Genomic DNA, 111211 nt, shown 5'->3' with positions numbered 1-111211 from the left:
CGCGCGCGGCAACAATCTCAAGAACGTCACTGCCGAAATCCCGCTCGGCACTTTTACCGCCGTCACCGGCGTGTCTGGCGGCGGCAAATCGACCTTCCTGATCGAGACGCTGTTCAAGGCGGCGTCGCGCCGCATCATGGGCTCGCGCGAGCATCCGGCCGATCACGACCGCATCGAGGGCCTCGAATTCCTCGACAAGGTCATCGACATCGACCAGTCGCCGATCGGCCGCACACCGCGTTCGAACCCGGCCACCTACACCGGCGCCTTCACACCGATCCGCGACTGGTTTGCCGGGTTGCCCGAGGCCAAGGCCCGCGGCTATCAGCCGGGCCGCTTCTCCTTCAACGTGAAGGGCGGCCGCTGCGAGGCCTGCCAGGGCGACGGCGTCATCAAGATCGAGATGCACTTCCTGCCCGACGTCTACGTCACGTGCGACGTCTGCCACGGCAAGCGCTACAACCGCGAGACGCTGGATGTCGTGTTCAAGGGCAAGTCGATCGCGGACGTCCTGGACATGACGGTCGAGGAAGGCGTCGATTTCTTTGCCGCCGTGCCCGGGGTGCGCGACAAGCTGGAGACGCTGAAGCAGGTCGGCCTCGGCTACATCCATATCGGCCAGCAGGCGACGACGCTGTCGGGCGGCGAGGCGCAGCGCATCAAGCTCGCCAAGGAATTGTCGCGCAAGGCGACCGGCAAGACGCTCTACATCCTCGACGAGCCGACCACGGGCCTGCACTTCCACGACGTCGCCAAGTTGCTGGAAGTGCTTCACGAACTGGTCGACCAGGGCAACACGGTGGTGGTCATCGAGCACAATCTCGAAGTCATCAAGACCGCCGACTGGGTGCTCGACCTCGGCCCCGAAGGCGGCGATGGCGGTGGCGAACTGGTGGCACAGGGCACACCGGAAGCCATCGTGCGCGAAAAGCGCAGCTACACCGGCCAGTTCCTGAAGGAGCTTTTGGAGCGGCGGCCCGGAGGCAAGCGCGAAGCGGCGGAGTAACTGACAGACCGGTCGGGCGCCTGGAGAGCTTTGAATGACAGTCCGACAGGCGCTTGCCGGTGATCTCGACGCAGTCGTCTCGCTGACGCAGACCGCCTATGAGCACTACACGCCCCTGTTAGGCGCGCCGCCGCTCCCAGTCACCGAGGGCTATGCGCCACGCATCGAGCGTGGCGAGGTCTGGCTCTTGGAGAGCGGCGCGGAACTCGCCGGGCTGATCGTTATTGAGCGCCATCCCGATCATGCGATGATCTTCAGCGTCGCGGTCTCCCCCGCTTTCCAGGGCAGGAAACTCGGCACCGCGCTGCTCGACTTCGCCCAGGAACAGGCGCGGCTATGGGGTGTGCCGGAGGTGCGGCTCTACACCAATTCGCGCATGGAGCGGAACATCGAGATCTATACGGCCTATGGCTTCCACGAAACGGGCCGCCGAGCCAATCCCCACCGTCCCGGATGGACCGTGGTCGACATGATCAAACCGGTTGGAAAAATAGCCTGACCGCATTTTTAGAACTGGGAGGAAGACGATGATCAGCCAAGGAACAATCCGCGCCGGGATGGGCGGCTGGACTTTCGAACCCTGGGATACGTCTTTCTACCCGGACAAGCTTTCCAAGGCCAAACAGCTGAGTTACGCCACCCGCCAGGTACCGAGCATCGAGGTCAACGGCACCTACTATTCCAGCTTCAAGGAGCCGACCTTCGTCAAATGGGCGGGCGAGGCGCCGGACGGTTTCGTCTATTCGCTGAAGGGCAATCGCTTCGTCACCAACCGGCGCGTGCTTGGCGAAGCCGGCGAGTCCATGACGCGCTTCCTCGGCTCCGGCATTGCCGCGCTGGGCGACAAGCTGGGCCCGATCCTGTGGCAGTTCGCTCCGACGAAAAAGTTCGACGCCAATGATTTCGAGGCCTTCCTGAAGCTGCTGCCGGAAAAGCAGGATGGCGTGGCGCTGCGCCATGCGCTGGAAGTGCGCAACGACAGTTTCAGCGTGCCGGAATTTGTGAGCCTGGCGCGCAAATACAAGGCGGCGATCGTCTATGCCGACCATGCCAAATATCCTGGTATCGCCGACATCACCGGCGATTTTATCTATGCGCGGCTGCAGACCGGCAGCGACGACAATCCGGATTGCTATACGCCGAAGGGCCTGGACGAATGGGCAGCGCGGGTGAAGACCTGGGCGCAAGGCAAGCGGCCGGCCGATCTGCGGCGCGCCGATCCGACTTTCGACGCGCCGGTGAAACCGCGCGATGTGTTCGTCTACTTCATCACCGAGGGCAAGGTGCGCGCGCCGTTCGGCGCCATGGCGCTGATGAAGAGGGTGAGCTGATCGGTTAAAGCGCGTCGCGCTGAAACGGATTCATACGACGCGATTTAAGTCTTTGTCTTGATGCATGCCGTTGTCCCAGAACCGCGGCACACTTCTGGGCGACATGCATTAGGAGCAATTCCAGGAAAAGTGTGGAACCGTTTCCCGGGAAAGCGGTCAGCGCTTTCCCTTGAAAAGGGTTTCAACCCAGAATTGCTACGATCAACAGAAGCGTGATAGCTTATGCGCATCGTAACCTTATCGATACCTCCATCCTGCATAAATCCGGTGCGGGTCCTTTCTAGAGGCCGGCCGCCGCGCGCAAGGACGAGGGCATGTCGCTCGACTACAGTTCCCTTCTGTTGGCTGTCGGGTTTTCCGCCGCTTGCCTCGGCCTGACGCTGTTCGGCATTTGGCTTACCGCGCGCTCGGAAAAATTCCTGCTGACCTGGGCGGTCAGCGTGCTTCTGATCGTCGCCGACGTCTTCGCCTACCAGGCCTATATCGACGCGCCCGGACGCCTGCTCGGCCTCGCCAGCTTCACGTTCCTGCTGCTCGGCTTCGCGACCATGCTGGGCGCGGCCCATCAGTTCACGACCGGCCGCTCGCCATTGCCGCGCATCGCTGTCGGCGCCGGCGTCTCGCTGGCAGTCGCCTTGCCGCCGATGGCGCTTGGCTATGACGGGCTGGGCTTCATGCTGGAGAATGCCTTCGCCGCGCTGCTTTTGTTTGCGACGGCCTATGAATACTGGAAGGGTCGTACGGAATTCCCGGCCCCGATCCTCGGCATTGCAGGGCTCTACACCGCCACCGCAATTTCCTTCGTGCTGTGCTCCGGTGCACTTGTCTGGGATGGCAGGCTGGTGCTTGGCCATGCGCCGAGCAACTGGGCCGAGGATTTCAGCCTCATCGTCGTCATCGCCTGCATGACCGGCATCGGCGCGCTCTCGCTGGCGCTTAACCAGGGACGCCTGGCGCAGCATCATCGCCGCGAAGCGCTGACCGATCCGCTGACCGGACTGCTCAACCGGCGCGCTTTGTTCGACCTGCACGGCAAAACACCGGTCCGGTCCTTCACCGCCGTGATCGTGTTCGATCTCGACGGCTTCAAGGCCATAAATGACGAGTTCGGCCATGCCACCGGCGACGAGGTGCTGAAACTGTTCGCCAAGGATTTGACCGCCAATCTCCAGCCGGGCGATGTCGCCGCGCGCATGGGCGGAGAGGAATTTGCATTGGTGCTCGATCGCACCTTGCCTGAAAAGGTGGAATTCATAGCCGAGCGCATCCGGGCCAGTTTTGCCATGCGCCGGATCGATACCGAGACCCGCCTGCTCTCCTGCACCGTCAGCGCCGGCTACGCCTTTGGCAGCGAGGGCGGCACCAAATTCGACAAGGTGCTCAGCGCCGCCGACAAGGCGCTTTACGGCGCCAAGCGCGGCGGCCGCAACCGTGTGCTCGCCTTCCGGCGCGCCGGGTAGGCTGGGCTGATATTCAGCCGGCCTGAACCTCACCACACGTAAAACAACACCCCAAAGCGCGTCGCATGAGGCCGTTCAGGCGCGAGGCGTTTTTAGGCCGCTATGACGATCTCGTTGTAAGTGTCGAGGTCGACGTAGAAAACCTTGGTGATTTCGCCGATCAGCTCATCCTGCTGGTAGCCTTGCGAGCGCAGAATGTTGATGGCGGTAATGATGTCGACACGCTCTGTCAGCCGTCGTTTCTGGTGGTCCTCGACGAACCGTTCCATAGCCCTATTCTCCTGGCAAGATTATCTGAACGCATTGACCGACAATCAGAACTGCGAGGGAAGCTAGGGTGGCTTGCTTGCGTGGAACTTGCAGGCTGAGCCAGCATATTCCCTCGATCTGCTACAGAACCAGACTGATACGGAAGCGGCCGACTCACCGAGGCCTAGGAAAGACTAGCATGTAGTATTCGGCGTGCCAGAGTGTGGCGGCCTCGGACGAAAGTCCGACGCAACGGGTGCGGACCTTCGCGACTTCATCATCCTTGGGCGTAGCGACGCGAAGCGGAGCGAAGACCCAGGGATCCATGCCGGGACGAAGAAGCGTCATTAACGGTGCAGAATGTGGAATGGCCAATGTGCCGCAGAAGCGATCTTGTTCTGCATCGCGGCACTCTTTGGCTGATGTCGCGGCATGGATTCTAGGGTCTGCGCGCGTCGCTCCGCTCCTTGCTCCGCCCTAGAATGACGAAGTGATTGTGGGCATTTCAGCCAATCTTCGACGTGTACGATCCGTGCAGCCGTCGACCTGCGTTAAACCGTCAGAAACTTCCTGACGTCCGCCCGGTCGAGATCTTCGGCCGGGCCGGTGTGGACGATCTGGCCGCGGTCCATGATGTTGACCTCGTCGGCGAGCTCGCGGCAGAAATCGAGATATTGCTCGACCAGAAGCACCGCAATGCCGGCTTGGTCGCGCAAATAGCGGATGGCGCGGCCGATGTCCTTGATGATCGAGGGCTGGATGCCTTCGGTCGGCTCGTCGAGCACCAGCAGTTTCGGCCGCATGACGAGCGCCCGGCCGATGGCGAGCTGCTGCTGCTGGCCGCCTGAGAGATCGCCGCCGCGCCGCCCCAGCATCTGCTTCAGCACCGGAAACAGTTCGAAGACATGCGCCGGCACGTTGCGGTCGGCGCGCTTCAACGGCGCAAAGCCGGACTCCAGGTTTTCGCGCACCGTCAGCAGCGGAAAGATCTCCCTGCCCTGCGGTACGAATGCGATGCCCGACCGGGCGCGATCATACGCCGCGCTCCGGTCGAGCGCCTTCCCCTCGAAGGCAACGCTTCCGCTCGTCAGCCGGTGGTGGCCGACGATCGATCTCATCAAACTGGTCTTGCCGACGCCGTTGCGGCCGAGCACGCAGGTGATCTTGCCGGCACCCGCCGTCAGCGACACACCGCGCAGCGCCTGAGCAGCGCCGTAATGGAGCGTGGCGTTGGAAACTTCGAGCATGTCAGCGCCTTCTCCAGAAGCGGAGGAACGAAAAGTCGAAGCGATGGAATTGCACCCGCCAGACCATGCTCATCTCCCGAGATAAACTTCGACGACCCGCTCGTCGGCCGAGACGAAATCGAGCGAGCCTTCCGACAGCACCGAGCCCTCATGCAGGCAGGTGACCTTGACGCCGAGTTCGCGCACGAAATGCATGTCGTGCTCGACGACGATGACCGAATGGTCGCGCGCTATGTCCTTGAGCAGCCGCGCGGTTTCCTCGGTCTCGGCATCGGTCATCCCTGCGACCGGCTCGTCAACCAAAAGCAGCTTCGGGTCCTGCGCCAGCAGCATGCCGATCTCCAGCCACTGTTTCTGGCCATGGCTGAGATTGGCTGCCAGATCGTGGCGCTTGTCGCCCAGCCGGATGATGCCGAGGATGTCGTCGATCTGTCTGGCTTCGGCGGCCGAGCGGCGATGGAACAGCGCCGGAAAGATCGAGCGCGGGCCCTTCAGCGCCAGCATCAGATTGTCTTCGACGCTGTGGCTTTCGAAGACGGTCGGCTTCTGGAATTTGCGGCCGATGCCCATCATGGCGATCTCCGCCTCGTCGTGCCGGGTCAGATCGACCTGGCCGTCGAAGAACACTTCGCCCTCGTCGGGCCGGGTCTTGCCGGTGACGATGTCCATCATCGTCGTCTTGCCGGCGCCGTTGGGACCGATGATGGCGCGCATCTCGCCCTTGTCGAGCACCAGCGACAGATTGTTGATGGCGCGGAAACCGTCGAAGGAGACCGAGACGCCGTCGAGATAGAGGATGGTGTTGGACTTCGACATCGCTCTATTCCGCCGGCTGCGGTTCAGGCCCGGACGCGGACCAGGCACCGGGCGTTGTTGCTGCGCTGCGCACGATCTTCAATGGCGGCGCGGCATCAGGGTCTGTGCCCGCTTCCTCTGCAATCGCTGCAGCCCGCATCGCCCGAGCGTTACCGCGCCAGGAATCCCACATGCCGACGATGCCCTTGGGCAGGAACAGGGTTACGGCGACGAACAGGCCGCCGAGCGCAAACAGCCAGAACTCCGGCAGCAGGCCGGTGAACCAGGATTTGCCGGCGTTGACCAGCAGCGCGCCGACGATCGGGCCGACAATGGTGCCGCGCCCACCGACGGCTGCCCAGATCACGACTTCGATGGAATTGGACGGCTCGAATTCGCCGGGATTGATGATACCGACCTGCGGCACATAGAGCGCGCCGGCGATGCCGGCCATGACAGCCGAGACGGTGAAGGCAAACAGCTTCACGTTCTCCGCCCGCCAGCCGAGGAAGCGGGTGCGGCTCTCGGCGTCGCGCACCGCCATTAGCAGCTTGCCGTATTTGGAGCCGACGATCGCCCAGGTGATGAAGACGGCGAGCGCGAGTATGATGGCGCTGGCGGCAAACAGGGCCGAGCGGGTGGCGTCGGCCTGCACGTTGAAACCCAGAATATCCTTGAAATCGGTCAAGCCGTTGTTGCCGCCGAAACCCATGTCGTTGCGGAAGAAGGCGAGCAGCAGCGCGTAGGTCATCGCCTGGGTGATGATGGAGAGATAGACGCCGGTGACGCGGCTGCGAAAGGCGAACCAGCCGAAGACGAAGGCGAGCAGGCCGGGCACCGCCAGCACCATGATGGCGGCGAACCAGAAGTGGTCGAAACCGGTCCAGAACCAGGGCAATTCCTTGTAGTTCAGGAACACCATGAAATCGGGCAGGATCGGATTGCCGTAAACGCCGCGCGAGCCGATCTGGCGCATGAGGTACATGCCCATCGCATAGCCGCCGAGGGCGAAGAAGGCGCCATGGCCGAGCGAGAGGATGCCGCAATAGCCCCAGACGAGATCGAGCGCCAAGGCAAGCAATGCATAGCAGAGGTACTTGCCCGTCAACGCGACGATGTAGGACGGAATATAGAACGCGCTTTGCGGCGACACTGCGAGGTTGAGCAGCGGCACGATAATGGCGGCCGTCAGCAGGATGAAAATAGTGATGGCGATGCGACGGTCGGCACCCGCGGCGAAGAAGCGTCCCGTGATCATGTTTCCACCGCCCTGCCCTTGAGCGCGAACAGGCCGCGCGGGCGCTTCTGGATGAACAGGATGATCAGCACCAGCACGACGATCTTGCCGAGCACCGCGCCAGCATAGGGTTCGAGAACCTTGTTGACGATGCCGAGCGAGAAGGCGCCGACCAGCGTGCCCCAGAGATTGCCGACGCCGCCGAAGACCACGACCATGAAGCTGTCGATGATGTAGCCGCGGCCGAGATTGGGCGAGACATTGTCGATCTGGCTGAGCGCGACGCCGGCAATGCCGGCAATGCCGGAGCCGAGCGCAAAGGTCAGCGCATCGACCCAAGGCGTCCTGATGCCCATCGAGGCGGCCATGCGGCGGTTGGCGGTGACGGCGCGCATCTGAAGGCCCCAGGGCGTGCGCTTCATAACAAAGAGCAGCACGCCGAAGACGGTGAGCGCGAAGACCAGGATCCAGAGGCGGTTCCAGGTGACGGCGAGTTGGCCGACATCGAACGATCCCGACATCCAGGAGGGGTTGCCGACCTCCTGGTTGGTCGGTCCGAAGATCGAGCGCACCGCCTGCTGCAGGACAAGCGAGACGCCCCAGGTTGCGAGCAGCGTTTCCAGCGGCCGGCCGTAGAGGAAACGGATGACGCCGCGCTCGATGATCAGGCCGACGGAAGCGGCAACCAGGAAGGCGAGCGGCAGCGCGATCACCAGCGACCAGTCGAACAGGCCGGGGAATGAGGTTCGGATCACCTGCTGGACGACGAAGGTGGTGTAGGCGCCGAGCATCACCATCTCGCCATGCGCCATGTTGATGACGCCCATGACGCCGAAGGTGATGGCGAGGCCGATGGCGGCCAGCAGCAGCACCGAGCCAAGCGAGATGCCGTACCATATGTTCTGGCCGGCATCCCACAGCGCCAGGCTCGAATTGATGCTGGCGATTGCCGCCGTCGCGGCATCCTTGACCGCGCCTTGCGCATTGGCCTCGACCGCGGTGAGCAGCGAGACCGCGTCGCGGTCGCCGCGCGCGCCGATCAGGGCAATGGCGGCAAGCTTGTCGGCCTCCGGCTTGTCGGAGACCAGCACCGATGCCGCGCGCGCCTGTTCGAACAATGCCTTGACCTTGGCGTCGGTCTCGGCGGCGATGGCTGCATCGAGCGGCTCGATATTGGCGGCATCGGGGGTCTTGAACATGGTGTCGGCGGCGGCGATGCGGACAGAAGGATCTTTCGCGCGCAACGTCAGCGTTCCCAGTGCATCTCGGATGACACGACGCAGCGTGTTGTTGACCTTGATCTTCGTGATGTCGGCCTTGGGGGCGTCGCCGGCTTTCTCGCCACTCAGCGGGTCGAGCAGCGTGACGCTGTCGGCGGCCTCACTGCCGACGAAGACGGCTGAATCGGCTTTACGGATGTAAAGGTTGCCTTCGGCGAGCGCTGCAAGCGGGCGCTCGACCAGCGGATCGCCGGTGGCGGCAAGTTCGCGCACGACGGCCTCAGTGGCGGCAAAGCCCGTGCCCGTGGCGAATTTGGCGACGATGGCGCGCAGATCGGCTTCGGCTGCGTTCGACGGCAATAGGCTTGCCACCAGGAACACCAGCATGAGGCCGAGAGTGCGCAACAGGATCATCCGTTCAGATACTCTTCTGTGGGGAAATTCCGCGTCCGGGCGGGCTGAAGCGCCCGGACGCTTGGCGGTACCGATCGTGGACGCGTCCACGATCGGTCGGTCCCGGGAGGGATCAGTTCGTGCCCTTGCCGCCGCATTTGCCGGTGGCAACGTTGAAGTTGCCGCAGGACAGAGGCGCGCGCCAATCCGAAATCAGGTCCTTGGAATCGGGCAGATAGTCGGACCATTCGTCGCCCATCACGAGGCCGGGCGTCTGCGACACGGTCTCGAACTGGCCGTCGGCCTGGATCTCGCCGATCAGCACCGGCTTGGTGATGTGATGGTTCGGCATCATGGTCGAATAGCCGCCGGTGAGGTTCGGCACGGACACGCCGACCATGGCGTCGATGACCTTGTCGGGATCGGTGGTGCCGGCCTTTTCGACCGCCTTCACCCACATGTTGAAGCCGATATAGTGAGCTTCCATCGGGTCGTTGGTGGTGCGCTTGTCATTCTTGATGAACTTGTGCCAGTCGGCGATGAACTTCTTGTTTTCGGGTGTGTCGACGCTCTCGAAATAGTTCCAGGCAGCGAGATGGCCGACCAGCGGCGCGGTATCGAGACCGGCCAGTTCTTCCTCACCGACCGAAAAGGCCATGACCGGGATGTCCTCGGCCTTGATGCCCTGGTTGCCGAGTTCCTTGTAGAACGGAACGTTGGCGTCGCCATTGACGGTCGAGACGACGGCGGTCTTCTTGCCGGCCGAGCCGAATTTCTTGATTGCGGAGACTTCGGTCTGCCAGTCGGAGAAGCCGAACGGCGTGTAGTTGACCATGATGTCTTCGGCGGCGACGCCCTTGGCCTTCAGATAGGCCTCGAGGATTTTGTTGGTGGTTCGGGGATAGACGTAGTCGGTGCCTTCCAGCACCCAGCGCTTCACCGAGCCACCGTCCTCGCTCATGAGATAATCGACGGCAGGAATCGCCTGCTGGTTCGGGGCGGCGCCGGTGTAGAACACGTTGCGCTCGCTTTCCTCGCCCTCATACTGGACGGGGTAGAACAGGATGTTGTCGAGTTCCGAGAACACCGGCAACACCGATTTGCGCGACACCGAGGTCCAGCAGCCGAACACGGCGGCGACCTTGTCCTTCGAGATCAGCTCGCGCGCCTTTTCGGCAAAGAGCGGCCAGTTGGAGGCCGGATCGACAACGACCGCCTCGAGCTTCTTGCCGAGCAGACCGCCCTTGGCATTCTGCTCTTCGATGAGCATCAGCATGGCGTCTTTCAGCGTCGTCTCCGAAATCGCCATGGTCCCCGACAGCGAATGCAGAATGCCGACCTTGATCGTGTCTTCGGCGGCCTGGGCCGGAGACGACATCGACAGGCCGGCGGCGACCACGCCGGCCGAAAACATTTTTGTTATTGTGGAGAAATTACCCCTCATACCGAAGACTCCCAAGCTGTTTGATTGCACCGCGATAATGCAATGCAACTGCCGTGCCAAACGCAAAGGCGCCGCTCACGAAGATGGAATAGCCGAGCGTTATCAGCCGGTTGGTATATTAGCCTCGAGAAAACAGTGGTAGCCGGCGAAAATTGATTGAGGCAAATTTGCGCAGCGCACATGGCTTTTGCCTAATTTTTGCCCAATTGAGACAAATGCCTAGTTTTTGATCTCCGGCCGTGTGTTCCGGGCTAACAATGTTGCGGTACCGCGCAAAAATAGGGCAAGCTCGCCCTTCAAAAGAGTGACGTCATGACATCTCGCACCTCATGCATTTCCGGCATCCTGCTGCTGATGGCAACGAGCGGCGCCGCGCGCGCCGATTTCAGCGAGGGCAAGCTTCCGGACGGCACCTATCATTGCGAGGTCTATTTGCTCGGCGCCTTCCTCAACCTCGGCGACATCACTATCAAGGGCAATGTCTATAGTGGTCCGGTGACATTCGGCACCGCGACGCAAGGCTACAACTATCAGATGAACGCCAATGGCGAGATCACCTGGCTCGGGCCGCTGGGCGGCTATACCACCGGTGGCAACTCCGTCTCCATGACACAGGCAACACTGGACGGCGAGACCGCCCCGTCATTCGACATCATTCTGAAGCAGCCCGACGGCGCCTTCACCGCCTCGACCTGCACCAAGGGCTGAGCGATGCGTAGTGCCGCGCCCAGTTGCGGCAAAACCTTCCTCTTATGTCATGTGAATGTTGCCTAAGCAGACTAGGGGCAACGGTGCGCCGTAACATCCACCCTGAGAGGCAGACACCATGGCCAATGCACCGTCTTCATCCTCCCCCGTCATCCGCGAAATCATCGCCGAGCGCGTCTCGCGCCGGTCTCTTTTGAAAGGCAGCCTCGCCTCCGGCGCGCTGATTGCCGGCGGCAGCTTTGTCGGCTCCTTGTTTGCCGGCGAAACGCATGCCGCCACAGCGCAGTCGACGCTCGGCTTTCCCGAGCTGAAACGGGTCTACGGCAAGACCCATGCCGCCGCCGAAGGCTATGAGACGACCATCGTCGCGCGCTGGGGCGACCCGCTTGCAGCCGGCCTCGCCGAATTCGACGGCAACAAGGTCGCGGCGGAGGAACAGGAAAAGCGCTTCGGCTACAATTGCGACTACATCGCCTTCATGCCGCTGCCCAAGGGCACGGTGAATTCCGATCATGGCCTGCTCTGCGTCAACAACGAATACATCTCGCCCAATGTGATGTTTCCGGGGATGACCGAGGGCGATGCCGGCAAGACGATGACCAGGGAACAGGTCGATCTCGGCATGGCCGCGATGGGCCATTCGATCCTCGAGGTGCAGGTAAAGGACGGCACGTGGGAAACCGTGGCGGACAGCCCGCTCAACCGCCGCATCACCGCCAACACCGAAATGACCGTTTCCGGACCGGTTGCGGGCCATGCGCTGATGAAAACCTCGGCCGACGCGACTGGCACGAAAGTGCTCGGCACCAGCTATAATTGCAGCGGCGGTGTTACCCCGTGGGGCACGGTGCTGACCTGCGAGGAAGGCGTGTCCGACATTTTCGGCGGCGACCCGAAGAAGGCGCCGACCGCCGAGCTTCTGGACCGTTACGGCTTCGACGGCTCCGATATCTATGGCCGCGGCCGCTTCCATGACCGCTTCAACCTCGACAAGGAACCGAACGAGGCCAACCGCTTCGACTGGGTGGTCGAGATCGACCCTTACGATCCTAAGTCCAGGCCGGTGAAGCGCACGGCACTTGGCCGCATGTCGCATGAGGCCTCGACCGTGGTCCTCAACAAGGACGGCCGCGTTGTCGTCTATATGGGTGACGACGACTATTTCGAATACATGTACCGCTTCGTCTCGGCCAAGGCCTATGACAAGGCCAACCCGGGCTCCGGCGCCGATCTGCTCGACGATGGCGTTCTGTCGGTCGCCCGCTTCGATGCCGATGGCTCGATGACGTGGCTGCCGCTGGTGCACGGCCAGGGCAAGCTTACCGCCGAGAACGGTTTTGCCGACCAGGCCGAGGTGCTGTTGAAGACGCGGTTTGCGGCAGATGCGCTCGGCGCCACGCCGATGGACCGGCCAGAGGACATCGAGACCAATCCGGTGACCGGCCGCGTCTATGCGGTGATGACCAAGAACAAGAAGCGCGACCAGTCGAAGGTCAATCCGGCCAACACGCGGCCGGAAAATCTCTGGGGCCATATTGTCGAACTGATCCCGCCTGGCGGCCGCGGCGCGGACGCCGACCACACGGCCGAAAACTATGCCTGGGACCTGTTCGTGCTCTGCGGCAACCCGAAAGATGCCAAGGTCGGCGCTACTTTTCATCCGGATACGTCGGACAATGGCTGGTTCGTCTGCCCCGACAACATCACCTTCGACCCGGCGGGGCGGCTGTGGGTGGCGACGGACGGCGCCAATGATTTCGACCTGCCGGACGGCGTCTATGGCGTCGACACCGAAGGTGCGGCGCGCGGCCTGCCGAAGCTGCTGTTCACCTGCCCGCACGGCGCCGAAGCGACCGGCCCGTGCTTCACGCCGGACGGCACGACTTTGTTCCTGTCGGTGCAGCACCCTGCGGAAGATGCCGAGACGCTCGACAAGGTGCAGACGCTATGGCCCGATTTCAAAGACGGCCAGTTGCCGCGACCTTCCGTCGTCGCCATCCGCCGCAGGGACGGACAGCCGGTCGGCGCATAGTGAGTCCTAGTGAAAAAGGCGGAACGCGCCATGCGCGTTCCGCGTAGCGATCCGGGAGGACGGCTCAGATCGTCTTGGCCGACATTTGCGAAGCGATGTATTCGGCCTGGCGGATAGCCAGCGACACGATCGTCAGCGTCGGATTTTCAGCCGCACCGGTCGTGAACTGGCTGCCGTCCGACACGAACAGGTTCTTGATGTCGTGCGCCTGGCCGTGCTTGTTGACGACGCCGTCTTCCGCCTTTTCGCTCATCCGGTTGGTGCCGAGATTGTGGGTTGAGGGATAGGGCGGCGTCGGGAAGGAGCGCGTCGCGCCGACCGCATCGTAAAGCGCTGTGGCCTGCTTGTAGGCATGATTGCGCATCGCCGTGTCGTTGGGATGATCATCGAAATGCACGTCGGCGATCGGCATGCCGTGCGCGTCCTTCTCGTCCTTGTGCAGCGTGACGCGGTTTTCCGCGCGCGGCATGTCCTCGCCGACGATCCACAGGCCAGCCATGTGATCATAGTGGTCGAGCGCGGTGGTGAAGGAACGGCCCCAGCCGCCGGGATTGAGGAAGGCGGCCATGAAGGGCAAGCCGAGCGACAGCGTCTCGAATTCATAGCCGCCGACAAAGCCGCGTGAGGGATCGTGCCGCGCCTCGTCGCGGATAATGCCGGCCATGGTGGTGCCGCGATACATATGCACCGGTTGGTCGAAGATGGCGTAGACCGAACCGGTGGTGTGGCGCATGTAGTTCTTGCCGACCTGCCCCGACGAATTGGCAAGCCCTTGCGGAAACTTCGCTGACTCGGAGTTCAGCAGCAGGCGCGGGCTTTCGATCGAGTTGCCGGCGACGGCGACGATGCGGGCCTTCTGCTCCTGCAGATTGCCGTCCTTGTCGGCATAGACGACGCCGGTCACTTTTCCGCTAGCGTCATGGTTGATCTTGATCGCCATGGCGTTTGGCCGGACCTCGAGATGGCCGGTCGCCTCACCCTTGGGAATCTCGGTGTAGAGCGTCGACCATTTGGCGCCCCATTTGCAACCCTGGAAGCAGAAGCCGGTCTGTTGGCAGGAGTTGCGGTCGTCGCGCTCGACCGAATTGATTGCCATGTTGCCGGTATGACATTCCTTATAGCCGAGCTTGTCGGCGCCGGCCTTGAGCACCTTGAAGTTGTTGTTGCCGGGCAGCCGCGGCCAGCCATTGGTGCCGGTGACGCCCATCTTGGCTTCCGCCTTGGCGTAGTACGGCTCCATCTCGGCCAATGTGACCGGCCAGTCCAGCAGGTTGGCGCCTTCCAGCTTGCCGTAGGTCGAGAGCGTCCTGAACTCATGCTCCTGGAAGCGCAGCGAGGCGCCGGCCCAGTGCGTGGTCGAGCCGCCGACCGATTTGACGATCCAGGCCGGCAAATTGGGGAAATCCTTCGACACCCGCCAGTCGCCTGAGGTTGTGCGCTTGTCCGTCCAGGCGAGCTGGCTGAAGGAACCCCACTCGTCGTTGATGAAATTCTCGTATTCGTGGCGCGCGCCGGCCTCGAGGATGACGACATCGACGCCTTTCTGGGCGAGTTCGTTGCCGAGCGTGCCGCCGCCGGCGCCGGAGCCGATGATCACGACCACGCCATCGTTGTTGAGATCAAATGAAGCTGCCATGGTTTCCTCCCATGAATTCCTGTTTGCGGGGTTTCAGAACGACGGAGGGCTCAGAGCCACTCTATGTCGTCGAAACCGCGCGCGATGTAGCCGCCCTTGGAGTAGGATTCGCCCTCGTAGCCGAAGATCGGCCACACCTCCTGCTGGTTGTAGAGGCTGACGACGAGGCCGCCGCGGATGGACTGGAAGAACGGCGTCGCCTCGATCTGCTGCAGCACGGCGACGCGCTGCTCCTCCCAGCCGAGGCCGCGATAGCCGCCCTCGCCCGACTTCTTGTCGAGGTCGGCGATGCCGTCTTCGATCATCATCTTGTAGGCAGCGTCCTTGCCGGCCTGCTCGTCATGCCCTTTTACGGCGATGGCGTAGTATTTGTCGGGCACCTGATCGTGCGGATAGATGTCGCGCGCCATCTGGATCAGCGTCGCCATGGTTTCGGGCTTGAGCGCCGATGTCTCGAGCCCCCAGGCATTTTCAGGGCTGATGACGGCGCTGCCGGAAATGACGAGCAACGCGCCGATGCCGCCGCGTTTGAGAAGTTCACGACGTGAGAGCCTCGCGTCATAGATCGTGACCATTTGTTCCTCCCTGCTTGCTGTTTGCGCCCTTGAACAGCGCCGTTGCTGGCGCCGCGCGGCTGAATGCGGCTGATAATCCCCTACTGGAAGCGCCCTCCACGCTGCAGAACCTCGATCTTGTAGCCGTCGGGGTCCTCGATGAAGAAAAAGCGGGCGATCAGCGATCCGTCGCGGTTGAATTCGACGATCTTCTTGGGGTTGAGGCCGAGCGCGCCGATCCGGTCGTGTTCGCTGTCGAGATCGGACACCGAGACCGCCAGATGGCCGTAACCGTCGCCAAGCCCATAAGGCTCGGTGCGGCCCTTGTTCACGGTGAGTTCGAGCTCGAACCCCGTTTCGGCGTTGGCAAGGTAAATCAGCGTGAATGTCTCGAAATCCAGCCTGTCGGCGACGTCGAGCCCGAAAGCGTTTCTGTAGAAATCGACGGATCTGGCCTCTTGGAGAACCCGGATCATGGAATGGATTGCCTTCGCCAAATCAGTCTCCGCCGCTGCATGTTGGAGGCGATTATGGGCGGCACGCGCGAAAGGTGGTGGCAGCCGGTTACCACGGCTAAATTTGCAATCGCTGCTATGCCTGCGCCTAAAGACGAAAGTCCGATTGCCGATTCGGCCCACAAGGCCGAACATGCAGGGACAACCACAACTTGAAGGCGCGACACGCTGCGCCCAAAACCAACAATATCGGGAGGTAAGGATGTGCAGGGTTTTTGCCGGGCAGGATCCGGAAGGCTATCGACAGATCAACCGGTCGATCCGCATCGACGGTCACTCTACGAGTATCCAGCTTGAAGGAACGTTCTGGGCGCTGCTTGACGAAATTGCCGACAGCCAGGGCCTGACGACGCCGAAGTTCATCTCAAAACTCTATGACGAGGCGATCGAGATCAACGGCGCCATTCCCAACTTCGCGTCGATGCTGCGTACCACCTGCGCGCTCTATCTGCGCGGTCACCGGCCAGACATGGATGAGCTGACGCCGAAGCGCGAAGCGGCCTGAGGAAGCTAGCCTTCCGCCGCAACGTCGAGCCCGAGCCGCGCCATATCGGTGAACAGCGCCTGACGTTCGGAATAGGCAGTCTGTTCGCCGGTCACGATGTTGTCGACGACGGTCAGCAGCGACAGCGCGCGGGCGCCGAAATGCGCCGCGATTCGGTAGAGTGCGCTGGTTTCCATATCGACAGCGAGAGCGCCAAGCGCCTGCGCTTCGGCAAAGCGGTCGCGCCCTTCAGGGTGGTAGAAGACATCGCTGCAGATGGTCAGCCCGGCCTGGTGGTCGATGCCGAGCTGGGCGGCGCAGGCCAAAGCGTGGGCGAACAGGCCGGGATCGGGCCCGGCGGCAGCATCGTAGAGGCCGAAGACCTGGCCGCTTTGGTCGCTTTCGGCGCGCACCGACTGCGAGATCACCAAGGAGCGCAGCGGCACGCGGGGTGTCAGGCCGCCGCAGGTACCTGTGCGGATCAGCGTTTTGACGCCGTGAACATCCAGGAGTTCATGCACATAGACCAGGAAAGACGGGACACCGATGCCGGTGGCCTGGATGCTGATGGGACGGCCGCGATAGAGACCAGTGAAGCCGAGTGCGCCCCGGCGGCGGTTGACGCAGCGCGGTGCCTCAAGAAATGTCTTTGCCATCCACTCGGCGCGTTGCGGATCGCCCGGTAACAGCACCGTTGCGGCATAGTCGCCCCTGGCAGCCTCGTTGTGCGGCGTCACGACATGCTCCCCAATACCCGCCGCCCGTTTCGCCTGCAATCATGGCAGCGTCACGTCATTGCGCAAGCTTTGAATTAGGGCGCCCTAAGACTCCAACACATCCTTGACCACGGTGGCCAGCTGCTTGAGGGAGAACGGCTTCGGCAGGAAGCCGAATTGCGCGTCCGGCGGCAGGTTTCTGGCGAAAGCGTCTTCCGCATAGCCGGACACGAAGACGAACTTGATGTCGGGCTGGCGCTTGCGCAGTTCGCCGAGCAGCGTCGGTCCGTCCATTTCCGGCATCACCACGTCGGACACGACGATATCGACTTTGCCGCCGAGCGCCTCGAAGACTTCCAGCGCCTCGACGCCCGAGGAGGCCTCATGGACGGTATAGCCGCGCGAGGTCAGCGCCCGCGAGCCGCCCATGCGCACGGCGTCTTCGTCCTCGACGAGGAGCACAGTGGCCGAGCCCGACAGGTCCTTGGCGCTGTCGGCGGCTTTCACCGGCGCAGCCGGCGCCTCGCTGACGTCGCCGGGCTTCTTCGCCTCCACGATATGGCGCGGCAGGAAGATGCGGAAGGTCGAACCCTTGCCGACTTCGGAATCGCAGAAGATGAAACCGCCGGTCTGCTTGATGATGCCATAGACCATCGACAGGCCAAGGCCGGTGCCTTTGCCGACTTCCTTGGTGGTGAAGAACGGCTCAAAAATCTTCTTCAGCACGTCCGGGGCAATGCCCGAGCCGCTATCCTCGACCTCGACCACGACATAGTCGGCAGGCGTGAGCTCGCGGTAGGAGAAGCTCTTGCATTGTTCGGCGGTGACGTTGCGGGTGCGCACGGTGAGGTCGCCGCCGGCCGGCATGGCGTCGCGCGCGTTGACGGCCAGGTTGACCACCACCTGCTCGAACTGGCCGATATCGACCTTGACCGGCCACAAATCGCGGCCGTGGTCGACCTTCAGCTTGATCTCGTTGCCAACCAGGCGGGCAAGCAGCATCCGGAGATCGGCAAGCACGTCGGTCAGGTTCAGCACTTCCGGCCGCAATGTCTGCTTGCGCGAGAAGGCGAGCAACTGCCGCACCAGCGAGGCCGCCCGGTTGGCATTCTGCTTGATGTTCATGATGTCGGGGAAGGACGGGTCCGACGGCCGGTGATTGGTCAGCAAAAGATCCGACGCCATAATGATGGCGGTCAGCACATTGTTGAAGTCGTGGGCGATGCCGCCGGCGAGCTGTCCGACCGCCTGCATCTTCTGGCTCTGCGCCATCTGGCCCTCGAGCGCCTTCTGCTCGGTGGTCTCGACGGCATAGACGATAGCCGATTCCTCGGCGCCCTCGCCGGTGCCGTCGGCGACGGCGTTGACGTAGAAGCGGATGTGACGCTCCTCATTGCCGGGCAGCAGCGTGTCGATCGGCTCGATGTCGGCCTGCCTCAGCCGCGCCTTCTCGAAGGCGGCGGCAAAGGCCGGCCGGTCGCGCTCATGGATCACGGTGTCCAGCCGCACGCGGCGGTCAACCGCGTCGCCGTCGACGACGGAGGAAAACAGCGACAGGAACGGCGCGTTGGTGCGCAGGATGCGGCCGCCATTGTCGACGGCGGCAATGGCCATCGGCGTCGAATTGAAGAAGCGAGTGAAGCGTACCTCCGAAGCCCGAAGATCGGCCGATGCGTCCTCGCCCTGGGTGCGGTTGAGCACGATGGTGCGGGTGGGACCGTTGGTCCCCTCGCGGCTGGCCGAGACCCGATGCATAAAGCGCACCGGCAGCGCCTCGCCGGTCGTCGTCGTAAGATCGAGATCGAGGACGGCGTTGCGGGTGGTGCCGGGATCGGCCTTGACCGAGCGCACCAGCGCCATGCCGTCGCCGGCGACGATTTCCGGGAGTGTCACGGCGCCAGGGGTGAAGCTCGCCAGATCGATGCCCAGCCATTCGGCGAGCGTGGCGTTGATGTAGGTGACACGGCCTTCCTGGTCGGCCGAGAAGAAACCGGCCGGCGCATGGTCGAGATGGTCGATGGCCTTCTGCAAGTCGAGGAAGAAACGCTCCTGCTCGGCCCGTTCCTGCGAGATATCGGCAAGCTGCCAGGCAAGCATCGGCAGGCGCTGACCGGGAACGCTGAAGGTCCGGGCCCGCGCCCGGTACCAGCGCGCGCCGGGTTCGGCGCCCGGCCGGATCGACTGTGCTAGCCGGAACTCACCGTCGCCGGCCTGGCCATCGCGCAAGCCCGAGGCCAGCCGGTATATGGTCACCGAAGCTTCGGGGACATCGGAAAGCAGGCCTTCGACCGTCTTCAGATCGGCGGCCGACGCAGCACCGGTCATCTCGGCGTAGGCCCGGTTGGCGTAGACGACGCGGCCCTTGGTGTCGGTGACGATCAGGCCCTGCGACATCGAATCGACGAAGGCCTTCGACAGTTCGTCCCCGGTCGAACGCGGCGCGATCTGCACGAAGCCGATGGCCGTGGCGAACAGGAAGCCGACGCCGATCATGGCAAGCACGCCCAGCATGCCGAGCAGGAACGGATCGCCAAGACGCTCGCGGAAAATGCCGAAAACGATCGCGGCCCCGGTCAGGACGATGATGAACACGATGAGCCGGGTAACCGCGCCTGGCCGCGTGTTCTGATCGACGATCGGTACCGGATAGAAATCGCCGCGCGTTTCCCTGGCCATATGCCCCCTGCTCGTGAGTTGTCCGACACCGCCCCCGGCCGGTTGAATCACATTCTCCTAATCCGGAAAAGGCCCTGGCGGCAAATGTCGGATAAAAATGACGCGTCGGTGTTTTGAAGCTGTTCACGAAGCGTGAAGGCAACTTGCGGTGGCTGGCCGCAACGGTCTAGTGTCCCTCCACTTCAAAAGCCGATTGGGGGCACCGATGCAGTGGCTGGATAATGTGGCGGGTCCCGGATATGCCGCAGCGCTGCTGTGGACGTTTGCTGCCCTTGTCCTGCTGGTCATCGTGCTCATCATCATCAGGCTGGTCCGCAACCTGACCTTCGGCACCTTCGTTGCCGGCGGCAGGAACCGCAAGACACGGCTGGCGGTCATGGACGCGACGGCGGTCGACAGCCACCGCCGGCTGGTGCTCATCCGTCGCGACGACATCGAACACCTGCTTTTGATCGGCGGCCCGACCGACGTTGTCGTCGAGCGCGATATCAGACTTGCAGCGCCACGCCGTCCGGCATTGACCGGCGATGGCGGTGTTGGCCAGCAGCAACAGGTGCCGCGGCCGCGCGCAGCACAACCCGCTCCCACCGCGCCCGCAAGGCAGGCGCCACCGCCGCAACCGGTAAGGGCTGCTCCAGCCGCCGTTCCGCCGCGCCAGGCCGCGCCGGCGCCGAAACCGGCTCAAATCTACCAGGCGAGCAATGTGACACCGCTGCCGGCCTATGGCTCCGCCGCCAATACTGCCCGGCAGGCCCCGCCACCGAAGCATGAGTCCATCGACGATACCCTGATGCGGGAGCTCGAGGTCTCGCTCGACGATTCGCACCCCAAACCGGCAAGCAAGCCGGCTGCGAAGGCACCGCAGTCTCTCGACGACGAGATGACCAAGCTGCTCGGCGAACTCGCCAGCCAGAAACGGTAAAGCCCGGCGAACCGTCACATCTTGCCGATTCCCGATCGAACGCCGCTTAAGCGTGTCGTCCGTTTCAGCGCGACGCGCTTTAACTTGGGGGCGGACTAAACCCTTCGGCCAAAAACAGAAATGGCCGGGAAACCCGGCCATTTCTGATGAAACAGTCCTGCCTGACGGCAGCGGCTCAATCGTCGCGATAGACCTTCTCGCGGCGTTCGTGGCGCTCCTGCGCTTCGATCGACAAGGTCGCGATCGGACGCGCATCCAGCCGCTTCAGCGCGATCGGCTCGCCGGTTTCCTCGCAATAGCCGTATGTGCCTTCATCGATGCGCTGCAGCGCCGAATCGATCTTTGAAATGAGCTTGCGCTGGCGGTCGCGGGCCCGAAGCTCGATGGCGCGGTCGGTTTCCGAGGAAGCGCGATCGGCGAGATCGGGATGGTTGGCGTTTTCCTGCTGCAGGATTTCGAGGGTTTCGCGCGCTTCGCGCAGTATGTCGGTCTTCCAGGTGACGAGCTTCAGGCGAAAGTAGGATTTCTGCCGTTCGTTCATGAACGGCTCGTCTTCGGAGGGTACGTAATTGGCTGTAACGATATCGTTCATTCGACTCACCCAACAACCCCAAATTTGGCGCCTATATATTCGCGCAGAGAAGGCTGCACAAGCGTAATCCGCGCGCGTTTCACGCAATTGTTAATGCCGCGCGGGCGATCCTCAGCAAAGCCTTCCATAGCAAGGGCGCGGGCGAATTCGCACATGATTCGCTGCGCTTGGGCGTCGCCGCCCATTGTGCCTCAGGCCTTTCTCGTGGCTAATCCAGTTGTGTCATTGGTGGGCAGCACACCATTGGGGGTCCGGTGAGCAGACTGTATCTGTTGAGGCATGCGAAGGCTGGCTGGGCCCTTCCCGGCGTGCGCGACTTCGATCGCCCGCTCGACGCATCCGGCATTGCCGATGCCGAAATGATGGGGACTGCGATGCGTGCCCGCAACTACATCCCCGATATCACGCTCTGCTCCAACGCCAAGCGGGCGCGCCAGACGCTGGAAGGCATCGCCGGCCACACCGATACCGGCCGGGTGCTGTTCTTCGACACGCTCTACAGCGAGGATGCCGCCGGCTACCTCGCCATCATCCGCAGCAATGGCGGCCCCGGCTCGCTGCTGGTCATCGGCCACAATCCGATGACGGAAGACCTTGCCATGGCGGTCTCGGGCGATGGCGACGAGGCCGCGCGGGCCATCATGAACCATGGTTTCCCGACCTCCGGCCTTGCGGTCGTGCGCTTCGACGGTACCCTCACCGACGCCGCGCAAGGTTCGGGCTATCTCGAAGCCTTCCTGACGCCCGCCGATCTCTGAGCGGAAACCGGCCAGGTCCAGGCGCCATTTCAAACTGGAGATGCAAAGCCTATATCGGGCGAACGGAAGCCTCGAGAGAACAGATTTTGGCATCATCGCTGACCACTTTCACCGACGAAGCGAGAATTGCCCTGGATACGCTGTCGGGGCGTGCGAGCGGGCTTTTTTCGCCGTCGCTTCGGCTGGGCGTTACCGGCCTTTCGCGCGCCGGCAAGACAGTGTTCATCTCCGCCCTTGTCCACAATCTCATCCATGGTGGGCGCCTGCCGCTGTTCGAGGCGCAGAAGTCGGGACGGATCGCTCGCGCCTTCCTCGAGGAACAGCCGGACGATGCCGTGCCGCGTTTTCAGTACGAGGACCATATCTCCGCCCTGGTCAACGACCGTGTCTGGCCGGACTCGACGCGCGCCATTTCGGAACTCAGGCTCACCATCGAATATGAGTCTGCCTCCGGTTGGAACCGGATGTTTTCCAGCGGCCGATTGTCGGTCGACATCGTCGACTACCCCGGCGAATGGCTGCTCGACCTGCCGCTGCTCGGCAAATCCTTCGCCGATTTTTCGCGCGAGGCGTTCGAGATGGCGATGCTGCCGGTGCGGGCCGACCTGTCGCAGGACTGGCGGGCGCTGTCGGCGAGGATCGAACCCAATGCCGAAGCCGACGAGATGACGGCGCGGCGCCTCGCCGAGAGTTTTGCCGCCTACCTCAAGGCCTGCAAGCTCGACGAGCGGGCGCTTTCGACCTTGCCGCCCGGCCGTTTCCTGATGCCTGGCGACCTCGAGGGATCGCCGGCGCTGACCTTCGCGCCCTTGCTGCTCAAGGGTGAGAAACGGCCGCGCTCCGGCTCGCTGCAAGCGATGATGGAGCGCCGCTACGAGGCCTACAAGACGCATGTGGTGAAACCGTTCTTCCGCGAACACATCACCCGCCTCGACCGCCAGATCGTGGTGATCGACGCCATGCAGGCGTTGAACGCCGGCCCCGGCGCGATGGCCGACCTGGAACGCGCGGTGACCGAAATCCTCTCCTGTTTCCGTCCTGGCCGAGGCAATTTCCTCACCGACCTGTTTTCACGCCGCATCGACCGCATCCTGGTTGCCGCGACCAAGGCCGACCATTTGCATCACGAAAGCCATGACCGGCTGCAGGCAATCGTGCGGCGGCTTGCCGACCGCGCCGTGGCGCGGGCAAATTTCACCGGCGCCGATGTCGATGTGGTCGCCATGGCGGCGGTGCGCGCGACGCGCGAAGGCACGGTCAAGCAAGGCCGCGACACCCTGCCGGTGATCATCGGCACGCCGCTGAAGGGCGAGAAGATCAACGGCGAAACCTTTGATGGTAAAGCCGAAACCGCCATATTTCCCGGGGACTTGCCGGAGAAAATTGATGCGGTTTTCGACGTTTCGGAAGCCGACCACCGGCAGAGCAGCGACGATCCGGCGATCCGTTTCGTGCGCTTTCGCCCGCCAAAGCTCGAACGCACCGCTGAAGGCGTCACGCTGTCGCTGCCGCATATCAGGCTCGACCGCGCCTTGCAGTTCCTGATCGGAGACCATCTGGCATGACCGCGCCCCGCAGACCGGCAGCTTTCCGCATCGAGCCGGAGGCCGAACCGAAGCAGGAAACGCGCAGCCCCCATGCCGAGCCGCCGCGCAAGCCGCGCACCGTCGTCGTGCCGGCCGAGATCGATGTCTTCGATGAGCCGGACATTGTCGCCGCCGAACCGCCGCCGGCGACCGCGCCGCGCAGGCGCTCGCTGTTTGCCAGCCTGTTTTTCGGCGCGGTCGGCGTGCTGGTTTCGCTCGCCGTCGGCCTGTGGACCGACCAGCTCATCCGCGACCTGTTCGAGCGCGCAGAGTGGCTGGGGTGGCTGGCAGCGGGAATGGCCGCAATTGCCGTGTTGGCCCTCGCAGTCGTGCTGGTGCGCGAATTCCTGGCTATCGCCCGGCTGGCCGAGGTCGAAAAACTGCAAAAGCGGGCGCTCGATGCCGTGGCCCGCGACGATCCGAAGGCTGCAAGGGCCGTCGTCGAAGAGCTTTCGGCCTTTGTCGCTGCGAAACCCGAAACCGCGGCCGGCAGGCGCTCCCTGGCCGAATTGCGCGGCGAGATCATCGATGGCGGCAATCTGGTGCGACTGGCCGAGACCGAAATTCTCGGGCCGCTCGATGCGAGAGCCAAGGTGATGATCCTCGAAGCAGCCAAACGCGTGTCGCTGGTCACCGCCGTCAGCCCCCGCGCACTCGTAGACGTTGCCTATGTCGTGTTCGAGGCCGGGCGCCTGATCCGCCGCTTGTCCGAACTCTACGGCGGCAGGCCGGGCACGCTGGGCTTTTTCCGGCTGGCGCGCAGCGTTCTTGCCCATCTGGCGGTGACCGGCTCGATCGCCGTCGGCGACAGCTTTGTCCAGCAGATCGTCGGCCATGGCCTTGCCGCACGGCTTTCGGCGAAACTCGGCGAAGGCGTGGTCAACGGCATGATGACGGCGCGTATCGGCATTGCTGCCATGGAGACGGCGCGGCCCCTGCCCTTCATTGCCGGCAGGCGGCCGGGTATGGGCGATTTCCTGTCGGCGCTGACCTCGTTTGCCGCCAGAAAAGAGAATGAAGCACCCGCCTCGACCAAGTGAACGCCCTCTCGCGGTCACCAAGCATTAACCAATCTTGTTCATGGTCGTCTAACAACAGCCTCCTTGTTGCCGGGTGTCGTCTATGAAAAGCGTAATCTTGTCCTGCGTCCTGCCCCTGGTCGCGCTTGCAGCACCTCTGGGCCCGACCGGGAAAGCCTTTGCAGCGGAGCCCGACAAGCAGTTCTTCCGCACCGTTGAAGGCAAATGGGTCGGCCCGGGCGAAATCATCGCCGGCAAATACAAGGGCACGAAGTTCACCTGCAGCTTCGACGGCTCGACGCCGGACAACAAGACCGGCATGACGCTCGATGGCGACTGCCGCGTCGGTGTCTTCACCCAGAAAATGTCGGCGACCGTCGAGCGCAAGGGCCGCGACTACAAGGGCAATTTCATGGGCGGCGCCGCGGGGTCGGGCCTGGACATCATCGGCGGCAACGTGGTCGATGCCCGCAAAGTCGTCTTCACCATCAACCGCAACCAGCTGCGCGGCGTCATGCAGGCCCGCATTCCCGACGACAATTCGATGACGGTGACCATCGCCGTGCGCGTCGACCAGCAGCTGGTGCCGGTCATCGGCATGAGCCTCAAGCGCGTCGACGCCGTCGAAGTCGGCTCCATCGCCAAAAACTGACTCTCAAGCGGTTCCCCGAAAAAAGCGCGGAACGGGGTTGCACTGCGCGTTAGCTGAGCTGTTCCGCTCAGCTCGATGTCGGGAAGGACACGCCACCTTGCGGCCAGGTTGGCGCTCCTCAAGCACGGGCCGCTCGGGCGGCACCTTTCTGCCGCGACCGGACATGTGGCGCGCAACCGACGATGTCAGCGTCTCCGATGGCCCAAGCCACAGCAAGGCCAACGTGTCATGGTCCTGTGCGTGCCGGCGGTCCTCCGTGTCAGCGCGATGCGCTTTAAGAACACCAGCAAAAAAGGCGGCGGCTACTCGAGCCACCGCCTTCCTCAATTTCCGAACGAAGAATCAGCCCTTGATGGCGGCCGTCAGATCGTCATAGGCCTTGCAGGCGTCGGCCGGCGTGGTGGCGCCCTGATATTTGGTCGTCACAGCCTGCACCTTGGCGGTCAGGTCGGCGGCCTTGGTCGGATCCTTGGTGATCGCTTCCTGCAGCGCGGCGGTCATTTCCTGCGCCTTCTTGGCCGCGATTTCCTGCGTGCATTCAGGCGCCTTCGAACAGGCCGATGCGGCAAGCATGGCGACACCCACGCCGACGAGCAAAAACTTCTTCATGTCAGTCATTCTCCTCACGAAGGCAGAACTTGATCGTCGCTGCCTTCCAACGGCCGAAGCCTGGCGTCCCATAGCCGCCGATTGCGGCAAAACGCAACGTGTGCGGCGCATAAACCTGTGCAGCGCTGCTGCAACGGCGCGGACGGCCTGATTGAGGCCGCCCGTGTCAGACGAAGCGAGGTTTCAGCCACGAGGCTGCAGCAGCGCCAGTGCGGCCGTCGCCGCGGCAAGGACGGCGGTTAGGGTCAAAGGTCCCGTAGCGCCATAGGTGTCCACGACATAGCCGCCGACAACCGCACCGACGGTGATGGCAACCTGGAAGGAAGTGACCATCAGGCTGCCTGCTGCTTCCAGCGCATCAGATGCCGCGCGAGACATATTGGTCGGCAGCACCACCGGCGCCATGCCGAAGGCGAAGCCCCACAGCGTAACAAAGCCGAAGGCAACGCCGGTTTGCGCGCCCCAAAGCACCAAAGCGAGTGCCGCAAACGCCATCAACGCGGCGGTAACTGCGAGGGCCATGTGGATGTTGGTGTCGGCCAGGCGGCCACCGGCAATATTGCCGATCACAGCGGCGATGCCGAACCCGAGCAGCGCCAGGGCAATCGGCCCGGTTGTGAGGAGCGTCACCTGTTCGAGGAACGGGCGCACATAGACCGAGCCGGCAAAATGCCCGGTCATCAGCAGAACAATGGCAAGCATGCCGAGTTGGATGCCACGCCGCCGTGTCAGCCGAAAGACGTCTGCAAGGCTGTTGCTTGCCGCCGCAGGCAAGGTCGGCAGGCTGAGAAGCTGCAGCAGCATGGCAAGCGCGGCCAGCCCCGCCGTCATGGCCATCGCGCTGCGCCATCCCAGCCAGTCACTGATCAACGCACCCATCGACGGCGCGGCAATGGTGGCGAGCGAGACGCCGAGGGTCACGATCGCCATGCCGCGACCTGTCGTATTGGCGCCAACCAGCCGCGCCACGACGGCAACGGAAAGTGCCCAGAAAGCGCTAAGAGCGATCCCCAACCCGGCCCGGCCCAGCAACAGCAGCCAGAAATTGGGCGCCAGCGCCGCAAGAATATTGGAACCGACCGCCAGGGCCATGAGGCCAACCAGCACCGCCTTGCGGTTCAATCGGCCGATGAGAACATTGCTCAACATGGCCGTCACGGCGCCAACGGAAGCGGTGGCGGTGACGACCTGTCCGGCAGTTCCCTCGCTGATGCCGAGATCGCGCGCCATCGGCGTCAACAGACCTGCCGGCAAGAACTCGGCTGACACCAGGGCAAAGCTGGTGGCCGCCAATGATAGGACCGCAAACCATGTGGCCGCGCTCCACGCGGCTGGTGCATCGGCATCAAGGCCGATTGCGGCGTCTTCAAGCTGTAATGTTGTGTCCGTCACGGAAAGATCTCCACAGTTGGAGATCTTAGATAGGCGAGTCCGCCCGGATGTTATGTACCTTAAAATCCGAAATTCATATCCATTCGTCCGGGAATTGTGCGACGCACAACGCCTGGCGAGACATTGGTGATGCGCTTGAACGCGCGGGCGAAGGACGCCTCGGAATCATAGCCCAAACGGGTAGCGACTTCGGCAACCGACAAGCCGTTTTGGCCCAGCAATTCGCGGGCAAGCTGCATTCGCAGGCGGGCGAGATAATGTGCGGCACCCTCCCCCAATACCGCGCTGAAGCGCTCGGCGAAAATCGAACGCGATTGGCCTGCCACGCCGGCGAGGCTTCCCAGCGTCCAGTTGTGGCCGGGGTCGCGGTGCATGGCCGCCAGAGCGCGGCCTATATGGGGGTCGCGGATGGCTGCGAGCCAACCGGTGGTCGATGCGCCGTTGCAATTGACCCAGCACCGGATGAGCCTGGCTGTCAGCAAATCCGCCATACGCGACAGGATGGTGGCGCTGCCCATCTGCGGTTGCGCGGCCTCCACCGTCATGGCCGCCAGCAAAGGGCCGACCATCGGGTCATTGCCGGCCACGTCGCAACCCTTGATGAGAGGCGGCATCAACGTGATCAACGGATTGAGCGCATAGGAGCCGAGAGACATGGAGCCGCAGAAAAGGGTGCTTGTCGCGCCCGTTCCCTGCCGTATCACTTCGCAAACGTTGCCGCCCAACTTGATCACCTGGCAGCCCTCGAGCGAATCGCCCACCACGTCCGGCGCACTCGCCAGCCGATGGGCGATGCCTTGCGGCAGCAGCACCAGATCGCCATCGCGCAACTCCTGCCAGCCTTGCGCTTCGGTGTGAATCCAGCATGGACCCTGGCCGACAAAGTGAAAACGAAGCAGTTGTTGTTGCGGAAAGTCTATGCTCCATGGGTGCCGGAGTTCGCAGCGGCCATAGTTGACGCCACTCAAGCGAAAGTCTTGCAGAACTTCGCTGAGCGCATCCATCGGGATATGTGGCAGCGGCGACGGCCGGGACGAATAATCAGGCATTTGTCAGATATAGATACCGGCCGTCCGACAGGCAAGCGCAGACTGTTGTTCCACCGGGGAATCGCTGCCACGGCACCCTACCCATCCTGGCAGGCTTCCCGCCCTTGCCTCCCGCTCCCGGTGCATGCAAGGAGTGCTGTCGGACACAGGGACAAGAGGCATGGCAGCGGAAGCATCGGGCAGCGATCTCATTCAGGTGGTGGCGCTGCTTGCCGCAGGCGTCGTCGCCGTTCCGATCTTCAAACGCATGGGGCTGGGCTCGATCCTAGGCTATCTCGCCGCGGGCGTGGTCATCGGCCCGTTCGGTATTGGCATTTTTTCCGAATCGGAAGCCATCCTGCATGTCGCCGAACTCGGCGTGGTCATGTTCCTGTTCATCATCGGGCTGGAGATGCAGCCGTCGCGGCTATGGGGCCTGCGCCGCGAGATTTTCGGCCTCGGCGCGCTGCAGGTCGGCGTCTGCGCCTTGCTGCTCACCGGTGTTGGTCTCGCCGGCGGCTTTCCGATCGCGCAATCCTTCGTTGCCGGCGCCGGCTTTGTCCTGACCTCGACGGCGATCGTCATGCAGCTTCTGGAAGAGCGTGGCGAGATGGCCAGCCCCAAGGGCCAGCGCATCGTGTCCATCCTGCTGCTCGAGGATCTGGCAATCGTGCCGCTTCTGGCGCTGGTCGCCTTCCTGGCGCCGGGCGGCAGCGAGATGACCCTGCAGCAAAGGCTGACCGAAATCGGCATCGGTCTTGGCGCCATCGTCGGGCTGGTGGTGGCCGGCCGCTATCTGCTCAACCCGTTCTTCCGCATCCTGGCCGACGCCAAGGCGCGCGAAGTCATGACGGCGGCAGCCCTTCTGGTCGTGCTGGGGTCGGCGCTGGTCATGCAGCTTTCCGGCCTCTCGATGGCGATGGGCGCCTTCCTCGCCGGCGTGCTGTTGTCGGAATCGACCTTCCGCCACCAGCTGGAGGCCGACGTCGAGCCATTCCGCGGCATCCTGCTTGGCCTTTTCTTCCTCGCCGTCGGCATGTCGCTCGACCTGCATGTGGTGGCCGACAACTGGCGGCTGATCGCCGTCTATGTCGTCGCCTACATGGCGATGAATGCGCTCGGCATCTACCTCGTCGCCCGCTTGCTGAAGAGCGGTCATCGTGAAGCGCTGGAACGCGCCGTGATCATGGCGCAAGGCGGCGAATTCGCCTTCGTCCTCTATTCGGCCGCGGCGGCGGTTGGCATCATCGACAGCCGGGCCAACGCAACGCTGACCGCGATCATCATCATCTCCATGGTGCTGACGCCGCTGGCCATCATTGCGCTCAAATATGTGACGCCGCGCGACGAGCAGTCGCTTGAAGGCGTCGACATCGCCGACGGCCTTACCGGCAGTGTGCTGGTCATCGGCTTCGGCCGTTTCGGCCAGATCGCCAGCCAGCCGCTTTTGTTGCGCGGCATCGACGTGTCGATCATCGACAATGATGTCGAAATGATCCAGGCGGCCGCCGATTTCGGCTTCAAGGTCTATTATGGCGACGGCACGCGGCTCGACATTCTGCGCGCCGCAGGTGCAGGCCGCGCCCGCGCCGTGCTGATCTGCGTCGACAAGCCGGACGCCGCCGTGCGCATGGCGGAACTGATCAAGGCGGAGTTCCCGCTGCTGACTGTCCTGGCGCGTGCCTTCGATCGTGGCACCGCGCTGTCGCTCATCCGCGCCGGGGTCGACTTCCAGCTGCGCGAGACCTTCGAATCGGCCCTCGTCTTCGGCGGTTCCGCGCTCGAGGTTTTGGGCGTCGAGCCGGAAGATGTCGCCGATGTCATCGAGGATGTGCGACGGCGCGACAATGCCCGACTGGAGACGCAGCTGGCCGAAGGCGTCCGCGCCGGGCAACGTTTCCTCAGGGGCAATACCGGCACGCCGATCCCGACGCCGCTGACGCAACCGCGCCGGCCCGGCCAGGCGCTGAACGAAGAGACGGCCGGCGTGCTGCACAAGCCCGAGCCCGCCGATCAGGGGGAAAGCTGATGACCGCATCGGATGAGCGCGCGCTCGCCGTCACCAAATTCTGGCGCGAGGCCGGCGAAGACGCGTGGTTCGAGAAGAACGACGTCTTCGACGCGGATTTCCGCAGCAGGTTTCTCGACCTGCACTTTGCCGCCGCGCGGCGCGAGTGCGACGCATGGTCGGAGCATGCCGAGGGTTCGCTGGCGCTGATGATCCTGCTCGACCAGTTTCCGCGCAACTGCTTTCGCGGCTCAGGCCATATGTACGCCACCGATCCGCTGGCACGGCACTTTGCCGCCAAGGCGATTGCGGCCGGCCATGACCTTTCGCTGGAAGAAAACCTGCGCGTCTTCCTGTACCTGCCCTACGAACATTCGGAACTGCCCGCCGACCAGGACAGATCGGTCGAGCTCACCACCGCCAGGGCGCCGGAGTATGTGAAATACGCCATCGAGCACCGCGACATCATCCAGCGCTTCGGCCGCTTTCCGCACAGGAACAAGATGCTTGGCCGCGAGACGACGGCGGACGAACAGGCATTTCTCGATGGCGGCGGCTTCTCCGGTTAACCCAGCCACCAGTCGCGGCCGGAAGCCAGCCGCTCTATGCCTGACGTATCGACGGCGCTGAGCCGCTCGGTCACGCTCCTGCCGCCCACCGCCAGATCCGGCGCGATCTCTGCCAAGGGCGCCAGCACGAAGGCGCGCTCCACCATTCGGGGATGCGGCACCTCCAGCCCGGTTTCGTGGATTGTGCGGTCGCCGAACACCAATATGTCGATGTCGATCAGGCGCGGACCCCAGCGCTCCTCGCGCACCCGCTTCAGCTTGCGCTCGGCCTCGAGGCAGAGGTCGAGCAGCGCCCTTGGCGCCAGCGAGGTCGAGATTTCGGCAGCGGCGTTGAGGAAATCCGGCTGGTCGAGCTTGCCCCAGGGCGGCGTGCGGTAAAGTGAGGAGACGGCGACGACGCGCGTGCTCTCGTCGGCGTCGAGCAGGCGCAGCGCCGCCGCCATCGAGGCCGAGGGATCGCCAAGATTGCCGCCAAGGCTGAGATAGACCGTGTTATTGTTACTCTGGCCAGACAACGGTCACCTCGACATAATCGAGCACGCCGGGCACCGGTGCGTTGGGCTTGCGCACGGTGATCTCGGCCTTCCTGATCTGCGGGAACCGTGAAGTCAGCGCCTTCGCCACTTCGAGCGCCAGCGCCTCGATCAGGAAGCGGCGATGTCCAGTGACGATCTTTTCAATCACCGTGAAGGCGATGCCGTAATTGACGGTGTCCTCGATGGAATCATCCTCCAGCGGGCGGCTGGGCTCGACCGTCAACTCGGCATCGACATAAAAACGCTGGCCAAGCGCCTCTTCCTCATCCAGCACGCCGTGCCGGGCAAAGAAGGCGCAGTTCTTCATGCGGATGACGTACATTTCTTAGTGTCCTGGGCTCAGCGTCCTGGCTTTTCGCGCGCCAGCATAGCATCGGCGACGGCCAGTGCGTCCATGTTGATTGCGACATCGTGAACGCGAAACAGATCGGCGCCCTTCAGCCTCAGGATGACACTGGTGGCTGCCGTCCCGGCGGCGCGCGCGCCGGCTTCGCGGCCGGTGACGGTGCCGATGAAGCGTTTTCTGGAGGTGCCGGCCATCAAGGGAAAACCGAGCTCCTTAAGCTCGGAAAACCGCGCCATCAGGTCGAGGTTTTCCTCAGCCGTCTCCTTGGCGAAGCCGAAGCCGGCATCGAGTACGATATGATCGTCCGCAACGCCGCTGCGCCTGGCGATTTCCAGCGAAGCCTTGAGGAACAAAAACTGGTCGGCGATGACGTCGGGCAGTTTTTGCCGCTCGCGCCCGGTATGCATGATGACCAGTCCGGCGCCGGTCTCGGCGGCGACGCGGGCGATGCCGGGTTCACGCTGCAAGCCCCAGACATCGTTGACGATATGCGCGCCGGCGGCGACGGCGAGGCGCGCGGTTTCCTCGCGATAGGTGTCGACCGAAATCAGGGCTTCGCCTGAACCGGCGAGTGCTGCGATCACCGGCAGGATGCGGCCCTGCTCTTCTTCAGCAGTTACGGGCGATGCGCCGGGGCGTGTGGATTCCCCGCCGATGTCGATGACGGCAGCGCCCTCTTGCGCCATACGGCGCGCCTGAGCCACCGCCTGATCGGGCGTGATGAACAGTCCGCCATCCGAAAAACTGTCCGGCGTGACGTTGAGAATGCCGACCACAATAGCTTTCTCGCCAAGTTCGAGATGGCGCCCATGCGCCAGTTGCCATCGCCTTGTCGTCATTGTCCTTCAACCATGTGTCTCATTGGCATGTGGCTCATTGGCATGTGGCTCATCGAGCGCTTGCAATCCATCAACGATGCGTGATCGGTGGAAGATCAATTCCGTTGCGCCGGCAACGGCCGTAAAGCAAGGTGAGTGAAGAGGCAACATGATGAAACGACCCCTGCTCTGCGCCCTGATGCTGGCTTTGACCGTCCTGCCGGCGAATGCTGCCAATCTGGTGAAGACTTACAGCTATTTTGCCATCGGCGGCAGCACGCTCGATGACATCGAGACGCAATTGTCGAAGCATGGACCCGAGGTGAAAAGCACCGGGATGCGGCATCCAGGCGCCACCCAGATGGCGTTCACCACCCGCATCAGCTACGCGCAAACCGCAGACACCTGCCGCATCGCCAAGGCCGCCGTTACCGTCAAGGTCAAGGTCATTCTTCCGGAGTGGCGCAGGCCGCGCAAGGCCGATCCCGATGTCAGGCTGTTCTGGGACACGCTGTCGGCCGACATCAAGCGCCATGAGGAGCGTCATGTCGAGATCGCCAAGAACCACGGCCGTCTGCTCGAAGACGCGCTGAACGCGAGCTTTGCGCAAAAGACCTGCGCCGGGGCAAAGGCGAAGGCGGCGCAGATCACCGCGGCCGAACTCGCCAGGCATGACCAGGACCAGTTGCGCTTCGACCGCGTCGAAGGCGTGAATTTCGAAAGCCGCATCCTGCGGCTTCTGCGCTACCGCATGCAGCGCGTCGAAAGCGGCCAGCTTCCTCCAGGTTGAACCACAGCAGCCGAAAAAGCCAAAGTCGCCGAAGCATGAGGCCAGTCACGAAAAGTTTTCGGGGCGGCAGTCGAAATCGGCCTATAGGGAACGACATATATCAGGCTCGCAAAAGCGAGCTTCGAGAACACGAGATCAAGACCAATTGAGGCAGCGGATAGCGGAGCGGCCATTTGGCGCCGCGCAATCGCTCACAAGCACTATGGATGAACTGATATGGACCAGGCTGTCGACAAGCCGGCTGTGGTGGCGCCTGCCGCGCCGCTGACGGAAAGCGAGAAGAACGCCATCATCGGCGGCGTCCTCTTGTCGATGCTGCTGGCGGCGCTCGACCAGACCATCGTTGCGCCGGCCATGCCGACCATCGGCCGCTCGCTCGGTCATGCCGACTATTTGCCGTGGATCGTGACCGGCTATCTCTTGACGGCAACCGCGATGGCGCCGCTCTACGGCAAGCTCTCCGACGTCTATGGCCGCCGACCTACGGTCTATGCAGCAATCCTGATCTTCCTTCTGGGATCGCTGGTCAGCGCCATGGCCCCCAACATGTTCGTGCTGGTGATCGGCCGTGCGATCCAGGGTGCCGGTGGTGGCGGCCTGTTCGCCTTGACGCAGATCGTCATCGGCGACCTCGTGCCGCCGCGCGAACGGGCGCGTTATGCCGCCTGGATATCGGGAACATGGGCAGTCGCCAGTATCGCCGGACCGCTGCTCGGCGGCGGCTTTGCCGAGCATCTGCATTGGTCACTGATCTTCTGGATCAACATCCCGCTCGGCCTCGTTGCCATGGCCATCATCAACAAGCCGCTGCGCAAACTGCCCGTTGCCGCAAAGCGCCATCGCATCGACGCGCTGGGCGCCGTGCTTCTGGTCGTGGCGACGGCATTGCTGCTCCTGGCCCTCAACTGGGGTGGCAGCGCCTACCCCTGGGCCTCGCGCGAAATCCTCGGCCTGCTCGCCTGTTCGGTGGTCTTCTGGGGTGCCTTCGCGCTCAGGCTGATGCGTGCCGCCGAACCGCTCATTTCGCTAGAAGTGCTGAGCAACCCGATCGTGCTGGCCGGCACGGCGTCGATGTTCCTGCTGCAGGCAGCCAATATCGGCCTGGCGGTGTACCTGCCAGTCTACCTGCAGTCGATCATCGGGCTCTCGGTCAGTGAGTCGGGCCTTGCCATGCTTGGTCTGTTGCTCGGCACGGTCGCCGGCGCAACGTTCAGCGGCCGCACGATACCGCGCTTTTTCCACTACAAGCGCATCGCCATGGTCGGCGTCCTGTTCGCCATTGTTTGCCTTGGTGTGCTCAGCCTGGTTGCCGGCCACGCCTCGCTGCTGGTCGTCGAGTTGCTGACGATCTGCATTGGCCTGGGAACCGGCACCACCTTCCCCGTCGCCACGGTCTCGGTCCAGAACGCTGTCGATCGCACGCATCTCGGCGTCGCCACCGGTGTGCTGACCTTCCTGCGTTCGCTGGGCAGCGCGCTCGGTGTCGCCATGCTCGGCGCGGTGGCGCTCGGCTATGGCTTGCCGCTCGCCGGTGAAGGCGTGGCGGTTGCCGGACAGATCGTGTCGGCAGTGCCGTTCACGATGATCTTTCTCGCCGCGGCGTTGACGCTGATGCTGTCGCTGATCACGCTGGCGCTGATGCCGGAGAAGTCGCTGCGCGGCCGCGACGACGCCGAGGCGCCGGTCGTTCTGGTGGAGTGATCCGGAAAGCCCTGTAGGACCTACTCCACGACGCCGAGCTTCTTCTGCAGGCTGGTCGACGACGTCGTGTACTGGAAGACGATGCGCTCACCGGGGCTGATGATGCGCTTGGCGGCCTGCGCCATCAGCGCCACCTCGTGAAAACCCGACAGGATCAGCTTCAGCTTGCCTGGGTACCAGTTGATATCGCCGACGGCAAAGATGCCTGGCACCGAGGTCTGGAATTTCTCGGTATCGACCGGAATGAGGTTCTCATGAAGGTTGAGCCCCCATTCGGCGATCGGGCCCAGCTTCATGGTCAGGCCGAAGAACGGCAGCATACGCGTGCACGGCACCTCGATGTCGCCGTCAGGCCCGCCCTTGATGGTAGCAGAGGCCAGCTCGCCGTCGGCGCCGGTCAGGCCGCTCACCTGGCCGACCCGGAACTCCAGCTGCTTCATCTCCTGCATGGCATACATCTTGTTGACGCTGTCGGGCGCCGCCCTGAATTCCGCGCGCCGGTGGACCAGTGTCACGCTTTTTGCCACCGGCTGCAGGTTCAGCGTCCAGTCGAGTGCGGAATCGCCGCCGCCGACGATGACGAGGTCGTGGCCGCGGAATTCCTCCATACGGCGCACCGAATAGAAGACGCTCCTGCCCTCATAGGCCTCGATGCCGGGAATGGGCGGCCGTTTGGGCTGGAACGAGCCGCCACCGGCGGCGATCACCACCACCTTGGCTTCGAACACCTCGTTCTCGTCGGTGGTGACCCGAAATGAGCCGTCGTCCAGCTTTTCCAGGCTGGAGACCATGCGGTTGAAGGTAAAATCCGGCTTGAACGGGTGAATCTGCTCCAGCAGTCTGTCGACCAGCCCTTGCGCCGAGATCGAGGGCCAGCCTGGAATGTCGTAGATCGGCTTTTCCGGATAGAGTTCGGCGCATTGGCCGCCCGGCCGGTCGAGGATGTCGATCAGATGGCACTTCATGTCGAAGAGGCCGAGTTCGAACACCGCGAACAGGCCGACCGGCCCCGCCCCGACGATGAGTGCGTCCGTCTTGATTACATCGGTCATGCCAGGCGAGCCTCATTGTCAGACTGGGGCGAAACTGGCGCGAGACTGCATGAGCATTGGCCCGCTGCCAAGCGGCGGCGGGAAAAATCAGATGGTCCGGGAGATCAACCCTGGCGAGCCGGCACGCGCACGACGAGGCCGTCAAGCGCGTCGCGCACCTTGATCTGGCAGGACAGGCGCGAGTTCGGCTGGACGTCATAGGCGAAGTCCAGCATGTCCTCTTCCATCGCCTCCGGCTCGCCGACCTCGGCCGTCCAGGCTTCGTCGACATAGACATGGCAGGTCGCGCAGGCGCAGGCGCCGCCGCATTCTGCCTCGATGCCCGGCACCGCGTTGCGGATCGCATTCTCCATGACGGTCGAGCCGTTTTCGGCCTCGACATCGAAAGGAGTGCCGTCATGGGCAATGAAGGTCAGCTTGGTCATTTGTCACCTGAAGGGAGTCCCAGCCGAGATAATCACTCCGCCGGACAAGTCAACTGCCGCGCGAAAGCGCCGCTTTGTGACGTTTTTTCGGAAAGCGGCCAAAGCACGCCCTGGCCCCGTCGATTCATCCCGGTGGCCGCTGCCGAGCGGCAGCCATTACCGGCTGATGGCGGCGATGAAATCGCGCACTTCCTCGATCAGGGTGCCGAGGCGCTTGAGGATGCGCGCATCTTCCGGCTGCTGTTCGATCGAGGTGGCGCAGTCGGCGATGGCAAAGGCGCCGACCCCGCGCGCCGAACCTTTCAGCCCATGCGCCAGAAGCAGTCGCTCCCTGACATCGGCATCGACTATTCTGTCGCGGACGGAAAGCGCCTGCTGTACGAACAGCGCCAATACCTCCTGTTCGAGGGCGCGATCGCCCATAGTCTGACGGGCCAGATGGGCCAGATCCACTGGGCGCGAACGGGCCGGTCCCGACGCATCGCCGCCCGGCATTGAGAAGGCAATGCCGCTTTCACCGCGTACCAATTTGAAACTCCTTGTGCCGATCGCCGAAAAAACTAGGCGATTTTCGTCGCCAACGCGTTAATGAATGGGCTGGAAAATTGTTGCCGCTGAGGCGGTTAGATCACGTTGTCGTTAACCTTATATTTAAAGTTTTACGTATCTCGCGGAATGCATGTTTTCTTTACCCCTGTGTGTCATTACGATACGAAGGTCCATTTTCAGCCTCCTGCGTGGGATAAGACGAGCCAGAATCAGGCAAAAATAAGAAGTCCCTCGGCAGCTAGTACAGGGTAGCGAAGGCATGGCGAAGAAACCAACGACGACCAGAACTCTCGACAGCGACGTAGCCAGGGAACTCGAAAAGGCGCTAGACCTCGATCTCAGCGGAGACGGCAGCGGCGATCTCGATATCGCGGCGTCGATGGAAGATCTGGAAGCGCAGATATCGCAGGCCGCGGACGAACTGGCGCGCGAAGGCCGCCCCCAGAAGCCCGCTCCCGCTCAAAACGCGTCCGTCCAACAAAACCAGAGTGCGAAGCCGGCAGCCAAGCCCGCCGAGCTGCGCCCGGTCGAATCGCGCAACAGCGCCCAGCCAGCCGGCTTCAAGCCGGCAAACGATGACCGCCAAAAAGATTACAAGACGCTGCTGCACAGCCTCAACCGGCGCGCGTCGAGCACGATCTATTGGGTCGTGGCGTTCGTGTCGCTGGCCTGGATCGCCGGCGCCGGCGGCCTTGCCAATCTGCTGTTTGGCCCCAGCATCTGGAAAATTCGTACATTCGATCAAATCCTGGCCCGCCCTGAACTGATCGGCCTGGCGATCGCGGCAATCATACCGGTCGTCCTGTTTTGGGCCTTCGCGGCGATGATCCGCCGCGCGCAGGAAATGCGCATTGCCGCGCAGTCGATGACGGAGGTGGCTTTCCGCTTGGCGGAGCCGGAAAACCTCGCCCAGGATCGCGTGATGATGATCGGCCAGGCCGTTCGCCGTGAAGTGGCGGCGATGGGCGAAGGCATCGAGCGCACGCTGGCGCGCGCCGTCGAGCTCGAAACGCTGGTCCACAGCGAGGTCAACCAGATCGAACGCTCCTATTCGGAGAATGAATCGCGCATCCGGTCGCTGGTCGACGGGCTGGGCAGCGAGCGCGAAGCCGTCGTCACTCATGCCGAGCGCGTGCGCGCCTCGATCACCGGCGCGCATGAAACGCTGAAGGACGAGATCGGCGCCGCCTCCGACATTATTCGCGACTCTATCCTCAACGCGTCGACCAAGCTGTCGATGACGATCACGAATTCCGGCGACACACTGATCGACCGCATCAATGAAAGCTCGATGTCGATCTTCGATTCCGTCGAAACCCGGCTGGATTCAATCACCGACAGGCTGTCGACGTCGGGCGAAGCCTTTGCTTCGCTGCTCGACACCCGCATCGCCAAGCTGACGGACACCACAGACGGCCTGACCCGGTCGCTGACCGACCTGCTCGACGACCGCACCACCGGTATGGTGTCGCTGCTCGGCGGCGCCGCCCGCACCCTGAGCTCGGAATTCGAGTCCAGCCTGAACGGCATCGAGCGGACGCTGGCCGAGCGCGGCCAGGCGCTGATCAGCGAATTTCAGACCCGCGCCGAAGCACTCGATACCGGCACGCAGAAGCTCAACGCCGCGCTCGAGGCGCGCGCCCGCCAGATCAACGAAACGCTGGTCGAGCGCGCCCGCGAGATCGCCCACACCTTTGCCGAGAGCAAGGATCATTTGTCGGCCATGATCGATCAGGGCAAGACCCAGATCGGCGCCGACATGGCCGACATCGTCTCGTCGACCTCGTCGATGCTCGAAGCCCGCGCCAGCGATTTCGCCGGCCGGATGGAAGCCGCCCGCCATGTCGTGTCGCGCTCATTCGACACCGACATCCAGCGTCTTGCCGATGCCCGTGTCGGCATCGAGGACGCCGTCGAAAACCACAGCCGCAAGCTGTCCGAAAGCCGCGAACGCATGGCGGCTGCCATGCAGGCGGACCTGGCGAAGTTCGCCGAGGGCCGCGCCGGCATCGATGCGGCCGTAACGAACCAGGTGCAGAAGCTGGCCGAAGGCCGCAACCTGATCTCGCGCGCCCTGGAAGAGGATCTGCGCAAGGTCAACGAGTCGCGCGCCGCCATCGACGCGTCGCTGGGCAGCCATCTCGAGCGGCTTGAAGAAGGCCGCAACCGGCTCAACCAGGCTTTGCATGAAGACTCCGGAAAACTTGTGCAAGCCCGTACGATCATTGACGAAATGGTCGCCGGGCATGTCGGTAAGCTGGCCGAAGGCCGCAACATTCTGTCGCGCGCCCTGGAAGCCGATCTCGGCAAGCTCGCCGACAGCCGCGCCTCGATTGACGGGCTGGTCGCCGGCCAGGTTGAAAAGATCGCCGAAGGCCGCGCCATCCTGACCAAGGCGCTCGAAAACGACATTATCGGCATCAAGGGCGTGATCGAGAACCACTCGGCGAAACTGGCCGAGGACCGAACCGAACTCAGCAAGGCGCTGGAGAACGACCTATCCGGCATCAGAGGCCTGCTCTCCGACCATTCGAGCCGGCTTGCCGACGATCGTGGCCTGTTGTCACAGACGCTCGAGGCCGACCTCGCCAAGCTCGCCGAGAGCCGGTCGAGCATCGACGGGCTGGTCGCCGGCCAGGTCGAGAAGCTGGCCGAGGGGCGCGATATCCTCAAGCGCGCGCTCGAAGCCGACCTCAACACCATCAAGGGTGCCATCGCGGGTCATTCCGACAAGGTGGCGGAAGAGCGCGGTCAGCTTTCCAAGGCATTGGAGGCCGACCTGCAAAATGTGAACAGCCTGATCGCCGACCACTCGAACCGGCTTGTCCAGGATCGTTCGACGCTATCCCGGGCGCTTAAGGATGACCTTCAGAATGTTAACAGCCTGATCACCGACCACTCGAGCCGGCTTGTCCAGGATCGTTCGACGCTATCCCAGGCGCTTCAGGACGATTTGCACAATGTCAGCGGCATCATGGCCGATCATCAAAACAGGCTCGTCCAGGACCGTTCGGCGCTCTCAAAGGCACTGGAAGACGACATCGCCAAGCTGGCGGAGAGCCGCTCCAACATCGATGGGCTGGTCGCCGGGCAGGTCGAGAAGCTCGCCGAGGGCCGCGACATCCTCACACGGGCGCTCGAAGCCGATCTCAATGCGATCAGGAGCGCCATTGCCGACCAGTCGCAGAAGCTGAGCGAAAACCGTGGCGAGTTCGCACGGGTGCTGGAAGCGGATTTGGAAAATGTCAACAGCCTGATCGAGGGTCACAGCGACAAGCTCGTCCGGGATCGCGCGACGCTGTCGAAGGCTCTCGAGGACGACCTCGCCAAGCTGGCCGAGAGCCGGTCGAGCATCGACGGACTGGTCGCAGGCCAGGTCGAGAAGCTGGCCGAGGGCCGAGACATCTTGAAGCGTGCGCTGGAAGCCGACCTGCAGAAGCTGTCGGCAAGCCGCGGTGAGGTTGACGACATCATCGCCGGCCATGTCGGCAAGCTGGCCGAAGGCCGCAACATGTTGACCCAGGCGCTGGAAGACGATCTGGCAAAGCTCGCCGACATACGTAAGGATGTCGACCGCTCGCTGTCGGGCCATATCGACCAGATTGCCGGCAGAAGCACCGATATCTCGGCGGCAATCGCTGCCGATGTCGAGAAGATCGAGCAGGCCTTCAGCAAGCAGACCGGCATCATCGAAGAGCGCGCCGGAACCATGGAGCGCGCGTTGTCGGTGGGTGTCGACAATGTCCGCAGCGTGCTCGAAAAGAGCGCCGTCTTCGTTGCCGGCGCGCTGCGCGAGAAGGTGATGGAAGTCACCAGCGCGCTGCACGAACAGGCCGGTGCTGCCTTCAGTGACGCCGACCGCAAGATCGCCGAGCGTGCCGAGCAGACTTCGGCCGCCCTTTTGGCCCGGGCCGAGGACATCGCCCGCACCTTCGAGGACGCGGATCGCCGTCTGCACGCACGTGCCGAGGACACATCGAGCGCCCTGCTTGCTCGCGCCGAGGATACGACGAATGCCTTGCTTGCTCGCGCCGAAGACACAACGAGCGTGCTGCTTGCCCGGCATGACGAGACGTCGAACTCGCTGCTCGCCCGCGCCGAAGAAACGGCCGGACGGCTGGCTGCCCGCGCCGGCGAGATCGCCGGCACGTTCGACGCCGCCGACCAGAAGCTGGTCGCCCGCGCGGTCGAGACGGCGCAGTCGCTGGCCGACCGCGCCGGCGACATCCTGCGTAACTTCGAGGGCGCCGACCAGCGGCTGAGCATGCGCATCGGCGAATCCGCCGAAGCGCTGGCCGCCCGCGCCTCGGACCTTGGCCGCATCTTCGACGCCGCCGACCAGCAACTGATCTCGCGCATTGCCGAGGGTTCGGACGCGCTGTCGGCACGCGCCACCGAGATCAGCCGCATCTTCGACGAGGCCGATCACCGCCTGGTGTCGCGCATCGCCGACTCCACGTCGACAATCGGCGAGCATGCCGACAACATCGTCGGTGCCTTCGCCAGCACCGAGCAGCGTGTTGCCGAACGCGCACGCCAGACCGGCCAGGAACTTGCCGTCCACGCCCGCGAGATGGAGCAGGCTCTTGCCGGCGCCGACGAGCGGCTGGCCGCGAGCGTTGCGTCCGCAGCTTCGCGCGTCGAGGAACAGGTCGCCAGCGTCGAGAACCGCCTTCTTTATACGACGGAGACGATGGGCCAGAAGCTCAACGAGCAGGTTTCCAGCGCAGAAGCTCAGCTGATCTCGCGCGCCAACACGATTGCGGAGACTTTTACCGCGGTCGGCCAGCACATCGGCCAAAGCACCAACGACGCTGCCAAGACAATCGGCACCAATACCCGCGAGCTCAACACGATGCTGGCGGCGCGTTCGGCCGAGATGGCGAAGATCCTGGACGAAACCGCGCGGCCGCTGGTCGAGCGCTTCGCCCAGGGCGGCTCGGAACTGCAAAAGAGCATGGAAGAGGTCACCGAACGCGCGACCGAGAAGCTGCGCAGCGAAAATGCCGCCCTCGTCAACGCGCTCGCCAGCCGCACCGCCGAAACGCTGTCGGCCGTCGAAGGCGCGCGCTCGTCGCTCGCCGATAGCGTCGCCGACCTCATCGGCCGCATGAGCGTCTCCAGCTCGCAGCTTGGTGAGCTGATCGAACAGGCGGCGATCAACCTCGGCCAGGTTGACGAACGTCTGAGCGGCAGCACGCAAAGCTTCGCGGCAACCACCGAAAAGGCCGCGCAGACCTTCGCCAGCTCGGCACGCCTGGTCGATTCGAACACGACGCGGCTTACCGAATTGTCGTCGTCGACCCTGCGCGAAGTGGCCTCGATCGCCACCAAGTTCGACGAGCACAGCCGCTTGCTGTCCTCGGCTTCGGATCTGTTGAGCTCGGCGCAGAGCAATCTGGAGCACACGCTTGAGCGGCAATCGTCGCTCGAAGATCTCGCCGTCGGCCTAGTCAAGAAGTCGGAAGACCTCGAGAAGGTGATGCGTTCGTTCGAAAACCTTGTCGGCCAGACGATGCAGAATGCCGAAGGCAAGACGCTGGCATCAGCCGACAAGATCCGCATCGCCATAACGGAAGTGGTCGATTCGGCAACCAGCCGGTTCGCCGATGCGACCGAGGAGATGCGGCGCACCGCAAGCTCGATCAAGAGCGAGCTCGACCTCACCCGCGCCGAGCTCAAGAAGGGCGTCATCGAGATGCCGGAAGAGGCCAAGGAATCGACCTCGGCGATCCGCCGTGCCGTTGCCGAGCAGATCAACGCGCTCAAGGAACTTTCGGATATCGTTGCGAAATCGGGACGCGGCGGCGACAATGCCGAACCGCGCGCCCTGCGCCCGGCGCCGCAGGCGCCAGTGCAGCGCCCGGCCGAGCCGGTACGCCGCCCGCCGCCGGCGCCACAGCCGGAGCGCCCTGCTCCGCAGGCGCCGCTCGGCGGCCTGCGTGGCACGCTCGATATCGAACGCCCTGCCGAAGCACCGCGCCAGCGCGACGCCAACGCCCGCACGCCGCAAGGCGGCTGGGTGCGCGATCTCCTGACCGGGGCATCGCGCGAGGAGGAAGTCGCCAGGCCGGCAGCGCCCGCGGAAGCACCGCGCGCAACTCCCGTCCAGCGCTCGCCGCTGCATGTCATGGAGTCGCTCAACTCGCTCTCGGTCGATATTGCCCGGGCGATCGACCACGACGCCTCGATCGAGCTGTGGAACCGCTACCGGCGCGGCGAGCGTGACGTGTTCACGCGCCGCCTCTACACGCTCAAGGGCCAGCAGACCTTTGACGAAATCCGCCGCAAATATCAGGCCGAGGCGGAGTTCCGCGCCGCCGTCGACCGCTACTGCGACGATTTCGAGAAGCTGCTCAAGGACGTCTCGCGCAACGACCGCGACAACATCATGGCGCAGACCTACCTGACGTCGGACACCGGCAAGGTCTACACCATGCTGGCCCATGCGAGCGGCCGTTTGCACTGATTGAGGCGACACCACAGACACAGAAAAGGCGGGAAGTTCCCGCCTTTTTCTTTGTGCAAAATCGTCGGTCTGCGCTGCCCCTCATCCGCCTGCCGGCACCTTCTCCCGTATAGCGAGGGTGAAGGGAGATGGCATCAGCCTCGCCGCCCATACTGCGACGGTGACAATTGGCGAAATCATTGGCGATGGCGTTCTTTCTCACTATACGGGGAGAAATGCCCGGCAGCGCAATGAGGGGCAGCGCGAACCTGCGATATTTGGTCGAGTGCTGGTTTAACGCGACGAACGATCGTTCGAAGCCTCGACCGGCTCAGATCACCGAATCCGTCCAGCCCACGATATCCTTCGCCGCCTCGCCGAAGGCGCTGTCGAGCGCGTTGACATAGGCCGGATTGCCGCCGCCGGAGACGGGAGCGGATGCGGTGAAGCTCTTCGAGGCGCGCACCTCGCCGTTGCGGTCGTTCAGGATGCGCACGAAGAGATTGACCTCGGCATGCTCGCCACCATTGACGCGGACTTCGAAGGAGCGGATCTCGACGATCACCTGGTAGTCGATCGCCAGCCCCTCGCCCGGTTTGCCGACGCCGGCAAAGCTTCCGGAGCGCTGGAAGGTTTCGGCGAGCCTCGCCTGCACGATCAGCGGCAGCCGGTCGGCCCATTGCGCGCCCTTGAGATACTGGATCGAGCGGTCTGACGGCTTGATGACGATGTTCTGGCTGTCCAGCGCCTTGAGCGCGGAGGGCTGGGCGATCAGGATCTGGCGGCGGCTGTGGCCATGGGCGTCGATCGACGGGGCGGACAGCTCGAACGTATCGAGCGGCGCCGGCTTGCCTCCCAATGCCGCGCAACCAGCCAGCGTCAAGCCAAGCAAAACGACTGCCGATCTATACCCACCCAACCCGAACGTCACGCGTGATCCCCACTGTCCCCGGATCGTATGATGAATCCGCATCCGCGATCCATGTAATTGCTGCGGGCGGGCACGGAAGTCAACGCCGTGCCCTGCCATCGAACTGCCGGACCTCGCCGTCGCCGCCCGACAGGATGCGCTGCGGGTTGCGGCTGAGATCGGTCACCGCCTCTTCGATGCGGCTGATCGAACGCCGGCTGTCCTGGACCAGCGCCTCGACATTCGACAGGCCCTGGCCCGAGAAGCGCGCGATGTTGTCGGTGATCGTGCCAAGCCGGGCGTTCAGCGTGTCGGCGACCTGCTTGAACGACTTCAGCGTGTCCCTGGCATCGGCCATGACGCCGTCGGCCTGGCCCGAACCGAGCAGCGTATCGACCCTTTTCAGGATGCCGTCGACGCGCACCGAGGCATCGTTGAGGCGCGACGCAAGCTGTTTGGCGTCCTTGATCGTCTCGTCGATGTCGTCGGCCCGGTCGGCGAACTTGTCGGTCACCTTGGCGATGTCGGCGGCGGCCTTGTTGGCATTTTCGCTGGCCTTCTGAATGTTGGCGAGCGCCACGCGCACCTGCGCCGGATCGATGCCGTCGAGCACAATGTCGACCTTTGCCAGCGTGCCTTGCGTGCGCGTGGCGAAATCGTTGACCGAGCCGACCGCGGTATCGACGTTCTTGATCACTCCGTCGAGCTGTCCGCTGGTCTCCTTCAGATTGGCGGTGACGGCGTCCACATTGGCGACGATGCTCTTGATCTTGTCCTTGTCGACGGCATTGAGCAGGCCTTCGGCAGCCTTCAGCGTGCCGTCGAGCTTGCCGGAAACACCCTTCAGCTCATCCGACACCGCGCTGACGGCGGTCAGGAACTTGTCGATGCCGTCGGCATTCCTGGCCAGCGCATCGGAAAATGTCTGGGCGTTCTTGACGGTCTGGGTCAGCGGCCCGCGCACATCCCTGGTGAAACCTTCTAGGTCGGAAAGCACCTTGTCGGCGCGGGTGAAGATGTTCTGCGCCGTCTGCAGAAGGTTGGTGACCGCTGACGGATTGGCGATGATCTCGGCCGTCCTGCCTTCCTTTGCCGCCTCTTCCAGCAGGTTCGGTTCCTTGGGATCGGCGCCCTTCAATTCGATGTTGACCTGGCCGGCAAGGCTGGCGATGCCGATATCGGCCTGCGTCGATTTGGTGAGCGGCGTTGTCTGGTCGATCTCGGTCGTAGCAATGGCGGCATTGGGGTCATTGCGGTCGAAATAGACGCGCTTGACCACCCCGACCTTGACGCCGTTGAACAGCACCAGACTGCCGGGGCCGAGGCCGGAGGCCGAACCCTGAATGCGCACGCGCAGCTCCGCCGTCTCGCCGCGATCACCGATCTGGGCGGTCCAATAGACGAACCCGAACGCCGCCAGGATTGCAGCCAGGGTGAAAATGCCGACAATTACGTAGTTGGCTCTGGTTTCCATTGCCCCACTTATGTCTATGCGCGCGCGGCAAGATCAAGTTGCCGAGCGCGTTTTCCGCGGAAATAGGATTTGACCCACGGTTCTTCGCTTTTCAGCATGTCGTCGATCGTGCCTTCGACCAGGATTTTCTTGTTGCCGAGCACCGCCACGCGGTCGCAAGCGGTAAACAGCGTGTCGAGATCGTGCGTCACCATATAGACCGTCAGATCCATTGTATCGCGCAGCTTGACCACCAGTTCGTCGAATTCGGACGCGCTGATCGGGTCGAGGCCGGAAGTCGGCTCGTCGAGGAAGACGATGTCGGGGTCGAGCGCCAGCGCCCGCGCCAGGGCGGCGCGCTTGATCATGCCGCCCGAAAGCTCCGAGGGAAATTTTTGCGCGGCGTCCGGCGGCAGGCCGACCAGTTCGATCTTGAGCAAGGCCAGTTCGTCCATCAGTTTCTTCGGCAGATCGAGATATTCGCGCATCGGCACCTGCACGTTTTCCTGCACGGTCAACGCCGAAAACAGGGCGCCGTGCTGGAAAAGCACGCCAAGGCGCATGTCGATGCGCAACCGTTCGATGTCGCTGGCCTTTTCGAGGTCGAGGCCAAACAGCTTGATCGTGCCGGACTGCTTGTGCAGCAGGCCGAGAATCGTGCGCAGCAGCACCGATTTGCCGGCGCCCGAGGCGCCGACGAAACCGAGGATTTCGCCGCGCTTGATGTCGAGCGCCAGTTTGTCGAGGATCAGCTTGTCGTCCAGGGCAACGGTGATGTCGCGCACCGACAGCACGATATCGCTTTCGCCCGTTCCCTGCATAGCCTTGGTCGCCTTTGAGTTTCTGCGCATCATGTCAGAACTCGATCGATGCGTAGAAGATGGCAAAAAGGCCATCGAGGATGATGACAACGAAGATCGATTTCACAACCGAGGCGGTGACGTGCAGACCCAGCGATTCGGCGCTGCCGCCGACCTTCATGCCTTCTACGGAAGCAATGGTGCCGATGATCATGGCCATGAACGGCGCCTTGATCAGCCCGGCGAAGATGGTGCTGATATCGATCGCGCCGCGCAGCCGGTCGATGAAGGCCGTCGGCGCAATACCGGAATAAAGCCAGGCGGCTAGGATGCCGCCGCCAAGAGCGGCAAAATTGGCGACGATGGTGAGACAGGGCAGCGCGATCACCAGCGCCACCAGGCGCGGAAACACCAGCACGCCGATCGGGTTGAGGCCGATGACCTTCAGCGCGTCGACCTCCTCGCGCATCTTCATCGAGCCGATCTCGGCGGTGATGGCGCTGCCGGAGCGGCCGGCGATCATGATGGCGGTCATCAGCACGCCGAGTTCGCGCAGGATCAGCACGCCGACCAGATCGACAACGAAAATGTTGGCGCCGAAATAATTGAGCTGGTAGGCGCCCTGCTGGGCGACGATGGCGCCGACGATCGCCGACATCAGCACCACCACGGGGATGGCGCCGACCCCCATGCGATCGATCTGGTTGAAGATCGCCGCCGGATTGATGGCATGGCCGCGCCCGAGCTTCATCTGGGCGCCGCCGATGGTGGCGCCGAGGATGTTCATCGAGGCGAGGAAATCGTCGCGCATCTCATAGATGCGGCGGCCGACCGCCTCCAGCCCGCGGAGGATGATGTTGGGGCGCCGGACGCCGCGCGATTCGGGCTCGCGCCGGACAGCTTCGCCAACGGCGCCGAGCAGGATCGAGGCGACATCGCTTTGCCCCTGCATCTTGATCTCGACACCCTTCTTTTCGAAGACACTGACCAGGCGATCGATCAGCCAGGCGCCGGCGGTGTCCATCTTCTCGATGTGGGAAAGATCCAAAGCGAGCGTCTGGTAGCCTTTGCGCTGCTCGATCTTGCGCATCTCGGCGTCGATCAGCGCCACTGTCGTCGTCGTCCAGATGCCGGAGAAAGCGCAGCCGAGGACGCCGCCCTCCTCGCCGACCGCAACGCGGGGCTGGTGGTCGGCCTCCTTGGCGGCGTTGCCGCTTGCGTCGCGTTTGCCGATGGTCAACATGGCGTCCTGTTTAGCCTGACGGGTCGTACCTGTCGATTTGCCGACGACGCGTTGTCGCATAGCCGGAGCAGAAAATTATGGCGCGTGTCATTTCGGTTGAGGCCGAGCGTTTTCCCATTGCCGGCACCTTCACCATCTCGCGCGGGTCGAAGACCGAAGCCGAAGTCATTACCTGCACGATCAGCGATGGGGACAATCGCGGATGGGGCGAATGCGTCCCCTACAAGCGCTATGGCGAGACCATGGAGGGGGTGCGCGACGCCACCGAGGCCATGCGCCGGCAGATAGAAGGCGGCATCAGCCGCAAGGACCTGCTCGATGCGATGCCGGCGGGTGCTGCCCGCAACGCCATCGATTGCGCCTTGTGGGACCTGGAGGCGAAGATCAGCGGCGTTGCGGTCGCAGACGCCATCCACGCTGTGCCCTTGTCGGCGCTGGTGACGGCCTACACGCTGTCGCTGGGCGAGCCGGAGGCGATGGCGGCGCAAGCCCGCGCCAATGCCGGACGGCCGCTGCTCAAGGTCAAGATCGGCGGCGACAACGACTTGGCCCGCATCCGCGCCGTGACCGAAGCGGCGCCCGACAGCCGCATCATCCTCGACGCCAATGAAGGCTGGACCGATGCCAACATCATCGAGAATCTCGCTTTCGCCGCCGAACATGGGATAGCCCTGATCGAACAGCCGCTTCCCGCTGGCCATGATGCCATCCTGCGCCACATCGCGCATCCGGTGCCGATCTGCGCAGACGAAAGCCTCCACGAGGCGAAGGACCTCGAAGCGCTTGTCGGCCTCTATGACGCCGTCAACATCAAGCTCGACAAATCCGGCGGCCTGACCGCCGCCCTTACCCTTCGCGACCGCGCCCGGGAGCTGGGATTCGGCGTGATGGTCGGCTGCATGGTCGGCACGTCGCTGGCGATGGCGCCGGCAGTGCTTTTGGCGCAAGGCGCCGACTTCGTCGACCTCGACGGTCCGCTGCTGCTTGCCCGCGACCGCCAGCCCGGCCTCGTGTACCAGGGGTCGCTGGTGTTACCGCCTGACAGGATGCTGTGGGGCTGAACGCGCGGCGAGCCCGATCAGCGCCAGGCCGATGATGGCGATCGGGATCATCGCCAGGAAGCCGTCGACGCCGTAGCGCTCATAAAGCGGGCCGGACGCCAGCGTCACCGCCGCCATGAAGAAGCCGTTGAAGAAATAGGCAATGCCTTGCGCCGCACCCGTGCGTTCTTCCGAAACCGTTTCGCCGATCATCTTCTGCAGGCCGATCAACACCATCGCCACCGACACCGAATGCAGGGTCTGGACGCCGAAGAAACCGGCAACGCCAAGCCCGAGTGGCCAGATCAACGGAAAGGCGATCCAGCGCACGATGGAGCCGACGCCGGCGATCAGCATCACCTTGACGACTGAGACGGAGGCAAAAATACGGTTGAAAAACACGAACATGCAGACCTCGGCCACCACGCCCCAGGCCCACAGCAGGCCAACGACGGAATCGCTGATGCCGACCGATTTCCAGTAGATTGAGACAAAGCCGTAGAGGAAGGCATGGCTGGCGGTGATGATGCCGACGCCGAGGGTGAAATACAGGAAATACGGATTGAGAAGGCTCGGCGCCTGATGCTGGATGTCGGCGGCAGATAGCGGCGAAGCCCGGCGCGGGCGGCCAAGCCGCGGCGCCAGCAATCCGGCGACGAGCGCGGCAGACAATGCCGCAAAGATGATTACCGGCACGGCCTGCGGGCTCGTCCAGGCCAGGATAAAGCCGCCTGCGACGTTGGCGCAGAGATAGGAGATCGAGCCCCATTTGCGCATCGCGGTATAGTTCGAGCCGAAGCGGCGCACGCCCGACAGCGCGAGCGAATCGGCGATCGGCGAATGCGGCGTCCACACCACCGTCAGCGCCAGCGATACGGCAAGCACCGCCGCATAGGTGGGAGTGAGAAAATAGCCGGCGGAAAGCACCATCGTCGCGGCCACCAGCGCAATATAGACATCCGCCCTGTCCTTCGCCCGGTCGGCCAGCGCGGTCAGCAGGGGTGTTGTCACCACGCGCAGGAACATCGGCGCCGCCAGGATGATGGCGATCTGCTCGGCGTGGAAACCCTGGGCATGCAGCCACAGCGGGAAATAAGGCACATGCGTTCCCAGCGACACGAATAATGTCGCGAAGATCAGACTCATGCGCAGTTCGAAATGGCGCGGCTTGACGAGTTGTTCGGGCGAGAGCGGCGGCAGCGACATGAATCGATCCAATTACGCTGCACAAAGGGCTGCAACGCAGATCGATCCCTTAACATGCGCGAAAGCGGTCCGAAACTGCCTGGACCAGTCGATTAACAGGAGGGTTATGCCGCTTCGACGACCCTGTCTTCGATGAGCAGCGGGATGAACGGCTCGTCCGGTGCTTCGGGCAGCACCAGCGCCCAGTGGATGATCTCCATCTTGCCGTCGAAATGTTCGACCACCGCCGTGCAGCTCTCCACCCAGTCGCCGGTGTTGATGTACTGCACATCCTCATAAGTCTCGATCGCGGCGTGATGGATGTGGCCGCAGATGACGCCGTCGACGTGCGAGCGGCGGGCCTCCTCAGTCAGCACGGTCTGGAACGAGCCGATGAAGTTGACCGCCTTCTTGACCTTGACCTTGGCCCAGGACGAGAACGACCAGTAGGGAAGCCCAAGCAGGTGGCGCAGCCTCGTCACCGCGCGGTTGACCAGCATCGCCGCGTCATAGGCGTAGTCGCCGAGATAGGCCAGCCAGCGTGCATTGTGGACGACGGTGTCGAACTGGTCGCCGTGGATGACCAGCAGGCGCCTGCCATCGGCGGTTTCGTGGATGGCGCGGTCGGCAACGACGATGCCGCCGAAATGCACGCCTTGGAACTGGCGCGCGAATTCGTCGTGATTGCCGGCGATATAGGTGATCGAGGTGCCCTTGCGCGCCTTGCGAAGCAGTTTCTGGACGACGTCATTGTGGCTCTGCGGCCAATGCCAGCTGCGCCGCAGACGCCAGCCGTCGACGATGTCTCCGACGAGATAGATGATATCGGCGTCGTGATACCGCAGGAAATCGATCAGGAACTCGGCCTTGGCCGCCTTCGATCCGAGATGCAGGTCGGATATGAACATGCTGCGGAAAGTGCGGGTTTCTGTACCGGACATCAGATCGTCACCGTTGCTTTCGCGCAGGCTATGCCCCGATTCATGCAACAACCGTATGACGGTTGCGATTGGGCCAGCCAAAGGGCTAGCGTGCCGCGCCATTCACAGGAGAAAATCGTCATGGATCTTGGCATCAAGGGCAAGAAAGCCATCGTCTGCGCATCGAGCAAAGGGCTGGGCCGCGGCTGCGCCATGGCGCTGGCCGAGGCCGGCTGCGATCTCGTCGTCAACGGCCGCAATGCCGAGCTGCTGGCAAAAACCGCAGCCGAACTGCGCGAACGCTACGGCGTGAAGGTGACCGAGATCGTCGGCGACGTCTCGAAACCCGACGTGCAGAACGCGCTCCTTGCCGCCTGCCCCGACCCGGATATCCTGGTCAACAACAATGGCGGCCCGCCCTTGCGCGATTTCCGCGAACTCGACCGCGCAAAGATCCTCGAAGGCGTGACGCAGAACATGGTGACGCCGATCGAACTGGTGCAGGCCGTCATCGACGGCATGGCCAAGCGCGGCTTCGGCCGCATCGTCAACATCACCTCGCTGTCGGTCTACGTCCCGATTCCCGGCCTCGATCTGTCGTCCGGCGCGCGAGCCGGGCTGACTTCGTTCCTCGCCGGCGTGGCACGAACGGTGATCGACCGCAACGTCACCATCAACAGCCTGCTGCCGGGCAAGCTCGACACCGACCGGCTGCGCGGCCCGCATGAGGCCGGCACGATGGAAGACCCGGCAGCTGCCGGAGCGCGCAAGACCCGCATCAGCGCCGACGTTCCGGCCAAGCGGCTCGGCACGCCGGAAGAGTTCGGCCAGATCTGCGCCTTTCTGTGCTCGGTCCATGCCGGTTATCTCACCGGCCAGAACATCCCGGTCGATGGCGGCCTCTATGTCAGCGCGTTCTGAAGGGCTTGATGGATAATCGGCAGGATTTCAGCGCAATCATCTGAAATAGTTCGATCTTTCCGGACCGGGTTGTTTTAGCCGCCCTTGCGTCATTTGGCGTCGCGAAAAACCATTTTTGCGTGCTAAAAGGCTGCAAAGCAGGTTTGAGGGAGCGGCCGCATGGAAGGCGAGAACAAGAAAACGGCACGTTCGGACCTCGACGAAGCCGCCCTCTACTTCCATAAGCATCCAAGGCCGGGAAAGCTCGAGATCCAGGCGACCAAGCCACTCGGCAACCAGCGCGATCTGGCGCTGGCCTATTCGCCTGGTGTGGCCGCCCCCTGCCTCGAAATCCGCGACAATCCGGCGACCGCCGCCGACTACACGGCGCGCGCCAATCTGGTCGGCGTCGTCTCCAACGGCTCGGCCGTTCTCGGGCTCGGCAATATCGGCCCGCTCGCCTCCAAGCCGGTGATGGAAGGCAAGGCGGTGCTGTTCAAGAAATTCGCCGGCATCGACGTCTTCGACATCGAGATCGACGCGCCGGGCATAGAGCGCATGGTCGAGACGATCTCGGCGCTGGAACCGACATTCGGCGGCATCAATCTCGAGGACATCAAGGCGCCCGAATGCTTCGAGGTCGAGGCGCAGTTGAAGGCCCGCATGGGCATTCCCGTCTTCCATGACGACCAGCATGGCACCGCCATCATCGTCGCCGCCGCCGTGCTCAACGGGCTGGAATTCGCAGGCAAGACCATTTCCGACATCAAGATCGTCACCTCAGGCGCCGGTGCGGCAGCGCTCGCCTGCCTCAACCTGTTGGTCTCGCTTGGCGCCAAGGTAGAGAATATCTGGGTCACCGACCGCTTCGGCGTCGCCTACAAGGGCCGCACCGACGAGATGGATCGCTGGAAAGACCCCTATGTGAAGGACACCGAGGCGCGCACGCTGGCCGATGTGATCCCTGGCGCCGACGTTTTTCTCGGCCTGTCGGCCGCCGGCGTGCTGAAGCCGGAATTGCTTGATCATATGGCGCCTAAGCCGTTGATCCTGGCGCTGGCCAACCCCAATCCCGAAATCATGCCGGAGGTCGCGCGCGCCGCTCGTCCGGACGCGATGATCTGCACCGGCCGTTCCGATTTTCCCAATCAGGTCAACAACGTGCTTTGTTTTCCTTACATCTTCCGCGGTGCGCTGGATTGCGGCGCCAGCGCCATCAACGAGGAGATGAAGATGGCCGCGGTCCGGGCGATCGCCGCGCTTGCCCGCGAAGAACCATCCGACGTCGCCGCCCGCGCCTATTCCGGCGAGACGCCGATCTTCGGACCCGACTTCCTTATCCCCTCGCCCTTCGATCCCCGCCTGATCCTGCGCATCGCGCCGGCGGTGGCCAAGGCTGCCTGCGACACCGGCGTCGCGACCCGGCCGATCACCGACTTCGCCGCCTATATCGACCAGCTCAACCGCTTCGTCTTCCGCTCCGGCCTGGTGATGAAGCCGGTGTTTTCGTCGGCCAAGGCGTCGACCGCCAAGCGCGTCATCTATGCCGACGGCGAGGACGAGCGCGTGCTGCGCGCAGCCCAGGTGGTGCTGGAGGAAGGCATTGCCGAGCCGATCCTGATCGGCCGCCCGCATGTCATCGAGGTCAGGCTGAAGCGCTACGGCCTGCGTATCAAGCCGGGCGTCGATTTCGGCCTGATCAACCCGGAAGACGATCCGCGCTACCGCCATTATGTCGACCTGTTGATCGAGCTTGCCGGCCGGCGCGGCGTGACGACGGAGGCCGCGCGCACCATGGTGCGCACCGACAATACGGTGATTGCCGCGCTGGCGCTGAAGCGCGGCGATGCCGACGCCATGATCTGCGGCCTCGAGGGCCGTTTCGAGCGGCATCTGCGCAATGTGACGCTGGTCATCGGACCACGCGCGGGCGTCAAGGACCGCGACCTGTCGACGCTGTCGATGCTGATCTCGCAACGCGGCATCATCTTCCTCACCGACACCCATGTCTCGGTCGACCCGACGGCCGAGGAGATCGCCGAAATGACCATTCTGGCGGCCGAGGAAATCCAGCGCTTCGGCATCGAGCCGAAGGCAGCGCTGCTGTCGCATTCGGATTTCGGCTCGCGCGATTCTCCCAGCGCGCTGAAGATGCGGCAGGCGGCGGCGATCCTGGCGCGCGTTGCGCCCGACCTGCAATGCGATGGCGAGATGCATGCCGATTCAGCCCTGTCGGAGCATCTGCGCCAGCGCGTCTATCCGCATTCGCGGCTGAAGGGCGAAGCCAATCTCCTGGTGTTCCCCAACCTCGACTCCGCCAACATCACGCTGACCGCGCTACGCACGATGATGGATGCGCTGCATGTGGGTCCGATCCTGCTTGGCACCGACAAGCCGGCGCATATCTTGACCCCGTCGGTGACCTCGCGCGGCGTCGTCAACATGACGGCGTTGGCGGTGGTCGAGGCGGCGCACAAGGCGCAGGCGGTGGTTCATTTCGGCTGAGTTTCTCACGCAGGCACGAAGCGGTAATGCCCGGTCTGCTTGAAGGCGAACAGCGTGTCCTCCTCGCGGGCGCCCGACCCGATATTGTGGATGACCAGCGCTCGTTCCGGCACGTCCGCCGTGCGTTCGGATGAGACGATGACGATGTGCGGCAGGTTGCCGGGCAGCATCTGGGTGACAAGATCGCCCGGCTGAAAGTCGGCAGGATCCTCGCTTACGGCCAAGGAAACTCCCTTGCGCCCGAAAAAAGCGGCAAGATTGCCGACCCGTCGGTGGTCGATGTTGCGGTCGGTCGCTTTCAGGCCCCAGGTCTTGGGATAGGCGGCGAAATTGGCGGCCATATCCTCATGCACCAGTTTCTGCAGGTCAAGATTGAAGGCGCGGCGATAGGCGCGCACGATGACATCCGTGCACACGCCCCTATCCGGCGCGACGTCGCCGCCGGGATAGCCGAGGCGGACATAGGCCGGGTCGTAGAAGGTGGTGACGCCGATCTGCTCACGCGCGGCTTCGACCAATTTGCTGCGCCAGTCCGGAGCGGCTGGATTTTCCTGCGCCCGGGCGGCGGGCGCCGCCAGGCACAACAGACCGAACTGCAGCGCGGTTCGACGGGTAATCGCGATCATGCCAGCTCCCCGGGGCATTGCTGGATCGTGGGATAATTCCGGGGCGATTGCGCCTTTTTCATGCAGCGGTGAGATCGCACAGTTGCCGCTCTACCCAAACGCCTCCTGCAACGCGTCTATGGGCTAAGACCATCTTTGGTTGTAGATTGAGGGAACGGTTAACCGCGAATCCGGTAGACAGGCAGGCAAGCGGGGTTTCGGCCAATGACGGGCGGACGATGGAGGCTGAAGCATCTGGCTGCGCTGCTCGGCGCGCTTGTGCTTTCGGCCGTCGCCACCACTGAACCGCAGGCCGCCTCCCGCGTTTGCCGTCAACTGGAAGCCGAGCTTGCTTCTTCATCGAATGGCGGCGGCAATTCCAGCATGGTGCGGAAGTATGACAAGGCCATCTCCCGCCAGTTCGAACAGCTATCAAAGGTGCGCGGTCGTGCGAGCGATGCGAATTGCGGGTTTTCGCTGTTTTCGCGCAATGTCAGCCAATGTGCTGCGCTGAACAGCAGCATCGATCGCATGAACGCCAATCTCGATGCGTTGCAAGCCAAGCGCGCGCAGCTTGCCGGCGGCGGCTCGCGGCGCGACCGCGGCCGCATCCTGGCCGCGCTCGACGCCAATGGCTGCCGCGACGAGCCCGCGCCCCGCCGGGAGCCGCTGCAGGAAGCCAGCCGCGAACCCGACGACGGCGATCTGTTCGACCAGCTTTTCGGCGGCGACCGGCAGATCGACACGCTCGATCAGCCCGATGATCCCGGCGAGGAGCGCAATGTGCGCCGGGTGCTCAATCAGCCCGGCGTGCCGGATTTCCCGACGGTCGGCGGCGAGTTCCATACGAGCTGCGTGCGTACCTGCGACGGCTATTTCTTCCCGATGTCGAACTCGGCTTCGCTCGGCGATTTCGAGCGAGACCAGAAGAATTGCGAATCGAGCTGCCCCGGCACCGAAATGCAGGTGTTCTATTCGCGCGGCATGGAAGACGATTCGGCCAACATGACGTCGTCGGTGACCGGGAGGCCCTACAGCGAGTTGCCTACCGCTTATCTCTACAAACAACCCAACCAGTCGCGGCCGCAGGCATGTGGCTGCAACGCGCAGGCCGGAAATTTCGAGATCATCGGCGGTAACCCGCCACCGCCCGAGCAGTTTCAGCCCGATATTGAGACCACGCCGTTCATTCCGGTGCCGGCGGCCAAACCCGATCCAGGCGCGGATCCGGAGACGCTGGCGAACGTACAAGGCGGGCTCGACCGCGCCGCCATCAAGCGCCTTGCCGTCAAGCCGGTGGTGTCGCCGGTGTCGCTGATCCCGCCGGACCAGCGCAAGGTCAGGGTCGTCGGGCCAGCGTTCCTTCCCGACCCAGCAGCGGCAATAGATCTGCAAGCTCCGGCCCGGAAGCAAGTCCGGTAAGCGCCAGTCTCAGCGGCATGAACAACGCCTTGCCCTTGCGGCCGCTGGCTTCCCTGATCCTGGCCGTCCAGTCTTTCCAGACCGTACCGGTCCACGGCTCTTCCGGCAACAGGTCGAAGGCCTGCTGCAGGAAGTCGCGATCCTCGTCGGAAAATTCCGGCGCGGGCTGCGGGCCGTCGGCAAGGATGCGCCACCAGCCGACCGCGTCGCTCAGCCGGTCGAGATTGCCGCGCACCGCCAGCCAGAACGGCTCGGCCTTGTCGCCGGAGATGCCGAGCACGATCAGCCGATCCCGCGCCTCGGAAAACGGCATGTGGTGCATGAGCGCACGATTGAGCACGAACAGCTCGTCCGGGTCGAATTTGGCCGCCGATTTCGACGTGGCGGCGGGATCGAAGCGCGCGGCCAGTGCCGGCATGTCATGCACCGCCGCGACATTTTCCGAGGTGCCGACAAGGACGGCCAGCGAGGCAACCGCCATCGGTTCGATGCCCTCCTCGCGCAGGCTTTCGATCGACAGCGCACCGCTGCGCTTCGACAGGCCCTCGCCCGAGGCCGTGGTCAAGAGATTGTGGTGGCCGAAGACAGGCGGCTCGGCGCCCAATGCCTTGAACAGCGCGATCTGCACGCCGGTGTTGGTGACGTGGTCGTCGCCGCGGATGACATGGCTGACGCCCATCTCGATGTCGTCGACGACCGAAGGCAGCGTGTAGAGATAAGTGCCGTCCTCGCGCCGCAGCACCGGATCGGACAGTGAGGCCAGATCGACGGTTTCCTCGCCGCGCACCAGATCGTTCCAGTGCACTTCGGTGCGCTCGGGCTGCAGCGGATCGCTGGTGAAATTCGGCAGCAGAAAGCGCCAGTGCGGCCGGCGGCCATCGGAGCGGTATTCGGCGATCTGCTGCTGCGAAAGCGCCAGCGCCTCGCGGCCATAGACCGGCGGCAGGCCGCGCGTGCGGCGCACCTTGCGGCGCAGGTCGAGTTCTTCGGGGGTCTCGTAGCAGGGATAGACAACGCCGGCTCTCTGCAGCCGCTCCACCGCCGCGTCGTAAGTTTCGAAGCGCCGCGACTGGTATTCGGTGGCGTCGGGAAAAATCCCCAGCCAGTGCAGGTCGTAGAGGATGGCGTCGGAAAATTCCTGCCTCGAGCGGGCAATGTCTGTGTCGTCGAAGCGCTGAATGAAACGGCCCTTGTTGTTCATGGCAAACAGCCAGTTGAACAAGGCGGTGCGGGCATTGCCGATATGAATGCGGCCGGTTGGTGAGGGGGCAAAACGGACGGTAACTGTCATGGGCGGGGCGTAACGGATGCTCTTGGAATTGACAAGACGCGCCCCCGCGCGACGCCAAAGACATAATGCACGCCAGCTAAAATGAAAAGGCTGTGAGCCAGAATCCGGCCGGGCCTGTCTCGGGTGAACCGCTCACCAGCGGTCCACGCCGGCAGAATCGGGCTTTCCTCAGCCGCTTTTTGTCCCCGTTATCCACATATGTGACACACAAGATGTTGGGGTCACAAAAGCTACGCAAACGAATCCTTGACGACGCAAACCGAGTCGCCTTTTATGTGCCATGTGCTCTTGTTGAGGGCGCGACCGGAGAGTTTCGAGCCCGGTCATTTTCCCGGATTTTGTGCGTTTTGGCCATGATTTCCGCCTGTTTACGAGGCTGGCGGAAGCGTTGGATCGTGGGGGCTTCGGGAGCGAAAAGGGAGATTTGTCGGACTGGAATAAATTGTCTGTTAACACTATATTTAGTGTTTGCAGGCAGGTTCGACGCTAGATAGTGTGAATTTCCCTCGGTCGAGGGAATCGAGGAAAAATTCAGTTTTGAGGGACCCGCAGGGTTCGGCGCAGAGTTGGAACAGCGGCTTCGTAAGAAGCTCGACCAGCAAGGCGACGAAGACTGCCACAAGGAGAGCCGGTGTTTTCGAACGCCGGCAGGCGGCGGACATGCGCGTTTCGCATTGGGGGCAGAAATCCCCGGGGAAAAGCGCTATATATAGACAAAAGGGACCGGACCAATGCGCATCGAGCGTCGTTTCACCAAGCCAGGCCAATCAGCTTACGCGGAGATCGAATTCCGCAAGGCGCTTTCGGAGATCAAGAATCCGGACGGCTCGGTGGTGTTCCGCTTGGACAATATCGATGTGCCGGCGCAGTTCTCGCAGGTTGCCGCCGACATCCTGGCGCAGAAGTATTTCCGCAAGGCCGGCGTGCCCGCGCGCCTGAAGAAGGTCGAGGAGAACGACGTCCCCTCCTTCCTGTGGCGCTCCGTCGCCGACGAGGCCGAGCTTGCCAAGCTGCCGGAAGCCGAGCGCTACGGTTCCGAAATCGACGCCCGCCAGGTCTTCGACCGGCTGGCCGGCACCTGGACCTATTGGGGCTACAAGGGCGGCTACTTCAAGTCGGAAGAAGACGCGAGCGCCTTCCGCGACGAACTCGCCTATATGCTCGCCACCCAGCGCGTTGCGCCGAACTCGCCGCAATGGTTCAATACCGGCCTGCACTGGGCCTACGGCATCGATGGTCCGAGCCAGGGCCACTATTATGTCGACCCGTTTACCGGCAAGCTGACCAAGTCGAAGTCCTCCTACGAGCATCCGCAGCCGCATGCCTGCTTCATCCAGGGCGTGCAGGACGATCTCGTCAACGAAGGCGGCATCATGGACCTGTGGGTGCGTGAAGCGCGTCTGTTCAAATATGGCTCGGGCACCGGCTCCAATTTCTCGATGCTGCGCGGCGAAGGCGAAAAGCTGTCGGGCGGCGGCCGTTCGTCCGGCCTGATGAGCTTCCTCAAGATCGGCGACCGCGCGGCGGGCGCCATCAAGTCGGGCGGCACCACGCGTCGTGCGGCCAAGATGGTCATTGTCGACGCCGACCATCCCGATATCGAGGAATTCATCGACTGGAAGGTCAATGAAGAGCAGAAGGTGGCGTCGCTGGTCACCGGCTCCAAGATCGTGAAAAAACATCTCGAAGCGATCATGAAGGCCTGCATCAATTGCGAAGGCCATGATGACGATTGCTTCGACCCGTCGATCAACACCGCGCTGAAGCGCGAGATCAAGGCGGCCAAGAAGTCGGCCGTGCCGGAGAACTACATCTACCGCGTCATCCAGTTCGCCAAGCAGGGCTACACCGCGATGTCGTTCAAGACCTACGACACCGACTGGGATTCCGACGCCTACCTCACCGTTTCCGGCCAGAACTCCAACAATTCGGTGTCGCTGAAGGACAACTTCCTGCGCGCCGTCGAGGACGACGCCGACTGGCATCTGACCGCCCGCAAGGACGGCAAGGTGCTGAAGACGCTGAAGGCACGCGACCTCTGGGAAAAGATCGGCTACGCCGCCTGGGCTTCGGCCGATCCGGGCCTGCATTTCAACACGACGATGAACGACTGGCACACCTGCGCTTCGGCCGGTGCGATCCGGGCCTCCAATCCGTGCTCGGAATACATGTTCCTCGACGACACGGCCTGCAACCTGGCCTCGATCAACCTGCTCCCCTACCGCAACGCCGACGGCACGATCGACATCGCCGCCTACGAGCACACGGTGCGGCTGTGGACCGTCGTCCTCGAAATCTCGGTGATGATGGCGCAGTTCCCGTCGAAGGAGATCGCCAAGCAGTCCTACGAATACCGCACGCTCGGCCTCGGCTATGCCAACATTGGCGGCCTGCTGATGACGTCCGGCATCCCCTATGACTCCGACGAGGGCCGCGCCATCTGCGCAGCGCTCACCGCCATCATGACCGGCACTGCCTATGCCACCTCGGCCGAGATGGCCGGCGAGCTCGGCGCCTTCGCCGATTACGACCGCAATGCGCAGAACATGCTGCGCGTCATGCGCAACCATCGCCGTGCCGCCTATGGCGAAAAGCAGGGCTACGAGAAGCTCGCCGTCAATCCGGTGCCGCTGGTCGCGTCCGACCTGAAGCAGCAGGAACTGGCCGCGCACGCCAAGGCTGCCTGGGACCGCGCCATCGAACTCGGCGAGGAGCATGGCTACCGCAACGCGCAGGCGACCGTGATTGCGCCGACCGGCACGATCGGCCTGGTCATGGATTGCGATACCACCGGCATCGAGCCCGACTTCGCGCTGGTGAAGTTCAAGAAGCTTGCCGGCGGCGGCTATTTCAAGATCATCAATCGCGCCGTGCCGGAAGCGCTGCGCACGCTGGGTTACTCAGAAAGCCAGATCGCCGAGATCGAGGCCTATGCGGTCGGTCACGGCAACATGAACCAGGCGCCGGCGGTCAACCCCGGCTCGCTCAAGGCGAAGGGCTTTACCGATGACAAGATCGCGGCGCTTAACGCAGCACTGAAGTCGGCCTTCGACATCAAGTTCGTCTTTAACCAGTGGACGCTCGGCGCCGACTGGGTGAAGGAGACGTTCGGCTTCACCGATGAGCAGCTCAACGACTTCTCGTTCGAGATGCTGCCGGCGCTCGGCTTCTCCAGGAAGGACATCGAAGCCGCCAACATCCATGTCTGCGGTGCGATGACGCTGGAAGGCGCGCCCTTCCTCAAGGCCGAGCATCTGGCGGTGTTCGACTGCGCCAGCCCGTGCGGCAAGATCGGCAAGCGCTCGCTGTCCATCAACAGCCACATCCAGATGATGGCGGCGGCACAGCCCTTCATCTCCGGCGCCATCTCCAAGACCATCAACATGCCCAACGATGCGACGGTGGAAGACGCCAAGGGCGCCTACATGCTGTCGTGGAAGCTGGCGCTGAAGGCCAACGCGCTCTATCGCGACGGCTCAAAGCTGTCGCAGCCGCTCAATTCGTCGCTGCTCGCCGACAGCGAGGATGACGAGGACGACGCGGTCGAGCAGCTGATCGCTGCGCCCGCTTCACAGCGCGCCGTGCAAGTGACCGAGAAGATCGTCGAGCGCGTCATCGAACGCCTCTACCGCGACCGCGAAAAGTTGCCGAACCGCCGCAAGGGCTACACCCAGAAGGCAGTCGTCGGCGGCCACAAGGTCTACCTGCGCACGGGCGAATTCGATGACGGCCGCATCGGCGAGATCTTCATCGACATGCACAAGGAAGGCGCCGCTTTCCGGGCGATGATGAACAACTTCGCCATCGCCATCTCGCTTGGCCTGCAATATGGCGTGCCGCTCGAGGAATTTGTCGAGGCCTTCACCTTCACCAAATTCGAGCCGGCCGGCATGGTGCAGGGCAATGACGCCATCAAGAATGCGACGTCGATCCTCGACTATGTGTTCCGCGAACTCGCCGTGTCCTATCTCGGCCGCCACGACCTCGCCCATGTCGACCAGTCGGATTTCGACAAGACGGCGCTCGGACGCGGCATCAACGAAGGCAAGGCGACGCCGTTCTCGAAGGGCCTTACCCGCGGCGCCTCGCCGGTCAAGTTGGTGTCTGGCTTAGGTGGCGAACCCAAGGGTTTTGCCGGATCGCCTGCCGCGGCCCCTGCCCGGGTCACTCCAACTGCGTTCTCAGGCTCCAACGTGCTGGCGCTTAAACCAGCAAGCGACGAAGCCATCGCCTACAAGCGCGACTATGAGGAGCGAGCCAAGGAATTGGTCGAAGATATTGTTTCCGAGGAGGCTGCCGACCCCACCGGGTTGTTCACCGACGAAGCAGCGAAAGAAGCGGCCGAGGCAAAGGCGCTTGCCTCCACGCGCCGTCAGCAATCCTTGATGCAAGGCTACACCGGCAACGAATGCTCGGAATGCCACAACTTCACCATGGTGCGGAATGGCACCTGCGAGAAGTGCGATACTTGTGGATCGACGAGCGGGTGCAGCTGAGGAAACTGAGCGCAAAAGCGTAACATCACCGGCCCGGTCGTAAGATCGGGCCGAAATGGTATCGAGAACAAAAAGAGTACGCCACATAAGGATGTCTTTATGTAACATCCCTCAAAACACCAAAGGCCGCCCTTTCAGGCCGGCCTTTGGTACCGCGATGCGCCGAAGCCCACGCGGGGCGACGAGATCGGAATCCCATCTCCTGTAGCAAGGTAGTTATATGGAGATTCTGATCAGAGAGTCGAGAAGGCATCGGCAGCTAGTGTGACTTTAACTGCTCCGGAAAGGGCTTTTTCGTTATGAAGATCGAACCGAGAATTAGCGCTAATAAGTTGGTTGAATATTGTTTCGCTCGCTCCACGCGGCGAACCGCGATCATTGAAGACATCATCAAACCTAAGAACTTCCTCCTCGATACTCGCTACAACGAGATAGAGCGAGCAATGATGCATTTCATTGAAACTCACGGGCGTGATGACAGCCGATTATCTCAACTCGACAGAGCCTTATTATCGCGCCAACCTGCCACCTCGCACGATGAACAAAGGCTTCTTACGGCTCACGATGCTATCGAACTTTGCCGGACTATGAGCTTGGACAAGCTGCCTACTGCTGCCAGAATAACCGGCATTTCAGATAGCCAGCCAAAATTCGTTCTTGCCGGTGTATCTCTTAGTGTTCGACCGACAAACTCGGTCAAGATGCCACAAACAGGAAAGGGGGAAGTCGGCTTCGGCTTGATCAAACCTTATCTCTGCAAAACACTACCGTTGTCGACAGAAACTTCGGCGCTGCATGGGGCACTTCTCCACTGGTACGCGGAGGAATGTTTCGAAGATGCTGGAGAGCCGCGCGCAGAATTTTGTTTTGTTGTTGACGTGTTCGCCCAGAAGATTTTCGCTGCACCCGGTAGCTTCAGCCAACGCAGAAAGCTGCTGGCTGCCTCATGTCAAGAGATCGCAGACAGGTGGCCGTCAATTCGGGCGAGGTTAATTGCTGACGAAGAGGCCAGCCGGAAACGGCGTTAATGGTCACCCGGTAGTGCTTATCTTCTCCCCTTGTTGTGGGGAGAGGATGAGCGGCACCGGAACACCGTAGCATCCTCTGAGGGAGTGATTGTATGCGTTATGCGGTAGTGATTGAAAAAGCGGCCGATAATTTCTCTGCTTATGTGCCAGACCTGCCCGGCTGCATCGCGACGGGCGCGACAGTGCCTGAGGTGGAAACGGAAATTCGCGACGCTATACGCTTTCACATCGAGGGCTTGCGTGCCGATGGGCTGGAGGTGCCCAAAGGAATCAGTCTCGCGGAATACGTAGAGGCATAAGCGGTAGCCTTCAGGACAACATCCTATCCCGGCACCCGCAGCGTCTGATCGTCGAACAGCGGCTCGTCCTGCCCCGCCCGAACGAACAGCACCCTCCGCCCCTCACCCGCCGGCGCCTCGAAATACTGAATACCATCCGGCATTTCGCCCCAGTCGCCGCAGGGCGGTTCGGGAACTTCGTCATTGGCTAGCGCCTTCAGCTCTTTCGCATAGGCAGCATCGGGGCTGAATGTGTAGCGTTTGACGCCGGCGGGCACGGTGCCCTCGGTGTAGGGCGTCAGCACGCAGCGGGCGCTGACTGATTTGTCGGTCTTTTCCAGCAACAGGCGCAACACCGCGGCCTCGGCGGTTTCGCCTGATTTGATGTCGAACACCTCGACCAGCGGATCGGGCGCGCCGCCATCGCTGTATTTGATGGCGAGCGCGTTGCCGACGAATTCGAAGTGGATCTGGCGAAAACCGAAATCGCAGCGCTGCACCCAGGCGGCCAAACCGACCGTCTTGTCGGCCAGTTTCTCCCAGACGCATTTGTCGATCGGCGGGCGCGATGGCGCCAGCTCGTCCGCCCGCGCTGCGGCTGATATCGTAGCCGAGGCAAACAGCGTGCAGATCCAGACAATCAGTCTCATGGCGTTATTCATCGCTGCATCCTGTCAAAGTGAAGGCGTCCCAGGCCGAGCCGTCCGGATTGGCATTGGCGAAATCGGCAAATTCGGTGAAGGCCGCGCCGAAATCGGGCAGCAACAGCCCTTTCGGCGCCGGTGTCGCTTCGCGCGAATTCAGCTGCTCGGCGCCGCCTCCGGTCAAGGCATAGACCTGGCCCATCCATATCCGGCAGAGACCGCTGCCATCCTCCAGCCCCGCTTCGCGGTCGTCGTCGGTGCAGGCGTGGCGGATGGTGCCGAGCGGAAACGAATTTTTGCCATTGGTCCAGGTGATGTCGGCCGGCAAGCGCGTGTCGGTGTTGGGCACGGTCACCGAAAACACTTCGGCCGTCAGTGCCGCCGGCTCATTGTTCAGCGGCCGGAATTGCATCACCGCGCCCGAACGCGGCTCGCGGTAGGTGGCGTGGCTTAGCAGACATTCTTTTGCGCTCGCTGCCTGCACGGCGCCGAGCAGAGCCAGGGAAACGACAGCCAGCCTGCGGACGATCATTGGATGTCTTGTCATGAAAGTGGGCGCCTCAGATAAAACCGACCAGCCACGCCGCGCCGCCCAGAAACGCGGCCGAACAGACCCACAGCAGCCAAAGCCCGCGCACCCTGCATTCGAGCACTGCCGAGGCGGGGTTGGCTGGGTCGTAATGCACGTCGACCTTGCCGCCCTCGGCATAGCTGCGCCCTTGGCCGCTGACGAGGCCGGGCATTGAAGCGGTGACCGTGGCGCCGAAGGTGACGCGGTCTGAGGTGTAGCGCTGGCCGGCGACGCCGTAGCTGTAGACGATGCGGGATTTGAAGACGGTGCTCCAGCGTCGATGGCCGCTGTAGTTTCGCAGCGCCTGCAGACCGGAGGAGTCAATGTGGCCGGGGGCGACCGGCCATTTTGCCGCCTGCTCGGCAAGCGACTTCTGGACGAAGGCCATGCGCAGGATCATCAGGCCCATGAACAGCAGCAGCGCTCCGGCGCCGAGGTTCTGCGGCTTGGGCAAATGCGGCCGGATCGCCTCCAGCACGCCACCGAGCAAAAACACCAGCACCACCGTGCCGATCACCAGCCCGGCCGAGAGCTTGACCATGAACTTGAAGGCGCCGTCCGGCAGGGTGCGTTCGATCACGGCCTTGCCCGGATCGGCCGGATTGTAGAAGACGGTCACTTCAGCGCCGGTGGGAAACTGCGCCAGGGTTTCGGTGACTTCGAAATTCCCCAGATTCTCCTTCACGCTGTAGCGCGAGCTTTGAAATTTCTTTTTACCGACCTTGTATTCGAAGGTGATCGCCGGAAAATTGCGCATCTCGGTGGTGTCGCTGCTGTCCGAGCCGACGCCCGACCTTCTGACTTCGCGCGCCTCGACGCGCGACGAGATGATCTTGCCCGGCGCCGGCAGCCAGTGGCTCATCGCCTGCACCTCGCGCCACTTGACGAAGGTGATGAACGACAGACCGCCCGCGATCGCGCAGGCAAATCCGACAATCAGAAATTTGAGCTCTACGTCCACCGCGTCCCCCAGGAGTGCCGGAAGCTGCAAATAGATAGCACGGCGAAGGCAATGTCTTGATTATTCGCAAAGGACGAACCGCCCTTCCTCGGGTATCGAAGCCCCCTCAACTTTGTTAAGAGTCGCCCAAACTGTTAGGAGCCATGAGACCAGGATGACAGCACTGCGCGTTCTCTCGGATGCCTTCATTCCGGAACTCCCGAACCACTACAAAGGCAAGGTCCGCGAGAATTACGATCTGCCGGATGGCCGCCGCATCATCATCGCCACCGACCGGCTGAGCGCCTTCGATGTGATCCTGACCGCAATACCGCTCAAGGGAGAGCTGCTGACGCAGACGGCGCGCTACTGGTTCGAGGAAACGGCGGACATCTGCCCCAACCATGTGCTCGATTATCCCGACCCCAATGTCGTCGTCGGCACCAGGCTCGACATTCTGCCGGTGGAAATCGTCGTTCGCGACTATCTCGCCGGCACCACCAGCACTTCGGTGCTGACGAAATACAAGAACGGCGAACGCGATATGTACGGCATCCGCCTGCCGGACGGATTGCGCGACAATGAGAAGCTGCCGCAGGCCATCATCACGCCGACCAGCAAGGCGCTCGATGGCGGCCATGACGAGCCCTTGACGCGCGACGAGATCCTGACGCGCGGCCTGTTATCGGAAGAGCAATGGGACACAGTCTCGCGCTATGCGCTGGCGCTGTTTGCGCGCGGCAAAGCGTTGGCCGCCAAGCGCGGCCTGATCCTGGTCGACACCAAATACGAGTTCGGCACGGACAAGGATGGCGCCATCATCCTTGCCGATGAAATCCATACGCCCGACTCAAGCCGCTACTGGCTTGCGGCAAGCTATGAAGAGCGTTTCAAGGCAGGCGAGCGGCCGCAAAGTTTCGACAAGGACTTTATTCGCGCCTGGGTGACCGCGCGCTGCGATCCCTACAAGGATCGTATTCCGAGAATCCCCGCCGAGCTCATCGAGCAGACATCGCGGGTTTACACGCAGGCCTTTGAGACCATCACCGGCAAGACCTTCACCGCCGATATCTCGGGAAAGACGGTGCTGGACCGCATTCGCGAGAACCTGCGACCTTATTTCTGACGGCGGCTGGCGGCCGCCGGTCAACTTGCCGAGGTCGCGGACACGGACGGTTCTGGCGGAGCGCGCCACGTGCCGAGATATGATCCGCACAGGATGAGCGCGAAGGCCGCGACAATGCCGATATCGAGCGGCTCCGAAAGGACGAGCACGCCGGCTGTCACGGAGACGGCGGGCGCCACATAGGTGATGACGACCGCCCGTTCGGGGCCGATCTCCCGCACCAGCAGGAAGTAGGTGGCGAAGGCAATCGCCGTGCAAAACACGCCAAGACCGAGGATTGCGCCAACCACCGTTGTCGACGGCATGGCCGCCGGCCAGGCCAACGCCGCCGGCACAGCGTAGATCAGCGCGGCCCCTGCCAGACAGACTGCCGTCAGCGAGGTTGCCGGCAAATCGTTGAGCCAGCGCGACGCGATGATCGAACCCGAGGCATAGCAGGCCGCGGCCATGAGAATCTCGACGACCGCGAGAAATCCGCCACCCAAGGTCGGCAGCGCCAGCACGAAGACACCGGCAAAACCGAGGAAAAGGCCGGTCCAGCGGCGTATCCCCAGCCGCTCATCCGAACCCATCAGCTTTGAGAGCGCGACGGTTACGGCCGGCGTCATGGCAATCAGCAGTCCGGCGGTGGAACTGTCGATGCTGACTTCGCCATGGGTGATCAGCCCCCATGGCAGGATCATCTCGACCAGACAGAATGCGGCGACCGCCCGCCAATGTGTCTTCAGCCATCCGAAACTGCGCTCGACAAGGACGAAGGGCAGCAGCGCCAGGGCGCCGACGGCTGTTCGGGCAAAGACCAGGAAGGGCACCGACACCTCGGCAACCGCCAGCTTGATCAACAAATAGGGAATGCCCCACAGGAGGCTGAGCAGCACGAACAAAAACAGTCCGCGGCGCGTCATGACGGCCTCACAGCCAGAAAGGTGGTCCACTCTTCGCGATCGCGGCCGACGTTGAATTCGTCTCCGACAAGGACCAGCCCGGCGTTTTCGAGGCGGGCCGCGAAGTCGTCCCTGCGCCAGTAGACCGTATGATATTCGCCGCTCTTCTCGCCGTCGCCAATGCGCATCGAGACGAGGAAGGCGCCGCCCGGCCGCAGCGACCCGGCAATCTTGGCAAGCACCTGGTCGGCCTGCTCGCGCGGCACGTGGATCAGGACGCACAATGCGAGCACCGCGTCGTAGGGGCCGCCGAGATCGTCGGTGATGAGATCGAGAAACTCACCATGCTTGCCGCGTGCGGCCTGCAACTCGAGAAACCGCTTCGTTGCGTCTGTGCGCCGAACCTGGACACCGAGCCCTTCGACGAAGTCCGCATCGTATCCGGGTCCCGAACCGACTTCCAGAATCCGGCCACCTTTGCCGGCGATCTTCACCAGGCGCTTCAGCCATTTCTGTTCTCTTTGGTTCGGAACGTGCCGCACCAGAGCGTCGTAGCGTTCGGCATAGTCCTCATAGGCGTTGATCGTTTGGCGGCTCTTCGCCAGATCCTCGGATGGCACAGTCATATTTCCCTCCCCTGGTCAAAGAGCTTGCTTAGCCAATGGTGCCGGGAGGCACGCGTCCGTCAAGCATACCGATATCCCTGAGGAAATGATCCGACAGCGAGCGGCGGTCGAGCAGGCCGCGCTTGCGAGGCCTGAACGGCGCGGTGAAGAGGTCGAGCACCGGGCGGCGAAGCGTGTTGTAGAGAGCGATGGTGGTGGTCATTGCCGTATCCTCCAAGGTTTGATCCGATGAATGCAGCATGCCGTTTTCCGGGCTTGGTTTCCAATCGAACGTCGCGTAGTATGCATCAGGGGGATTGATGCGTCATGAGCTGGGAACTACCACCATTAGGAGCCATCAGGGTCTTTGAAGCCGCGGCCCGGCTGGGCAGTTTCACCAAGGCAGCCGAAGAACTCGGCATGACCCAATCAGCTGCCAGCTATCAGATAAAGGTGCTGGAAGAACGTGCCGGAACGCCGCTTTTCATAAGAAAAACAAGGCAGATCGCGCTGACCGAGGCCGGACAGCAGCTGGCGCCGCACGCATCAGGCGCGTTCTCGACCCTGGCCGACGCATGGGTCGCCACCAAGGGTGGAGCGACCGGCGTGCTGTCGGTGACGACCATGGAAACCTTCGCATCGAACTGGCTGGCCGTATGGCTTGGAACATTCCAGCTGATGCATCCCGATCTTGCCGTGAAGGTGAATACATCGCACGGGCTGGTCGATTTCACGCGCGGCGACATGGATGTCGGCATTCGCACCGGCAGTGGAAAATGGCCGGGCCTGACGGCTCACTATCTGTTCAAGGCGGACTATACGCCGATGCTCAGCCCGAGACTCGCCGAAAGCGTCGGCGGCATCCACCGCCCCGAGGATCTCTACCAACTGCCGCTATGCTGTGCCGACGATCCCTGGTGGGAAATCTGGTTCAAGGCTGCCGGCGTGCCGTTCGAGCCCGATCGCGTCATGGCTGGCCCGAAGCTGGGTACGCAGGCCTATGATGCGATGGCGGCGCTGACCGACAAGGGCGCCGCGATCCTGACCAAAAACCTTTACAGCGCCCTGTTGCAAAAGGGCCAGTTGATACAGCCATTCGGCGTGCTTGGATCGGACGGCGACGGCTATTGGCTGGTGCATCTGGAGAGCCGCCGCAACGCGCCCAAAATCAAGGTGTTTCGCGACTGGGTGCTGGCGCAGACGGCAGAGATACGCGAACGCGAAAAGCGCGACAGCCCTCTAGGCACCGCGATAAAACTCGCCCCCGCCTCAACCCTCAGTCCTTGAAGGTCAACCCGTATCTTGCAACCTGTTCCTTCGGCATATCCGCAAGCGCCTGGCGCGTGGTGTAGCCGCCATAGATCACCTTGCCGTTCTTGATCATCCAGTCCTCGACGTCGGCCTCGGTCACCGTCATCCTGTCGCCCATCTTGTACTTGTTGCCATTGACCGGGACGTCGGCGAGCAGGCCGATATAAGAGCCTTCGCTGTAGCCGACCAGCTGCAGCCAGATATGCTCGGTGGCGCCGTTCTGGGTCAGCGGGAATTTTACCGTGTAGGTGCCGGGCGTGCCGGCGTCCATCAGTTCGTGGAAGCGCTTGAGGGTCGAGCGGCCGCTGTCCTTGGCGGCCTGCATCGCCTTGTCCTCGGTGGAATAAGACACGACGTTCTGCTTCGACTCAGCCAGCGAAGCGCCACTTCCGCCCGGCATGTGGCCGAGCGAGCTAAAAAACCCGTAGCCGACAGCGGCGGCAAGAGCGACAGCCACAACTGGATTGCGCATGGATCCCTCCGAAAACCCGATCACGGGCACGTTACCGGAAGGCTGTTGCGATACCGCTAAAGGACACAGTGAGCGGATCGTTAGCGAGACGCTGAAAATTCAACCCAAGGCGCAGCGGCAGGCAGCGCAGGCGCACCGGCACCTGCCTGACGTTCAGTCGGCGTCGGCGACGGTCGTCTGCCCGCCTGCCCATGCCCGCCAGGCGCGCTCGTCGCCATGGAAGACGTTGAGGTCGATGCGGCCGGTCACGCCGTGCGACAGGCCGGAGCCGGAATACTGCCAGAACAGCCATTTGCGGCCCGGATAGACTTTTGAGGGATGCCGCGCGACGGCGCGCAGCCAGAACGGATAATCGAGAAACGCACCCTTGAGATTGTCGCGATAGAAATCCGGCGCGGTGTAGATGATGGGCCGCTGGCCGTAATGGCGCTCCAGCTTGTCCATGAACACCTTCATCTTTTCCAGCACGGTGGCCCGCGAAGGCTGCCGCTTGCAGGAGGATTCGCCGTTCCATTCGACATCGATCACCGGCGGCAGCGCGCCTTCGACCCTTGGCACATTGCGGATGAACCAGTCCGCCTGCTCGCCGGCGGTGCGGCACCAGTAGAAGAAGTGATAGGCGCCGCGCTTCAGCCCGGCGGCATCGGCATTGCGCCAGTTCTTCATGAACATCGGGTCGAGATGGTCGCCGCCATCGGTCGCCTTGATGTAGGCGAAGTTGGCGCCCTGGGCGCGCAGCTTGCCCCAGTTGACATTGCCCTGCCAGCGCGAGACGTCGACGCCGTGGACGGCAAGGTAGCGTGGCGAAGCCTTGCCGAAATTGATCGGCTTGGCGTCGCGAAAACCGTAGCGGGTGACCGGCGAGGCCAGCATGGCCGGCGCAGCGCGCGTCAACCGCTTCGGCGCAGACATCAGAGCGGTGGGCTCGAGCTGTGGTCTGGTGCTCCCCTGCGGCGTGCCCGCGACGATGGCCTCTTCTTCCTCGACCATGGAGAAGGGCGGCGCATTGTCGGCCACAGCGTTGTCGGCCACCATGTCGGACCGCATCGGCGCGAGGTCGGCGGTCTCCGCCGGAGCCGCTGTGACCGGCGCGCTCGGACGCACGACCGAACTGGTCGTCTCGTTCGACGGCTGCAAGCCATCGACGCCCGCTGTGGACGAACAGCCGGCAAGCCACAGCGATGCCAACATGAAACTGACGACGCCTGAAATCCGCATCTGGACCTGTACGCAAAACACAACAGACCGAAGGCAAACAGACGCCGCCGGACAAACCGGCCTCGATTACTAACGAGAAATTACCAACAAAGTTTGAATCAAGTTGTTAGGAATTGGCCGGGGTATGTTCGGCGGCCATAACCTACCTTCGTCATTCTAGGGCGAAGCAGTCGCGAAGCGACGTCGGGCAGACCCTGGAATCCATGCCGTTGCATCCATGGCATGAAGACGGTTCAAGATTGAGTTTGGGCGAAATGGGTCGAGCAAGGAAGCCATTCTCGACCGCGACATACTTCGGCCGACGTCACGGCGTGGATCCTCGGGTCAAGCCCGAGGACGACGAAGGATCATAGCCTTACCTTCCCAGCCATTGCTGCAAACAAGTCTTGGCCACCACATGCGCCGGCGGCACCGATGGTTCGTCGGCGGCCGGGCGGCGGGCACGTTCGAGCAGCAGGCGAACCTGTTCGGGGCGCACGCGGTCACGCTCCATCACGAGGAGGACCATCGGATCGCTCAAAAGCTCGTCCAGGGTGCTGATTCTGTCGCTCATCGGTCGTCTCCTCGATACCGGCCCGCAGACGATAGATAGGCAGGCAATCATGGCCCGCCAATGACGCTTTGCCGGCTATGTCGTGGTTTCGGGATTAATTTCCGGTAAGGCCGGCGTCAATTCGGAGGCGGCGCGCCTTCATGGTGCGGCAGGCCGTCATCGAGCTGCAGCCAGGGCTGCTTCGAGGCGGTCCACATATGCATTTCCGGCTTGAACAGCGAGGGATCGTCGAGCGAGCCGGTGGTGATGCCGACGATGCCGGCGGAGTCGCGTCGGGAAAACAGCGTGGTGCCGCAAGCGGCGCAAAAGCCGCGCTTGAGGTCCGGAGAGGTGTTGACCGTCGCCACCTCTCCCTCGACCGTGACATCGTCGATGCGAAACAAAAGGCGGGCGTTGAACGCCGCGCCTATGACCTTCTGGCAGCGCCGGCAGTGGCAGACGCGCTGGTTGAGCGGCGCCGCCTCAGTGCCGTAGCGCACTGCCCCGCAATGGCATCCGCCCTGGTATTTCGTCATCATTCGAACTCATCACACTGAAGGTCTCTTGATGATATCGACAGGTACCTTTCGGTCAATTGAAAAGCCCTGATGGCGCCATCGATTGCGCCGATAGGACCAATGGCTGCGCCAAGGCTCCGTAGCTTCGCAGGCACAAAAAAGCCGACCGCCTCTTCGAGACGGCCGGCATGTATTTTCAGGCAAGCTATTTCGTTTCGCTGAGGACTTCGTCCCAGGTCTTCACCTTGGTTTCGCCATTGAGGAAGGGCAGTGCCGCGGCCGTCAGCTCCGGTGCGAAGAATACGTCGTAGTGGGTGCGATTGGGAATGATGGCCAGCCGGTTCTGCGACAGGTTCTCACGCATCCAGCCGGCATCCTTCAGCCCGCCGCCGAGCATCTGGTAGAACTTGATCTCGTGCTCGGGCTTGTACATGTCGCTGTCGCCATAGGCCAGCATGACCGGCATCTTCAGCTTCGCCACATCGGCGGAATAGTCGTAATCCTTGCGCATGAAATTGCCCAGCGCGTCGAGCAGTTTGGGGAAATCGTCGGGACGTGGGGCGACGGCGACGTAGGATTTGTACATCGGCGTGTCCTTCATGAAATCGGCGGCGGCCGCGCTCACCTGCGCCTGCTGGCCGCGCATCTCGTCATAGAAGCCATTGGCGGCGAAGCCGGTCGAGACCAGGACCAGACGTCTCACCGTCTCGGGATGCTGAACGGCCATACGGAAGGCGACGCCGCCGCCCAGCGAATAGCCAAGCACGTCGACCTTGTCATAGCCGAGCGCCTTGACGATACCAGCCATGTCGTCGCCCATCCCCTCCAGGCTGAAGGGTCGCTCGCCGAGCGCGGTGCGGCCATGGCCCTGCAGGTGAACGGCAATGATGGTGCGGTTTTCCGCCAGCTTCGGCAGCAGCGGCGCGAACATGTCCGACGTGCCAAGGCCGCCATGCAGCAGAAGCAGCGGTTCGCCCTTGCCGTAGACGGCATAGTAGTAATTCAGGCCGTCGATCGGCAGCAGGCCGGACTTTTCAGGCTTCGGCATGGCTGTTGCTTCGGTGGTCATGGCGGGCTTGGTCTCCTCTGCATTGGCTGGGCCGGGCGCTACGAACAAGGCAGCGACCGAGGCAAGAATGGCGAAATAGATTCGTCTGGACATGTCGGTCTCCTCGGGTTCCGCCCCAAGGACGAGCAAGCACGCCGCGTGCCGACATGCCCTGCGAAAAAATCCGCGGAGGAATGACCGGTTTGGCTGTTTGTCGATCGGGTCGCGCGCCTCAGTGGCGCTTGGCCTGCACCAGATAGGCGTCGATCTCGGTCTCGCCGAGCCATTTGGCGGCTTCCAGCCGGTGCAGGCCCTCGACCAGGATGTGGCGCTTGCCGTCATGGCGAACCTGGATCGGCGTCTTCATGCCGTTTTCCAGTATGTCTTCGGCCAGATGCCGGACCGTTTCGGGATGCAGCGTCTTCTTGCGCGCCGTCGGCACGTAGATTTCGTCGACCTTGACCTTCTGCACTCTCAGCATACCGGCTCCCGAGGCGGAAAATGCCGCCTCGCCTGAGATAGTCGGTTTGCCAGGTGCGGCCAAGAGCGGCCAAGCAATTGTGTCGTATGCAATTGCTGGCCCGATCGTTTCCATTTGACGCTTGGCCGGCAGATGGCCGAAATGGCGGCCTGTCACTTTTCCGGTGTTCATGACCCAACTGCCGACCGAATTTCCCGATTTCGGACTGACGCCCGAGCAGCGCCGCGAGGCAGTGCGCGGCCATTACTATGAATGGCCAGGAATGGACGGCGAGCGCGGCGAGATCTGGTGTTATTCCAACCGCTTTTCCTACCGCGCCGGCGATACCGTGACGCTGCATGTCAGTTCGACAGTGCCGCGCTTCAGCATTGTCATTGTCCGCGACGGCGGCAGCGAGACAAAAGTCTTCGAGCAAACGGGGCTTTCGGCGCGCTGGCAGGATACGCCGGACCAGTGCTCGGTCGAGGGCTGCGGCTGGGAGGCGTCGTTTCAATTCAGCATCGGCAAGGATTGGCCGTCCGGCGCCTACCGGCTGACGCTGACGGCGGACGGCGGCGATGGCAAGCCGATCCACTGCCACCACCTCATCATCGTCGCGCCCCTGCCCGGCAAAAAGCCCGGTCGCGTGCTGCAGGTGGCGGCGACGGGCACCTGGCTGTCCTACAACACCTGGGGCGGCTCCAACGCCTATCAGGGCATCACCGGCCCGGGCCGCGACCAATATGCGCGCATGGTGTCGACCCAGCGGCCCTGGTGCCGCGGCTTCGTGGTGCTGCCCAAGGATGCGCCGCGCGTGCCGCTGGAGGTTGCGGTGCCGCCGAAAACAGTGCCGCGCTATCCGCACATGGAATGGGCGTACGCCACCGGACATTCGAAGAAATACACCTCCTCCGGCTGGGCGAGCTATGACAGCCACTTCTTCCGCTTTGCCGAGCGCGCCGGCTATGGCGTCGATCTCGCCAGCCAGCACGATTTGCACTTCTCGCCCGAAATCCTCGATGGTTATGACTGTGTGGTCTTCGTCGGCCATGACGAGTACTGGACCTGGGAGATGCGGGACGCCGTCGACAGCTACGTCGAGCGCGGCGGCCATGCGGCGCGCTTTGCCGGCAATTTCATGTGGCAGACAAGGCTCGAGGACGAAGGCCGCCGGCAGGTCTGTTACAAATACCGCGCGCGGGCCGAAGACCCGGCCTATGGCGGCGACGTCACCCGCGCCACCAACTCCTGGGAAGCGCCGGAGATCGGCCGTCCCGGCGCTCTGACCTTCGGCCTTAACGCAACGAGGGGCGTCTATGCCGGCTGGGGCGGATGCGCACCGCGCGGCGTGCGCGGCTTTCCGGTCTATCGGCCCGAGCACTGGGCCTTTGCCGGCACCGGCATGTACTATGGCGACCTGCTCGGCGCCGACAGCCATGTCTATGGCTATGAGGTCGACGGGCTCGATTTCGAGATCCGCGGCGGCCTGCCCTATCCGACACCGGACAGCGGTGCGCCTGACGGGCTGCAGGTGCTGGCCGTCGGCATAGCGAGCCAGGTCGAGGAAAGCGCCGATATCCCGATCGAGGACCAGTTTCTCGCCGACGAGGATGGCCGCTTTACGGCCGAAACGCTGTTTGGCGAGGCGACCGACGCCAATCTGGAAAAGGTCAAACGCGGCAACGGCATGATCGTCAATTTTCCGCGCGGCAAGGGCGAGGTTTTCCACGCCGGAAGCTGCGAATGGGTCGCCGGCCTGCTCAGGCAGGATCCCATGGTCGAGCGCGTGACCAGGAATGTAATCGATCGCTACCTCGGAAAGTCCTGACATGCAGAAGCCCTCATCAACTGGTTCAGAAACGCGCGCGCCCTCGCACCTGTTCTACCTCTCCAGCCTGCGCCGGCCGCTGATCGACCGCGCCGAAGGCATTTATATGTGGACGCAGGACGGCCGCCGCTTCATCGACGGATCGAGCGGACCGATGGTCGCCAATATCGGCCATTCCAACCGCAACGTGCTCGACGCCATGAAGCGGCAGATGGACCGCGCCACCTTCGCCTACCGGCTGCATTTCGAGAACGAGCAGGCGGAAGAACTGGCGCGGGAGCTCGCCGGCAAACTGCCGGAGGGCATGGACCGAATCTTCTTCGTCTCCGGCGGTTCGGAGGCGACGGAATCCTGCATCAAGCTGGCGCGGCAATGGGCGGTCGCGACCGGCCAGCCGAAGCGCTGGAAGGTTATCACGCGTTTTCCCTCCTATCATGGCGGCACGCTGGGTTCGCTTTCGATAACCGGCGACGATGCGCTGGCCGAAACGTTCACACCGATGATGCGGGTGATGCCGACCGTGCCGGCGCCGACGGCATGGCGCGACCGCGACAATCTTTCGATGGAGCAGCGCGGCGTCCGTTATGCCGACATGCTGGAGGAGAAGATCCAGGCCGAGGGCCCGGACAGCGTGCTCGCCTTCATCATGGAGCCGATCGGCGGTGCGGCGACTTCGGCCCTCGTCGCACCGGACAGCTATTATCCGCGTATACGCGAGATCTGCGACCGCTACGGCATCCTGCTCATCCATGATGAAGTGATGAGCGGCGCCGGCCGCACCGGAAAATTCCTTGGCGGCGACCATTGGAACTGCAAGCCCGACATCGTCGCGCTGTCGAAGGGGCTTGGCTCCGGCTATGCGCCGCTCGGCGCGCTGGCCGCCCCGATGCGGCTGGTCGAGCCGCTGCTGGCGTCGGGCGGCTTCCAGCATGGCCACACCTATGCTGGCAATCCGCTCGCCTGCGCGGCCGGGCTCGCCGTGCTCGGCGAGATGGACCGCCTCGACCTGATCGCCAATGCCGCCGCGATGGGCGACGTGCTGATGGACGGGCTGAAAGGGCTGGCGAAGCGTTTTCCGTTCATCGCCGATGTCCGAGGCAAAGGCCTGCTCACCGGCGCCGAGATGGTTGCCGATCCCGAAACTCTACGGCCGATCGAACAGGGCAAGAAAGCCACGCAGCGCCTGCTCGACCTCGCCTACGAGCGCGGGCTGATCATCTACGGCCGCAGGGTCAAGGGCGGTGTCGACAGCGACAATTTCATGGTGGCGCCGCCGATGATCGTCACGGCTGAAGAGGTCGGGGAGATCATTTCCATCATCGGCGATTCGCTGGAAGTTCTGGCCGCCGAACTCGACCTGCCGGTCGAAGGCTGAAGGCTAAAGAATGGCGCCGAGGAAAGTCATCATCACCTGCGCGGTCACTGGCTCGGTGCACACCCCGTCCATGTCGCCCTATCTGCCGGTGACGCCGGACCAGATCGCGACCGACGCCATCGCGGCGGCCGAGGCTGGCGCCTCAATCCTGCATCTCCACGCCCGCGATCCCAAAGACGGCCGGCCGACCGCCGATCCTGAGGTGTTCATGCAGTTCCTGCCGCGCATCAAGCAAGCGACCGATGCGGTGATCAACATCACCACCGGCGGTTCGTCGCTGATGACGCTCGACCAGCGGCTGGCGGCACCACTGCGGGCCGAGCCGGAAATGTGCTCGCTCAACATGGGCTCGATGAATTTCGCGCTGTTCCCGATGCTCGACAAGCCAAGGGAGTGGCAGCACGAGTGGGAACCAAAGCTGCTCGAAGCCACGCGCGACACCATCTTCAAGAACACCTTTGCCGATATGGAAGGCGTGCTCGAAAAGCTCGGCAAGGGCTGCGGCACGCGCTTTGAGTTCGAATGCTACGATGTCGGCCATCTCTATTCGCTGGCGCATTTTCGCGACCGCGGGCTGGTGTCGGGACCGCTGTTCATCCAGTTCGTGCTCGGCATTCTCGGCGGCATCGGCGCCGATCCCGACAATCTCATCCATATGAAGCGCATCGCCGACAAGCTGTTCGGCGACAGCTACCAGTTCTCGGTGCTCGCCGCCGGCCGCCACCAGATGCCGCTGATCTCGATCGCGGCGGCGACGGGCGGCAATGTCCGCGTCGGGCTGGAGGACAGTCTCTACGATGGACGGCAATTGGCGAAATCCAATGCCGATCAGGTGCGCAGGATACGCGCCATTCTCGACGGGTTGTCGCTGGAAGTCGCAACGCCGACCGAGGCGCGCGAGATGCTGGCGCTGAAGGGTGGCGATAGGGTGGCGTTTTGAGATGATTGATCTGCGATGATGGCGTTCTGGCACACCCCCCTCTGGCCTGCCGGCCATCTCCCCCTCAAGGGGGGAGATCGGATGTCACTGCGGCCTTCGCCAATCTCAATCGTTGCAAAATGGATGGCAGCGCCAAAGCTGCCAATCTCCCCCCTTGAGGGTGAGATGTCCGGCAGGACAGAGGGGGGTGCCTGGGCGCCTTGCCTATCGTGAGTACAGTCACCCTCCGCCCCGGCACCATCGACGACGTCGACACCATCCATGCCGCGCTGCTCAAGCTCGGCACCCATATCGGCGCGCATCAGGAGATCACGTCCACTGCCGACGATCTCCGCCGCTACGGCTTTGGCGACAAACCCGCCTTCTCCACCCTGATCGCCGAGATCGGCGGCGATTTTGCGGGGCTCTGCCTGCATTTCCCGATCTTCTCGACATGGATGGGGCGGCCCGGCGTCTATATCCAGGACCTCTATGTCGAGGACCGGTTTCGCGGCCGCAAGATCGGCGAAAGACTGCTGCGCCGGGTCGCGCGCGACTGCCGCCGGGATGGCGGCGCCTATCTCAGGCTGTCCGTCGACACCGACAATGACGGCGCCAAGGCTTTTTATGAGCGGCTGGGCATCGCCTGGTCGAGCTACGAGCAGACGCAGAAGATTGTTGGCGATGCCTTTTTCGCCTTTGCCGATGCAGCGCAGGATGGGGACGCGGAATGAAAGCCTTCTTTGCCGAGGAGCAGAAACGCCACGACCCGAAGGCCTTTCTGTCCAGCGGTGCGCCGCAGCCCAATCCCGAACAGCCGGAGCGGGTAGAGCGATTGTTAGCCGGCGCAAAATCCGCCGGATTGATGATCGAGCGGCCCAGGGAACATGGCCTAGGCCCGGTGGCGGCCGTGCATACGCCGGAGTATCTCGCCTTCCTCGAACACATTTTTGCGCGCTGGCAGCGCATCGAGGGCGCATCCGCGGAAGTCATCCCCAACATCCATCCACTGGCCCGCACAGGGTCCTATCCGGCCTCGGCGGTCGGCCAGGCCGGCTACCACATGGCCGACACCGCTTGCCCGATCTCGGCCGAAACCTGGCACAGCGCGCTGTGGAGCGCCTGGAGTGCAGTCGAGGCAGCCGAAGCGGTGATATCGGGCGCGCCTGCCGCTTATGCGCTCTGCCGGCCGCCCGGCCATCATGCCTTTGCCGATGTCGCCGGCGGCTTCTGCTTCATCAACAATTCGGCGGTCGCAGCCCAGGTGTTGCGCAAGCAGGCGGCGCGGGTGGCGATCCTCGATGTCGACCTGCATCACGGCAACGGCACGCAAGGCATCTTTTATAGGCGCTCGGACGTGCTGACGGTGTCGCTGCATGCCGATCCGGTGCGCTTCTATCCGTTCTTCTGGGGCCATGCCGATGAGCGCGGCGAAGGTCCGGGCCTCGGCTATAATTTCAACCTGCCATTGCCGCGCAAATCAGCCGACGCGGCGTTTCTGGAGGCCCTCGAAGTGGCGTTCCAGCGTATCCGCGCCTTTTCGCCGGACGCGCTGGTCGTGGCGCTCGGTCTCGATGCGTTCGAGGGCGATCCGTTCGGCGGGCTTTCGGTGACCACGCCCGGTTTCTCGCGGATCGGCGAGGCAATTGCCAAGCTCGGCCTGCCGACGGTTATCGTCCAGGAAGGCGGCTATCTTTGCGACGCGCTCGGCGACAATCTCACGGCGTTCCTCACCGGTTTCGGCGGCAAACAGCGATAGCTGACTAGCGCTGCTGCCTCAGCATGGCGATCACCCGGTGCACGCTTTCCAACGTCTCGTCGATCTCTGCCGCCGTGTTGTAGTGCGCAATACCGATGCGCACGACGCCCTGCTCGGCCGGAATGCCGAGATGGTGGACGATCTCCCAGGCGTAGTTGTGACCCGACCATAGAAAAATGTTCTCGGCATTCATCTGCCGCACGATCGTCTCTGGCACGATGCCGTCGACGGTGAAGGACACGGTCGGCACGCGCTCAATGACACGCTTCTGATCGGTGATGCCGCGGATGGTCAGGCCCTCAATGGCGGACAGCCCATCGATCAGCCTCAGCGCCAGCGGGTTTTCGTAGGCGATCGACACTTCGTATGCCTTTGCGATCTTTTGCCTTCGCGCACCGCCCTCGCCGGCCGCAGCTCCGAGTTCGGCGAAGTAATCGACCGCTGCGGTAAGCCCGGCCATCAGTTCGATCTGCGGCGTGCCGAGTTCGAAGCGCTCCGGCAGGCCATTGGAAGAGCAACGGCATTTGTAGGGTTGCAGCGCATCGATGATGTCGCGGCGTCCCCACAATATGCCCATATGCGGGCCGAAGAATTTGTAGGCCGAGCAGATCAGGAAGTCGCAGCCGAGATCCTGCACGTCGACCAGCCCATGCGGCGCGAACTGCACGGCGTCGACATAGACCACCGCGCCGGCCTGTTTGGCGATGGCCGTCAGCGCTTTCACCCGATTGATCGAGCCGGTGAGGTTCGAGGCATAGTTCAGCGCAACGAGTTTTGTCCTGTCGGTAAGCAGAGCGCTGAGCGCCGCCTCCTCGACCTGCCAGCTGTTCTCGTCGAAAGGCAGGAAGCGCACCAAGAGGCCAAGATCTTCGGCCAGTTGCAGCCAGGGCGAGACATTGCCCTCATGATCCATGCGGGTGACGATGATCTCGTCGCCCGGCTTGAAGCCGCGGCCGAGCGTGCGCGACATGTGATAGGTCAGCGTCGTCATGTTGGCGCCGATGATTATTTCCTCCGCGCTCGCTGCACCCAGGAAATCGGCCATCGCCTCATGGGCGTCGTCGAACACCTTTTGCGCGGCAAGCGTGGTTTCGAAATAGCCGCCGAGATTGGCGTTGGTGGTGAGGAGGCAGCGCGCCACCGCGTCGGCAACCGCTTGCGGCACCTGCGTGCCGGCCGGATTGTCGAGATAGATGCGCCGGCGGCCCTTGTCGGTCAGGTCCAGCGCCGGAAATTTTCCCCTGACGGTCTCGATCGGAAAATCCATGGCTGTCCCCTTCCCCTTGTCTTTGCTCGGCAATCCCGGCCAAACGGTCTGCTTATGGGCACGGATTGCCGACGCGCTGGTGGATCGCATCCACGACCTTCTGCATCTCGTCGGTCCAGGTCACGTCGGCTGACGACAGCGCCATCTCAAGCTGGGCAATCGTCGTCGCGCCGATGATGCTGGAAGTGACGAAAGGCCGGCTGGCGACATAGGCGTTGGCAAACAGCGCCGGTTCAAGGCCGAAGGAACGCGCCAGTTCGTTGTATGCGAGCTGCGCCTCCGCCGCATTCGGCGTCTCGTAGCGCTGGCCGCGGTTGAACAGCTGCGAGCGCGAACCCTGCGGCCGTGCGCCATGGTCGTATTTGCCGGTGAGATAGCCCTGCGCCAGCGGCGAATAGGCGAGAAAGCCGACATCCTCGCGCCCGCAGACTTCGGCCAGGTTCACCTCGAACGTACGGTTGACCAGATTGTAGGCGTTCTGCAGCGAAACGATGCGCGGGCCGACGCCCTTGTCGGCCTCGGCGATGAAACGCATGACGCCCCAGGAGCTTTCGTTCGACAGGCCGAGATGGCGGATCTTTCCCGCCTTCACCAGCTCCTCGAAGACTGCGAGTGTCTCGGCGATCGGCGTCTCGCCGGCCGGCGCGCCAACGGCATCGGCACGGCGCGGCACAGCACCCACGCGGGTCGGGTTGGCGCCCCAGGGGATGTCGCGCTCCGGCCAATGGATCTGATAGAGATCAAGATAGTCGGTGCCGAGCTTGGCCAGCGATTTGTCGATGGCGTCAAAGATGTCGGCGCGCACCAGCTTCGACGGACGGCCGCCGCGGAACCAGCTGTTGGCGGTGCGGCCGACCACTTTCGAGGCCAGGATGACCTTGTCGCGGTTGCCGTTGGCCTTCATCCAGCTGCCGATGAACTTCTCCGTGCGCCCCTGCGTCTCGGCCTTGGGCGGGATCGGGTAGAGCTCGGCGGTGTCGATGAAATTCACGCCGCGCTCAAAAGCCAGATCCATCTGCGCATGGCCATCGGCCTCGGTGTTCTGCTCGCCCCAGGTCATCGACCCCAGGCAGATCTGGGTAACAAGAAGATCGGTCCGACCGAGACGGCGTTTGTGCATGGGGTTTCTCCGGCGGGAATTTGCGCGGCTACGCGGGAAGGAAGCCGCATGTATAGGGAAAGCGGCGCCGCTCTCCAACCCTCAGGGAACCCGACTTTTGCGTGAACCCTGGAAAAGTCAGCGCCGGACGCCGGCCAGCGCGCGCCGCTTGGCCTCATCGATCAGCATATTGGCCACCTGCATGCGGATCATGGCGCGCTGGCGCAGATGCGGCGCGACGCGGTCGGGGTGGTTGGCGAAGGCGAAGCTGCGGCGCATGCGGCCGAGATCGGCGTTCTTGACGGGATGATCGAGGCCGAGCTCGACGGCGATCGCGTCAGGGTCGATCGGCGGCAGCTTTTCCTCGGGCTTTGCCTCCTCGCCGGCCAGCGCCAGCTTGGCATGATCGAGAAGGGCCGCGAATTCTGCGGCCAGATCGGCTCCCGCCTCGCGGTATTCGGCGGCGAATGTTTCGCCCGAGACCTTGATGCGGCCGGAATGAAGCTCGTCGGCCACGGAGAGATAGTCGAACGGGATCGACGGCCGGGCGCTCGTCTCTTCCGCCGCCTCATCCTTGTCGGAGGCAACGAACAGATCGTCGAGCAAGGAAGCGAAATCCCGCTTGGCGCCGATGTCAGCCTCCCCCTCGTTTAAGCGTGCGAACAGAGCCGGTCGCAGCATAGAACCGGCTCGTTAAAAATGAATGCCGCTGATCTTAACCAGTTTAGGCGTTTGCGAGGTTTGGGCGGGCCCGGTTGGCGATGCGCAAGACCCAACAAAAAGCCGGACTGCATTTGCATGCAGTCCGGAAATTCGCCAGGAGTGGCGAGGAAAAGCCGGCCATGTGCCAGCGTCTATGCATACGGTGGGGATGCGCCACAAGTTTCAGCGCACGCGGCAATTGTGCCGAAAAAAATTCGCTTGGCATGGCTGCCATGCAAATGCTGCACTGCACAATCTTCACAATTTTCCTATATTCGGCGCCGTGGAGGATCAACAAGGGGCCGAATCATGGGGTTCTTCACTGAAATGTTTGCCCGTCCGCGTCCGCAGGAGCATCAGCGTTATCGTTCCGCCCTGGCACTGCTGCACTCGATGAGCAATGCCGACCGCGCCGACATCGGCGTCAAGCCGGCCGATTTCCCACGCATCGCGCGCGAAATGTCACTGCGTTGAGTAAGCCTTGGCGCTGAACCAGCGTCATACGAAGTTTCCCGGCAGCGGCCGGGAAACCTCGCAACGCGCAATTCGTCAACGATTACCGAGATAGGCGCCCTTGGTCAGCGGCACGCCATTGTGGCGCAGGATGTCGTAGGCGGTGGTCACGTGGAAATAGAAGTTGGGCATGGCGACATGCAGCAGATACTGCATGCCGGGCATCGAGGCTTCGCGCTGGCCAAACTTCAGTTCGACCACCCTTTCATCCGAACCATCGAATTCGGCGGCCGAGAATGACGCCAGCAGATCGAGCGTCTTGGTCAGGCGCGCCTGAAGCTCGGCGAAGGTCGCTTCATTGTCTTCGTATTTCGGCACCTCGCGACGGGCCAGCCGTGATGGCGCGCCCTTGGCGTGGTCGGTGGCGACCTGCACCTGCCTGACCAGCGCGTACATGTCGGGCGCCAACCTCGCGGTCAAAAACACCTGCGGGTCGATCTTGCGCTCGGTTGCATTCTGTTCGGCCGCCGACAGCACGCCGGACAGCGCCTTCAGCCTGGCCGAAAACACCGGCACCGAGGCTTCATACATCGATAGTGTCACGTTCAAATCTCCATTGCGGCTGAAGCGCCGACGGCGGGACGTAGCGCCTTCCCGGAGGATTTTTCAAGCGTCACCACGTCGCCGCAATCGATGTGATAGAATCCTGTCGTGGTGGAGATCCCCGATGAGACTTGTCTTTCTGGCAGCGACCGCTTTTTTCTCCCTTGCTGTATCCAGCCAAGCTTTGTTGGCCGATGATGACCCGGCGACCGATGACCAGGCACCTTATGTCGACGACAGGTCGGATGCCGCAGCGGTGGTCCGTTCGCTCTACAGTGCCATCAACCGGCACGAATTCGCCCGCGCCTGGGCTTACTACGGCGATACCAAGCCGGCAAAGGATTTCGACACTTTCGTTAAGGGCTATGACGGCACCGACAAGGTCGACGTGGAAACCGGCGCCATTTCCGATGAAGGTGCCGCCGGCAGCATCTATTACAGCGTCCCGGTGGCCATCCGCGCCACCGACAAGGACGGCAAGGAAGCAGTCTTCGCCGGCTGCTACACGCTGCGCCAGGTCAGCGCTCAGATCCAGGCCCCGCCATTCCGACCGATCTTTATCGACAAGGGCGCGCTGAAGCCATCCAAGGCCGATTTCGAGGGGGCGCTGCCGCCAAGCTGTGGTGACGGGCCGCCGCCGCCGAAGAAGGACACAGCACTCGAGCAGGTGAAGAAACTGTTCGCCGCCGATTATGGCGATCAGTGTGACAAGCAATTTCTCGGCGAGGAGCCGAACATCTTTTCGATCAAATACAAGGCAAAGGACGCGGCTGCCAGCGATCCCGACAAGGAAACGCGGCTTTTCGAGTTCTACTGCCAAGCGGCAGCCTATAACGCAAGTTCGGTCTACTACATGACCGACGAAGTATCGGGCGTGCGGCAGTTGCAGTTCACCGAGCCCGAAATGGATATCCGTTACGAGAACAATGACAGCGACGGCAAACTGCTGGGCATGGATATCATCGGCTTCCGCACAACCGGCTGGGCGGCCAATTCCGAATATGACGAAGAAGCCAAGACGCTGACCACGTTCAACAAATGGCGCGGCATCGGCGACGCCTCGGACAAGGGGATATACCTGTTCCGTAACGGCGATTTCTCCCTCGTCCAATATGATGTGGACGCGTCTTACGATGGCGAGGAGAACCCGCAGACGGTGGTCGACTACAACACCGCGCCGTAGGGGTCTTAGCAGGAACCGCCGCGCTCAAGCAGTCCTTCACATTCGCCTTCTCGTTTCAGGCCGCGAACGCATCGGCCGGAAGAAGGCGCGAATGTCCTCGACCAGAAGACTCGGTTCCTCCAGCGCAGCGAAATGGCCGCCTCGCGGCATCGATGTCCATCGCTGAACGTCAAAGACCCGCGCCACCCAGGATCGAGGCGGCATCGGCAACTCGCGAGGGAAAAGCGCTACCCCAAATGGAGGCGAAACGCGTTCCAGCGTCTCGAACGCAAGAGGGAACAGTCGATTCTCCTTGTAGAGTCGCAAGGACGAGGTGAGCGCGTTGCTGAACCAATAGAGAGAAACATCCGTAAGGAGCGTGTCCATGCCGAAGGTGCGCTCCACGTCACCGTCGCAATCGCTCCAGCTACGGAACTTCTCGATCATCCAGGCTGCGAGACCGATCGGCGAGTCTGTCAGAGCATAAGCAAGCGTCTGAGGCTTCGTGCCCTGCAGATGGGCATAGGCGCCCTCCGTTGCCGTCCAGGCCGCGGCCTTTTCCAGAAAGGCCTGCTCCTCAACGGTGACAGGTGGCAGACCTGCACCCAAGGGTGGCCGATAGCTCCCGGGAATGTAATTGACGTGGACGCCAAGCACGCTTTCGGAATGGAGCCGTGCCATCCAGGCGGAAACGCCCGCGCCGATGTCGCCTCCTTGGGAAGCGAAGCGGTCGTAGCCGAGCCCGCGCATCAACTGTACCCATAACTCCGCGATGCGGCCGGAATGGAAGCCTGGTTCCGTCGGCGCCTGGGAAAAGCCGTATCCGGGCAAGGAGGGAACTACCACGTGGAAAGCGTCGGCCGGGTCACCACCATGGGCAGCTGGGTCTGCCAGCAATGGAATGACGTGTTCCATTTCGATGAACGAGCCGGGCCAGCCATGCGTTATGATCAGCGGCAGCGGCGCCGGTCCGTTGCCTGGCTGGTGGACAAAGTGGACGTCTAGGTTGTTCAGCCTCGTCAGATACTGCGGCAGCCGGTTCAGCCGCGCCTCTTGCACTCTCCAGTCGAAGCGGTCTCGCCAGTAATCCGCAAGGCGCTTGATGAACGGCAGCTCGGCCCCATCGTTCCAGCCCGCTTCGCTTAGCGGAATTGGCCATCGTGTTGCGCTAAGCCGGCGCTGGAGATCTTCAAGTTGTTCGTTCGGAATTTGGATCTTGAAGGGGTGGGCGTCCATCGCTGTGCTTCCGATCTGTTGGATCATATCAGCCTACACCTAAGAGGATATCGGCCGAACCATGATTGCCAAAACCAACGGGCACCCCTGGGCGATATGCCTCAGGGCGCCTTCGACAGCATCCAGTTCAGCGTTTGGCGCCAGTCGACCATGCGGATCGGCGTGCCATGGGTGCCGGTCTCGAACCGGACGAACCGGGTCGGATAGGCTTTCGAGTTCGCAGTGATGGAGCGGAAGAAGGCTTCCTGCTTCTCCACGGGAAAGACCGGATCCTTGCTGCCTTGGCCGAAGAACACCGGCACACGGCGCCTGTAGGCCGGGCTCGACAGGAAACTGTCATCCCACAGCGAGCCGAGCAGCAGCAGCCCGTTGATGCGCCGTCCCGTATCGCTGCGGCCGGCCAGCTTCCAGCACAGCGCGCCGCCCATCGAGCCACAGGCGACGAAGATTTTCGCGTCCGGCGAGGCCTCGGCATAGTGGCCGATCAGCGCCGCGACCTGGGCCGCGCCCTTGTCGCCGAAATCGGTGAAATCGGGTGAGAGATAGAGGCCGCCATTGCCGGCCATCAGGTTCTTGATTCGGTTGAAGTTGCCGCCGAAGGTGAAGTCGTCGACGCCCTGCTTGCGGCTGCCGCCCTGCCCGTGCAGGTAAAGCACGATGATACCGGCGCCTTCGGTCTTGCCTACGGCGACATGCCTGACATCGCCGGCATCGGTTTTCAGCATCAAATCCCGCTGCACCTTGCGCACGCCGGTGTCGGTATACCTAGCCTGCACGCGCTTTTCCGGCACTTCGTCGCGGTCGTTGATGTCGCGCATCTCGCGATAGTCGATGACGGTGTAGGCGCCTTTGTCCGTGGACGAGAGCGTCGCGGGATAGGCGAAGAGGTCATCCTTGTAGGGTTTTAGTTCGAGCGCGTCGGCGTGGGCGGCAGAGAACAGGAAAAAGAGCGAAATCAGAAGGCTATGGAGCGCGGCCGCCCCCCTCTGGCCTGCCGGCCATCTCCCCCTCAAGGGGGGAGATTGGATATCACGCCGCCTTCCGCCAATCTTCAAAGCTGCAGGATAGACGCCGCCATCGAGGCTGCTGATCTCCCCCCTTGAGGGGGAGATGGCCGGCAGGCCAGAGGGGGGTAGAAGCGCTGAGGCAAGTAAAGAGAGAGCCATGCTAAAGGCATGCGTTTTTCGGCTTCGCTTTGTCAATCCTGCAGCACGCCGCCGGCGTCTTCCAGCGCCTCGCGGGTGTCGACATCGATCGACGCGCCGTCGCCGATCTCGACGTCGATGACATCCAGTCCCTCGGCCTCGACCAGATGGCGAGCGCCGGTGTCGCCCTCGAGGTGAGCGATGCCTCCAAACAGCGCGCGTGGCAGCAGCACCGGATTGCCGCGGCGGCCGTCATGGGCGGCACGCACCACTGAGCGGCCGCCGTCCCTACGGAAGGCCTCGATCAACCGGTCGAGATCGGCCGATGAGATACCCGGCATGTCGCCGAGGACGATCATGGCGCCGGCCGCCTCGGCTCCAACGCGGGCAATGCCGGCTTTTAGAGACGAGGACAGGCCGTCGGCAAAATCCGGATTGTCGGCGAAGATCACGTCGAGGCCGGTCAAGGCTTGGTGCACCCGCTCACGCTGGTGGCCGGTGACGACAACGGTGCTGGTTGCCTTCGAGGCCAGTGCGCGCTCGACTGTCCGGCGCACCAGCGGTTTGCCGTCGAACAGCGCCAGAAGCTTGTTCGGCCCGCCCATGCGGCTGGAGCGACCGGCGGCCAGAAGCACGATCTCGACCTTCAGCCCGGCTCTCGCCGGCAGCGGCTCGCGCGGCTGCGGCCGGGTCGGGATTTCCATCAAGAGGCCGCCAACGCCCATGCCGGCGATGTCCTTGGCGGTGACGTCGAGACCGGCGATCAGCCTGTCGAGCACCCAATCGAAACCGTTCTCCTTGGGGCTGCGGGCGCAACCGGGCGCGCCGATGACGCGCTTGCCGTCGAGCGTGCCCAGCACCAGCAGATTGCCGGGATCGACGGGCATGCCCGCGCGGATCACCGTGCCACCTGCTGCCTCGATCGCCGCCGGAACGACATCGTTGAAATCGCTCATCGCCGAGGCGCCGAAGATCACCACCATGTCGTTGTCGCGCGCCAGCGCGGCGGCGGCCTCGGCGACGGGCGCAATTTCGTGCGGCGTGCGGCGCTCCGTCGTCAGCCGGCCGCCGGAGCGTGCCAGCCGCGCTTCGGTGACGCGTAGCGTCTTGTCGAGCACGCTCGCCTTGATGCCGGGCAGCACCGTCTGGATGACGCCGATGCGCACCGGATGGTAGGCGTTGACGGCGAAGATCTCGCCGCCGGCGCAGATCTTTGTCACCGCATCGACAAGGGCCGAGGCAACGGCGAACGGGATGATCTTGACCGTCGCCACCATCTGGCCCTGCTCAACCGGCGCGTGCTGCGCCAGCGTGGCGATGGTGATGGTCGGGTCGACCGCATTGATGGCGTCGATCATGGCGGCATCGACGGTGAAGAGACCGGCGGCCTTGGCATGGAGGTTGACGCGGCCGGTCGCGGCCGGTTTTGCCTCTATGTTGCGGTGGGCCATGCTGGCAGCAATCTTTTCGGCCGCCGCATCCTCGCTGAGGTCATCGGCGGCAAGCACCGCCACGACGATCTCGGTAATGCCGGCCGCCTTCAGCACCGCCACGTCCTGCGTGCTCAGCCTGTGCGCCTTGCGGAAACGCCGCTCGCCCGCCGTCGTGGCATGCGCCAGCACCGCGCCTTGCGCCTTGTCGATTGGAACCGGACCGAATCTCACGCCGCAGCGCCTTTCGATTCCAGCCCGCGCGAGCGAAAGGCGTGGATCGTCTGCGCCAGGATGGCGACGGCGATCTCGGCCGGGCTCGCCGCGCCAATGTCGATACCGATCGGTGCGCGGATGCGGGCGATCTGGTCGGCGCTGGCGCCGAGCGCCAGCAGGCGCTCGACGCGCCTGGCGTGTGTTTTGCGGCTGCCGAGTGCGCCGACATAGAAACAGTTGGCGTCGAGCGCGGCCTTCAGTGCGAAATCGTCGATCTTCGGATCATGGGTTACGGCGGCGAGCGCCGTATAGCTGTCGAGCGGCTGGCGTTTCAGCACATCCTCCGGCCATTCGGCATGGAGTGCTACATCGGGAAAACGGTCCGGGGTGGCGAAGGCGGTGCGCGGATCGACGATCTCCAGGGGATAGCCGGCGATCCTGGCCATCGGCGCCAGCGCCTGACTGATATGGACGGCGCCGACTACCACCAGGCGCGGCTGCGGCAAATGCGCGTTGAGGAAGAAGGTGCTCCCTTCAGCCTCGACCGAACCGGAATTGCCGGTGCGAAATGCCTTGGCGATCGCTTGCCCGAGATCGCCGGCAACCTGGTCGCCTTCGCGCACGATGCGGTCGCGGCCATCGCCGAGGTCGGTGACCAGGATCGCGGCGCGGCGCGCGCGACGTTCGGCATTCAGGGTTTTAAGAGCGTAAGGATCCATGCCTAACCAAGCCGCTCCACATAGACCTTGATGCGGCCGCCGCAGGACAGCCCAACCTGCCAGGCGGTTTCGTCGGCAACGCCGAATTCCAGCATCTTCGCTTTCCCCGAGTCGATGACGTCCATCGCCTCGCTCACCACGGCACCCTCGACGCAGCCGCCCGAGACCGAGCCGTGAAAATTGCCTTCGGCGTCAATGACCAGATGACTGCCGGCCGGCCTCGGCGCCGAACCCCAGGTCTCGACCACAGTGGCGACGGCGACATCCTTGCCGTCCTTCATCCAGCCTTCCGCGATGATCAAGGGGTCGCGGGCCTCATCGAGATAGATGCTGTTGTCCATGATCGCTTGCCTCAAAGTCTGTTTTTCTCTGGGAGCCTGTTTTCGGAATCCAATATGGCTATGCGGCGCGCCTGACACCAGCGTCCAGCCAGCGACGCGGATCGACCGAAGCGGCGGATTTCTTGTCCAGCGAGGCGCAGAGGTCGGCCAGCGCATCGAGATTGTGTACCGAGCGGAACTCGTCGACATGAGGCAGCATCGCTCTGACGCCGCGGGCGCGGGCCTCGAAACCGTCGAAGCGCAATAGGGGATTCAGCCAGATCAGCCGCCGGCAGGATTTGTGCAGGCGATCCATCTCCTCCGACAGGCCGGCGACATCGTCGCGCTCCAGCCCGTCGGTGATCAGCAGCACCACCGCACCCTGCCCGAGCACGCGGCGTGACCAGTGCTTGTTGAACTCCGCCAGCGTATCGCCGATGCGGGTGCCGCCCGACCAGTCCTTCACCGCCGCCGAGCAGTCGGCAAGGGCGGCATCGGGGTCGCGATGGCGCATCTGCCGCGTGAGATTGGTCAGCCGCGTGCCGAAGACGAAGGTGTGCACGCGCCGCCGTTTTTCGGTCAGCGCATGCAGAAAGTGCAGGAAGATGCGCGTGTACTGGCTCATCGAACCGGAGATATCGGCGAGAACCACCAGCGGCGGATGCACTTCGCGGGCTGAGCGGAATTTCGGCAGGATCAGTTCGCCGCCGGTGCGCGCGGCCGAGCGCATCATGGCGCGTGGATCGATACGGCGGCCATGCAGGTCTGCCTTGAAGCGTCGGGTACGGACCATGTCGAACGGCAGCCGCAGCCGGGCAATCGCCTTCTTGGCGTCTGCCATCTCGTCGGCATTCATCTGGGCAAAGTCCTTGCCGCGCAGCACTTCATTCCCAGAGAAGGTTAGCCGGGCGTCGACTTCAATCTCCGGGATTTCCCTGACCGGCCGATTCTTCTCGTGGCCTTCGAACATAGCCTGGCTGACGCGGTTTTCTGCCGTGCGCGGCTTTTGCTTCTCCCTGGTGTCGGGCGCCACCGGCGAGAACATCGCCAGAAGTTTCTCGATCAGCTCGCGCGATTTCCAGAACAGCCGGAAGGCTTCGTCGAAAACAGGGTGATCCTCGTGCCGCGACACCAGCACGGCATGCAGCGTCCAGTAGAAATCGTCGCGCGAACCGATGCCGGCTGCCAGCACCGCCTCGATCCCATCCTTGACCGAAGCCGGCCCGACCCGCATGCCGGATTTGCGCAAGGTGCGGGCGAAATAGACGATGTTGTCGGCGATGCGCCCGTCTTCCGTCGCCTCTCTGGGTTCGGGCGCCTTCACTTGCCCTACTCCGCCGCCGCCAGCTCGGCCTTGACCTCGTCGAGGATACGCCGGCCCTCGCCCGCGCCGATGCGGGCAATGTCGTCCTGGTATTTCAACAAAACGCCGATCGTGTCGGAGACGGTTTCGGGATCAAGCGCCACCTTGTCGAGTTCGGTCAGCGCGCCGGCCCAGTCGATGGTTTCGGCGACACCCGGCGCCTTGAACAGCTCGACCCGGCGCAGCTTCTGGATGAACGACACGACTTCCGCGGAAAGTCGGAGGTTGGCCTGCGGCACCTTGCGGCGCACGATCTCCAACTCGCGCTCGGCATTGGGATAGTCGACCCAGTGATAGAGGCAGCGCCGCTTCAGCGCGTCGTGGATTTCGCGGGTGCGGTTGGTGGTGATGATGACGATCGGCCGCTCCTCCGCCTTGATGGTGCCGAGCTCAGGCACCGTCACCTGGAAATCGGACAGGATTTCGAGCAGGAATGCTTCGAAAGCCTCGTCGGTGCGGTCGAGCTCATCGATCAGGAACACCGGGGCCGCACCCGCCTTGCCGGTCAGCGCATCGAGCACCGGGCGGCGGATCAGGTATTTTTCGGAAAAGACATTGCGCTCCATGTCGGAGCGGTCGACCGAGCCTGCCGCCTCCTCCATGCGGATCTCTATCATCTGCGCGGCGTAATTCCACTCATAGACAGCGGACGAGACGTCGAGCCCTTCATAGCATTGCAGGCGGATCAGCCGGCGGCCGAGTGCCTGCGCCAGCACCTTGGCGATCTCGGTCTTGCCGACGCCGGCCTCCCCTTCAAGGAACAGCGGCCGCTGCATGCGCAGGGACAGGAACAGCACCGTTGCCAGCGAGCGCTCCGCGACGTAGTCCGCGCCGGTCAGGAGATCGAGCGTTTCGTCGATCGTCCGCGGCGCGGGGCGCGGTTTCAGCTCGGTCATTCTTTCTCCGTTGCCGCCTCTGCTCCGCTCTGCAGCACGTGGTAGTCGCGGGCGTGGTAGATCAGCGGCCGCAAATTATCGCCCATGCGCAGGCCTGTCACCTTGCCAAAAAGCACACGATGGGTGGCGAGATCCTTGGTGTCCATCAATTCGCAGTCAAAAACCGCAAGAGCGCCCTTCAGGGTAGGCGCGCCGGTCGATATGACGTCCCACTCGCCAAGCGCGAAACGCTCATCGGCCGACAGCCCGGTCAGGCCTGAAAACGCCACCGATAGGGGCTGCTGGTGCGAAGCCAGCGTGTTCAGCGCAAACCGGCCGTTTTGCACGAAGAGCTCGTTCTTGGCATTCTCGCGGTTGAGACAGACGAGAACCGTCGGCGGCGTGTCCGACACCGAACAGGCCGCAATCACCGTCGTGCCGCGTTTGCCGGCGGGCCCGTCGGTGGTCACCACATGGACGTGGCCGGCAAAATGCGCCATCGCGTCGCGATAGGCCTGAGGCCCTATGTCGTTCAACTTCAACACCGATGATTTTCCATAAGCGGGAATCCAAGCGTTATATATGGCGGCACACAATAGGCCACAAGCGAAGTGGTTGACGCCAATCCGCAAATTCCCGTGTTGCGCCTGGGACGGGCAGCCTTTAGGTCTTGGCGGAACAGACGCTGGAAGCATGCGACCGGCACGGAGGAATTCGTCGTCAGAATGCGACCCCCAACAGCTGTAATAGCGGCACTGCTCTGGCTGCTGCCGGCAAGCGCCGGCGCGCAGACGCTGCTTGTCGGCGTCGCCGCGCCCCTGTCCGGTCCGTCGGCGATCCTGGGCAAGCAGATTGAGGCGGGTGCTGCCCTGGCAGCAGAAGCCAACGGCGCCGAGATCAGGACGGTCGACGATGCCTGCACAGCCGATGGCGGCGCCGCCGCCGCGAGGGAGTTCGCGGCGGCGAAGGTCACGGTCGTCGTCGGCTTCCTCTGCACCGAGGCGATCCAGGCGGCGCTGCCGATCCTCAAGGACGCTGACATACCGGTCATCACCGTTGGCGTGCGCACCGAAAGCCTGACCGACCGCCGCGCCAAGACCGGCTGGCCGGTCTATCGGCTGGGGCCGCGCGGCGACGACGAGCGCAATGCCGTGGCCGGCATCCTGACCCGGCTGTGGCAAAGCGAATTGTTCGCCATCGTCGATGACGGGACCATCTATGGCCGCGAAATCGCCGAGACGCTGCGCGCCGCGGCCGAACAGGCGGCGCTGAAGCCGGCCTTCACAGACACGTTCCGGCCCCAGCTCGACAACCAGATCGGGCTGATCGGCCGGCTGAAGAAGGCGGGCGCGACGCATGTCTTTGCCGGTGGCGACGGCGACGACATCGCCATTATGGGCCGCGACGCCGGCCAGCTCGAGGCCGGCATCGTCTTTGCCGGCGGCGAGAATTTGCGCACGCCACCCGGCGATGTGCCTTACGCCATCGGCACGCTGATGATCGCGCCGCCGGAATGGGCCGATGTCGCCGATCCCAAGGTGCTGGCGGCGTTTACGGCCAAAAACATCGCGCCTGATGGCTATTCCTTGCCTGCCTATGCGGCGGTGGAGATCGCCAAGACGGCCTCGGCGGTGTCCGAGGGCTCCGGCAAGGGGCTGGCCGACGCGCTAACCGGGCATGATTTCACCACCGCGATCGGGCCGCTGCGGTTCGACGACAAAGGCGATCTGAGCCAAAACCTCTATCGCGCCTTCCGCTTCGACGGGACGCGTTTCGTGCCGGCGGAGACGAACTGATGTTTCGCACCGGACCGCGCAATCTGATCACCGATGTCGCCGGCCTGCGCGTCGGCAACGCGTCGGACGCGAGGTTGAAATCGGGCGTCACGACCGTGCTGTGCGATGAACCGGCGGTCGGAGGCGTGCAGATCCTCGGCGGCGCGCCGGGCACGCGCGAGACCGACCTGCTCGAACCGCACAATTCCATCGAGGCGGTCCATGCCGTGGTTCTCTCGGGCGGCTCGGCCTTCGGCCTCGACGCCGCATCGGGCGTGCAGGCGGCGTTGCGTGAAAACGGCATAGGGATCGATGTCGGCGGCTTTCGCGTGCCGATCGTGCCGGCAGCGATCCTGTTTGACCTGCGCAATGGCGGCGACAAGGATTGGGGCCAGTACCCCCCCTACCGTGACCTTGGCTACGAAGCCGCCCAGGCGGCAACAGTCGACTTTCCGCTCGGCACAATCGGCGCCGGCACCGGCGCGCTAAGCTCCGGGCTGAAGGGCGGCCTCGGCTCGGCCTCGACCGTGCTCGACAGCGGCGTCACCATCGGCGCACTGGCCGCCGCCAACCCGACCGGCTCGGTGACGATTGCGCGTACACGCTATTTCTGGGCGGCGCCATTCGAGATCGGCGATGAATTCGGCGGCCTCGGCTATCCCTCGCCGATGCCGGACGACGCCAGGCGGATCCTGTTGAAATACCGCAACAAGCGTGTCGGTGGACAAGCCGAGGCCGGAGGCAACACCACCATCGCCGTCATCGCCACCGACGCCGTGCTGACCAAGGCGGCAGCCAAGCGGCTGGCCATTTCAGCGCATGACGGCTTCGTGCGCGCCATCTGGCCCGTGCACACGCCGGCTGACGGCGATCTGGTGTTCGCGCTGGCGACGGGCAAGAGCGGCATCGAACTCAGCGCCGACGATGCCATCGATTTCTTTGCCGCCGCCGGCGCCACCATGGCGCGCGCCATCAGCCGCGGCATCCATGCCGCGACGCCGGCCGAAGGCGATCTGTTTGCGGTGTGGTCGTCGCGCTGACTTTCAATCAGGTCGGGTCGGACTCTTCTTCCTCGAAGCTGACCGCGACATCCGAATTTGCCGACAGCCAGACTTTCTGGCCCTCGACCTCGGCAAGCAGGCTCAAGGGAATGTAGTGGTGATGCCCCTGATGGGCGCCCTCGCCGCTGTCGGCCTTGGTCAACTTGATCCGCTCGCCATCGACCCGGTCGACGGTGCCGATGTGAACGCCGTCGGCGCCGATCACTTCCATATGCTCGCGAATCTTGCTGGCCTCATTCATGGGGTGTTCTCCTTTTGAAAACGATCGACGATAACAAACAGAGGCGAAATTGGATGCATCGCCTTTTGAATAGCACGATGTTTTGACTGTCTCGTGATAGGGAACGATCGAACCAGGGCAGGCGGAGCGGAACCCCGATGCGAAATCTCGTCCTGATTGGCGTTTGCCTGCTGGTCCATCTGGCATCCGCCATGGCCGCCCGAGCGGGCGATGTCGCCGAGCTTGAAATCCTCGGCTTCAGCAAGGATGGCAGCGTCTTCGCCTTCGAGGAATATGGTGTGGCAGACGGTTCGGGCTTTCCCTATGCCAATCGCTACTACATCAACACCGCCGACGACACGTTCCTGAAGGGCACGCCAATCCGGGTCCGGCTGGAGGATGAGACCGCCTCGCTCGAGACGGCCCGTCAGCAAGCCAGGCAAAAAGGCGAAGCAATCATTGCCCAGGCCGAGCTTACCGCCAACCGCGGCATCACCGCCGGCTTCAACCCGGTGACCGAATTGTCGGCCGACCCGTTCCGCATGGTGGTGAACCCACGGCCGATCTTTTCGCCGGTCGACCCGCCGCTGGAATTCCGGCTGGACGAGATCGGCATGAATGACACCGAAAGCTGCCAGAGCCAGGGCGAGGTCAACGGTTTTCGCCTGCTGCGGATCGAGGCCAGGGATGGCGGCCGGACCCATCTGCTGCATGAGGATAAATCGATCCCGAAAAGCCGTGGCTGCCCGAACGGCTACAGGATCGGCGCGGTGCAGACGTTCTCGATGGACAGCATCAGCGCCTATGCGGTGCTGATCGCGGTGCGCCAATACGGCTTCGAAGGGCCGGATTTTCGCTGGATCGCCGTGACCGGACGCCTGTGACAGCGCTCGATCAATCCAGCTGGCGCAAGCGCGCCGGAAATCGCGTCAGCCGCGCCATACCATCGACGGGCGCGGCGCTTGTCGGCGCCTTGCTGTGGGCGATGGCCATGGGCGCCAGCGCGCTGACCGGTCTTTGGCTCGACAATTGGGAGACCCCGGAAAAGATCCGCTTCGTCGCCCTGCTGTTTGCGACCGGCGCGGCATTGGCCTTTCCCGTCGGGTTGTTCGCGGCGCGGCTGGTCTCGCTCGACCGGCACTGGGAAGTGGCGTTCGCCGCCGCCTTCGTCTGCCTGCTTGCCACGACGCTCGCCTTCACCGGCGGGTTGTTTGCGCTGCAATACCGCTCCTACTATGCCGAATGGCACGCGGAGGCCTTCACCGCCCGGTGGGCGTTCGAACTGGTCTTCACCTCGCTGACGGCGCTCTACCAATTCGTGGTGCTGGGTATCAGGCTCTATTTTCCGCTCGGATTCATCGCGCTTGCCGCCGCCAGCGTGTGGTTTGCGCGCCAGCAGCGTTGAGCATTCGGTCCGCCTCTGTTAGGACGCGCACTTAACCACGGACACATCAGGACTGACGGATGATCCCTCGCTATTCCCGGCCGGAAATGGTCGCCATCTGGTCGCCGGAAACCCGCTTCCGCATCTGGTTCGAAATCGAGGCCCATGCCTGTGATGCGCTGGCTGAGCTCGGCGTCATCCCCAGGGAAGCCGCCAAGACCATCTGGGAAAAGGGCAATGCGGCAAAATTCGACGTCGGCAAGATCGACGAGATCGAGGCCGTCACCAAGCACGACGTCATCGCCTTCCTCACCCATCTCGCCGAATTCGTCGGGCCGGATGCGCGTTTCATCCACCAGGGCATGACCTCGTCAGATGTACTCGACACCTGCCTTGCGGTGCAGCTCGGCCGCGCCAGCGATATCCTGCTGGCCGACCTCGACGGCCTGCTCGCCGCGCTGAAGCGCCGGGCCTTCGAGCACAAGGACACCGTCACCATCGGCCGCAGCCACGGCATCCACGCCGAGCCGACCACCTTCGGCGTCAAGCTGGCGCAGGCCTATGCCGAGTTCTCACGCTGCCGCGAGCGGCTGGTGCACGCGCGAGAGGATATTGCCACCTGCGCCATATCGGGCGCGATCGGCACCTTCGCCAACATCGACCCTTATGTCGAAGAGCATGTGGCGAAAAAGCTTGGGCTGAAGCCGGAACCGGTGTCGACGCAGGTCATCCCGCGCGACCGCCACGCCATGTTCTTTGCCACGCTCGGGGTCATCGCCTCGTCGGTCGAGCGGCTGGCGACCGAGATCCGCCATCTGCAGCGCACTGAGGTGCTGGAAGCGGAAGAGTATTTTTCGCCGGGCCAGAAGGGCTCGTCGGCAATGCCGCACAAGCGCAACCCGGTGCTGACTGAAAACCTCACCGGCCTTGCCCGCATGGTGCGCTCCATGGCCTTGCCGGCGATGGAGAATGTCGCGCTCTGGCACGAGCGCGACATTTCGCATTCCTCGGTCGAGCGCATGATCGGCCCGGACGCCACGATAACACTCGATTTCGCGCTGTCGCGGTTGACCGGCGTCATCGACAAATTGCTGGTCTATCCCGACAACATGCTGAAGAACATGAACAAGTTCCGTGGCCTTGTGCATTCGCAGCGCGTGCTTTTGGCGCTGACGCAAGCCGGCGTCAGCCGCGAGGACGCCTACCGCCTGGTGCAGCGCAACGCCATGAAGGTATGGGAACATGGCGCTGATTTCCTTGAGGAATTGTTGGCCGACACGGAAGTCACCGCAGCGCTTCCCGAAGCCGAGATCCGCGAAAAGTTCGACCTGGGCTATCACACCAAGCATGTCGACACGATCTTCAAGCGGGTTTTCGGATAGGTTTTCGATGCGGCTGGCCGTCCTTTCCGACATCCATGGGAATCTGCGCGCGCTTGAGGCGGTTCATGCGCAGATCAAAGACGCTTCTCCCGACATAATCGTCAATCTGGGCGATTGTCTTTCCGGGCCGCTATGGCCTGAAGAAACCGCGCAATATCTGATGGCGCAGAATTGGCCGACCGTGCGCGGCAATCACGACCGTGTGCTGATCGAGCCGCCTGCTTCCGGGTTGGAAGACGTCGATGCTTTCACCCACCAACGCCTCTCTGAGACATCCCTGACCTGGCTCTCGGCCTTGCCGGTCACCCTGTCGCCTGCCCCGGACATCCTGCTTTGCCATGGCAGCCCCAGTGACGACGACGTGTTCCTGCTCGAGGAAGACGGAGGCAGCCACTTCCACCCCTCCAATGAAAAGCAGATCAGGCACAAGCTGGGCAGCGCCGGCGCCGGGCTGACCTTGTGCGGCCATACACATACGCCGCGCGTTGTGCGCTTGTCGGACAACCGGACAATCCTCAATCCGGGCAGCGTCGGCGTCCAGGCATTCCCCGGCCTGACCGTGACCGGCAGTCCGCATGCCCGCTACGCCCTCGCTACGCGCAAGGACGGACAATGGTCGTTCAGCCATCACGTGGTCAATTATGACTGGACCGAGGCGTCCAGCCGCGCGACAGCCACCGGCTTCGACAGCTGGGCGCATGGGCTGCTGACGGGCTACGCCGCCAATTCCTTGTAAGAACCGAGCGGGCGCTCAGCCGGCGGCGCCCGGCACGGTGCGGATAACCGTGCCCCACGGATCTTCCCGCGTGGTTTCAGCGGTTGTCTTGTCCGACCGCATCTCGACCCAGGCCAGACCCGAGCGGGACGGATCGCGCCGGCCGGCGCCGGCGCTGTGCCACGAATTGCCACCGATATGATGGTGGTAGCCTCCCGACGACAGGAACACCGCCTGCCCTCCATACTTAGCGACCGTGTCGAAGCCAAATTCGTCGTGCCACCAGGCCTCGGCATCTTCCGGCCGGCCGACGCGCAGATGGACATGGCCGATAATGCTGTTTTGCGGCGCGCCCTGCCAGCCGGCGTCACCGGCCGGCACGCTGCCAACCACGGCGGCCAGATTCAGCCGCTCGGTCGCCATGGCGATCTTGTCGCCGTTCCACTTCCACTCCTGCGGCAGACGGTCCCTATAGATTTCAATGCCGTTGCCTTCGGGGTCGGTCAGGTACAAAGCCTCGCTGACCAGATGGTCGGAGGCGCCCTCGATGCGGATCTTGTTGGCGGCGGCATGGTTTATCCAACGGCCGAGATCGGCGCGGCTGGGCAGAAGGAAAGCGGTGTGGAAAAGGCCGGCGCTGCGCGGATCGTCGGGCTTGGCCGCTGCGTCAGGCTCGATGACCAGCAGCGGGCGCTCGGCAGCGCCCAGCGTGATGGCGCCATCGGCGCGGCTCAATTCCTGCAGGCCGACAACAGCCCGGTAGTAATCGGCAAGTCCTTCGGCGTCGCGCGCCTTCAGGCCCACGCGTGACACGCTGACGGGGGTCGTCGCGGCAAAAGGCAGTTCGCTCATAAAACTCTCCGTTCAGCGCATTATCCCAGGCCGCGCCACCAGTCTATTCTGTTGTCCATCTCTTCCTGCCTCAAATCGTCGATCCTGATCGTTCACACAAGATGGAAAGAATCGAACAGGTTGTTCACGATTGTGATGCACCGCATGCGTCAGCGCGGGTTGCACGAGACACGGCCGCTCGCTATCTCAGCGCCATGAAAGTCAAAGACGCAGATATTCTGATCGTGCCGGGCTACACCAATTCCGGCCCCGAACACTGGCAGACACGCTGGCAGTCGAAACTGTCGACGGCGCGCCGGGTCGAGCAGGCGGAGTGGTCGAAGCCGGTGCGCGAGGACTGGACGGCGAGCGTGGCGAACGCTGTCAACGAGGCCGAGCGGCCGGTGGTGATCGTTGCCCATTCCCTGGGCGTGGCGGCCGCGGTGCAGGCCATTCCGCAGTTCAGGAAGCCGGTCGCCGGCGCGTTTTTTGTCGCGCCGCCCGACGTCGCCAACCCGGAGATAAGGCCGCGTCACCTGATGACCTTTGGTCCCTATGCGCGCGAACCGCTGCCCTTCCCGTCCATCGTCATCGCCAGCCGCAACGATCCGTTCTGCGCCTTCGAGGTTGCCGAGGACATTGCCGGCGCCTGGGGTTCGCTGTTCATCGATGCCGGCGAAACCGGTCACCTCAATGAGGATGCCGGCTTCGGCCCTTGGCCGGAAGGGTCGATGACCTTCGCCAAGTTCCTGACCGACCTCAAGGCCTGACCGGGCAAGGCACCACGCCTCAGCCCTTTATCGAATCGTTCATGCTTTTGATGAGTATCTTTGCGCCGAGCGAAATCAGCGCATGGTCCGAGCCCATCGCCAGCAGCCGGTAGCCCATCGCCACGACGCGGCCGGCAATCGCCGGCTCAACGACGTAGATCGCCGCATGCTTGCCCGCCTTGCGCGTCCGCTCGGCGATGGAGGCGACGGTTTCCATCATGCTTTCCAGCGTCGAATTGACGGTGGCGCCATTCGACCAGGCGATGGAGAAATCCGATGGGCCGAGGAAGATGCCGTCAATGCCCGGCGTGTCGAGGATGCCGTCCAGCGCATCGAGTGCGGCGCGCGTTTCGACCATGGCAAAGGCCATGGTGCGTTGATTGGTGTCGCGCAGCCATTCGGCGTGGTCGCCTTTGCCATGGCGCGGAAAAGCATAGGTCGGGCCCCAGGAGCGCTCGCCCATCGGCGGATATTTCATCGCCGCGGCAAAGAGTTTTGCATCGGCCACCGAATTCACCATCGGTGCAATCACCGCCTCGGCACCGAAATCGAGGGCGCGGCTGGCCATGTCGAAGCGGCCGACCGGAATGCGCACCAGCGCCGGCTTGTTGGCGGCCAGCACCGGCACCAGCCCGCGCAGGACCGAGTCCTCGTGGTGTCCGCCATGCTGCATATCGAGGGTGACGGCGTCAAAACCCTGCTTGGCGATGATTTCGACCGTCAAAGCGTCCGGAACGCCGGACCAGGCGGTGAACAGCGTTTCATCCGCCGCCAGGCGTGACTTCAGGGACATGGTGCTTTCCTCGTTGGGTTGAGCCTTGTAACAGGCCCACGCACAGTTTCAGCCGGAAAAGGCTGAAAAGGCAAAGAAAAACCGCCCGGCTGGACCGGGCGGTCGATTGGTCCAGCGCTACTCGCTCTAGGTATTCTTGATCTGCTCGATCGCCTGCGCCATCAGTTCGTCCATGGTGCGGCGGATCTGGTGATCCGACTGGTCGACGCCGGCGGCGTCGAAATCCTTGCGGATCTTGCGGAATACGTCGTGATCGCCGGCTTCCTCGATATCGGAAACCACAACTTCCTTGGCATAGGCGTCGGCGTCAGTGCCGGATTTGCCCAGCTTTTCGGCGGCCCACAGACCGAGCGCCTTGTTGCGCCGTGCGGAAGCCTTGAAGCGAAGTTCTTCGTCGAAGGCGAATTTGCGCTCAAAACCCTCTTCGCGGTCTTTCATGCTGCTCATGGCTTCCCTCCGATGAAATCGATTCGCGTTGGCGATGGATATGTGTGTTGCCGCAGCACAAACCAAAAGGGCGCGGGCCGGTCAATATGCTACATCACTTGCTGCGCTGCGGCATTTCATTCCTGAAAGCGGTCGATGGAAAGGATTTGCCGATTGAGCAAACGCTGTGATTGGGATAGACCCGGCATTGAACCCCACCCGTCGCCGCACCAATTTAGGCAGACGGACAGGAACTGGTCGCTTGCCGCCTGCCCGCAAATCCAGAGAAAAATCAGATGAAAAATCGCCGCCGCATTTATGAAGGCAAGGCCAAGATCCTCTATGAGGGACCGGAACCGGGCACGCTTATCCAGTTCTTCAAAGATGATGCGACCGCATTCAACAAGAAGAAACATGAGGTCATCGACGGCAAGGGTGTGCTCAACAACCGCATTTCCGAGTACATCTTCAACCATCTGAACCGCATGGGCATTCCGACCCACTTCATCCGCCGGCTCAACATGCGCGAGCAGCTGATCAAGGAAGTCGAGATCATTCCGCTCGAAGTGGTGGTGCGCAATGTCGCCGCCGGCTCGCTGTCCAAGCGCCTCGGCATCGAGGAAGGCACCGTTCTGCCGCGTTCGATCATCGAATTCTATTACAAGGCCGATGCGCTCGACGATCCGATGGTGTCGGAAGAGCACATCACCGCTTTCGGCTGGGCAAGCCCGCAGGAGATCGACGACGTCATGGCGCTGGCCATCCGCGTCAACGACTTCCTCTCCGGCCTGTTCATGGGTGTCGGCATCCAGCTCGTGGATTTCAAGATCGAATGCGGCCGCCTGTTCGAGGGCGACATGATGCGCATCGTCGTTGCCGACGAGATCTCGCCGGATTCGTGCCGGCTGTGGGACGTGGCAACGCAGGACAAGCTCGACAAGGACCGTTTCCGCCGCGATATGGGCGGCCTCGTCGAAGCCTATCAGGAAGTTGCCCGCCGCCTTGGCATCATGAACGAGAACGAGCCGCCGCGCCCGACCGGCCCGGTGCTCGTCGCCTCGACCGATGGCCTCAAAGGCAAGCCGCATTAAGTCTTCATTTCTTGACGCAATTCCGGACGGAAAACCGCTTCACACTTTTCCTGGAATTGCTAAGTCTTCGAACAGGAACCTGTCCAGCATGATCAAGGCCCGCATCACCGTCACCCTCAAGAACGGCGTGCTCGACCCGCAGGGAAAAGCCATAGAGCACGCTCTGTCCGGACTGGGGTTCGGCGGCGTCGGCCAGGTGCGGCAGGGCAAGGTCTTCGACCTCGAGCTCTCGGAGACCGACAAGGCCAAGGCCGAAGCCGATCTGAAAGCCATGTGCGACAAGCTGCTGGCGAATACGGTGATCGAGAATTACGCGGTGGAGATCGCTTGATATGAAATCAGCTGTCGTTCTTCTCCCCGGCCTCAACCGCGACCGCGACATGATTGCGGCGCTGACCAAGATTTCCGGGCAGGCGCCGGCGACCGTCTGGCAGACCGACACTGAAATCCCCGATGTCGACCTGATCGCCATTCCCGGCGGCTTCTCCTTCGGCGATTATCTGCGCTGCGGCGCCATTGCCGCGCGGATGCCGGTGATGCGGGCAGTCGCTGAAAAGGCCGCCAAGGGCGTCATGGTCATTGGCGTCTGCAACGGGTTCCAGATTCTGGTCGAGGCCGGCCTGCTGCCCGGCGCGCTGATGCGCAATGCTTCGCTGAAATTCGTTTGCCGTGAGGTGAAGCTGCAGATCGCCAACGCCAACACCATGTTCACCCGCCGCTATCAGCCGGGCCAAATCATCCGCACGCCGGTTGCGCATCATGACGGCAATTATTTCGCCGATGCCGACACGCTTGCGCGCCTCGAGGGCGAAGGACAGGTTGTGTTCCGCTATGCCGAAGGCACCAATCCCAATGGCTCGATCAACGACATTGCCGGCATCATCAGCGAGAAGGGCAATGTGCTCGGCCTGATGCCGCATCCGGAAAACCTGATCGAGGCCGCGCATGGCGGAAGCGACGGCCGGGCGCTGTTCGAAGGCGCACTCGGCATCGCCGCCTGATATCTCTTCGAATTCCTTTCAAAACGCGGGGGCGGTTGACCATGAGACTGACGATTGTTCGCCTAGGTCCCCTGGCTGCTGCCGGCTTGGCGTTGGCGTCCTGCCAGTCCAGCCCGAAGAGCGCGCCGGTCCCCACGGGCAAGAGCGCTTCGCTGCTGGCCATGGAACAGGTAGCGATATCGGCCCACAAATGCTGGATCGCCAGCAAGGATCCCGCCTTCAAATCCTATCAGATGGCCAATGAGCTGAATTCGTTCAGCGGCACGCCCCGCTTCCTGCTGGTGCCGGCCAAGCATTATGGCGGCAAGCCGCTGCTGGTCGTCCAGGCGCAAGGCAATTCCAGCCGCGTCGACGTGTTCGGTCCGCTGATGGACGATCCGCTCGGCGCGCGCATCGGATCCGACATTGCGCGCTGGCAAACGGGCAACCCCTCCTGCAACGCGGCCGCCTGACGCCATGGGCCGCTTCCTGCAGTTTGCGGGATTGATCATCGGTCTGGCCGGGCTTGTCCTGCAAGCGTGCATCACCATCCCGGCATCGATGGAAGCCGGCCGCAGTTTTCTCGGCTCCATCGTCTTTCTGTTCAGCTTCTTCACCATCCTGACCAACATCGGTGCAGTGCTGGTCCATGTCTCGCTGCTGTCGCCTTCGGGCTACGCCTGGCTGCCGGCCTTTGCCGGGCCGCGGATGCGGGCGGGCGTGGCGGCTTCCATCGCCCTGGTCTTCATCGTCTACGCGACGGTTCTGGCGCAGCTCTGGCAGCCGCAGGGGCTGTTCCTGCTCTGTGACGTGCTGCTGCACTATGTGACGCCGGTGCTGTTCGTGCTGTGGTGGCTTGTTGCAGGCGCTGACGGCAGGACACGCTGGAGCGACATTTCGTGGTGGATGGCCTATCCGATCGCCTATCTCGCCTATGCGCTGGCGCGCGCGCCGATCGCAGGCGAAGTGCCCTATCCGTTCCTCGACGCCGCCAAGAACGGCGTGGCCAGCGTCGCGCTTGCGGCGCTGGCCGTCACCGGGGTTTTCCTGGTGCTTTGCATCCTCGCCGTGCTTGCCGACAAGGGCGTCTCACGCCTCAGGCTCCGCGCACCCGTCGTTGACGAACCGGCTCCGGGTCAGTCCCAGAGCCGTCGGATCCCTTCACGGTAGGCGTCGCCACGCGAAACACCGATATCCCTGAGTTGCTCGTCGGTCATTTCGAGCAAAGCCAGGCGGCCGCGACGGCGCTCGATCAGCACGTCGATCCATCGCGCCAGCGATCTGACCACATCCACGATCCGGCCGACAAAGCCTCGCCGGCTGGACGGGCTCGGCCCGACCAATTCAATGCCCGCGCAGCGGATTGTCTCGATTGTATCCATTGTCTTTCTGCCAACCTTGCAAATTGTACCCATCTTGGTACGGTTCTGATATGCATTGACACCCGATCTGGTGCAATATACAGAATTGTCACCATGACAAATTGGCTCCCTGACCTTACCATCGGTTCCGGCCCGCTTTACCAGCGCCTTGCCGACAGCATCGAGTCGGACATCGACAAGGGCGTCATCGATGCCGGGGCAAAATTGCCGCCGCAGCGCGATCTCGCCTATGATATCGGCACGACGGTCGGCACGATCGGCCGAGCCTATCAGCTGCTGCGCGAGCGCGGCCTGGTGAGCGGCGAAGTCGGTCGCGGGACCTATGTGCTGGCGCAGCAATCGGAAGCGTCACCCGAATTCGCCGAGCCTGCCGTGCAAGGCACGCGCTATGTCGATGCGCCGCCCGGCAAGCTGCGTTTCGACAGCACTGCCGCGCCCGACATCGGCCAGGGCGCCATTGTCGCTGACATGCTCTCGCGCACGGTGCAGGATCACCCGCACGAGATTTCGAGCTACACCAGGGATTTTCCGGAGCGCTGGTTCGAGGCCGGCGCCCGCTGGCTGTCGCGCAATTCGTTCCGTCCGGCGGCCGACACCATCGTTCCCACGCTTGGCACACATGCCGCGGTGATGGCGGCGATTGCGGCACTGACCACACCGGGCGACTATGTCGCCTTCGAGCACCTCACCTATTCGCAGATCGCCCGCAGCGCCGGGCTGATCGGGCGGCGCATAGCACTGGTGGCATCGGACGAAGAAGGCCTCGATCCCGAGGATTTCGAACGCGTCTGCGCGCAAAAGCACCCGAAGATGATCTTCCTGATGCCGACGGTGCAGAACCCGACGCTGGCGATCCTGTCGGTTTCGCGCCGCGAGGCGATCGCTCGTGTCGCGCGCGCGTACAATGTCATCGTCATCGAGGACGATCTCTATGGCGGCCTGACCGAAGATCCGACGCCGCTCATCGCCGAATATGCACCCGAGCGCACCATTGTCGCCGGCGGTCTGTCGAAATCGGTCGCGGCAGGTGTTCGCGGCGGCTGGCTCTCCTGCCCGCCCGCCTATCGCCATCGCATCCGCGTCGCCCACAAGATGATGACCGGCGGGATGCCGTTCCTGCTGGCGGAGGTGAATGCGCGGCTGGTGCTGTCTGGGCAGGCTGGCGATATCCGCAAACGCAGCATTGCCGAAATTGCCGCCCGCATCGCCATCGTGCGCGAGACACTGGCGGGTTTCGCCTTCAAGTCACACGGCAGCGTGCCCTTCGTCTGGCTGACGCTGCCCGATCCCTGGCTGTCCGGCACTTTCAGGAGCGCATGCCTCGAAAATGGCGTGCTCCTCGACGACGAGGACGAGTTCAAGGCGGGGCGTTCCGAGCAGGTTTTTCACGGCGTGCGTTTCGGCGTCTCGCAGCCAAGGCGGCGCGAGGACATCACCGGCGGCGTCGCGGTGATCCGGCGGCTGCTGGAGGAAGGCCGCGCCGGCTACGACAGTTCGTCCTGAATCGTTGGCGCTAAACCGTGCCCCTGCGTACCGATCTCAGGTTCAGCCCTCTGCCTTGAAGTTTTTGGCTTCCTTCGCGCCCTTGTCCTTGCCGTGCTTCTCGGCCAGGTCCTTGGCCTGCTTGGGCGAAACGTCGGTGGTCTCGGCAATATGCATGGCCTCCTTGTCGGAGAGGCGATTGTCTTTCTTGCCTTGCTTGGTGGCCATGTCGAAATCTCCTGATTGGTTTGAGGCCTAACGGCCGGGATGCCATACCGTTCCCCAGCGGCTCCCCGCTACCATCGTCGCCCTGTGGTTTTCCGGCGTTTTTCGTCATCCAATGGGGTGTATCACGCCAAAGCTTGCGATATGAGGGGGACTCAAATTCCCCTCTCCCATGGACATCAATCGCCGCCCATGACCATTTCCAATTCCGTGCCGATCACCCCGGAACTCATCGCCGCGCATGGGCTGAAGCCCGACGAATACCAGCGCATCCTCGACCTGGTCGGGCGCGAACCGAGCTTTACCGAACTCGGCATCTTCTCGGCGATGTGGAATGAGCACTGCTCCTACAAATCCTCGAAGAAATGGCTGCGCACGCTGCCGACCACCGGGCCTCAGGTCATCCAGGGTCCGGGCGAGAATGCCGGCGTGGTCGATATCGGCGATGGCGACTGCGTCGTCTTCAAGATGGAGAGCCACAACCATCCCTCCTACATTGAGCCCTACCAGGGTGCGGCGACCGGCGTCGGCGGCATATTGCGCGATGTCTTCACCATGGGCGCGCGGCCGATTGCGGCGATGAATGCGCTGCGCTTTGGCGCACCCGACCATCCCAAGACCAGGCACCTGGTCAGCGGCGTGGTTTCCGGCGTCGGCGGCTACGGCAATGCGTTCGGCGTGCCGACGGTCGGCGGCGAGGTCAATTTCGACGCCCGCTACAACGGCAATATCCTGGTCAACGCCTTTGCCGCCGGCCTCGCCAAGACCGATGCGATCTTCCTGTCGGAAGCCAAGGGCGTCGGCCTGCCGGTCGTCTATCTCGGCGCCAAGACCGGCCGCGACGGCGTCGGCGGCGCCACCATGGCCTCGGCGGAGTTCGACGACAAGATCGACGAGAAGCGCCCGACCGTGCAGGTCGGCGATCCCTTCACCGAAAAATGCCTACTCGAAGCCTGCCTTGAGCTGATGGCGTCCGGCGCCGTCATCGCCATCCAGGACATGGGTGCGGCCGGCCTCACCTGTTCGGCGGTCGAGATGGGCGCCAAGGGCGACCTCGGCATCGAGCTTCACCTCGACCATGTGCCGGTGCGCGAAGAGCGCATGAGCGCCTATGAGATGATGCTGTCGGAAAGCCAGGAGCGCATGCTGATGGTGCTGCGCCCGGAGAAGGAAAAGGAAGCCGAGGCGATCTTCCACAAATGGGGCCTCGACTTCGCCATAGTCGGCAAGACCACCGACGATCTGCGCTTCCGCGTCATTCACCAGGGCGACGAGGTCGCCAACCTGCCGATCAAGGACCTTGGCGACAAGGCGCCGGAATATGACCGCCCCTGGGTCGAGCCGAAGAAGCCTGCGGCGCTCGCAGCCGGCGATGCGCCGAAGGCCGATGTCGCCGATGCGCTGTTGAAACTGCTCGGCGGGCCGGACCTGTCGTCGCGGCGCTGGGTGTGGGAGCAGTACGACACGCTGATCCAGGGCAATTCGCTGCAGCTTCCGGGCGGCGACGCCGGCGTGGTGCGCGTCGAAGGCCATCCGACCAAGGCGCTCGCCTTCTCCTCCGACGTGACGCCGCGCTATTGCGAGGCCGACCCGTATGAAGGCGGCAAGCAGGCGGTGGCCGAATGCTGGCGCAACCTCACCGCCACCGGCGCGCTGCCGCTGGCGGCCACCGACAACCTCAATTTCGGCAATCCGGAACGGCCTGAGATCATGGGCCAGCTGGTCGGCGCGGTGAAAGGCATTGGCGATGCCTGCCGCGCGCTCGGCTTCCCGATCGTGTCGGGCAATGTCTCGCTCTACAATGAAACCAACGGCCAGGGCATCCTGCCGACGCCGACCATCGGCGGCGTCGGGCTGATTGCCGACTGGTCGAAGATGACCCGTATCGGCTTTGCCGCCGAGGGCCAGATGATCCTGCTGGTCGGCGCACCCGCAAGCTGGGGCAGCCATCTCGGCCAGTCCGCCTATTTCAGGGACATCCATGGCCGTACCGACGGGCCGCCGCCATCCGTCGACCTCGCCCATGAAAAGCGCGTCGGCGACCATGTGCGCGCGCTGATCGCGTCGGGCGTCGTCACCGCGGCGCATGACCTTTCCGACGGCGGCCTTGCGGTGGCCCTGGCCGAGATGGCGATGGCGTCCGGCATCGGCGCCTCAATTCCGGGGCTCGCCGGCACCGACCCGATCCCGGTCTGGTTCGGCGAAGACCAGGGCCGGTACCTCCTGACCCTGTCCGTCGATCCGCAGAGCAAGGAATGGGACGCCATCCGCGAGGAACAGAGCAAGCTCGGCATCTTTGCGCCATGGATCGGCTCGACCGGTGGAAACGAACTGAAGCTCGGCGATGCCAGGGCGATCCCGGTCAGCGAATTGACCGCCGCCCACGAAGGCTGGTTCCCGAACTTCATGGACAAGTCCATTTGACCAGCCTGGCAGCCCGGACGCTGATCGCAGTCGTCTTCTGGCCGTCGCTGTTCTTCTTCTGGTTCCTCGGGCCGTTCGTCTTTTTCCTGCTGTCGACGATCTCGAGCGAGGTCTGTCCGCTGCTGGAAAGGCGTGACCAGTTCCTTGAGGCGGCCAATGGCACACTGCCGATGCTGGCCTTGCAAAGCCTGATCTATGCGATCCCCATCGTCTGCCTGGTGCTGTGGAGCCGCCTTTTGCCGAACCCGGCGCGCGCAAGGCATGTCGCCATCTGCATCAAGCTATTTGCCATTGCGGTCATTACCGGCGCGCTGTGGGAATACGGGTCATCGCTGATCTGCGACGGCTATGGCCAACCATTCTTTTCGCCCTTGTGGCAGATGACCAGCTATCTCCCGATTATCACCCTGGCGCTCAACATCCCGCTCTATGTCCTGGTGTTCAGCCTTGGCCGGGGGTTCTCGACCCGCGACGACATTACCGAAGATGGTGTGGTTCACCCGCGGCAGTATGGCCCTTAGACACTGCGTCGCCGACAGAACGGCTTCAACCCGGACCAGAAAGGCTTTAGGCTGCCGTCCGAGTCACTCGTGCCTAGCCGCCCAGAACAGGATTTTGCCATGGCAATGGATGCCCACGACATCGAAAAACTGATCAAGGACGGCATTCCGGACGCCAAGGTGACGATCCGCGACCTCGCCGGCGACGGCGATCACTATGCAGCCGAAGTGGTGGCCGAAAGCTTCCGCGGAAAGAGCCGCGTCCAGCAGCACCAGATGGTCTATGATGCGCTGAAGGGCAATATGGGCGGCGTGCTGCACGCGCTGGCGTTGCAGACCAGTGTGCCGGACTGACGCCAGGCTGGCCTAGCGCGTCGGCGGCTGGCTTGCCAACACGGCAATGATCGGCCCTGCCGGATATCTTCCGCCGACAATCATCCTGTCGCCATCCGACAGCGCGGAGACCGCGCCGTCGAGGAACAGCGCGTTGCGGCATTGTAGCGCGTCGCGAAACAGCCGCGCAAAGCTGCCGAAACTTACCTCAGACCGCGAGATCGCCAGCAAAACGGTGTTTTCATCGCGCACGCCGACGCCGTTGCGGACGTAGCGCGAGGTTCCGTTCGGCTCGAAGCGTGGATGAATCTGGCCATCGATCACCAGCATCGGGCCCGACTGCGTGGCGAAGGCGACATCGGGTTTGGCGGCGGCATAGGCGTTGCTTTCCATGACAGCCGCCTTGCCGTCCTTGCCGACCAGAAAGACGCCGTTCGGCTTCAGGAAGAAATTGCCTTCGCCGTCGGCAAGATTGAGCCGTGACTTTTCGCTGCCGTCCTCGACCAGCAGGCCGACCGGCGACAAATCCTCGTGATACATGCCGCCATTCATGGCGAGCAGCACCGGCCTCCCCTCGCCCGCAACCGCCTTGTCGAAGGCTTCGAGCGAACCAAAAGGCTTGCCATCGGCGCCGGCGTGGAAAACACCGATGATGTCGGCGCGAAGATCGGTCTCGCAGACGACATAGGTCACCGCCTCGAAGGCGACATTCCGGCAAGGCGCGGGCAGGTCACCGCCAATGACCAGCGGCGGCGGCTCCGGGCGTCTCGGCCACCAGACAACGGCAATCGCCGCCAGCAGGATGGCGATCGGAAGGGCGGCGCCATATCGTCTTTTCATCATGTTCCGAAGGTTGCAATCGGCTCGGATGCTTGGCCCAAGACAGGCGATCCTTTGCGCCATTTCCGCGACGGCGGCGCAAACATCTTGTTTCGGCCCATCTATGGGTTTATTTGATGGCTATGCTTCGAGCCTGACTCCCACAGGCGTGAAAGGATATCTCATGAGCGGCATCAACGACTACATCGACAGCGAAGTGAAGGGCAACGACGTCGTCC

112 protein-coding genes (2 of these 112 cut by a window edge) are annotated in these 111211 nt (G+C 63.2%); 51 read left to right on the top strand and 61 right to left on the bottom strand.

Translation table 11 applies throughout. The features are described 5' to 3' along the window. The 4 genes from uvrA to NLY36_RS31075 all read left to right on the top strand — a co-directional run. Positions 1–1006: the 3' portion of an excinuclease ABC subunit UvrA gene (gene uvrA, locus NLY36_RS31090; RefSeq protein WP_023736557.1), read on the top strand. It extends 1916 nt beyond the left edge of the window; the window shows 1006 of its 2922 coding nt (coding positions 1917–2922); its start codon lies beyond the left edge, outside the window; it ends in the stop codon at positions 1004–1006. A 34-nt stretch (positions 1007–1040) separates the two neighbouring features. Continuing rightward, positions 1041–1505, top strand: a complete 465-nt coding sequence (locus NLY36_RS31085; protein ID WP_023736556.1) for a GNAT family N-acetyltransferase — start codon at positions 1041–1043, stop codon at positions 1503–1505. A gap of 28 nt (positions 1506–1533) precedes the next feature. After that, positions 1534–2337 carry a DUF72 domain-containing protein gene (locus NLY36_RS31080; protein ID WP_023736555.1) on the top strand — a complete coding sequence of 268 codons (804 nt, stop codon included), beginning with the start codon at positions 1534–1536 and terminating at the stop codon, positions 2335–2337. 314 nt (positions 2338–2651) lie between these two features. Further along, positions 2652–3797 carry a GGDEF domain-containing protein gene (locus tag NLY36_RS31075; RefSeq protein ID WP_023670937.1) on the top strand — a complete coding sequence of 382 codons (1146 nt, stop codon included), beginning with the start codon at positions 2652–2654 and terminating at the stop codon, positions 3795–3797. Positions 3798–3889: 92 nt separating this feature from the next. On the opposite strand, the gene NLY36_RS31070 is transcribed toward NLY36_RS31075, so the two are convergent. The 6 genes from NLY36_RS31070 to urtA all read right to left on the bottom strand — a co-directional run bounded on the left by NLY36_RS31070 (position 3890) and on the right by urtA (position 10382). Next, the gene (locus NLY36_RS31070) at positions 3890–4066 is read right to left on the bottom strand and encodes a hypothetical protein (protein ID WP_023670936.1); all 177 of its coding nucleotides are present in this window, start codon (positions 4064–4066) and stop codon (positions 3890–3892) included. A 531-nt stretch (positions 4067–4597) separates the two neighbouring features. Then, complete coding sequence (urtE, locus tag NLY36_RS31065) at positions 4598–5293, bottom strand: urea ABC transporter ATP-binding subunit UrtE (RefSeq protein ID WP_023688639.1); 696 nt, start codon at positions 5291–5293, stop codon at positions 4598–4600. A gap of 69 nt (positions 5294–5362) precedes the next feature. Continuing rightward, on the bottom strand, positions 5363–6109 hold the full coding sequence (gene urtD, locus NLY36_RS31060) for an urea ABC transporter ATP-binding protein UrtD (protein ID WP_023696501.1): 747 nt from the start codon (positions 6107–6109) through the stop codon (positions 5363–5365). A 4-nt stretch (positions 6110–6113) separates the two neighbouring features. Continuing rightward, positions 6114–7346, bottom strand: coding sequence for an urea ABC transporter permease subunit UrtC (urtC, locus tag NLY36_RS31055; protein WP_023688641.1), 1233 nt, complete (start codon positions 7344–7346; stop codon positions 6114–6116). Next, complete coding sequence (gene urtB, locus NLY36_RS31050; protein WP_023684622.1) at positions 7343–8959, bottom strand: urea ABC transporter permease subunit UrtB; 1617 nt, start codon at positions 8957–8959, stop codon at positions 7343–7345. The genes urtC and urtB overlap by 4 nt, the downstream gene beginning before the upstream one ends. A gap of 112 nt (positions 8960–9071) precedes the next feature. Further along, positions 9072–10382 (bottom strand): urea ABC transporter substrate-binding protein, encoded by a 1311-nt coding sequence (urtA, locus tag NLY36_RS31045; protein WP_023688643.1) that lies wholly within the window; start codon positions 10380–10382, stop codon positions 9072–9074. Between the two features lie 312 nt (positions 10383–10694). On the opposite strand from urtA, the gene NLY36_RS31040 reads away from it, so the two are divergent. Beyond that, positions 10695–11090, top strand: coding sequence for a hypothetical protein (locus tag NLY36_RS31040; protein WP_023688644.1), 396 nt, complete (start codon positions 10695–10697; stop codon positions 11088–11090). A gap of 118 nt (positions 11091–11208) precedes the next feature. Beyond that, on the top strand, positions 11209–13122 hold the full coding sequence (locus tag NLY36_RS31035; RefSeq protein WP_031201594.1) for a PhoX family protein: 1914 nt from the start codon (positions 11209–11211) through the stop codon (positions 13120–13122). A 64-nt stretch (positions 13123–13186) separates the two neighbouring features. On the opposite strand, the gene NLY36_RS31030 is transcribed toward NLY36_RS31035, so the two are convergent. The 3 genes from NLY36_RS31030 to NLY36_RS31020 all read right to left on the bottom strand — a co-directional run bounded on the left by NLY36_RS31030 (position 13187) and on the right by NLY36_RS31020 (position 15809). After that, positions 13187–14758 (bottom strand): GMC family oxidoreductase, encoded by a 1572-nt coding sequence (locus NLY36_RS31030; RefSeq protein ID WP_023696498.1) that lies wholly within the window; start codon positions 14756–14758, stop codon positions 13187–13189. A gap of 50 nt (positions 14759–14808) precedes the next feature. Beyond that, a complete protein-coding gene (locus NLY36_RS31025) occupies positions 14809–15333 on the bottom strand; it encodes a twin-arginine translocation pathway signal (RefSeq protein ID WP_023696497.1) in 525 nt (174 codons plus the stop codon). An 80-nt stretch (positions 15334–15413) separates the two neighbouring features. After that, the gene (locus NLY36_RS31020) at positions 15414–15809 is read right to left on the bottom strand and encodes a VOC family protein (RefSeq protein WP_023684616.1); all 396 of its coding nucleotides are present in this window, start codon (positions 15807–15809) and stop codon (positions 15414–15416) included. Positions 15810–16029: 220 nt separating this feature from the next. Between NLY36_RS31020 and NLY36_RS31015 the strand changes: the two genes are divergently transcribed. Then, positions 16030–16332 (top strand): ribbon-helix-helix domain-containing protein, encoded by a 303-nt coding sequence (locus NLY36_RS31015; RefSeq protein ID WP_023670924.1) that lies wholly within the window; start codon positions 16030–16032, stop codon positions 16330–16332. Between the two features lie 5 nt (positions 16333–16337). Here the strand turns inward: NLY36_RS31015 and NLY36_RS31010 are convergent, their stop codons facing one another. Together NLY36_RS31010 and cckA are read right to left on the bottom strand one after the other, a co-directional pair. Further along, complete coding sequence (locus NLY36_RS31010; RefSeq protein WP_023736554.1) at positions 16338–17048, bottom strand: purine-nucleoside phosphorylase; 711 nt, start codon at positions 17046–17048, stop codon at positions 16338–16340. 84 nt (positions 17049–17132) lie between these two features. Then, complete coding sequence (gene cckA, locus NLY36_RS31005) at positions 17133–19703, bottom strand: cell cycle histidine kinase CckA (protein WP_023736553.1); 2571 nt, start codon at positions 19701–19703, stop codon at positions 17133–17135. A 205-nt stretch (positions 19704–19908) separates the two neighbouring features. Here cckA and NLY36_RS31000 point away from each other — a divergent pair, with 205 nt between their 5' ends. Beyond that, positions 19909–20625, top strand: a complete 717-nt coding sequence (locus NLY36_RS31000) for a flagellar biosynthetic protein FliO (protein ID WP_023736552.1) — start codon at positions 19909–19911, stop codon at positions 20623–20625. A gap of 175 nt (positions 20626–20800) precedes the next feature. Here NLY36_RS31000 and dksA read toward each other — a convergent pair whose 3' ends face one another. Next, positions 20801–21217: an RNA polymerase-binding protein DksA gene (gene dksA, locus NLY36_RS30995; RefSeq protein WP_023673491.1), complete on the bottom strand. Its 417-nt coding sequence runs from the start codon at positions 21215–21217 to the stop codon at positions 20801–20803. 5 nt (positions 21218–21222) lie between these two features. Next, complete coding sequence (locus tag NLY36_RS30990) at positions 21223–21402, bottom strand: hypothetical protein (RefSeq protein ID WP_023696495.1); 180 nt, start codon at positions 21400–21402, stop codon at positions 21223–21225. A 69-nt stretch (positions 21403–21471) separates the two neighbouring features. On the opposite strand from NLY36_RS30990, the gene NLY36_RS30985 reads away from it, so the two are divergent. The 4 genes from NLY36_RS30985 to NLY36_RS30970 all read left to right on the top strand — a co-directional run bounded on the left by NLY36_RS30985 (position 21472) and on the right by NLY36_RS30970 (position 25232). Next, positions 21472–21975 carry a SixA phosphatase family protein gene (locus NLY36_RS30985; RefSeq protein WP_023696494.1) on the top strand — a complete coding sequence of 168 codons (504 nt, stop codon included), beginning with the start codon at positions 21472–21474 and terminating at the stop codon, positions 21973–21975. 86 nt (positions 21976–22061) lie between these two features. Then, a complete protein-coding gene (locus NLY36_RS30980) occupies positions 22062–23540 on the top strand; it encodes a YcjX family GTP-binding protein (RefSeq protein ID WP_023673493.1) in 1479 nt (492 codons plus the stop codon). After that, positions 23537–24601 carry a YcjF family protein gene (locus NLY36_RS30975; RefSeq protein ID WP_023693368.1) on the top strand — a complete coding sequence of 355 codons (1065 nt, stop codon included), beginning with the start codon at positions 23537–23539 and terminating at the stop codon, positions 24599–24601. The genes NLY36_RS30980 and NLY36_RS30975 overlap by 4 nt, the downstream gene beginning before the upstream one ends. 82 nt (positions 24602–24683) lie before the next feature. Beyond that, on the top strand, positions 24684–25232 hold the full coding sequence (locus NLY36_RS30970; protein ID WP_023673495.1) for a hypothetical protein: 549 nt from the start codon (positions 24684–24686) through the stop codon (positions 25230–25232). Between the two features lie 342 nt (positions 25233–25574). On the opposite strand, the gene NLY36_RS30965 is transcribed toward NLY36_RS30970, so the two are convergent. The 3 genes from NLY36_RS30965 to NLY36_RS30955 all read right to left on the bottom strand — a co-directional run bounded on the left by NLY36_RS30965 (position 25575) and on the right by NLY36_RS30955 (position 28282). Beyond that, a complete protein-coding gene (locus tag NLY36_RS30965) occupies positions 25575–25841 on the bottom strand; it encodes a hypothetical protein (protein ID WP_023685989.1) in 267 nt (88 codons plus the stop codon). Positions 25842–26024: 183 nt separating this feature from the next. Next, positions 26025–27233, bottom strand: a complete 1209-nt coding sequence (locus tag NLY36_RS30960; RefSeq protein WP_023736551.1) for an MFS transporter — start codon at positions 27231–27233, stop codon at positions 26025–26027. A 59-nt stretch (positions 27234–27292) separates the two neighbouring features. Further along, the gene (locus NLY36_RS30955) at positions 27293–28282 is read right to left on the bottom strand and encodes an AraC family transcriptional regulator (RefSeq protein WP_023673498.1); all 990 of its coding nucleotides are present in this window, start codon (positions 28280–28282) and stop codon (positions 27293–27295) included. 160 nt (positions 28283–28442) lie between these two features. On the opposite strand from NLY36_RS30955, the gene NLY36_RS30950 reads away from it, so the two are divergent. After that, a complete protein-coding gene (locus NLY36_RS30950) occupies positions 28443–30290 on the top strand; it encodes a monovalent cation:proton antiporter-2 (CPA2) family protein (RefSeq protein ID WP_023673499.1) in 1848 nt (615 codons plus the stop codon). Next, positions 30290–30838: a DUF924 family protein gene (locus NLY36_RS30945; RefSeq protein ID WP_023673500.1), complete on the top strand. Its 549-nt coding sequence runs from the start codon at positions 30290–30292 to the stop codon at positions 30836–30838. Before NLY36_RS30950 ends, NLY36_RS30945 begins: the two co-directional genes overlap by 1 nt. Here the strand turns inward: NLY36_RS30945 and folK are convergent. Genes folK through folP form a run of 3 tightly spaced genes read right to left on the bottom strand, consistent with a single transcriptional unit; the run spans position 30835 to position 32559 of the window. Then, the gene (folK, locus tag NLY36_RS30940; RefSeq protein WP_023685987.1) at positions 30835–31353 is read right to left on the bottom strand and encodes a 2-amino-4-hydroxy-6-hydroxymethyldihydropteridine diphosphokinase; all 519 of its coding nucleotides are present in this window, start codon (positions 31351–31353) and stop codon (positions 30835–30837) included. The two genes, NLY36_RS30945 and folK, sit on opposite strands and share 4 nt — an antisense overlap. After that, entirely contained in the window at positions 31337–31696 is a 360-nt protein-coding gene (gene folB, locus NLY36_RS30935) for a dihydroneopterin aldolase (protein WP_023673502.1), read from the bottom strand. Before folB ends, folK begins: the two co-directional genes overlap by 17 nt. A 17-nt stretch (positions 31697–31713) precedes the next feature. Continuing rightward, positions 31714–32559 carry a dihydropteroate synthase gene (gene folP / locus NLY36_RS30930; protein WP_023736550.1) on the bottom strand — a complete coding sequence of 282 codons (846 nt, stop codon included), beginning with the start codon at positions 32557–32559 and terminating at the stop codon, positions 31714–31716. Positions 32560–32707: 148 nt separating this feature from the next. Here folP and NLY36_RS30925 point away from each other — a divergent pair, with 148 nt between their 5' ends. Both NLY36_RS30925 and NLY36_RS30920 read left to right on the top strand, forming a co-directional pair. Then, positions 32708–33328 (top strand): DUF922 domain-containing Zn-dependent protease, encoded by a 621-nt coding sequence (locus NLY36_RS30925; protein ID WP_031249326.1) that lies wholly within the window; start codon positions 32708–32710, stop codon positions 33326–33328. A 216-nt stretch (positions 33329–33544) separates the two neighbouring features. Beyond that, a complete protein-coding gene (locus NLY36_RS30920; protein ID WP_023736548.1) occupies positions 33545–35029 on the top strand; it encodes an MDR family MFS transporter in 1485 nt (494 codons plus the stop codon). A 20-nt stretch (positions 35030–35049) separates the two neighbouring features. Here NLY36_RS30920 and NLY36_RS30915 read toward each other — a convergent pair whose 3' ends face one another. The 3 genes from NLY36_RS30915 to NLY36_RS30905 form a co-directional block, all read right to left on the bottom strand. After that, positions 35050–36081, bottom strand: coding sequence for an NAD(P)/FAD-dependent oxidoreductase (locus NLY36_RS30915; RefSeq protein WP_023673506.1), 1032 nt, complete (start codon positions 36079–36081; stop codon positions 35050–35052). Between the two features lie 104 nt (positions 36082–36185). Beyond that, positions 36186–36506 carry a 2Fe-2S iron-sulfur cluster-binding protein gene (locus tag NLY36_RS30910; protein ID WP_023707481.1) on the bottom strand — a complete coding sequence of 107 codons (321 nt, stop codon included), beginning with the start codon at positions 36504–36506 and terminating at the stop codon, positions 36186–36188. Positions 36507–36662: 156 nt separating this feature from the next. Further along, positions 36663–37001, bottom strand: a complete 339-nt coding sequence (locus NLY36_RS30905; RefSeq protein ID WP_023688665.1) for an Hpt domain-containing protein — start codon at positions 36999–37001, stop codon at positions 36663–36665. A gap of 313 nt (positions 37002–37314) precedes the next feature. Here NLY36_RS30905 and NLY36_RS30900 point away from each other — a divergent pair, with 313 nt between their 5' ends. Next, positions 37315–43524 carry a kinesin gene (locus NLY36_RS30900; protein ID WP_286461624.1) on the top strand — a complete coding sequence of 2070 codons (6210 nt, stop codon included), beginning with the start codon at positions 37315–37317 and terminating at the stop codon, positions 43522–43524. Between the two features lie 310 nt (positions 43525–43834). On the opposite strand, the gene NLY36_RS30895 is transcribed toward NLY36_RS30900, so the two are convergent. The 4 genes from NLY36_RS30895 to NLY36_RS30880 are packed head-to-tail and all read right to left on the bottom strand — an operon-like array spanning position 43835 to position 47909. Next, positions 43835–44476: an ABC-type transport auxiliary lipoprotein family protein gene (locus tag NLY36_RS30895; RefSeq protein ID WP_460221573.1), complete on the bottom strand. Its 642-nt coding sequence runs from the start codon at positions 44474–44476 to the stop codon at positions 43835–43837. Between the two features lie 37 nt (positions 44477–44513). Beyond that, the gene (locus NLY36_RS30890) at positions 44514–45887 is read right to left on the bottom strand and encodes an MlaD family protein (RefSeq protein WP_023736546.1); all 1374 of its coding nucleotides are present in this window, start codon (positions 45885–45887) and stop codon (positions 44514–44516) included. Positions 45888–45901: 14 nt separating this feature from the next. After that, the gene (locus NLY36_RS30885) at positions 45902–46720 is read right to left on the bottom strand and encodes an ABC transporter ATP-binding protein (protein WP_023694175.1); all 819 of its coding nucleotides are present in this window, start codon (positions 46718–46720) and stop codon (positions 45902–45904) included. 1 nt (position 46721) lies between these two features. After that, entirely contained in the window at positions 46722–47909 is a 1188-nt protein-coding gene (locus tag NLY36_RS30880) for an MlaE family ABC transporter permease (protein ID WP_023694174.1), read from the bottom strand. A 77-nt stretch (positions 47910–47986) separates the two neighbouring features. Here NLY36_RS30880 and dgcA point away from each other — a divergent pair, with 77 nt between their 5' ends. Then, positions 47987–48970 (top strand): N-acetyl-D-Glu racemase DgcA, encoded by a 984-nt coding sequence (gene dgcA / locus NLY36_RS30875; RefSeq protein ID WP_023694173.1) that lies wholly within the window; start codon positions 47987–47989, stop codon positions 48968–48970. Here dgcA and NLY36_RS30870 read toward each other — a convergent pair. Both NLY36_RS30870 and NLY36_RS30865 read right to left on the bottom strand, forming a co-directional pair. Beyond that, positions 48941–50155 carry an MFS transporter gene (locus tag NLY36_RS30870; protein ID WP_023715970.1) on the bottom strand — a complete coding sequence of 405 codons (1215 nt, stop codon included), beginning with the start codon at positions 50153–50155 and terminating at the stop codon, positions 48941–48943. The genes dgcA and NLY36_RS30870 overlap by 30 nt on opposite strands. 104 nt (positions 50156–50259) lie before the next feature. Next, complete coding sequence (locus tag NLY36_RS30865) at positions 50260–51075, bottom strand: UDP-2,3-diacylglucosamine diphosphatase (RefSeq protein ID WP_023715971.1); 816 nt, start codon at positions 51073–51075, stop codon at positions 50260–50262. Positions 51076–51195: 120 nt separating this feature from the next. Here NLY36_RS30865 and NLY36_RS30860 point away from each other — a divergent pair, with 120 nt between their 5' ends. Both NLY36_RS30860 and NLY36_RS30855 read left to right on the top strand, forming a co-directional pair. Beyond that, a complete protein-coding gene (locus NLY36_RS30860; protein ID WP_023736545.1) occupies positions 51196–51975 on the top strand; it encodes an SDR family oxidoreductase in 780 nt (259 codons plus the stop codon). Between the two features lie 159 nt (positions 51976–52134). Further along, positions 52135–54459, top strand: a complete 2325-nt coding sequence (locus NLY36_RS30855) for an NADP-dependent malic enzyme (RefSeq protein ID WP_023684938.1) — start codon at positions 52135–52137, stop codon at positions 54457–54459. Positions 54460–54464: 5 nt separating this feature from the next. Here the strand turns inward: NLY36_RS30855 and NLY36_RS30850 are convergent, their stop codons facing one another. Then, a complete protein-coding gene (locus tag NLY36_RS30850) occupies positions 54465–55085 on the bottom strand; it encodes a DUF1287 domain-containing protein (RefSeq protein WP_023736544.1) in 621 nt (206 codons plus the stop codon). A gap of 204 nt (positions 55086–55289) precedes the next feature. Between NLY36_RS30850 and NLY36_RS30845 the strand changes: the two genes are divergently transcribed. Then, a complete protein-coding gene (locus NLY36_RS30845) occupies positions 55290–56486 on the top strand; it encodes a DUF2865 domain-containing protein (protein WP_023736543.1) in 1197 nt (398 codons plus the stop codon). Here the strand turns inward: NLY36_RS30845 and gltX are convergent. Continuing rightward, complete coding sequence (gltX, locus tag NLY36_RS30840) at positions 56404–57777, bottom strand: glutamate--tRNA ligase (RefSeq protein WP_023684934.1); 1374 nt, start codon at positions 57775–57777, stop codon at positions 56404–56406. The two genes, NLY36_RS30845 and gltX, sit on opposite strands and share 83 nt — an antisense overlap. A 731-nt stretch (positions 57778–58508) precedes the next feature. On the opposite strand from gltX, the gene NLY36_RS30835 reads away from it, so the two are divergent. The 3 genes from NLY36_RS30835 (at position 58509) to NLY36_RS30825 (ending at position 63600) form a co-directional block, all read left to right on the top strand. Then, positions 58509–62273 carry a vitamin B12-dependent ribonucleotide reductase gene (locus NLY36_RS30835; protein WP_023711452.1) on the top strand — a complete coding sequence of 1255 codons (3765 nt, stop codon included), beginning with the start codon at positions 58509–58511 and terminating at the stop codon, positions 62271–62273. Positions 62274–62572: 299 nt separating this feature from the next. Next, a complete protein-coding gene (locus NLY36_RS30830; RefSeq protein WP_023736542.1) occupies positions 62573–63301 on the top strand; it encodes a hypothetical protein in 729 nt (242 codons plus the stop codon). 92 nt (positions 63302–63393) lie between these two features. Further along, on the top strand, positions 63394–63600 hold the full coding sequence (locus tag NLY36_RS30825) for a type II toxin-antitoxin system HicB family antitoxin (RefSeq protein WP_023736541.1): 207 nt from the start codon (positions 63394–63396) through the stop codon (positions 63598–63600). 23 nt (positions 63601–63623) lie between these two features. Here the strand turns inward: NLY36_RS30825 and NLY36_RS30820 are convergent, their stop codons facing one another. The 3 genes from NLY36_RS30820 to NLY36_RS30810 are packed head-to-tail and all read right to left on the bottom strand — an operon-like array spanning position 63624 to position 65755. Beyond that, positions 63624–64229, bottom strand: a complete 606-nt coding sequence (locus NLY36_RS30820) for a hypothetical protein (RefSeq protein ID WP_245260295.1) — start codon at positions 64227–64229, stop codon at positions 63624–63626. A 4-nt stretch (positions 64230–64233) separates the two neighbouring features. Next, on the bottom strand, positions 64234–64770 hold the full coding sequence (locus NLY36_RS30815; protein ID WP_245260294.1) for a hypothetical protein: 537 nt from the start codon (positions 64768–64770) through the stop codon (positions 64234–64236). 13 nt (positions 64771–64783) lie between these two features. Next, positions 64784–65755, bottom strand: coding sequence for a DUF3592 domain-containing protein (locus NLY36_RS30810; protein ID WP_023736538.1), 972 nt, complete (start codon positions 65753–65755; stop codon positions 64784–64786). Positions 65756–65918: 163 nt separating this feature from the next. Between NLY36_RS30810 and NLY36_RS30805 the strand changes: the two genes are divergently transcribed. Then, entirely contained in the window at positions 65919–66860 is a 942-nt protein-coding gene (locus tag NLY36_RS30805) for a phosphoribosylaminoimidazolesuccinocarboxamide synthase (RefSeq protein ID WP_023694160.1), read from the top strand. Positions 66861–66880: 20 nt separating this feature from the next. On the opposite strand, the gene NLY36_RS30800 is transcribed toward NLY36_RS30805, so the two are convergent. Genes NLY36_RS30800 through NLY36_RS30790 form a run of 3 tightly spaced genes read right to left on the bottom strand, consistent with a single transcriptional unit; the run spans position 66881 to position 68572 of the window. After that, the gene (locus tag NLY36_RS30800; protein WP_023736537.1) at positions 66881–67765 is read right to left on the bottom strand and encodes a DMT family transporter; all 885 of its coding nucleotides are present in this window, start codon (positions 67763–67765) and stop codon (positions 66881–66883) included. Next, on the bottom strand, positions 67762–68370 hold the full coding sequence (locus NLY36_RS30795) for a class I SAM-dependent DNA methyltransferase (RefSeq protein ID WP_023669053.1): 609 nt from the start codon (positions 68368–68370) through the stop codon (positions 67762–67764). The genes NLY36_RS30800 and NLY36_RS30795 overlap by 4 nt, the downstream gene beginning before the upstream one ends. Positions 68371–68398: 28 nt before the next feature. Next, positions 68399–68572, bottom strand: a complete 174-nt coding sequence (locus NLY36_RS30790) for a hypothetical protein (protein WP_023669054.1) — start codon at positions 68570–68572, stop codon at positions 68399–68401. Between the two features lie 104 nt (positions 68573–68676). On the opposite strand from NLY36_RS30790, the gene NLY36_RS30785 reads away from it, so the two are divergent. After that, complete coding sequence (locus NLY36_RS30785) at positions 68677–69636, top strand: LysR family transcriptional regulator (RefSeq protein ID WP_023736536.1); 960 nt, start codon at positions 68677–68679, stop codon at positions 69634–69636. Here NLY36_RS30785 and NLY36_RS30780 read toward each other — a convergent pair. The 6 genes from NLY36_RS30780 to NLY36_RS30755 form a co-directional block, all read right to left on the bottom strand. Beyond that, complete coding sequence (locus tag NLY36_RS30780; protein WP_023736535.1) at positions 69626–70132, bottom strand: DUF2314 domain-containing protein; 507 nt, start codon at positions 70130–70132, stop codon at positions 69626–69628. The two genes, NLY36_RS30785 and NLY36_RS30780, sit on opposite strands and share 11 nt — an antisense overlap. 153 nt (positions 70133–70285) lie before the next feature. Continuing rightward, positions 70286–71350 carry a glycoside hydrolase family 25 protein gene (locus NLY36_RS30775; protein WP_023736534.1) on the bottom strand — a complete coding sequence of 355 codons (1065 nt, stop codon included), beginning with the start codon at positions 71348–71350 and terminating at the stop codon, positions 70286–70288. A 355-nt stretch (positions 71351–71705) separates the two neighbouring features. Further along, entirely contained in the window at positions 71706–71903 is a 198-nt protein-coding gene (locus NLY36_RS30770) for a hypothetical protein (protein ID WP_023711466.1), read from the bottom strand. Between the two features lie 116 nt (positions 71904–72019). Next, the gene (locus tag NLY36_RS30765; protein ID WP_023684918.1) at positions 72020–72418 is read right to left on the bottom strand and encodes a GFA family protein; all 399 of its coding nucleotides are present in this window, start codon (positions 72416–72418) and stop codon (positions 72020–72022) included. A 187-nt stretch (positions 72419–72605) separates the two neighbouring features. Continuing rightward, entirely contained in the window at positions 72606–73562 is a 957-nt protein-coding gene (locus NLY36_RS30760) for an alpha/beta fold hydrolase (protein ID WP_023736533.1), read from the bottom strand. A gap of 118 nt (positions 73563–73680) precedes the next feature. After that, positions 73681–73929: a ParB N-terminal domain-containing protein gene (locus NLY36_RS30755; RefSeq protein ID WP_023669061.1), complete on the bottom strand. Its 249-nt coding sequence runs from the start codon at positions 73927–73929 to the stop codon at positions 73681–73683. Positions 73930–74098: 169 nt separating this feature from the next. Between NLY36_RS30755 and NLY36_RS30750 the strand changes: the two genes are divergently transcribed. From NLY36_RS30750 to NLY36_RS30730, 5 genes are all read left to right on the top strand, one after another. After that, positions 74099–75736, top strand: coding sequence for a N,N-dimethylformamidase beta subunit family domain-containing protein (locus NLY36_RS30750; protein WP_023736532.1), 1638 nt, complete (start codon positions 74099–74101; stop codon positions 75734–75736). Position 75737: 1 nt separating this feature from the next. Further along, complete coding sequence (locus NLY36_RS30745) at positions 75738–77111, top strand: aminotransferase family protein (RefSeq protein WP_023684915.1); 1374 nt, start codon at positions 75738–75740, stop codon at positions 77109–77111. A 10-nt stretch (positions 77112–77121) separates the two neighbouring features. Further along, the gene (kce, locus tag NLY36_RS30740) at positions 77122–78051 is read left to right on the top strand and encodes a 3,5-dioxohexanoate:acetyl-CoA acetone transferase (protein WP_023736531.1); all 930 of its coding nucleotides are present in this window, start codon (positions 77122–77124) and stop codon (positions 78049–78051) included. Between the two features lie 209 nt (positions 78052–78260). Continuing rightward, entirely contained in the window at positions 78261–78764 is a 504-nt protein-coding gene (locus tag NLY36_RS30735) for a GNAT family N-acetyltransferase (protein WP_031196820.1), read from the top strand. Beyond that, a complete protein-coding gene (locus NLY36_RS30730; protein WP_023736530.1) occupies positions 78761–79789 on the top strand; it encodes a histone deacetylase family protein in 1029 nt (342 codons plus the stop codon). The genes NLY36_RS30735 and NLY36_RS30730 overlap by 4 nt, the downstream gene beginning before the upstream one ends. A 4-nt stretch (positions 79790–79793) precedes the next feature. Here NLY36_RS30730 and NLY36_RS30725 read toward each other — a convergent pair whose 3' ends face one another. The 3 genes from NLY36_RS30725 to NLY36_RS30715 all read right to left on the bottom strand — a co-directional run bounded on the left by NLY36_RS30725 (position 79794) and on the right by NLY36_RS30715 (position 82836). Next, on the bottom strand, positions 79794–81056 hold the full coding sequence (locus NLY36_RS30725) for a cysteine desulfurase-like protein (RefSeq protein ID WP_023697590.1): 1263 nt from the start codon (positions 81054–81056) through the stop codon (positions 79794–79796). A 52-nt stretch (positions 81057–81108) separates the two neighbouring features. Beyond that, the gene (locus NLY36_RS30720) at positions 81109–82176 is read right to left on the bottom strand and encodes an aldo/keto reductase (protein WP_023697589.1); all 1068 of its coding nucleotides are present in this window, start codon (positions 82174–82176) and stop codon (positions 81109–81111) included. A 117-nt stretch (positions 82177–82293) separates the two neighbouring features. Further along, positions 82294–82836, bottom strand: coding sequence for a hypothetical protein (locus tag NLY36_RS30715; RefSeq protein WP_023706484.1), 543 nt, complete (start codon positions 82834–82836; stop codon positions 82294–82296). A gap of 330 nt (positions 82837–83166) precedes the next feature. On the opposite strand from NLY36_RS30715, the gene NLY36_RS30710 reads away from it, so the two are divergent. Next, positions 83167–83331 carry a hypothetical protein gene (locus tag NLY36_RS30710; protein WP_023690170.1) on the top strand — a complete coding sequence of 55 codons (165 nt, stop codon included), beginning with the start codon at positions 83167–83169 and terminating at the stop codon, positions 83329–83331. Positions 83332–83406: 75 nt separating this feature from the next. Here NLY36_RS30710 and NLY36_RS30705 read toward each other — a convergent pair whose 3' ends face one another. After that, positions 83407–83913: a DUF1993 domain-containing protein gene (locus NLY36_RS30705; protein ID WP_023669071.1), complete on the bottom strand. Its 507-nt coding sequence runs from the start codon at positions 83911–83913 to the stop codon at positions 83407–83409. Positions 83914–84037: 124 nt separating this feature from the next. Between NLY36_RS30705 and NLY36_RS30700 the strand changes: the two genes are divergently transcribed. Continuing rightward, positions 84038–85096: a DUF1176 domain-containing protein gene (locus NLY36_RS30700; protein ID WP_023697587.1), complete on the top strand. Its 1059-nt coding sequence runs from the start codon at positions 84038–84040 to the stop codon at positions 85094–85096. A 36-nt stretch (positions 85097–85132) separates the two neighbouring features. On the opposite strand, the gene NLY36_RS30695 is transcribed toward NLY36_RS30700, so the two are convergent. The 8 genes from NLY36_RS30695 to NLY36_RS30660 all read right to left on the bottom strand — a co-directional run bounded on the left by NLY36_RS30695 (position 85133) and on the right by NLY36_RS30660 (position 92924). Next, on the bottom strand, positions 85133–86338 hold the full coding sequence (locus NLY36_RS30695) for an epoxide hydrolase family protein (RefSeq protein WP_245260293.1): 1206 nt from the start codon (positions 86336–86338) through the stop codon (positions 85133–85135). Between the two features lie 74 nt (positions 86339–86412). Continuing rightward, positions 86413–87324: an alpha/beta hydrolase family protein gene (locus NLY36_RS30690; RefSeq protein ID WP_245260292.1), complete on the bottom strand. Its 912-nt coding sequence runs from the start codon at positions 87322–87324 to the stop codon at positions 86413–86415. Between the two features lie 185 nt (positions 87325–87509). Then, positions 87510–89120 (bottom strand): NTP transferase domain-containing protein, encoded by a 1611-nt coding sequence (locus NLY36_RS30685; RefSeq protein WP_023736529.1) that lies wholly within the window; start codon positions 89118–89120, stop codon positions 87510–87512. Continuing rightward, on the bottom strand, positions 89117–89821 hold the full coding sequence (locus NLY36_RS30680) for an XdhC family protein (RefSeq protein ID WP_023736528.1): 705 nt from the start codon (positions 89819–89821) through the stop codon (positions 89117–89119). The genes NLY36_RS30685 and NLY36_RS30680 overlap by 4 nt, the downstream gene beginning before the upstream one ends. A gap of 2 nt (positions 89822–89823) precedes the next feature. Then, a complete protein-coding gene (locus NLY36_RS30675) occupies positions 89824–90162 on the bottom strand; it encodes an XdhC family protein (RefSeq protein WP_023736527.1) in 339 nt (112 codons plus the stop codon). Positions 90163–90220: 58 nt separating this feature from the next. Further along, positions 90221–91465, bottom strand: a complete 1245-nt coding sequence (locus tag NLY36_RS30670; protein ID WP_023736526.1) for a vWA domain-containing protein — start codon at positions 91463–91465, stop codon at positions 90221–90223. Positions 91466–91470: 5 nt separating this feature from the next. Further along, a complete protein-coding gene (locus NLY36_RS30665) occupies positions 91471–92400 on the bottom strand; it encodes an AAA family ATPase (RefSeq protein WP_023736525.1) in 930 nt (309 codons plus the stop codon). Further along, a complete protein-coding gene (locus NLY36_RS30660; RefSeq protein ID WP_023700848.1) occupies positions 92397–92924 on the bottom strand; it encodes a flavin reductase in 528 nt (175 codons plus the stop codon). The genes NLY36_RS30665 and NLY36_RS30660 overlap by 4 nt, the downstream gene beginning before the upstream one ends. A 180-nt stretch (positions 92925–93104) precedes the next feature. On the opposite strand from NLY36_RS30660, the gene NLY36_RS30655 reads away from it, so the two are divergent. Together NLY36_RS30655 and NLY36_RS30650 are read left to right on the top strand one after the other, a co-directional pair. Next, positions 93105–94175 carry a branched-chain amino acid ABC transporter substrate-binding protein gene (locus tag NLY36_RS30655; RefSeq protein WP_023736524.1) on the top strand — a complete coding sequence of 357 codons (1071 nt, stop codon included), beginning with the start codon at positions 93105–93107 and terminating at the stop codon, positions 94173–94175. Next, on the top strand, positions 94175–95194 hold the full coding sequence (locus NLY36_RS30650) for a P1 family peptidase (RefSeq protein WP_023736523.1): 1020 nt from the start codon (positions 94175–94177) through the stop codon (positions 95192–95194). The genes NLY36_RS30655 and NLY36_RS30650 overlap by 1 nt, the downstream gene beginning before the upstream one ends. Before the next feature lie 7 nt (positions 95195–95201). Here NLY36_RS30650 and NLY36_RS30645 read toward each other — a convergent pair whose 3' ends face one another. Beyond that, positions 95202–95456 carry a DUF2171 domain-containing protein gene (locus tag NLY36_RS30645; RefSeq protein ID WP_023711484.1) on the bottom strand — a complete coding sequence of 85 codons (255 nt, stop codon included), beginning with the start codon at positions 95454–95456 and terminating at the stop codon, positions 95202–95204. Positions 95457–95593: 137 nt separating this feature from the next. On the opposite strand from NLY36_RS30645, the gene NLY36_RS30640 reads away from it, so the two are divergent. From NLY36_RS30640 to NLY36_RS30625, 4 genes are read left to right on the top strand one after another with little or no spacing between them, the layout of a single operon-like run. Beyond that, positions 95594–96319 carry a DUF2259 domain-containing protein gene (locus NLY36_RS30640; protein WP_023736522.1) on the top strand — a complete coding sequence of 242 codons (726 nt, stop codon included), beginning with the start codon at positions 95594–95596 and terminating at the stop codon, positions 96317–96319. A 56-nt stretch (positions 96320–96375) separates the two neighbouring features. Then, the gene (locus NLY36_RS30635) at positions 96376–96840 is read left to right on the top strand and encodes a hypothetical protein (RefSeq protein ID WP_023726917.1); all 465 of its coding nucleotides are present in this window, start codon (positions 96376–96378) and stop codon (positions 96838–96840) included. A 59-nt stretch (positions 96841–96899) separates the two neighbouring features. Then, on the top strand, positions 96900–98201 hold the full coding sequence (gene purB, locus NLY36_RS30630) for an adenylosuccinate lyase (RefSeq protein ID WP_023736521.1): 1302 nt from the start codon (positions 96900–96902) through the stop codon (positions 98199–98201). 7 nt (positions 98202–98208) lie between these two features. Further along, positions 98209–98937: a metallophosphoesterase family protein gene (locus NLY36_RS30625; RefSeq protein WP_023736520.1), complete on the top strand. Its 729-nt coding sequence runs from the start codon at positions 98209–98211 to the stop codon at positions 98935–98937. A 15-nt stretch (positions 98938–98952) separates the two neighbouring features. On the opposite strand, the gene NLY36_RS30620 is transcribed toward NLY36_RS30625, so the two are convergent. Beyond that, on the bottom strand, positions 98953–99768 hold the full coding sequence (locus NLY36_RS30620) for a VOC family protein (RefSeq protein ID WP_023669088.1): 816 nt from the start codon (positions 99766–99768) through the stop codon (positions 98953–98955). Positions 99769–99962: 194 nt separating this feature from the next. Here NLY36_RS30620 and NLY36_RS30615 point away from each other — a divergent pair, with 194 nt between their 5' ends. Further along, positions 99963–100517, top strand: a complete 555-nt coding sequence (locus NLY36_RS30615; RefSeq protein ID WP_023669089.1) for an RBBP9/YdeN family alpha/beta hydrolase — start codon at positions 99963–99965, stop codon at positions 100515–100517. Between the two features lie 19 nt (positions 100518–100536). On the opposite strand, the gene NLY36_RS30610 is transcribed toward NLY36_RS30615, so the two are convergent. After that, positions 100537–101310: an HpcH/HpaI aldolase family protein gene (locus NLY36_RS30610; protein WP_023669090.1), complete on the bottom strand. Its 774-nt coding sequence runs from the start codon at positions 101308–101310 to the stop codon at positions 100537–100539. Between the two features lie 126 nt (positions 101311–101436). After that, positions 101437–101757, bottom strand: a complete 321-nt coding sequence (locus tag NLY36_RS30605) for a DUF1476 domain-containing protein (RefSeq protein ID WP_023669091.1) — start codon at positions 101755–101757, stop codon at positions 101437–101439. A gap of 47 nt (positions 101758–101804) precedes the next feature. Here NLY36_RS30605 and NLY36_RS30600 point away from each other — a divergent pair, with 47 nt between their 5' ends. The 6 genes from NLY36_RS30600 (at position 101805) to NLY36_RS30575 (ending at position 104977) form a co-directional block, all read left to right on the top strand. Further along, entirely contained in the window at positions 101805–101927 is a 123-nt protein-coding gene (locus NLY36_RS30600) for a hypothetical protein (RefSeq protein WP_280790911.1), read from the top strand. Positions 101928–102032: 105 nt separating this feature from the next. Next, complete coding sequence (gene purC, locus NLY36_RS30595; RefSeq protein WP_013532127.1) at positions 102033–102827, top strand: phosphoribosylaminoimidazolesuccinocarboxamide synthase; 795 nt, start codon at positions 102033–102035, stop codon at positions 102825–102827. Between the two features lie 88 nt (positions 102828–102915). Beyond that, positions 102916–103158 carry a phosphoribosylformylglycinamidine synthase subunit PurS gene (gene purS, locus NLY36_RS30590; RefSeq protein ID WP_023669092.1) on the top strand — a complete coding sequence of 81 codons (243 nt, stop codon included), beginning with the start codon at positions 102916–102918 and terminating at the stop codon, positions 103156–103158. Position 103159: 1 nt separating this feature from the next. After that, positions 103160–103828 (top strand): phosphoribosylformylglycinamidine synthase subunit PurQ, encoded by a 669-nt coding sequence (gene purQ, locus NLY36_RS30585; RefSeq protein ID WP_023684888.1) that lies wholly within the window; start codon positions 103160–103162, stop codon positions 103826–103828. A 41-nt stretch (positions 103829–103869) separates the two neighbouring features. Continuing rightward, positions 103870–104280: a hypothetical protein gene (locus NLY36_RS30580; RefSeq protein ID WP_023669094.1), complete on the top strand. Its 411-nt coding sequence runs from the start codon at positions 103870–103872 to the stop codon at positions 104278–104280. A 4-nt stretch (positions 104281–104284) separates the two neighbouring features. Next, entirely contained in the window at positions 104285–104977 is a 693-nt protein-coding gene (locus NLY36_RS30575; protein ID WP_023736519.1) for a Pr6Pr family membrane protein, read from the top strand. On the opposite strand, the gene NLY36_RS30570 is transcribed toward NLY36_RS30575, so the two are convergent. Further along, positions 104944–105189 (bottom strand): DUF1127 domain-containing protein, encoded by a 246-nt coding sequence (locus tag NLY36_RS30570; protein WP_023736518.1) that lies wholly within the window; start codon positions 105187–105189, stop codon positions 104944–104946. The genes NLY36_RS30575 and NLY36_RS30570 overlap by 34 nt on opposite strands. 93 nt (positions 105190–105282) lie before the next feature. Between NLY36_RS30570 and NLY36_RS30565 the strand changes: the two genes are divergently transcribed. Continuing rightward, complete coding sequence (locus NLY36_RS30565; RefSeq protein ID WP_023736517.1) at positions 105283–106692, top strand: aminotransferase-like domain-containing protein; 1410 nt, start codon at positions 105283–105285, stop codon at positions 106690–106692. Positions 106693–106734: 42 nt separating this feature from the next. Here the strand turns inward: NLY36_RS30565 and NLY36_RS30560 are convergent, their stop codons facing one another. Then, the gene (locus tag NLY36_RS30560; RefSeq protein ID WP_023669098.1) at positions 106735–106899 is read right to left on the bottom strand and encodes a hypothetical protein; all 165 of its coding nucleotides are present in this window, start codon (positions 106897–106899) and stop codon (positions 106735–106737) included. A 189-nt stretch (positions 106900–107088) separates the two neighbouring features. On the opposite strand from NLY36_RS30560, the gene purL reads away from it, so the two are divergent. From purL to NLY36_RS30545, 3 genes are all read left to right on the top strand, one after another. Continuing rightward, positions 107089–109320 carry a phosphoribosylformylglycinamidine synthase subunit PurL gene (purL, locus tag NLY36_RS30555; RefSeq protein WP_023711494.1) on the top strand — a complete coding sequence of 744 codons (2232 nt, stop codon included), beginning with the start codon at positions 107089–107091 and terminating at the stop codon, positions 109318–109320. Next, positions 109317–109841, top strand: coding sequence for a hypothetical protein (locus tag NLY36_RS30550; protein ID WP_023711495.1), 525 nt, complete (start codon positions 109317–109319; stop codon positions 109839–109841). Before purL ends, NLY36_RS30550 begins: the two co-directional genes overlap by 4 nt. Positions 109842–109940: 99 nt before the next feature. After that, positions 109941–110174, top strand: coding sequence for a BolA/IbaG family iron-sulfur metabolism protein (locus NLY36_RS30545; RefSeq protein ID WP_010909092.1), 234 nt, complete (start codon positions 109941–109943; stop codon positions 110172–110174). A gap of 12 nt (positions 110175–110186) precedes the next feature. Here NLY36_RS30545 and NLY36_RS30540 read toward each other — a convergent pair whose 3' ends face one another. Next, positions 110187–110996 carry a phosphodiester glycosidase family protein gene (locus NLY36_RS30540; protein WP_023711496.1) on the bottom strand — a complete coding sequence of 270 codons (810 nt, stop codon included), beginning with the start codon at positions 110994–110996 and terminating at the stop codon, positions 110187–110189. Between the two features lie 160 nt (positions 110997–111156). Between NLY36_RS30540 and grxD the strand changes: the two genes are divergently transcribed. Continuing rightward, on the top strand, positions 111157–111211 hold the 5' end (the start) of the coding sequence (gene grxD, locus NLY36_RS30535; RefSeq protein WP_023669102.1) for a Grx4 family monothiol glutaredoxin. It continues 281 nt past the right edge of the window; only the first 55 of its 336 coding nucleotides appear in the window; the start codon lies at positions 111157–111159; the stop codon falls past the right edge of the window.

It is taken from the genome of Mesorhizobium sp. C399B (assembly GCF_030323185.1).
Lineage (GTDB): Bacteria > Pseudomonadota > Alphaproteobacteria > Rhizobiales > Rhizobiaceae > Mesorhizobium.
The sequence above is the reverse complement of the archived record's forward strand: the minus strand, read 5'-3'. Positions and strand labels throughout refer to the sequence as shown.

What these genes read in the sequence shown, in the direction of transcription:
- NLY36_RS30710 (WP_023690170.1), top strand. Translation starts at nt 83,167, where the DNA reads ATGGGGTTCTTCACTGAAATGTTTGCCCGTCCGCGTCCGCAGGAGCAT.
- urtC (WP_023688641.1), bottom strand. Translation starts at nt 7,346, where the DNA reads ATGATCACGGGACGCTTCTTCGCCGCGGGTGCCGACCGTCGCATCGCC.
- kce (WP_023736531.1), top strand. Translation starts at nt 77,122, where the DNA reads ATGGCGCCGAGGAAAGTCATCATCACCTGCGCGGTCACTGGCTCGGTG.
- NLY36_RS30730 (WP_023736530.1), top strand. Translation starts at nt 78,761, where the DNA reads ATGAAAGCCTTCTTTGCCGAGGAGCAGAAACGCCACGACCCGAAGGCC.
- NLY36_RS30770 (WP_023711466.1), bottom strand. Translation starts at nt 71,903, where the DNA reads ATGAGCGACAGAATCAGCACCCTGGACGAGCTTTTGAGCGATCCGATG.
- folB (WP_023673502.1), bottom strand. Translation starts at nt 31,696, where the DNA reads ATGTACGTCATCCGCATGAAGAACTGCGCCTTCTTTGCCCGGCACGGC.
- NLY36_RS30570 (WP_023736518.1), bottom strand. Translation starts at nt 105,189, where the DNA reads ATGGATACAATCGAGACAATCCGCTGCGCGGGCATTGAATTGGTCGGG.
- NLY36_RS30945 (WP_023673500.1), top strand. Translation starts at nt 30,290, where the DNA reads ATGACCGCATCGGATGAGCGCGCGCTCGCCGTCACCAAATTCTGGCGC.
- NLY36_RS30890 (WP_023736546.1), bottom strand. Translation starts at nt 45,887, where the DNA reads ATGGAAACCAGAGCCAACTACGTAATTGTCGGCATTTTCACCCTGGCT.
- NLY36_RS30925 (WP_031249326.1), top strand. Translation starts at nt 32,708, where the DNA reads ATGATGAAACGACCCCTGCTCTGCGCCCTGATGCTGGCTTTGACCGTC.
- purS (WP_023669092.1), top strand. Translation starts at nt 102,916, where the DNA reads ATGATCAAGGCCCGCATCACCGTCACCCTCAAGAACGGCGTGCTCGAC.
- NLY36_RS30605 (WP_023669091.1), bottom strand. Translation starts at nt 101,757, where the DNA reads ATGAGCAGCATGAAAGACCGCGAAGAGGGTTTTGAGCGCAAATTCGCC.
- NLY36_RS30580 (WP_023669094.1), top strand. Translation starts at nt 103,870, where the DNA reads ATGAGACTGACGATTGTTCGCCTAGGTCCCCTGGCTGCTGCCGGCTTG.
- NLY36_RS30765 (WP_023684918.1), bottom strand. Translation starts at nt 72,418, where the DNA reads ATGACGAAATACCAGGGCGGATGCCATTGCGGGGCAGTGCGCTACGGC.
- NLY36_RS30950 (WP_023673499.1), top strand. Translation starts at nt 28,443, where the DNA reads ATGGCAGCGGAAGCATCGGGCAGCGATCTCATTCAGGTGGTGGCGCTG.
- gltX (WP_023684934.1), bottom strand. Translation starts at nt 57,777, where the DNA reads ATGACAGTTACCGTCCGTTTTGCCCCCTCACCAACCGGCCGCATTCAT.
- NLY36_RS30965 (WP_023685989.1), bottom strand. Translation starts at nt 25,841, where the DNA reads ATGAAGAAGTTTTTGCTCGTCGGCGTGGGTGTCGCCATGCTTGCCGCA.
- NLY36_RS30830 (WP_023736542.1), top strand. Translation starts at nt 62,573, where the DNA reads ATGAAGATCGAACCGAGAATTAGCGCTAATAAGTTGGTTGAATATTGT.
- NLY36_RS30700 (WP_023697587.1), top strand. Translation starts at nt 84,038, where the DNA reads ATGAGACTTGTCTTTCTGGCAGCGACCGCTTTTTTCTCCCTTGCTGTA.
- NLY36_RS30725 (WP_023697590.1), bottom strand. Translation starts at nt 81,056, where the DNA reads ATGGATTTTCCGATCGAGACCGTCAGGGGAAAATTTCCGGCGCTGGAC.
- urtD (WP_023696501.1), bottom strand. Translation starts at nt 6,109, where the DNA reads ATGTCGAAGTCCAACACCATCCTCTATCTCGACGGCGTCTCGGTCTCC.
- cckA (WP_023736553.1), bottom strand. Translation starts at nt 19,703, where the DNA reads ATGGCCAGGGAAACGCGCGGCGATTTCTATCCGGTACCGATCGTCGAT.
- NLY36_RS30745 (WP_023684915.1), top strand. Translation starts at nt 75,738, where the DNA reads ATGCAGAAGCCCTCATCAACTGGTTCAGAAACGCGCGCGCCCTCGCAC.
- NLY36_RS30845 (WP_023736543.1), top strand. Translation starts at nt 55,290, where the DNA reads ATGACGGGCGGACGATGGAGGCTGAAGCATCTGGCTGCGCTGCTCGGC.
- NLY36_RS30750 (WP_023736532.1), top strand. Translation starts at nt 74,099, where the DNA reads ATGACCCAACTGCCGACCGAATTTCCCGATTTCGGACTGACGCCCGAG.
- NLY36_RS30575 (WP_023736519.1), top strand. Translation starts at nt 104,285, where the DNA reads ATGGGCCGCTTCCTGCAGTTTGCGGGATTGATCATCGGTCTGGCCGGG.
- NLY36_RS30795 (WP_023669053.1), bottom strand. Translation starts at nt 68,370, where the DNA reads ATGACTGTGCCATCCGAGGATCTGGCGAAGAGCCGCCAAACGATCAAC.
- purC (WP_013532127.1), top strand. Translation starts at nt 102,033, where the DNA reads ATGAAAAATCGCCGCCGCATTTATGAAGGCAAGGCCAAGATCCTCTAT.
- NLY36_RS30970 (WP_023673495.1), top strand. Translation starts at nt 24,684, where the DNA reads ATGAAAAGCGTAATCTTGTCCTGCGTCCTGCCCCTGGTCGCGCTTGCA.
- folP (WP_023736550.1), bottom strand. Translation starts at nt 32,559, where the DNA reads ATGACGACAAGGCGATGGCAACTGGCGCATGGGCGCCATCTCGAACTT.
- NLY36_RS30760 (WP_023736533.1), bottom strand. Translation starts at nt 73,562, where the DNA reads ATGTCCAGACGAATCTATTTCGCCATTCTTGCCTCGGTCGCTGCCTTG.
- NLY36_RS30860 (WP_023736545.1), top strand. Translation starts at nt 51,196, where the DNA reads ATGGATCTTGGCATCAAGGGCAAGAAAGCCATCGTCTGCGCATCGAGC.
- urtB (WP_023684622.1), bottom strand. Translation starts at nt 8,959, where the DNA reads ATGATCCTGTTGCGCACTCTCGGCCTCATGCTGGTGTTCCTGGTGGCA.
- NLY36_RS30900 (WP_286461624.1), top strand. Translation starts at nt 37,315, where the DNA reads ATGGCGAAGAAACCAACGACGACCAGAACTCTCGACAGCGACGTAGCC.
- NLY36_RS30645 (WP_023711484.1), bottom strand. Translation starts at nt 95,456, where the DNA reads ATGAATGAGGCCAGCAAGATTCGCGAGCATATGGAAGTGATCGGCGCC.
- NLY36_RS30785 (WP_023736536.1), top strand. Translation starts at nt 68,677, where the DNA reads ATGAGCTGGGAACTACCACCATTAGGAGCCATCAGGGTCTTTGAAGCC.
- NLY36_RS30545 (WP_010909092.1), top strand. Translation starts at nt 109,941, where the DNA reads ATGGCAATGGATGCCCACGACATCGAAAAACTGATCAAGGACGGCATT.
- NLY36_RS30715 (WP_023706484.1), bottom strand. Translation starts at nt 82,836, where the DNA reads ATGCTGCGACCGGCTCTGTTCGCACGCTTAAACGAGGGGGAGGCTGAC.
- NLY36_RS30920 (WP_023736548.1), top strand. Translation starts at nt 33,545, where the DNA reads ATGGACCAGGCTGTCGACAAGCCGGCTGTGGTGGCGCCTGCCGCGCCG.
- NLY36_RS30755 (WP_023669061.1), bottom strand. Translation starts at nt 73,929, where the DNA reads ATGCTGAGAGTGCAGAAGGTCAAGGTCGACGAAATCTACGTGCCGACG.
- NLY36_RS30695 (WP_245260293.1), bottom strand. Translation starts at nt 86,338, where the DNA reads ATGATCCAACAGATCGGAAGCACAGCGATGGACGCCCACCCCTTCAAG.
- NLY36_RS30790 (WP_023669054.1), bottom strand. Translation starts at nt 68,572, where the DNA reads ATGACCACCACCATCGCTCTCTACAACACGCTTCGCCGCCCGGTGCTC.
- NLY36_RS30720 (WP_023697589.1), bottom strand. Translation starts at nt 82,176, where the DNA reads ATGCACAAACGCCGTCTCGGTCGGACCGATCTTCTTGTTACCCAGATC.
- NLY36_RS30820 (WP_245260295.1), bottom strand. Translation starts at nt 64,229, where the DNA reads ATGAGACTGATTGTCTGGATCTGCACGCTGTTTGCCTCGGCTACGATA.
- NLY36_RS30885 (WP_023694175.1), bottom strand. Translation starts at nt 46,720, where the DNA reads ATGATGCGCAGAAACTCAAAGGCGACCAAGGCTATGCAGGGAACGGGC.
- NLY36_RS30870 (WP_023715970.1), bottom strand. Translation starts at nt 50,155, where the DNA reads ATGTCGCTGCCGCCGCTCTCGCCCGAACAACTCGTCAAGCCGCGCCAT.
- NLY36_RS31075 (WP_023670937.1), top strand. Translation starts at nt 2,652, where the DNA reads ATGTCGCTCGACTACAGTTCCCTTCTGTTGGCTGTCGGGTTTTCCGCC.
- urtA (WP_023688643.1), bottom strand. Translation starts at nt 10,382, where the DNA reads ATGAGGGGTAATTTCTCCACAATAACAAAAATGTTTTCGGCCGGCGTG.
- NLY36_RS31080 (WP_023736555.1), top strand. Translation starts at nt 1,534, where the DNA reads ATGATCAGCCAAGGAACAATCCGCGCCGGGATGGGCGGCTGGACTTTC.
- NLY36_RS31030 (WP_023696498.1), bottom strand. Translation starts at nt 14,758, where the DNA reads ATGGCAGCTTCATTTGATCTCAACAACGATGGCGTGGTCGTGATCATC.
- NLY36_RS31040 (WP_023688644.1), top strand. Translation starts at nt 10,695, where the DNA reads ATGACATCTCGCACCTCATGCATTTCCGGCATCCTGCTGCTGATGGCA.
- NLY36_RS30565 (WP_023736517.1), top strand. Translation starts at nt 105,283, where the DNA reads ATGACAAATTGGCTCCCTGACCTTACCATCGGTTCCGGCCCGCTTTAC.
- NLY36_RS30815 (WP_245260294.1), bottom strand. Translation starts at nt 64,770, where the DNA reads ATGACAAGACATCCAATGATCGTCCGCAGGCTGGCTGTCGTTTCCCTG.
- NLY36_RS30675 (WP_023736527.1), bottom strand. Translation starts at nt 90,162, where the DNA reads ATGGACAACAGCATCTATCTCGATGAGGCCCGCGACCCCTTGATCATC.
- NLY36_RS30915 (WP_023673506.1), bottom strand. Translation starts at nt 36,081, where the DNA reads ATGACCGATGTAATCAAGACGGACGCACTCATCGTCGGGGCGGGGCCG.
- urtE (WP_023688639.1), bottom strand. Translation starts at nt 5,293, where the DNA reads ATGCTCGAAGTTTCCAACGCCACGCTCCATTACGGCGCTGCTCAGGCG.
- NLY36_RS30895 (WP_460221573.1), bottom strand. Translation starts at nt 44,476, where the DNA reads ATGCGGATTCATCATACGATCCGGGGACAGTGGGGATCACGCGTGACG.
- NLY36_RS30650 (WP_023736523.1), top strand. Translation starts at nt 94,175, where the DNA reads ATGTTTCGCACCGGACCGCGCAATCTGATCACCGATGTCGCCGGCCTG.
- NLY36_RS30800 (WP_023736537.1), bottom strand. Translation starts at nt 67,765, where the DNA reads ATGACGCGCCGCGGACTGTTTTTGTTCGTGCTGCTCAGCCTCCTGTGG.
- NLY36_RS30905 (WP_023688665.1), bottom strand. Translation starts at nt 37,001, where the DNA reads ATGCCGGGCGGCGATGCGTCGGGACCGGCCCGTTCGCGCCCAGTGGAT.
- NLY36_RS30620 (WP_023669088.1), bottom strand. Translation starts at nt 99,768, where the DNA reads ATGAGCGAACTGCCTTTTGCCGCGACGACCCCCGTCAGCGTGTCACGC.
- NLY36_RS30665 (WP_023736525.1), bottom strand. Translation starts at nt 92,400, where the DNA reads ATGACCGAGCTGAAACCGCGCCCCGCGCCGCGGACGATCGACGAAACG.
- NLY36_RS30640 (WP_023736522.1), top strand. Translation starts at nt 95,594, where the DNA reads ATGCGAAATCTCGTCCTGATTGGCGTTTGCCTGCTGGTCCATCTGGCA.
- purL (WP_023711494.1), top strand. Translation starts at nt 107,089, where the DNA reads ATGACCATTTCCAATTCCGTGCCGATCACCCCGGAACTCATCGCCGCG.
- NLY36_RS30625 (WP_023736520.1), top strand. Translation starts at nt 98,209, where the DNA reads ATGCGGCTGGCCGTCCTTTCCGACATCCATGGGAATCTGCGCGCGCTT.
- NLY36_RS31035 (WP_031201594.1), top strand. Translation starts at nt 11,209, where the DNA reads ATGGCCAATGCACCGTCTTCATCCTCCCCCGTCATCCGCGAAATCATC.
- NLY36_RS30855 (WP_023684938.1), top strand. Translation starts at nt 52,135, where the DNA reads ATGGAAGGCGAGAACAAGAAAACGGCACGTTCGGACCTCGACGAAGCC.
- NLY36_RS30910 (WP_023707481.1), bottom strand. Translation starts at nt 36,506, where the DNA reads ATGACCAAGCTGACCTTCATTGCCCATGACGGCACTCCTTTCGATGTC.
- purQ (WP_023684888.1), top strand. Translation starts at nt 103,160, where the DNA reads ATGAAATCAGCTGTCGTTCTTCTCCCCGGCCTCAACCGCGACCGCGAC.
- NLY36_RS30775 (WP_023736534.1), bottom strand. Translation starts at nt 71,350, where the DNA reads ATGCGGATTTCAGGCGTCGTCAGTTTCATGTTGGCATCGCTGTGGCTT.
- NLY36_RS30850 (WP_023736544.1), bottom strand. Translation starts at nt 55,085, where the DNA reads ATGATCGCGATTACCCGTCGAACCGCGCTGCAGTTCGGTCTGTTGTGC.
- purB (WP_023736521.1), top strand. Translation starts at nt 96,900, where the DNA reads ATGATCCCTCGCTATTCCCGGCCGGAAATGGTCGCCATCTGGTCGCCG.
- NLY36_RS31070 (WP_023670936.1), bottom strand. Translation starts at nt 4,066, where the DNA reads ATGGAACGGTTCGTCGAGGACCACCAGAAACGACGGCTGACAGAGCGT.
- NLY36_RS31025 (WP_023696497.1), bottom strand. Translation starts at nt 15,333, where the DNA reads ATGGTCACGATCTATGACGCGAGGCTCTCACGTCGTGAACTTCTCAAA.
- NLY36_RS30990 (WP_023696495.1), bottom strand. Translation starts at nt 21,402, where the DNA reads ATGGGCGGCGACGCCCAAGCGCAGCGAATCATGTGCGAATTCGCCCGC.
- NLY36_RS30610 (WP_023669090.1), bottom strand. Translation starts at nt 101,310, where the DNA reads ATGTCCCTGAAGTCACGCCTGGCGGCGGATGAAACGCTGTTCACCGCC.
- NLY36_RS31000 (WP_023736552.1), top strand. Translation starts at nt 19,909, where the DNA reads ATGCAGTGGCTGGATAATGTGGCGGGTCCCGGATATGCCGCAGCGCTG.
- dgcA (WP_023694173.1), top strand. Translation starts at nt 47,987, where the DNA reads ATGGCGCGTGTCATTTCGGTTGAGGCCGAGCGTTTTCCCATTGCCGGC.
- NLY36_RS30780 (WP_023736535.1), bottom strand. Translation starts at nt 70,132, where the DNA reads ATGCGCAATCCAGTTGTGGCTGTCGCTCTTGCCGCCGCTGTCGGCTAC.
- NLY36_RS30825 (WP_023736541.1), top strand. Translation starts at nt 63,394, where the DNA reads ATGCGTTATGCGGTAGTGATTGAAAAAGCGGCCGATAATTTCTCTGCT.
- NLY36_RS30975 (WP_023693368.1), top strand. Translation starts at nt 23,537, where the DNA reads ATGACCGCGCCCCGCAGACCGGCAGCTTTCCGCATCGAGCCGGAGGCC.
- NLY36_RS31015 (WP_023670924.1), top strand. Translation starts at nt 16,030, where the DNA reads ATGTGCAGGGTTTTTGCCGGGCAGGATCCGGAAGGCTATCGACAGATC.
- NLY36_RS30835 (WP_023711452.1), top strand. Translation starts at nt 58,509, where the DNA reads ATGCGCATCGAGCGTCGTTTCACCAAGCCAGGCCAATCAGCTTACGCG.
- NLY36_RS30680 (WP_023736528.1), bottom strand. Translation starts at nt 89,821, where the DNA reads ATGGATCCTTACGCTCTTAAAACCCTGAATGCCGAACGTCGCGCGCGC.
- NLY36_RS30865 (WP_023715971.1), bottom strand. Translation starts at nt 51,075, where the DNA reads ATGTCCGGTACAGAAACCCGCACTTTCCGCAGCATGTTCATATCCGAC.
- NLY36_RS30655 (WP_023736524.1), top strand. Translation starts at nt 93,105, where the DNA reads ATGCGACCCCCAACAGCTGTAATAGCGGCACTGCTCTGGCTGCTGCCG.
- NLY36_RS31085 (WP_023736556.1), top strand. Translation starts at nt 1,041, where the DNA reads ATGACAGTCCGACAGGCGCTTGCCGGTGATCTCGACGCAGTCGTCTCG.
- NLY36_RS30540 (WP_023711496.1), bottom strand. Translation starts at nt 110,996, where the DNA reads ATGATGAAAAGACGATATGGCGCCGCCCTTCCGATCGCCATCCTGCTG.
- NLY36_RS30880 (WP_023694174.1), bottom strand. Translation starts at nt 47,909, where the DNA reads ATGTTGACCATCGGCAAACGCGACGCAAGCGGCAACGCCGCCAAGGAG.
- NLY36_RS30560 (WP_023669098.1), bottom strand. Translation starts at nt 106,899, where the DNA reads ATGGCCACCAAGCAAGGCAAGAAAGACAATCGCCTCTCCGACAAGGAG.
- NLY36_RS30615 (WP_023669089.1), top strand. Translation starts at nt 99,963, where the DNA reads ATGAAAGTCAAAGACGCAGATATTCTGATCGTGCCGGGCTACACCAAT.
- dksA (WP_023673491.1), bottom strand. Translation starts at nt 21,217, where the DNA reads ATGAACGATATCGTTACAGCCAATTACGTACCCTCCGAAGACGAGCCG.
- NLY36_RS30955 (WP_023673498.1), bottom strand. Translation starts at nt 28,282, where the DNA reads ATGCCTGATTATTCGTCCCGGCCGTCGCCGCTGCCACATATCCCGATG.